Origin of the sequence: Paenibacillus sp. BK720 (assembly GCF_011761545.1) — a bacterium.
Classification (GTDB): domain Bacteria; phylum Bacillota; class Bacilli; order Paenibacillales; family Paenibacillaceae; genus Pristimantibacillus.
Map to the genome: position 1 here is coordinate 944878 of NZ_JAASRQ010000001.1, position 115343 is coordinate 1060220.

At 52.1% G+C, this 115343-nt stretch carries 109 protein-coding genes, 1 other RNA gene, 2 pseudogenes and 1 other annotated feature (2 of these 113 only partly in view); of the genes and pseudogenes, 87 read left to right on the top strand and 25 right to left on the bottom strand.

Annotated elements, in window-relative coordinates; translation table 11 throughout:
- A protein-coding gene (locus FHT67_RS04025) for a DUF5057 domain-containing protein (protein WP_167195913.1) crosses the window boundary here: on the bottom strand, window positions 1-952 show its start. 3278 nt of this gene lie to the left of the window's left edge; 952 of the gene's 4230 nt are visible here — the first part of the coding sequence; its start codon is at window positions 950-952; its stop codon lies off the left edge, out of view.
- A 253-nt stretch (window positions 953-1205) separates the two neighbouring features.
- On the opposite strand from FHT67_RS04025, the gene FHT67_RS04030 reads away from it, so the two are divergent.
- From FHT67_RS04030 to FHT67_RS04105, 16 genes are all read left to right on the top strand, one after another.
- Entirely contained in the window at window positions 1206-2870 is a 1665-nt protein-coding gene (locus tag FHT67_RS04030) for a GspE/PulE family protein (protein WP_132304162.1), read from the top strand.
- 81 nt (window positions 2871-2951) lie between these two features.
- Entirely contained in the window at window positions 2952-3995 is a 1044-nt protein-coding gene (locus tag FHT67_RS04035) for a PilT/PilU family type 4a pilus ATPase (RefSeq protein ID WP_167195916.1), read from the top strand.
- Window positions 3995-5203 (top strand): type II secretion system F family protein, encoded by a 1209-nt coding sequence (locus FHT67_RS04040; RefSeq protein ID WP_132304166.1) that lies wholly within the window; start codon window positions 3995-3997, stop codon window positions 5201-5203. Before FHT67_RS04035 ends, FHT67_RS04040 begins: the two co-directional genes overlap by 1 nt.
- Before the next feature lie 67 nt (window positions 5204-5270).
- Window positions 5271-5714 carry a type II secretion system protein gene (locus FHT67_RS04045; protein ID WP_167195918.1) on the top strand — a complete coding sequence of 148 codons (444 nt, stop codon included), beginning with the start codon at window positions 5271-5273 and terminating at the stop codon, window positions 5712-5714.
- A gap of 39 nt (window positions 5715-5753) precedes the next feature.
- On the top strand, window positions 5754-6545 hold the full coding sequence (locus FHT67_RS04050; RefSeq protein ID WP_347880073.1) for a prepilin peptidase: 792 nt from the start codon (window positions 5754-5756) through the stop codon (window positions 6543-6545).
- A 16-nt stretch (window positions 6546-6561) separates the two neighbouring features.
- Complete coding sequence (pilM, locus tag FHT67_RS04055) at window positions 6562-8058, top strand: pilus assembly protein PilM (RefSeq protein WP_167195921.1); 1497 nt, start codon at window positions 6562-6564, stop codon at window positions 8056-8058.
- Window positions 8051-8650, top strand: coding sequence for a GspMb/PilO family protein (locus FHT67_RS04060; protein ID WP_167195924.1), 600 nt, complete (start codon window positions 8051-8053; stop codon window positions 8648-8650). The genes pilM and FHT67_RS04060 overlap by 8 nt, the downstream gene beginning before the upstream one ends.
- Before the next feature lie 214 nt (window positions 8651-8864).
- On the top strand, window positions 8865-9935 hold the full coding sequence (hemE, locus tag FHT67_RS04065; protein WP_167195927.1) for a uroporphyrinogen decarboxylase: 1071 nt from the start codon (window positions 8865-8867) through the stop codon (window positions 9933-9935).
- Complete coding sequence (gene hemH, locus FHT67_RS04070; protein ID WP_132304178.1) at window positions 9928-10875, top strand: ferrochelatase; 948 nt, start codon at window positions 9928-9930, stop codon at window positions 10873-10875. Before hemE ends, hemH begins: the two co-directional genes overlap by 8 nt.
- A 16-nt stretch (window positions 10876-10891) precedes the next feature.
- On the top strand, window positions 10892-12340 hold the full coding sequence (gene hemG, locus FHT67_RS04075; protein WP_243866895.1) for a protoporphyrinogen oxidase: 1449 nt from the start codon (window positions 10892-10894) through the stop codon (window positions 12338-12340).
- Between the two features lie 151 nt (window positions 12341-12491).
- The gene (locus FHT67_RS04080) at window positions 12492-13760 is read left to right on the top strand and encodes a CapA family protein (protein WP_243866971.1); all 1269 of its coding nucleotides are present in this window, start codon (window positions 12492-12494) and stop codon (window positions 13758-13760) included.
- Window positions 13761-13787: 27 nt separating this feature from the next.
- Window positions 13788-14528, top strand: coding sequence for a glycerophosphodiester phosphodiesterase (locus tag FHT67_RS04085; RefSeq protein WP_167195933.1), 741 nt, complete (start codon window positions 13788-13790; stop codon window positions 14526-14528).
- 202 nt (window positions 14529-14730) lie between these two features.
- Window positions 14731-15588 (top strand): DUF92 domain-containing protein, encoded by an 858-nt coding sequence (locus FHT67_RS04090; RefSeq protein WP_167195936.1) that lies wholly within the window; start codon window positions 14731-14733, stop codon window positions 15586-15588.
- Between the two features lie 165 nt (window positions 15589-15753).
- Complete coding sequence (locus FHT67_RS04095) at window positions 15754-16128, top strand: VOC family protein (RefSeq protein ID WP_132304186.1); 375 nt, start codon at window positions 15754-15756, stop codon at window positions 16126-16128.
- Between the two features lie 32 nt (window positions 16129-16160).
- A complete protein-coding gene (locus FHT67_RS04100; RefSeq protein ID WP_132304188.1) occupies window positions 16161-16916 on the top strand; it encodes a class I SAM-dependent methyltransferase in 756 nt (251 codons plus the stop codon).
- A gap of 102 nt (window positions 16917-17018) precedes the next feature.
- Window positions 17019-17774 (top strand): cyclase family protein, encoded by a 756-nt coding sequence (locus tag FHT67_RS04105; RefSeq protein WP_167195940.1) that lies wholly within the window; start codon window positions 17019-17021, stop codon window positions 17772-17774.
- Between the two features lie 481 nt (window positions 17775-18255).
- Here FHT67_RS04105 and pepF read toward each other — a convergent pair whose 3' ends face one another.
- Window positions 18256-20046 (bottom strand): oligoendopeptidase F, encoded by a 1791-nt coding sequence (gene pepF / locus FHT67_RS04110; protein ID WP_167195943.1) that lies wholly within the window; start codon window positions 20044-20046, stop codon window positions 18256-18258.
- A gap of 472 nt (window positions 20047-20518) precedes the next feature.
- Window positions 20519-20752 (bottom strand): hypothetical protein, encoded by a 234-nt coding sequence (locus FHT67_RS04120; RefSeq protein WP_132304194.1) that lies wholly within the window; start codon window positions 20750-20752, stop codon window positions 20519-20521.
- A gap of 152 nt (window positions 20753-20904) precedes the next feature.
- On the opposite strand from FHT67_RS04120, the gene FHT67_RS04125 reads away from it, so the two are divergent.
- Window positions 20905-21609, top strand: a complete 705-nt coding sequence (locus FHT67_RS04125; RefSeq protein WP_167195950.1) for a class I SAM-dependent methyltransferase — start codon at window positions 20905-20907, stop codon at window positions 21607-21609.
- Between the two features lie 74 nt (window positions 21610-21683).
- Complete coding sequence (locus FHT67_RS04130) at window positions 21684-21881, top strand: cold-shock protein (RefSeq protein ID WP_127496577.1); 198 nt, start codon at window positions 21684-21686, stop codon at window positions 21879-21881.
- Window positions 21882-21956: 75 nt separating this feature from the next.
- On the opposite strand, the gene FHT67_RS04135 is transcribed toward FHT67_RS04130, so the two are convergent.
- Window positions 21957-23141: an MFS transporter gene (locus tag FHT67_RS04135; protein ID WP_167195953.1), complete on the bottom strand. Its 1185-nt coding sequence runs from the start codon at window positions 23139-23141 to the stop codon at window positions 21957-21959.
- A gap of 152 nt (window positions 23142-23293) precedes the next feature.
- Between FHT67_RS04135 and FHT67_RS04140 the strand changes: the two genes are divergently transcribed.
- From FHT67_RS04140 to FHT67_RS04180, 9 genes are all read left to right on the top strand, one after another.
- Complete coding sequence (locus FHT67_RS04140) at window positions 23294-23611, top strand: hypothetical protein (RefSeq protein WP_167195956.1); 318 nt, start codon at window positions 23294-23296, stop codon at window positions 23609-23611.
- Window positions 23612-23644: 33 nt separating this feature from the next.
- Window positions 23645-24718, top strand: coding sequence for a tetraprenyl-beta-curcumene synthase family protein (locus FHT67_RS04145; protein ID WP_167196860.1), 1074 nt, complete (start codon window positions 23645-23647; stop codon window positions 24716-24718).
- 23 nt (window positions 24719-24741) lie between these two features.
- On the top strand, window positions 24742-25710 hold the full coding sequence (pfkA, locus tag FHT67_RS04150) for a 6-phosphofructokinase (protein WP_132304202.1): 969 nt from the start codon (window positions 24742-24744) through the stop codon (window positions 25708-25710).
- Between the two features lie 131 nt (window positions 25711-25841).
- Window positions 25842-27599, top strand: a complete 1758-nt coding sequence (locus tag FHT67_RS04155) for an ABC transporter ATP-binding protein (RefSeq protein WP_481856672.1) — start codon at window positions 25842-25844, stop codon at window positions 27597-27599.
- An 18-nt stretch (window positions 27600-27617) separates the two neighbouring features.
- A complete protein-coding gene (locus FHT67_RS04160; RefSeq protein ID WP_167195962.1) occupies window positions 27618-28292 on the top strand; it encodes a response regulator transcription factor in 675 nt (224 codons plus the stop codon).
- Window positions 28289-29362: a sensor histidine kinase gene (locus tag FHT67_RS04165; RefSeq protein ID WP_132304208.1), complete on the top strand. Its 1074-nt coding sequence runs from the start codon at window positions 28289-28291 to the stop codon at window positions 29360-29362. Before FHT67_RS04160 ends, FHT67_RS04165 begins: the two co-directional genes overlap by 4 nt.
- 91 nt (window positions 29363-29453) lie before the next feature.
- Window positions 29454-30935, top strand: a complete 1482-nt coding sequence (locus FHT67_RS04170) for a sensor histidine kinase (RefSeq protein ID WP_167195964.1) — start codon at window positions 29454-29456, stop codon at window positions 30933-30935.
- On the top strand, window positions 30913-31602 hold the full coding sequence (locus FHT67_RS04175) for a response regulator transcription factor (protein WP_132304212.1): 690 nt from the start codon (window positions 30913-30915) through the stop codon (window positions 31600-31602). The genes FHT67_RS04170 and FHT67_RS04175 overlap by 23 nt, the downstream gene beginning before the upstream one ends.
- A gap of 35 nt (window positions 31603-31637) precedes the next feature.
- The gene (locus FHT67_RS04180; RefSeq protein WP_167195967.1) at window positions 31638-34673 is read left to right on the top strand and encodes an efflux RND transporter permease subunit; all 3036 of its coding nucleotides are present in this window, start codon (window positions 31638-31640) and stop codon (window positions 34671-34673) included.
- A 143-nt stretch (window positions 34674-34816) separates the two neighbouring features.
- On the opposite strand, the gene FHT67_RS04185 is transcribed toward FHT67_RS04180, so the two are convergent.
- From FHT67_RS04185 to FHT67_RS04195, 3 genes are all read right to left on the bottom strand, one after another.
- Window positions 34817-36004 (bottom strand): putative glycoside hydrolase, encoded by a 1188-nt coding sequence (locus FHT67_RS04185; RefSeq protein WP_167195970.1) that lies wholly within the window; start codon window positions 36002-36004, stop codon window positions 34817-34819.
- A gap of 185 nt (window positions 36005-36189) precedes the next feature.
- Entirely contained in the window at window positions 36190-36378 is a 189-nt protein-coding gene (locus tag FHT67_RS04190) for a hypothetical protein (RefSeq protein ID WP_015843733.1), read from the bottom strand.
- Window positions 36379-36527: 149 nt separating this feature from the next.
- Complete coding sequence (locus FHT67_RS04195) at window positions 36528-37367, bottom strand: YitT family protein (RefSeq protein ID WP_167195973.1); 840 nt, start codon at window positions 37365-37367, stop codon at window positions 36528-36530.
- A 158-nt stretch (window positions 37368-37525) separates the two neighbouring features.
- On the opposite strand from FHT67_RS04195, the gene cshA reads away from it, so the two are divergent.
- The 4 genes and pseudogenes from cshA to FHT67_RS04215 all read left to right on the top strand — a co-directional run.
- Entirely contained in the window at window positions 37526-39115 is a 1590-nt protein-coding gene (gene cshA / locus FHT67_RS04200; RefSeq protein ID WP_167195976.1) for a degradosome RNA helicase CshA, read from the top strand.
- 94 nt (window positions 39116-39209) lie between these two features.
- On the top strand, window positions 39210-39995 hold the full coding sequence (locus tag FHT67_RS04205; protein ID WP_132304222.1) for a YesL family protein: 786 nt from the start codon (window positions 39210-39212) through the stop codon (window positions 39993-39995).
- Window positions 39996-40047: 52 nt separating this feature from the next.
- A non-coding RNA gene (gene ssrS / locus FHT67_RS04210) (6S RNA) lies at window positions 40048-40230 on the top strand.
- A gap of 159 nt (window positions 40231-40389) precedes the next feature.
- Window positions 40390-40677 (top strand): annotated as a pseudogene (locus FHT67_RS04215) (DUF1499 domain-containing protein); the annotation flags it as partial.
- Window positions 40678-40706: 29 nt separating this feature from the next.
- Here the strand turns inward: FHT67_RS04215 and FHT67_RS30620 are convergent.
- Together FHT67_RS30620 and tpx are read right to left on the bottom strand one after the other, a co-directional pair.
- Window positions 40707-40745, bottom strand: a pseudogene (locus tag FHT67_RS30620) (hypothetical protein).
- Window positions 40746-40837: 92 nt separating this feature from the next.
- The gene (tpx, locus tag FHT67_RS04220) at window positions 40838-41356 is read right to left on the bottom strand and encodes a thiol peroxidase (protein ID WP_127496561.1); all 519 of its coding nucleotides are present in this window, start codon (window positions 41354-41356) and stop codon (window positions 40838-40840) included.
- A 99-nt stretch (window positions 41357-41455) separates the two neighbouring features.
- Between tpx and FHT67_RS04225 the strand changes: the two genes are divergently transcribed.
- Window positions 41456-42103, top strand: a complete 648-nt coding sequence (locus tag FHT67_RS04225) for a rhomboid family intramembrane serine protease (protein WP_167195979.1) — start codon at window positions 41456-41458, stop codon at window positions 42101-42103.
- A 32-nt stretch (window positions 42104-42135) separates the two neighbouring features.
- Entirely contained in the window at window positions 42136-43053 is a 918-nt protein-coding gene (gltC, locus tag FHT67_RS04230; protein ID WP_132304228.1) for a glutamate biosynthesis transcriptional regulator GltC, read from the top strand.
- 67 nt (window positions 43054-43120) lie between these two features.
- Here gltC and FHT67_RS04235 read toward each other — a convergent pair whose 3' ends face one another.
- Window positions 43121-43807 carry a zinc metallopeptidase gene (locus FHT67_RS04235; RefSeq protein WP_015843741.1) on the bottom strand — a complete coding sequence of 229 codons (687 nt, stop codon included), beginning with the start codon at window positions 43805-43807 and terminating at the stop codon, window positions 43121-43123.
- A 52-nt stretch (window positions 43808-43859) separates the two neighbouring features.
- Window positions 43860-44300 carry a MerR family transcriptional regulator gene (locus FHT67_RS04240; RefSeq protein ID WP_132304230.1) on the bottom strand — a complete coding sequence of 147 codons (441 nt, stop codon included), beginning with the start codon at window positions 44298-44300 and terminating at the stop codon, window positions 43860-43862.
- A 342-nt stretch (window positions 44301-44642) separates the two neighbouring features.
- Between FHT67_RS04240 and FHT67_RS04245 the strand changes: the two genes are divergently transcribed.
- The 3 genes from FHT67_RS04245 to FHT67_RS04255 are packed head-to-tail and all read left to right on the top strand — an operon-like array spanning window position 44643 to window position 47861.
- Window positions 44643-46001: an ammonium transporter gene (locus FHT67_RS04245; protein WP_132304232.1), complete on the top strand. Its 1359-nt coding sequence runs from the start codon at window positions 44643-44645 to the stop codon at window positions 45999-46001.
- Between the two features lie 40 nt (window positions 46002-46041).
- Window positions 46042-47109 (top strand): DUF294 nucleotidyltransferase-like domain-containing protein, encoded by a 1068-nt coding sequence (locus tag FHT67_RS04250; protein WP_167195982.1) that lies wholly within the window; start codon window positions 46042-46044, stop codon window positions 47107-47109.
- Window positions 47110-47126: 17 nt separating this feature from the next.
- Complete coding sequence (locus FHT67_RS04255) at window positions 47127-47861, top strand: 3'-5' exonuclease (RefSeq protein WP_132304236.1); 735 nt, start codon at window positions 47127-47129, stop codon at window positions 47859-47861.
- Here FHT67_RS04255 and FHT67_RS04260 read toward each other — a convergent pair.
- Window positions 47847-48287, bottom strand: a complete 441-nt coding sequence (locus FHT67_RS04260) for a M67 family metallopeptidase (protein WP_167195985.1) — start codon at window positions 48285-48287, stop codon at window positions 47847-47849. The genes FHT67_RS04255 and FHT67_RS04260 overlap by 15 nt on opposite strands.
- Window positions 48288-48345: 58 nt before the next feature.
- Complete coding sequence (locus tag FHT67_RS04265) at window positions 48346-49581, bottom strand: MFS transporter (RefSeq protein ID WP_481856048.1); 1236 nt, start codon at window positions 49579-49581, stop codon at window positions 48346-48348.
- Window positions 49582-49680: 99 nt separating this feature from the next.
- Here FHT67_RS04265 and FHT67_RS04270 point away from each other — a divergent pair, with 99 nt between their 5' ends.
- The gene (locus FHT67_RS04270; RefSeq protein ID WP_132304240.1) at window positions 49681-50214 is read left to right on the top strand and encodes a TlpA family protein disulfide reductase; all 534 of its coding nucleotides are present in this window, start codon (window positions 49681-49683) and stop codon (window positions 50212-50214) included.
- Between the two features lie 45 nt (window positions 50215-50259).
- On the opposite strand, the gene cimA is transcribed toward FHT67_RS04270, so the two are convergent.
- Window positions 50260-51876: a citramalate synthase gene (cimA, locus tag FHT67_RS04275; RefSeq protein ID WP_132304242.1), complete on the bottom strand. Its 1617-nt coding sequence runs from the start codon at window positions 51874-51876 to the stop codon at window positions 50260-50262.
- Between the two features lie 183 nt (window positions 51877-52059).
- On the opposite strand from cimA, the gene FHT67_RS04280 reads away from it, so the two are divergent.
- The 5 genes from FHT67_RS04280 to FHT67_RS04305 all read left to right on the top strand — a co-directional run bounded on the left by FHT67_RS04280 (window position 52060) and on the right by FHT67_RS04305 (window position 57159).
- Complete coding sequence (locus FHT67_RS04280) at window positions 52060-53328, top strand: DNA polymerase IV (protein ID WP_167195988.1); 1269 nt, start codon at window positions 52060-52062, stop codon at window positions 53326-53328.
- A gap of 148 nt (window positions 53329-53476) precedes the next feature.
- Window positions 53477-53713 carry a ferredoxin gene (locus tag FHT67_RS04285; protein ID WP_132304246.1) on the top strand — a complete coding sequence of 79 codons (237 nt, stop codon included), beginning with the start codon at window positions 53477-53479 and terminating at the stop codon, window positions 53711-53713.
- 389 nt (window positions 53714-54102) lie between these two features.
- Entirely contained in the window at window positions 54103-55200 is a 1098-nt protein-coding gene (locus FHT67_RS04295) for a quinone-dependent dihydroorotate dehydrogenase (RefSeq protein WP_167195991.1), read from the top strand.
- A gap of 17 nt (window positions 55201-55217) precedes the next feature.
- Window positions 55218-56024, top strand: a complete 807-nt coding sequence (gene yjbM / locus FHT67_RS04300) for a GTP diphosphokinase (RefSeq protein WP_132304250.1) — start codon at window positions 55218-55220, stop codon at window positions 56022-56024.
- A gap of 175 nt (window positions 56025-56199) precedes the next feature.
- Window positions 56200-57159, top strand: a complete 960-nt coding sequence (locus FHT67_RS04305; RefSeq protein ID WP_132304252.1) for an acetylxylan esterase — start codon at window positions 56200-56202, stop codon at window positions 57157-57159.
- Between the two features lie 48 nt (window positions 57160-57207).
- Here the strand turns inward: FHT67_RS04305 and FHT67_RS04310 are convergent, their stop codons facing one another.
- Window positions 57208-57663, bottom strand: a complete 456-nt coding sequence (locus FHT67_RS04310) for a MarR family winged helix-turn-helix transcriptional regulator (protein WP_167195994.1) — start codon at window positions 57661-57663, stop codon at window positions 57208-57210.
- 187 nt (window positions 57664-57850) lie between these two features.
- Here FHT67_RS04310 and FHT67_RS04315 point away from each other — a divergent pair, with 187 nt between their 5' ends.
- On the top strand, window positions 57851-59851 hold the full coding sequence (locus FHT67_RS04315) for a YhgE/Pip family protein (protein WP_167195998.1): 2001 nt from the start codon (window positions 57851-57853) through the stop codon (window positions 59849-59851).
- Window positions 59852-59931: 80 nt separating this feature from the next.
- The gene (locus tag FHT67_RS04320) at window positions 59932-60507 is read left to right on the top strand and encodes a xanthine phosphoribosyltransferase (protein WP_167196002.1); all 576 of its coding nucleotides are present in this window, start codon (window positions 59932-59934) and stop codon (window positions 60505-60507) included.
- A 48-nt stretch (window positions 60508-60555) separates the two neighbouring features.
- On the opposite strand, the gene FHT67_RS04325 is transcribed toward FHT67_RS04320, so the two are convergent.
- Window positions 60556-61884 carry an FAD-dependent oxidoreductase gene (locus FHT67_RS04325; RefSeq protein WP_132304260.1) on the bottom strand — a complete coding sequence of 443 codons (1329 nt, stop codon included), beginning with the start codon at window positions 61882-61884 and terminating at the stop codon, window positions 60556-60558.
- 374 nt (window positions 61885-62258) lie between these two features.
- Between FHT67_RS04325 and FHT67_RS04330 the strand changes: the two genes are divergently transcribed.
- The 3 genes from FHT67_RS04330 to FHT67_RS04340 are packed head-to-tail and all read left to right on the top strand — an operon-like array spanning window position 62259 to window position 65443.
- Window positions 62259-63866, top strand: a complete 1608-nt coding sequence (locus FHT67_RS04330) for an RsmB/NOP family class I SAM-dependent RNA methyltransferase (protein ID WP_167196005.1) — start codon at window positions 62259-62261, stop codon at window positions 63864-63866.
- A 1-nt stretch (window position 63867) separates the two neighbouring features.
- The gene (locus tag FHT67_RS04335; protein ID WP_167196007.1) at window positions 63868-64617 is read left to right on the top strand and encodes a pseudouridine synthase; all 750 of its coding nucleotides are present in this window, start codon (window positions 63868-63870) and stop codon (window positions 64615-64617) included.
- Between the two features lie 28 nt (window positions 64618-64645).
- The gene (locus FHT67_RS04340) at window positions 64646-65443 is read left to right on the top strand and encodes a Cof-type HAD-IIB family hydrolase (RefSeq protein ID WP_167196010.1); all 798 of its coding nucleotides are present in this window, start codon (window positions 64646-64648) and stop codon (window positions 65441-65443) included.
- Window positions 65444-65535: 92 nt separating this feature from the next.
- Here the strand turns inward: FHT67_RS04340 and FHT67_RS29885 are convergent, their stop codons facing one another.
- The 3 genes from FHT67_RS29885 to FHT67_RS04355 all read right to left on the bottom strand — a co-directional run bounded on the left by FHT67_RS29885 (window position 65536) and on the right by FHT67_RS04355 (window position 69009).
- Window positions 65536-65631 carry a dihydroorotate dehydrogenase gene (locus tag FHT67_RS29885; protein WP_132304268.1) on the bottom strand — a complete coding sequence of 32 codons (96 nt, stop codon included), beginning with the start codon at window positions 65629-65631 and terminating at the stop codon, window positions 65536-65538.
- Window positions 65632-65823: 192 nt separating this feature from the next.
- Entirely contained in the window at window positions 65824-67215 is a 1392-nt protein-coding gene (locus FHT67_RS04350; RefSeq protein ID WP_167196012.1) for an RsmB/NOP family class I SAM-dependent RNA methyltransferase, read from the bottom strand.
- Window positions 67216-67236: 21 nt separating this feature from the next.
- Window positions 67237-69009 (bottom strand): DEAD/DEAH box helicase, encoded by a 1773-nt coding sequence (locus FHT67_RS04355; RefSeq protein WP_208403106.1) that lies wholly within the window; start codon window positions 69007-69009, stop codon window positions 67237-67239.
- A gap of 142 nt (window positions 69010-69151) precedes the next feature.
- Here FHT67_RS04355 and FHT67_RS04360 point away from each other — a divergent pair, with 142 nt between their 5' ends.
- Genes FHT67_RS04360 through FHT67_RS04380 form a run of 5 tightly spaced genes read left to right on the top strand, consistent with a single transcriptional unit; the run spans window position 69152 to window position 71777 of the window.
- Window positions 69152-69349, top strand: a complete 198-nt coding sequence (locus FHT67_RS04360; RefSeq protein ID WP_132304274.1) for a YwbE family protein — start codon at window positions 69152-69154, stop codon at window positions 69347-69349.
- Window positions 69350-69369: 20 nt separating this feature from the next.
- Window positions 69370-69669 carry a hypothetical protein gene (locus tag FHT67_RS04365; protein ID WP_132304276.1) on the top strand — a complete coding sequence of 100 codons (300 nt, stop codon included), beginning with the start codon at window positions 69370-69372 and terminating at the stop codon, window positions 69667-69669.
- Between the two features lie 18 nt (window positions 69670-69687).
- Window positions 69688-70452 carry a GNAT family N-acetyltransferase gene (locus FHT67_RS04370; protein ID WP_132304278.1) on the top strand — a complete coding sequence of 255 codons (765 nt, stop codon included), beginning with the start codon at window positions 69688-69690 and terminating at the stop codon, window positions 70450-70452.
- Between the two features lie 8 nt (window positions 70453-70460).
- Window positions 70461-71120, top strand: coding sequence for a LysE family translocator (locus FHT67_RS04375; RefSeq protein ID WP_167196015.1), 660 nt, complete (start codon window positions 70461-70463; stop codon window positions 71118-71120).
- Between the two features lie 30 nt (window positions 71121-71150).
- Complete coding sequence (locus tag FHT67_RS04380) at window positions 71151-71777, top strand: hypothetical protein (protein ID WP_167196017.1); 627 nt, start codon at window positions 71151-71153, stop codon at window positions 71775-71777.
- Between the two features lie 65 nt (window positions 71778-71842).
- On the opposite strand, the gene lplA is transcribed toward FHT67_RS04380, so the two are convergent.
- Together lplA and FHT67_RS04390 are read right to left on the bottom strand one after the other, a co-directional pair.
- A complete protein-coding gene (lplA, locus tag FHT67_RS04385; protein ID WP_132304284.1) occupies window positions 71843-72832 on the bottom strand; it encodes a lipoate--protein ligase in 990 nt (329 codons plus the stop codon).
- Window positions 72833-72919: 87 nt separating this feature from the next.
- Window positions 72920-74134, bottom strand: coding sequence for a nitrate/nitrite transporter (locus FHT67_RS04390; protein WP_132304286.1), 1215 nt, complete (start codon window positions 74132-74134; stop codon window positions 72920-72922).
- A 451-nt stretch (window positions 74135-74585) separates the two neighbouring features.
- Between FHT67_RS04390 and FHT67_RS04395 the strand changes: the two genes are divergently transcribed.
- The 6 genes from FHT67_RS04395 to FHT67_RS04420 all read left to right on the top strand — a co-directional run bounded on the left by FHT67_RS04395 (window position 74586) and on the right by FHT67_RS04420 (window position 81490).
- A complete protein-coding gene (locus tag FHT67_RS04395; RefSeq protein WP_132304288.1) occupies window positions 74586-75890 on the top strand; it encodes a molybdopterin molybdotransferase MoeA in 1305 nt (434 codons plus the stop codon).
- Window positions 75887-77923, top strand: coding sequence for a nitrite reductase large subunit NirB (gene nirB / locus FHT67_RS04400; RefSeq protein WP_167196020.1), 2037 nt, complete (start codon window positions 75887-75889; stop codon window positions 77921-77923). Before FHT67_RS04395 ends, nirB begins: the two co-directional genes overlap by 4 nt.
- Complete coding sequence (gene nasC / locus FHT67_RS04405) at window positions 77908-80070, top strand: assimilatory nitrate reductase catalytic subunit NasC (protein WP_167196023.1); 2163 nt, start codon at window positions 77908-77910, stop codon at window positions 80068-80070. The genes nirB and nasC overlap by 16 nt, the downstream gene beginning before the upstream one ends.
- The gene (gene mobA, locus FHT67_RS04410) at window positions 80067-80669 is read left to right on the top strand and encodes a molybdenum cofactor guanylyltransferase (RefSeq protein WP_208403107.1); all 603 of its coding nucleotides are present in this window, start codon (window positions 80067-80069) and stop codon (window positions 80667-80669) included. The genes nasC and mobA overlap by 4 nt, the downstream gene beginning before the upstream one ends.
- Before the next feature lie 2 nt (window positions 80670-80671).
- Window positions 80672-81184, top strand: coding sequence for a molybdopterin-guanine dinucleotide biosynthesis protein B (mobB, locus tag FHT67_RS04415; protein ID WP_167196029.1), 513 nt, complete (start codon window positions 80672-80674; stop codon window positions 81182-81184).
- A 96-nt stretch (window positions 81185-81280) separates the two neighbouring features.
- The gene (locus tag FHT67_RS04420) at window positions 81281-81490 is read left to right on the top strand and encodes a DUF5316 family protein (RefSeq protein WP_167196032.1); all 210 of its coding nucleotides are present in this window, start codon (window positions 81281-81283) and stop codon (window positions 81488-81490) included.
- Between the two features lie 40 nt (window positions 81491-81530).
- On the opposite strand, the gene FHT67_RS04425 is transcribed toward FHT67_RS04420, so the two are convergent.
- A complete protein-coding gene (locus FHT67_RS04425; protein WP_167196035.1) occupies window positions 81531-83471 on the bottom strand; it encodes a sensor histidine kinase in 1941 nt (646 codons plus the stop codon).
- A gap of 147 nt (window positions 83472-83618) precedes the next feature.
- Between FHT67_RS04425 and FHT67_RS04430 the strand changes: the two genes are divergently transcribed.
- The 4 genes from FHT67_RS04430 to arsC all read left to right on the top strand — a co-directional run bounded on the left by FHT67_RS04430 (window position 83619) and on the right by arsC (window position 86807).
- The gene (locus FHT67_RS04430) at window positions 83619-84350 is read left to right on the top strand and encodes an alpha/beta fold hydrolase (RefSeq protein WP_167196038.1); all 732 of its coding nucleotides are present in this window, start codon (window positions 83619-83621) and stop codon (window positions 84348-84350) included.
- A gap of 60 nt (window positions 84351-84410) precedes the next feature.
- The gene (locus tag FHT67_RS04435; RefSeq protein WP_167196041.1) at window positions 84411-84869 is read left to right on the top strand and encodes a MarR family winged helix-turn-helix transcriptional regulator; all 459 of its coding nucleotides are present in this window, start codon (window positions 84411-84413) and stop codon (window positions 84867-84869) included.
- 77 nt (window positions 84870-84946) lie between these two features.
- Entirely contained in the window at window positions 84947-86359 is a 1413-nt protein-coding gene (locus FHT67_RS04440; RefSeq protein WP_167196044.1) for an arsenite/antimonite efflux transporter, read from the top strand.
- 19 nt (window positions 86360-86378) lie between these two features.
- On the top strand, window positions 86379-86807 hold the full coding sequence (gene arsC, locus FHT67_RS04445) for an arsenate reductase (thioredoxin) (protein WP_167196047.1): 429 nt from the start codon (window positions 86379-86381) through the stop codon (window positions 86805-86807).
- A 51-nt stretch (window positions 86808-86858) separates the two neighbouring features.
- On the opposite strand, the gene FHT67_RS04450 is transcribed toward arsC, so the two are convergent.
- Entirely contained in the window at window positions 86859-87314 is a 456-nt protein-coding gene (locus FHT67_RS04450; RefSeq protein WP_132304310.1) for an RNA helicase, read from the bottom strand.
- A 133-nt stretch (window positions 87315-87447) separates the two neighbouring features.
- Here FHT67_RS04450 and FHT67_RS04455 point away from each other — a divergent pair, with 133 nt between their 5' ends.
- The 4 genes from FHT67_RS04455 (at window position 87448) to leuS (ending at window position 92282) form a co-directional block, all read left to right on the top strand.
- Window positions 87448-87774, top strand: a complete 327-nt coding sequence (locus tag FHT67_RS04455) for an aminotransferase yhxA (protein ID WP_167196049.1) — start codon at window positions 87448-87450, stop codon at window positions 87772-87774.
- Between the two features lie 3 nt (window positions 87775-87777).
- The gene (locus tag FHT67_RS04460; protein WP_132304314.1) at window positions 87778-89022 is read left to right on the top strand and encodes a glutathionylspermidine synthase family protein; all 1245 of its coding nucleotides are present in this window, start codon (window positions 87778-87780) and stop codon (window positions 89020-89022) included.
- Window positions 89023-89036: 14 nt separating this feature from the next.
- Window positions 89037-89480 (top strand): DUF350 domain-containing protein, encoded by a 444-nt coding sequence (locus tag FHT67_RS04465; RefSeq protein ID WP_132304316.1) that lies wholly within the window; start codon window positions 89037-89039, stop codon window positions 89478-89480.
- Between the two features lie 75 nt (window positions 89481-89555).
- Window positions 89556-89771, top strand: a binding site (T-box leader).
- A 75-nt stretch (window positions 89772-89846) separates the two neighbouring features.
- Window positions 89847-92282 (top strand): leucine--tRNA ligase, encoded by a 2436-nt coding sequence (gene leuS, locus FHT67_RS04470; protein ID WP_208403108.1) that lies wholly within the window; start codon window positions 89847-89849, stop codon window positions 92280-92282.
- Window positions 92283-92329: 47 nt separating this feature from the next.
- On the opposite strand, the gene comER is transcribed toward leuS, so the two are convergent.
- Entirely contained in the window at window positions 92330-93169 is an 840-nt protein-coding gene (comER, locus tag FHT67_RS04475) for a late competence protein ComER (protein ID WP_132304320.1), read from the bottom strand.
- 90 nt (window positions 93170-93259) lie between these two features.
- On the opposite strand from comER, the gene FHT67_RS04480 reads away from it, so the two are divergent.
- The 7 genes from FHT67_RS04480 (at window position 93260) to holA (ending at window position 101719) form a co-directional block, all read left to right on the top strand.
- The gene (locus FHT67_RS04480) at window positions 93260-93802 is read left to right on the top strand and encodes a ComEA family DNA-binding protein (protein WP_167196055.1); all 543 of its coding nucleotides are present in this window, start codon (window positions 93260-93262) and stop codon (window positions 93800-93802) included.
- A 155-nt stretch (window positions 93803-93957) separates the two neighbouring features.
- Entirely contained in the window at window positions 93958-95259 is a 1302-nt protein-coding gene (locus FHT67_RS04485) for a homocysteine synthase (protein WP_132304324.1), read from the top strand.
- 107 nt (window positions 95260-95366) lie between these two features.
- Window positions 95367-95897: a deoxycytidylate deaminase gene (locus FHT67_RS04490; RefSeq protein ID WP_132304326.1), complete on the top strand. Its 531-nt coding sequence runs from the start codon at window positions 95367-95369 to the stop codon at window positions 95895-95897.
- Window positions 95898-95984: 87 nt separating this feature from the next.
- Complete coding sequence (locus tag FHT67_RS04495) at window positions 95985-98579, top strand: ComEC/Rec2 family competence protein (RefSeq protein WP_165930579.1); 2595 nt, start codon at window positions 95985-95987, stop codon at window positions 98577-98579.
- Window positions 98580-98807: 228 nt separating this feature from the next.
- Window positions 98808-99356 carry an RNA polymerase sigma factor gene (locus FHT67_RS04500; RefSeq protein ID WP_015843796.1) on the top strand — a complete coding sequence of 183 codons (549 nt, stop codon included), beginning with the start codon at window positions 98808-98810 and terminating at the stop codon, window positions 99354-99356.
- Window positions 99353-100432 carry an anti-sigma factor family protein gene (locus FHT67_RS04505; protein ID WP_167196058.1) on the top strand — a complete coding sequence of 360 codons (1080 nt, stop codon included), beginning with the start codon at window positions 99353-99355 and terminating at the stop codon, window positions 100430-100432. The genes FHT67_RS04500 and FHT67_RS04505 overlap by 4 nt, the downstream gene beginning before the upstream one ends.
- 243 nt (window positions 100433-100675) lie before the next feature.
- Window positions 100676-101719: a DNA polymerase III subunit delta gene (holA, locus tag FHT67_RS04510; protein ID WP_132304332.1), complete on the top strand. Its 1044-nt coding sequence runs from the start codon at window positions 100676-100678 to the stop codon at window positions 101717-101719.
- A gap of 63 nt (window positions 101720-101782) precedes the next feature.
- Here the strand turns inward: holA and rpsT are convergent, their stop codons facing one another.
- Window positions 101783-102055, bottom strand: coding sequence for a 30S ribosomal protein S20 (gene rpsT / locus FHT67_RS04515; RefSeq protein WP_127496425.1), 273 nt, complete (start codon window positions 102053-102055; stop codon window positions 101783-101785).
- A gap of 216 nt (window positions 102056-102271) precedes the next feature.
- On the opposite strand from rpsT, the gene gpr reads away from it, so the two are divergent.
- The 14 genes from gpr to prmA form a co-directional block, all read left to right on the top strand.
- Window positions 102272-103279 (top strand): GPR endopeptidase, encoded by a 1008-nt coding sequence (gpr, locus tag FHT67_RS04520; protein WP_132304334.1) that lies wholly within the window; start codon window positions 102272-102274, stop codon window positions 103277-103279.
- A 205-nt stretch (window positions 103280-103484) separates the two neighbouring features.
- A complete protein-coding gene (locus FHT67_RS04525) occupies window positions 103485-104741 on the top strand; it encodes a stage II sporulation protein P (RefSeq protein ID WP_167196060.1) in 1257 nt (418 codons plus the stop codon).
- A gap of 60 nt (window positions 104742-104801) precedes the next feature.
- A complete protein-coding gene (locus FHT67_RS04530; protein WP_167196062.1) occupies window positions 104802-105230 on the top strand; it encodes a hypothetical protein in 429 nt (142 codons plus the stop codon).
- A 98-nt stretch (window positions 105231-105328) separates the two neighbouring features.
- Window positions 105329-107146, top strand: coding sequence for a translation elongation factor 4 (lepA, locus tag FHT67_RS04535; RefSeq protein ID WP_132304340.1), 1818 nt, complete (start codon window positions 105329-105331; stop codon window positions 107144-107146).
- A 310-nt stretch (window positions 107147-107456) separates the two neighbouring features.
- A complete protein-coding gene (gene hemW, locus FHT67_RS04540; RefSeq protein ID WP_167196065.1) occupies window positions 107457-108635 on the top strand; it encodes a radical SAM family heme chaperone HemW in 1179 nt (392 codons plus the stop codon).
- An 89-nt stretch (window positions 108636-108724) separates the two neighbouring features.
- Entirely contained in the window at window positions 108725-109204 is a 480-nt protein-coding gene (locus FHT67_RS04545; RefSeq protein WP_167196067.1) for an N-acetyltransferase, read from the top strand.
- A gap of 181 nt (window positions 109205-109385) precedes the next feature.
- Complete coding sequence (gene hrcA / locus FHT67_RS04550; protein ID WP_132304346.1) at window positions 109386-110411, top strand: heat-inducible transcriptional repressor HrcA; 1026 nt, start codon at window positions 109386-109388, stop codon at window positions 110409-110411.
- Between the two features lie 84 nt (window positions 110412-110495).
- Window positions 110496-110678 carry a hypothetical protein gene (locus FHT67_RS29655; RefSeq protein WP_208403110.1) on the top strand — a complete coding sequence of 61 codons (183 nt, stop codon included), beginning with the start codon at window positions 110496-110498 and terminating at the stop codon, window positions 110676-110678.
- Window positions 110679-110731: 53 nt separating this feature from the next.
- Window positions 110732-111271, top strand: coding sequence for a nucleotide exchange factor GrpE (grpE, locus tag FHT67_RS04555; RefSeq protein ID WP_132304348.1), 540 nt, complete (start codon window positions 110732-110734; stop codon window positions 111269-111271).
- A 178-nt stretch (window positions 111272-111449) separates the two neighbouring features.
- On the top strand, window positions 111450-113294 hold the full coding sequence (gene dnaK, locus FHT67_RS04560; protein ID WP_167196070.1) for a molecular chaperone DnaK: 1845 nt from the start codon (window positions 111450-111452) through the stop codon (window positions 113292-113294).
- 105 nt (window positions 113295-113399) lie between these two features.
- On the top strand, window positions 113400-114539 hold the full coding sequence (gene dnaJ / locus FHT67_RS04565; RefSeq protein ID WP_167196073.1) for a molecular chaperone DnaJ: 1140 nt from the start codon (window positions 113400-113402) through the stop codon (window positions 114537-114539).
- Between the two features lie 100 nt (window positions 114540-114639).
- The gene (locus FHT67_RS04570) at window positions 114640-114810 is read left to right on the top strand and encodes a YfhD family protein (RefSeq protein WP_132304354.1); all 171 of its coding nucleotides are present in this window, start codon (window positions 114640-114642) and stop codon (window positions 114808-114810) included.
- Window positions 114810-115022, top strand: a complete 213-nt coding sequence (locus FHT67_RS04575) for a hypothetical protein (RefSeq protein WP_015843811.1) — start codon at window positions 114810-114812, stop codon at window positions 115020-115022. The genes FHT67_RS04570 and FHT67_RS04575 overlap by 1 nt, the downstream gene beginning before the upstream one ends.
- A 102-nt stretch (window positions 115023-115124) precedes the next feature.
- Window positions 115125-115343: the 5' portion of a 50S ribosomal protein L11 methyltransferase gene (gene prmA, locus FHT67_RS04580; RefSeq protein WP_167196076.1), read on the top strand. 783 nt of this gene lie beyond the right edge of the window; 219 of the gene's 1002 nt are visible here — the first part of the coding sequence; the start codon lies at window positions 115125-115127; its stop codon lies off the right edge, out of view.

Here is a 115343-nt window from a genome sequence, read left to right on the forward strand (position 1 = left end):
GGAAGTACTTCTTCAGCAAAGCCTTCGAGCTTGAGCTTAAATCCGCCTGATATTCGATGCCATTCCTGGTGGAAGCATCGTTGTAAAAGATAACGGGCAGACCTTTATTGATAAAATCATTCGTAATTTCATCTGCCTTCAGCTTCGTGATATCGTTCTGAATGCTGCTTGTGTTATGGTTATTGCTTTGCGTTGAACTCCCTGAGGATTGCGCGCTAAGCAAGGACATGCTGTAGGGCGTCTTTGTCTTGTTGTCCTTATCGACCAAGGTGCCTTTTCCTATGTACACCGCATCGTATTTACCGTCCAAATCATCACGGGAAGCAACAAATTCCTTCATGCTGTATGTATCGATGGTGAACGGGACGGGAGAGCTGCTTCCGAGTATGGAGGAGAGGTCCGATGCTCCGGATTCGGTTATTTCGAGTATTCGAACGGAATCGCGGAGGGAGGTAAGCTTGAATTTTTGGGAGCTTTGAATGGTCGTAACGCTGCTCAGACGCAGATTACTGCTTGAGGAGGTTGTGCTCATATATCTGCTCTTGGCTACAGAGTAGAAAGACACGGTTCCGTCGGGGTTAGTCGTAATCGAAAACCTTTGGTTATCGTTCGTATTGGTGTCGCTGCTTGCGGTCAGCGAGCTGTTGCTGCTGCCTGCCGTTAGATATTTTCCCGTATTATTCGATTTCAAAGTGTAATAGCTGCCTGACTTCGCCAATACGAAAAGCTCTTCCGTCCATACCTTGTCCGAGTCGGCAGCAGGAGTAGAGTTGTTTGACGTCACCTTCACGTATTTGCTTTTCTCAACCGATTTCAGCGCAACAAGTCCCAGGTCGAACGTATCCGCAGCTTCGGCATGTTTGGCGGGAAAGCCTACAAACGCGAACAGCGACCCGAAGAGAGTAATGACTAAGGCGATGGAAATTTTTTTCTGAAAACCTGCTAATTTCATAGTCCTATCCTCCTATTTTTACATTCTTTTTACATAGTTCCTAATACCTAAAATATTTCTTGAAATCTAGTAATAATGCGCTATAATCAGTTTAAGTCAGAGGGTCTATAGATGCAACATATAATAGAATAAATATTGCCAAAAATGGTTCCGTGGTCTAGAATTTTGGGTATAAAGAACCCGGTTTCGGCTTGATTTTATATCGCATTAGGTTTGCAGTCGCGAAGATATAAGAGAATGGGGCTGTTAAGAGATGGTGGCTATTAAGAAGAGACTAGGAGATTTATTGGTCGAGAGCGCCATAATATCCGAAGAACAGCTGCAGAAGGCGCTGCAAGAGCAGGGCAAATCGAAGCAGAAGCTAGGCGACTTGCTTATCGCGCAAGGCTACATAACCGAGCAGCAGCTCATTGAAGTATTGGAATTTCAGCTAGGAATCCCGCATGTCAGCTTGTATAAATATCAGATTGATCCGGAAATTACCCAGATCATCCCCGAAAGCATGGCCAAGCGCTACCAGGCGATCCCGCTGCAGAAGGACGGCGGCAGGCTTATGGTAGCCATGGCGGATCCTCTTGATTACTTCGCGATCGAAGAGCTGCGCATGAGCACAGGCTTCCGAATCGAACCGGCTATATCCAGCAAAGACGAATTGCAGCGGGCTATCGCAAGACATTACGGCCTGCAGGACTCCATGAGTCAGATGATGATTGACCTTCCGACGCAGGAAGAGATCCGCGAGACGGAAATCACGGACGAAGATTCTCCCGTCGTACGGCTTGTGAACCAGATGATTCAGCAGGCGGTACAGCTTCGAGCCTCCGATATTCACGTTGACCCGGGTGAGACAAGCGTCACGATCCGTTACCGGATTGACGGCGTGCTGCGCACGGAACGGGCTTTGCCTAAGCAGATGCAGGGCTTTATTACCGCAAGACTTAAAATCATGTCCAAATTAAATATCGCCGAGCGGAGGCTTCCGCAGGACGGCCGGATGAAGATGCAGTTCGATTTCAAGACGGTAGATATCCGCGTCGCATCCTTGCCTACCATTCACGGCGAGAAGATTGTTCTTCGTCTGCTTGACCTGAGCACGGGCGTGAAAGCGGTCGACCAGCTTGGCTTCAATAACCATAACGTCCAAGTATTTAAGGAAATGATTGAGCGGCCGTACGGCATACTGCTCATTACCGGCCCGACGGGCAGCGGCAAAACAACGACCCTGTATTCCGCGCTCAGCCACCTGAATGAAGAGGATACCAACATTATTACCGTTGAAGATCCGGTAGAGTACCAGCTGGACGGCATTAACCAGGTCCAGGTTAACCCGACCATCGGATTAACCTTCGCAACCGGTCTGCGCTCCATCCTTCGTCAGGACCCCAACGTGGTCATGGTCGGCGAGATCCGGGACACGGAGACCGCAGAGATTGCGATTCGCGCCTCCCTGACCGGCCACTTGGTATTGTCCACCTTGCATACGAATGATTCCGTCAGCTCGATTACGCGGTTCCGGGATATGGGAGTTGAGCCTTACCTAATCGCGTCATCGCTTATCGGCGTAGTTGCGCAGCGGCTTGTCCGCAGGATATGCAACGACTGCAGGGAAGCGCAAGAGCCTACCGAACAGGAGAGATTGTTCTTGAAAAGCCGGGGGATTCAGGCACAGACGCTTTACCGCGGCCGAGGCTGCGGCAATTGCGGAAGCACGGGTTACCGCGGCAGGGTGGCTATTCATGAGGTTTTACAGATCAATAACGAAATCCGCGAGCTTATCACATTATCCGGTTCGTTAAGCGAGCTTCGCGAGGCAGCAGCCAAGCAAGGGATGATTCAGCTAATGGACGACGGATTGGAAAAGGTAACCCGCGGCATTACGACACTGCAGGAAGTTCTCCGCGAAACCGTGGCCAATTAGTGGAATGTTTACGAAACAAGAATCGCCACGACAGCCTATTTGCCTCTCATTTTCGTGGTGCTTCCTTTTAGGAGGACAGCCGTGTTTAACGAACCTATTCTAAATTGGCTTAAGCAGGCTCATGAGCTCCGGGCATCGGACTTGCATCTGTCGGTTGGCAGCGTTCCGGTATTCCGGATTAATGGAGAACTCCATAAGCTTGGCGATTCCGCCGTCACTGCGGATGCAGCAGAGGAGATGGCATTAAGCCTGCTGTTAAATGAGCAGGCGGATAAACTCCGCGCGATGGGGGAGGTAGACTTTTCCCTTTCTTTGCCGGGGTACTGCCGTTTCAGGATCAATGTATACAAGCAAAGAGGTTGCATTAGCCTTGCCGCCAGAACGATTCCGACTCAAATCCCGACCTTGGAGCAGCTCCAGCTGCCGCCGTCTCTAGCCTTGCTGGCGGAGAAGCACCAAGGGCTCGTGCTGGTGACGGGGCCGACGGGAAGCGGGAAATCTTCGACGCTTGCCGCCTTGATCGACCATATTAACCGGACGCAGGCGAGACATATCGTAACCCTCGAAGATCCTATTGAATTTGTGCATACAAGTCAGTCCTCGATTATCGATCAAAGAGAGGTCGGTCAGGATACAAGCAGCTTCTCAAGCGGCCTGCGCGCCGCGCTCCGGCAAGATCCCGATGTGATTCTCGTTGGCGAGATGCGTGATCTCGAGACGATATCCGCTGCGATTACGGCAGCGGAGACCGGGCATCTTGTATTGGCAACTCTGCATACTTCCGATGCACCCCAGACGATTGACCGGATCATTGACGCCTTTCCCGCGCACCAGCAGGGACAGATTCGAACGCAGCTGGCATCCGTACTCGTTACCGTTGTGTCGCAGAGGCTGCTTCCGAAGCGGGGAGGAGCAGGCAGAGCGTGTACAACGGAGATTCTGGTCAATACGCCGGCCGTCTCCAACCTGATCCGGACGGAAAAGGTGCATCAGATTAAAAGCATCATGCAGACAAGCCGTGCCCAAGGCATGCACACGCTGGAAATGTCCGTGAAGGAGCTGCTCCACTCCGGCATCATTCACCCATCCGCGGCTAAGCCCTATATGACGGAAGGAGGTTTCTAATGCCGCAATTTGCTTATCATGTGAAGACGAACGGCGGCAAGCAGCTGCAAGGAAAGCTGAACTCCATGGATAAGTCCTCGGCGGTAGAGGAGCTGCGTAAGCGCGGGCTGACGGTATTATCCGTCGAAGAGATCCGAAAAAGCGTATTGTCTACCGAAATTTACATTGGCAATCCGGTGAAAAGCATTCATTTTATTATTTTTTGCCGTCAATTCTCAACGCTAATCCGGGCAGGGGTTACGATTGTGGAAGCGACCAATATCCTAGCCGCTCAGACGGAAAGCAAACCGCTAAAGAAAGCGTTGGTAGACGTAAGCTCGGCTCTTCTAAGAGGTATTCCGTTCTCTCAAGCCGTGCAAGAGCATAAGCGGATTTTCCCGCCGTTATTTGTCAGCATGATCCGAGCAGGCGAAGAGACCGGGGATTTGGACGGCACGCTGGACCGGCTGGCTCTTTTCTTCGAGAAGGCTCATACGACCAAAGAAAAAATCAAATCCGCGATGACCTATCCGGCGGTTGTTGGCCTGATGTCCATCGCTTCCGTTATTTATTTGCTGCAGGGCGTTGTGCCTCAGTTCGTCACGATGTTTGAATCGTTTGATTCCGAGCTTCCGGCAATTACGAAGATTGTGTTGGCACTCAGCAAAAGCATGTCCCATCAATGGTATTACTGGCTTCTATCTTTGATCGTCCTGATTGCGGCCTATCAGATATACAAACGGACGGAGCGGGGGCGGTATGTGCTGGATTACGCCAAGCTGAAGGTACCGATCTTCGGCAAGCTCGCGCAAAAAGGCGCAATCGCCCAAATGTCGAGGACGCTGTCCTCGCTGTATGCTAGCTCCGTGCCGGTGCTCCAGTCTTTGGCCATTGTGGAGGAGGTGGTAGGCAATAAAGTGATCGGCGGATACATACGGAAATCGGGGGAGTCGCTGCGTCAAGGAAATTCCTTGTCGGAGCCGTTCAAGAAAGCGTGGGTATTCCCTCCGTTGGTAACGCAGATGATTGCGGTTGGGGAAGAGACCGGCTCGCTTGACCAGATGCTGGCCAAGATCGCGGACTTTTACGAGATGGACGTCGACAACACGGTCGACCGTCTGAAGTCTTTGATCGAACCTCTCTTGATCGTTTTCCTTGCGGGGGTAGTCGGGCTGATCGTTATGGCGATTATTTTACCGATGTTCACCTTGTATTCCAGTGTCCAGTAACCATGGGGGCTTACTAGCTAGACAACATAGAAGAGACAAAAATCTAATATTTCAGGAGGAAACCGACATGTTGAAAAAAATGATGAAACGTCTGAAAAAAGAAGAAAAGGGCTTTACACTGATCGAGCTCTTGGCGGTTATCGTTATTCTTGCTGTGATTGCGGTAATTGCGGTTCCGTTGATTGGTAAAATTATTGATAACACGAAGAAGGACGCGGATGTTGCTACAGCGCAACAATTGTATGATGCTGCAAGATTGTATGTAACTGGAGAGTTGGATGGAGATTTTAATAATAAATCTATTACGTTTAAAAATTTAGCGGATTCGGGTTACATTGCTGCAAATACTGTTCTACCTAGTTCAAAAGATCCAATTGCAGCAACATCTGCAGTAAAATTCGATGCATCCGGTAATCTAGATTTTGTTACTTTGAATAGTAAAACTATTGACGCTGACGAAATAAAAGATGGTAAAGCGGCAACACCAACACCAACTCCTACTGCGACCTAGTATATAACACCAGAAATCGGATAACCCATCCGATTTCTGGTGTCTAACAACACTAAACCGAAAGCGAACCCGCCTATGACCCTATTTCTCGCAATCTATTTGTTTTTTTTAGGCTTAATCGTAGGCTCCTTTTTTAACGTTGTTGGGCTAAGGATTCCGATCAAGCTATCGGTTGTATCGCCGCCGTCGCAATGTCCGAAATGCGGGATGCGCCTTAAACCGCGTGATATGATGCCCGTTGCGAGCTACCTTTTGTCCCGCGGACGCTGCCGCCAGTGCGGCAAACGGATTTCTCCTGTATACCCGCTTGGGGAATCGATCACCGGCATTTTGTTTGTATGGATCTATCTTACCTTCGGAAACAGCTGGAATACGGTAATAGGCTTGCTCCTTGTCAGCATGTCGGTCATTCTTACCGTCTCCGATTTGAAATATATGCTTTTGCCCAATCGTATTTTGCTCTTCTTTGCCCCACTATTTATTATGCTTAGATGTCTATTCCCGGCAGGCTCCATCTGGCTTCATCTCGGAGGGGCGTTTGCCGGAGGCGGTGTTCTGCTGGCCGTTGTTATTCTTACGAGAGGCGGCATGGGGCTTGGCGATGTTAAGCTGCTCTTCCTGCTAGGGTGGATCCTCGGGCTGCCGAATTTGATTCCCGCCTTTATTCTGGCCTGCTTCTTCGGCAGCTTAATTGGCGGATTATTAATGCTGTTTAAGGTTGTGAAGAGAAAGCAGCCCATTCCGTTTGGGCCGTTTTTATTGCTTGGCGCGTTGCTGTCCTTTGCTTACGGCGATGCAATGATTGATTTGTACCGTTCAATTCTGATGTAGCGGGATGTGAGGAAGAATGCTCGATAGCAGCAAGCGTGTTGGTCTAACGATCGATCATGGCGGAGTACGCTACGCGAGAGTAAGGAAAAGGAAAAAGGGCTGGGAAATCGAGAAGACCGGCTTCCTGCCTTTTGCCGATGGAGTCATTCTTGAGGATCACTTCACGAACATGGAAGAGCTTCGCTCCAGTCTGAAGGAGTGGGTGAAGAAAGAGAGGCTTAACGGCACTTCGATTACGCTGTCCATTCCGACATCGCAGATCATTATCCGGAAGCTTCAGATCGGGACCGTTCATGAAAAAGAGCTGGACCAGCTGATTAATCTCGAAGTCGAGACGGCGCTTCATCTTCCGTTTGAAGATCCGGTCTATGATTATATCGCTGCCGGATCGGATGAGCAGTCTACCAATGTACTCGTATACGCCTCCCCGCAAAGATGGCTTAAGCAATGCATTGAGCTGTTGGAGAACGCGGGCCTGAAGGTCAAATACGCCGAGCTGGCTTCAACGGCTTTCGCGAGGGCGATTCAAGCCAGGTACTTAGACTCGCTTGAAAATACGATGCTCATTCATCTGGATAAAGCGAATGTGGAAGTGTATATGTTCCATAAGGGGCATCCGGTCTTTATGCGGGTCATTAACGAATATGATTACAGCGGCTCCATTGACGGAACGTTTACCCCGGAGCTGATCTCCAGTATTAATGCGGAGATTTCCAGGCTTCTCAGCTTCTATCAATACAGTATTCATGAAGGTCATGCTCGGATAAATCAGGCGATTATCGCCGGCGAGCTGGCCGGGCGTACCCAGCTGGCAGCCGAGCTGCAGCAAGCGCAGCCGGAAATGAGAGTCGAGACCGTCGAGCTGGAATCGCCGCTTCGCAAGCGGATCCGCAGGAAGCTTGACGAATATATGATTCCGTTCGGTCTTGCCATTCGCGATAAAACGGTTCCAGGCATTAATCTGATGCCGGAGAAAGCCAGAAAGACCAGGCCTATTCCGGCCAAGCTGCTGATCGCGGGCATCTTATGGCTGCTTTGCCTTGGAGCTATTCTTGCGCTTAATACGAACAACAGGCTTCAAATCTCGGATTACGAGCATACCGTGCAAGTCATCAAGGATAAAACGGCTTTACTCCAGCAGCAAATATCGACGCAAAATTCGGAGGCGCAAGCGGATGCCGATCCGCAGGCGGTCGTGAAGTATATTAACGATAACAGACAGGATGCCGTTGCCGTTCTGGACGAGCTGACGAATCGGCTGCCTTATGGCTCCAGGCTTGCAACGATTGAATACAACAAGCCCGGAAAACTGTCCCTTACGTTCAAAAGCACGGATTTAACAGCGTTATCCATTTACTTGACGAGCCTTCGTGCCATGCCGTTTGCCGGGAACGTTCATCTGCGGTCTTTTGCCGATAATAACGGCCAATGGGTAGGAAGCTACGAGATCACTTGGAAAAAAGCATCTGCTTCAGAACAGACTGACGCAGGAGGATCGGACAATCATGGATAATACGAAAAACCGCTCGCTTGGCCTTATTGTCATGATGCTGCTCTTTCTTGTGCTGCTCCTGTTGTACGTCGTATTGCTTCAGCCGTCCAGCAGCAAGCTATCGGATCAGAAGAAGCTTGCGGAGCAATCCGAAATGCAATTAAATGCCCTGCAGGCGAGCGTGACTAAACAAGAGGAAGGAAGCGGGCTGGCGGAGCAGGATATGCAAGCTGCTCTTCCACTATGGGATAACTCGGAACAGCTTGTTGTTACGCTCAAAAGCTTAAGCCTTCAGACCGGAGCGAAATTAAGCAGCGCAACCGTTGATCTTCCGGGCGAGAATAAGCTCAACGCTTTATCCGGCGGTGAAGATCCCTTGTATCCAACCGTGAAGGAAGTGAATGTACACGTGTCTTTGCTTGGCACCTACGCACAGGTGAAAAGCTGGATGGCTCAGCTTCAGCAGCAAAAGCGCCTTATTGTGATTAATGACTTTACCCTGCAGCAGACCGACAGCGGAATGAATTCGACGGAGCTGTCATTTACCGCGTATTTCGACCCGTCCTACAAGGCCTTATTGAAGGATCCGATCTTGCCGGCTACGGCCGAATAAGAGGAATAACACAGCAGTGGAGGAACCCTGAACGATAGGGAGAGCCTTACTGCTGTCTTCTTTTTTGACGGCTAATATTCATCGGTTCTTCATGCACGGAAGGTTTGATTGTCATACTATTGTCATAGGAAGCAAGACGAGAACGGTTGTTAGGGGTAACGAAAAAGGGCATAATGGAAATTAGTGAAAAATTAAAGAAAAGAGGAACGGCAACATGAGCTATAACGACCGTTTCATTCGGGCATGCCGGAAGGAACTTGTAGACACTGTACCGGTCTGGTACATGCGTCAGGCAGGACGATATGATCCTGAATACCGTAAGATTAAAGAGAAATATTCATTGCTCGAAATTTGCAAGCAGCCAGAGCTAGCGGCGGAAGTGACGATGATGCCGGTACGCAAGCTTGGCGTGGATGCGGCTATTTTATATTCGGATATTATGAACCCGGTCGCCTCGATCGGGATTGATTTCGACATCGTTGCCAACATAGGACCGGTTATTCACAATCCGATTCGCGCGGCGGCTGATGTGGAGCGTTTAAAGCCAATTGACGTAGAAGGCGATCTGGGCCATGTGCTGGAGACGATCCGCATACTGGACAAGGAGCTGGAAGTGCCGCTTATTACGTTTGCCGGCGCTCCGTTCACGATCGCAAGTTATTTGATCGAGGGCAAACCTTCGAAAAATTATTTGCGGACCAAAGCGCTTATGTACAGCGAGCCGAAGGTCTGGTTCAGCCTTATGGATAAGCTTGGGGATATGGTTATCGCTTATTTGCGCGCCCATATGGCAAACGGCGGCAAGGCATTCCAATTGTTCGACAGCTGGGTAGGGGCGCTTACGCCTGCCGATTTCAGCAAGTTTGTACTGCCGACGATCGAGCGGATTTTTGCCGAGCTGTCGGATCTGCCGCAGCCGAAAATCTACTTCCCGGGCGTGAGCTCTGGAGAGCTTTTGCCGGAGCTGCGCAAGCTGAAGGCTGACGTTATCGGTCTTGATTGGCGCGTATCGATTCCGGAAGGCCGCCGCCGTCTGGACGGTAAGTACGCGGTACAGGGCAATCTGGATCCGGTTATTCTGACTGCGCCCATGAGCGTTATCGAACAGTATGCGGCAGAGATTATTGACCAAGGCATTCAGCAGCCGGGCTTTGTGTTTAATCTGGGCCACGGTCTGTTCCCGGAAGCATCTATCGAGAAATTAACAGAGTTGACGGCATTCATTCACTCCTATTCGGAGAAAGCTATTGCAGCGCGAGAGGGGAAGGAAACGAGTCATGTCTGAGAGGAATAACAAGATTGGCGTTCTGGTGATGTCGTATGGCACGCCGCAAAGTCTTGATGATGTTGAAGCCTATTACACCCATATCCGCCGGGGCCACGCGCCAACGCCGGAGCAGCTGAAAGAGCTGACCGACCGCTATGAAGCGATCGTTGGCGGCGTATTCCCGCTGCGCGAGAATACAAACGGGCAAGTAGCAGGCTTGCAGGATAAGCTGGAGCAGCTTGCGCCGGGCCGTTACGTCTGCTACCAGGGATTGAAGCATGCCGTTCCTTATATCGAAGACGGCGTGGAGCAAATGGCGCGCGACGGTATTAAGGAAGCGGTAGGCATTGTGCTTGCGCCGCATTATTCGATCATGAGCGTAGGCTCGTATAATAAGCGCGCGCAAGAGAAAGCAGCCGAGCTTGGCATTAAGATGTCGTTCGTCAAAGAATACCATCTTCATCCTAAGCTGCTGCAAGCCCTTAGCGAACGCGTAACGGACGGCTTGCAGCGTCTGGCGGAATCGTCCGGCAACGCAGCACCGGTTAAAGTATTGTTCAGCGCGCATAGCCTTCCGGAAAAAATCCGAGAGATGGGCGATCCGTATGAGCAGCAGCTCCTGGCCACTTCGGATGCGGTTGCGAAGCTGGCGAACGTGGAAGCGCAGGATTGGCAGTTTACTTGGCAAAGCGCAGGACGCACGAGAGAGCCTTGGCTTGGACCGGACATTCTGGATACGCTGAAGGTGCTCGCGGATGAAGGGATTAAAGCCGTACTGGTTGCCCCGGTCGGATTTGTATCCGATCATCTGGAGGTGCTGTACGATCTGGATCTTGAAGCCAAGCAGGCTGCAGCCGAATTGGGAATTACGCTTGAACGGATAACGATGTTGAATAGAGACCCACTGTATATGGAAACGTTAGCAGAATCGGTTATGGGCGCCGGTTCTTTGGAATAGGGAAAGGATGAAGAGCATGCGGAGAATCGGAATGGTTGATCGAATTGTCGTAATCGGCGGGGGGATCAGCGGACTGAGCTCCGCTTTTTATTTGCAGCGGGAAGCGGAGCGGCAAGGCAAACGGGTGAAGCTGACGATTGTGGACGGCGCGCCTGTTCTTGGCGGAAAAATTAATACGCTGCATCGTGACGGGTTCGTCATCGAGAAGGGGCCGGATTCTTTCCTGTCGCGCAAGCTGCCGATGATTGAACTGGCGAAGGAGCTTGGCATCGAGAATGAGCTGACCGCGCAAAACGAAAACGGCAAAACCTCTTATATTATGCGAGGAGGCAAGCTTCATCCGATGCCGAAGGGCATGGTGCTTGGCATTCCGACGAATCTCGATACGTTTATGCAGACGACTTTGTTGTCGGATGAAGGCAAAGCCCGTTCGCTTGAGGATTTGGAGATGCCGTCTGAGGCACCGGACGGAGATGAATCGCTTGGCGATTTTCTGTCCCGCAGAATTGGCGCCGAGATTGTAAAGCATATTTCGGAGCCGCTTCTTGCCGGTATCTATGCGGGGGACCTTAGCAAGCTGAGTATTCAGGCGACATTTCCGCAGTTTGCGGAGGCGGAACGCCAATACGGCAGCCTTATTCGGGGAACGCAGATGCAGCAAAAGAACAAAGCGCCGCATCAAGCGCCGGATTATTTGCCGGAAGAACTGAAGAACAGTGTTTTCTTAAGCTTTAAAGAAGGCTTGTCCACGATAGTAAAGGCTCTTGATAAAGCTCTGCAAAGCGTAGAGCGGCGTTTGGGCGATGCCGTCGTGGCGATCAACCCTCTTAATGGCGAGGATGCAGCTTCTAATTACGAGGTTATTTTAAAGTCGGGCGAGATCGTGCCCGCAGACCGGGTGCTCGTTACCGTGCCGGCTTTCCGCGCGGCAGATCTGCTGGAGCCGCTTGTGGACGTGAACGAGCTTCGGGCCATCAACTATGTATCCGTCGCAAATGTGGTTATGGCCTTTGAGAAATCGACTTTTGACCGAGACTTTGACGGGTCGGGCTTCCTTGTGCCGCGCTCGGAGGGACTTCGTATTACAGCTTGTACCTGGACATCAAACAAATGGCTGCATACCAGTCCCGACGATAAGGTGCTGCTCCGGTGCTATGTAGGCCGTGCTGGCGATGAAGAGGTGGCTAAGCTTCCGGATCAAGAGTTGAAAAAGGCCGTGCTTGAAGATATTCAGAAGGTGCTGGGTATCGATGCCGTTCCGATTTTTACGGAAATAACACGTATGCCGCGCTCGATGCCGCAATATCCTGTAGGGCATCTGGAGAATACGGCAGCTCTTCGCAATCGTCTGGCAGCGGAGCTTCCGGGCGTATACGTAACAGGCGCAGCTTTTGGCGGAGTAGGATTGCCGGACTGCATCCGATCGGGGAAAGAAGCGGCTCTCGAAATTCTATCGACTCTATGAAACCTTCGCAATCTAGAACTAACCTTGCTATAATGGAAGGGATATTCTGGCTGGAAGGAGCCGATCCATGTACGCATCCCGTTCTGAAGCGCATCAGCATGAAAAACGAAGACGCAAAAAAAGATTTCGCCTTCTGTTAACCGTGAATTTGATGATTGTTGGCCTAATTGTCGTTCTAATCGCGGTTTGGGCCTCTGCCGAGGACGGCGGCTTATTCCATAAGAAGAGCAAGCCGCAGACGGAAGAATCGGCCGCAGTCGGTCATTCCCCAGAACCGACTAATGCTGACGCAGCCGGCAATTCCTCATCTGAGGCAACCCCTGAGGCAAGTGTTGCGCCGGAAGAAACTTCCGCAGCCAACAACGGAAATACCGCCGGTACGGATAATGGCGGAACGAATGAGGACAGTTCAGGCGGACAAAACGACTCAAGCATCCCAGCGTCAGGAGGCAGCTCCGCAGGCGGCGGAGCGTCCGGCGATACGGTAAGTCTAGCCTTTGTAGGAGATATTCTGCTGGCGGCAAGCGTTGGCGACATGATGAAGCAATACGGAGACGACTATCCGTACAAGGAAGCGTTATTTCACCTAAGCGAGCCGGATCTGACGGCCGCGAACCTCGAATATCCGGTGACAAGCCGCGGAGTGCCTGCCGAAGACAAGCAATTTGTGTTTAAAGGCGATGCGGGCGCGCTGCCGGCGCTGAAGGATTCGGGTATCGATATCGTAACCTTAGCCAACAACCATACGTTGGATCAAGGGGTTGAAGGCTTGCTGGATACGATGACTAATTTGAACAAAGCCGGCATTAACCATGTAGGGGCCGGCAAGAACGACACGGAGGCTTTTGCTCCGGTTATTAAGGAATCAAACGGCATTAAGGTTGCCTATATCGGCGTCAGCCGGGTTGTGCCGACGGGCGACTGGAAAGCGGATAAAAACCGCGCTGGCGTAGCCGAGACCTACGATACGACAAGAACCAAAGCTGCGATCAAGAAAGCCAAGGAAAAGGCCGATCTTGTTGTTGTCATGGTTCACTGGGGGATTGAACGGGCTGAACAGCCTGAGCAATACCAGAGGGATTTTGCGCGGGAATATATCGATTCAGGCGCGGATCTTGTCATTGGCAGCCATCCGCATGTGCTGCAAGGATTCGAGCAGTACAAAGGCAAGTGGATTGCCTACAGCTTGGGCAATTTTATTTTTAGCGCGTATCCAAAAGGGGCTACGGCAGATACAGGCGTACTGAACGCGGTTTGCTCCAAGTCCGGTGACTGCGATCTGAAATTTGATCCCATGAACAACAATCTTGCCCAGCCCAAGCCGGTTGAGGGCGACAAAGCGAAGACGCTGCTGGATCATCTAACGGCGTTGTCGTTTGGCGCGAGGGTGCGCGGCGACGGCACGATTGCAGCGAAATAAGGGAAGCGAAAGGATGGTCAGCGCCTAATGAGAAATGCATGTGTTGCGCATCGGGGCTGGTCCGGACGCGCTCCGGAGAATACGCTAGCAGCTATTCAATTAGCGATTGACGAGCCGGATATCGAGTGGATCGAGCTGGATGTGCAGCTGTCGAAGGACAATGTACCCGTCGTTATCCATGATTACAAGCTGAAGCGGACAACCAACGGGCGCGGCGACGTAAAAAGTCTGACGGCTGCCGAGCTGCAGGCTTTGGATGCCGGGAGCTGGTTTTCCCCGCTGTACAAGGGAGAAGGCGTTCCTGCGCTTAGTCAGGTGCTCGATAAGGCCCGTGGGCGTATTCGCCTTAATATCGAGCTGAAGACGGATGGGATCCGTTACCCGAAGCTCGAAGATTATGTAATTGAGCTGCTGAAGGACTACGGCATGGAGGACGAAGCAGTGATAACGTCGTTCCATGCCGGGACATTGTTTAATGTACATAAACGGACTGGCGGCAGCATCCTTACGGGCCTAATCCTCGATGGCTGGCGCAACTCGCTGCCTGTAGAACTGGAACAGCTTGGTGCCAAGTTCCTGTCGATCGAGCATGGCCGGCTCAACGCCTCCCGCCTGGAGCTGCTTAAGCAGGCCGGTATCCAGGTGATGGCCTGGACGCCTAACGACGAACGCTCCATCCGCAAGCTGATCGCGCTTGATCCGGAGCTGATGATTTGCACGAATTATCCCGACCGCTGGCAAAAAGCGATGCAGCAGGTTGGCGTGTAACAGAAGCAAGCTGTGGACCCCTGTCGGGCTGAGAACAGTCTGACAGGGGTTTAAACTGGCTGGATAAGCAGTTTTATAAGATGATAGTTACGGAGGCTGATAGGCTGAAATCAGCCTATCAGCACATGGAAATCAGGCAGAATGATGGATTGTAGGGCTAAAAACCGACTATCCATTTGTTTAATGCTAAGGAGCGAGGATTATGGTTGGTTGGGTAGACGAGTGGTGGCTGAGGCTGCTTGCGGGTCTTGTCGGGAGCGGATTGATTGCCGCTGCTGCTTATCGAGCACGTTCATTATCGGGCTCGGGCGCATGGTCTGCCATGATTATGGGGACGGGCTTCGTGACGTTAGGCGAGCCGGTCTGGTTCGGCTGCCTGATTGCTTTCTTTGTATCCTCGACCCTATGGTCGAAGTGGAAGAAACGCCACCGGGCGAAAGCCGCCGCGGAAGCGAATTACGAGAAGACCGGCAGGCGGGACGCCGGACAGGTCTGGGCCAATGGCGGCATTGGCCTGCTCTTGTGCGCGGGCAATGCGCTTTGGCCGGATACGGCCTGGCTGTTTGCTTATATCGGCGTGATGGCCGCCGTAAACGCGGATACGTGGGCCACGGAAATCGGAGCCCTCAGCCGTACCGCGCCGCGATCGATCACGACCGGCAAGCGGGTAAAGCCGGGCACGAGCGGCGCGGTTACGCCGCTCGGCACGCTTGCAGCGCTGGCTGGCGCCGCCTTCATCGGCGGCGTCAGCGCTGCGCTGCTGGCGCTCCCGCAGCAGGCTGACGCAGCTGCGGGCAGCGCCCCCGGCGGCGCGGCGGCGGTAATCATCGCCGCCGCTGCCGCCGGCCTGGCCGGATGCTTCGCCGACTCGCTGCTCGGCGCCACCGGCCAGGCCATGTACCGCTGCCGGGTATGCGGCAGCGAGACCGAGCGCGCCGTCCATTGCGGGACGGCGGCAGAGCGGGTGCGCGGCCTGGCCGCGCTGAACAACGACAGGGTAAATCTCCTGTCGTCGGTCTTCGCCGGCCTGCTTGGCTGGGCCATCGGCGCCCTCTTTTAAAACAATCCCCTGCGGAAGATTAGCTTGAAGACAGCTAATCTTCCGCAGGGGTCTTTTTTTACTCTTATTTGTTCGAAGTGACTGGATTCTTGCATGGTTTTCCTATAAAATGGAATTATAAATTGAAACTATGTTTCACATGATGAAACTAAAGGCGGTGAGAGGTTGTCTTTCTTATTCACTGGTATCGATCATGTTCAGTTAGCGGCTCCTGAAGACTGCGAGAAGGATGCGCGCAGCTTTTACGGAGAATTGCTTGGCTGGAAGGAGATAGCGAAGCCTCAAAGTCTGATTGCACGCGGCGGAGTTTGGTTTCAATGCGGATCGCATCAGGTGCATATCGGGGTTCAAAACGACTTTATTCCCGCCCGAAAAGCTCATCCCGCCTTTCAGGTGCAGAACTTATGCGCGCTGCGGGAGTATTTACTTCAAGAGGGAATTCAAGTGATTGATGATCATGCGCGGTCTGATGAAGGAGTAGAGCGATTCTATCTAAGCGACCCATTTGGAAACCGTCTCGAATTTCTGCAGTGGCTATAAATACTAATAATAGATTAGGAGATGACGAATCGATGAACAGCAAGGAGCGTTTTTCCGACCGGGTAGATCAGTACGTGAAATACCGTCCGAGCTATTCGGACGAGGTTATTCACTATTTGTACGGGACAATCGGGTTTCGTCCGGAATCCGTCATTGCCGATGTGGGAGCGGGAACGGGCATATTCACCAGGCTATTGCTGGAGCAAGGCAGCAAGGTGATTGCCGTTGAGCCTAACCCGGATATGCGCCAAGCCGCCATTGATCAATTAAGCGGATATCCCGAGTTTCAGGCGGTACAGGGTTCAGCCGAAGACACCGGTCTTGCGGACAACTCGGTTGATTTTATCGTTTGCGCCCAGTCCTTTCACTGGTTTGACCGTCCCGCTGCTAAAGCCGAATTCAACCGGATCCTAAAGCCCGGCGGCAAAGCCGTGCTGATCTGGAACTCGCGTTTAACAACCGGCACCCCATTCCTGGAAGGTTACGACCTGCTGCTCCGGACATACGGCATCGATTACGAGAAGGTGGGTCATAAAAATATTTCCCGAGACGCCCTTACGCCGTTTTTCAAAGACGGAGAACTCCGTAAAGCAACCTTCCCGTTATTAAGTCCGCTTAACTTCGAGCAAGTAAGCGGGCGGATGTCGTCTTCCTCCTACATGCCGCTGCCCGGCCATCCTAACCACGAACCTTTAATGGTTGAGCTGCGGAAGCTATTTGACGCTACCGAGAAAAATGGTCTAATCTCCTTCGATTACGAGACTGAGATCTACTGGGGCGAAGTGTAGATTGGATTGCCCTTGCAAGGATTATTAACGTAATCTCAAACTAGGCGGTTGGCGGATTGTGGTATAATGGGGCTTGAATCGGGAGACAAGGAGAATTACGTGATGAAAATAATTGATTTAAGCGTACCTATTAGCCCATCTATCAGAGAGCCTTTGCCTGCCAAAATCGACTATTCGAGCCATGAGGCAGGGGCTCAGCAAGCGGCTGCCATACTGGGGCTTAAGCAAGAGGATTTTCCGGAAGGCAAAGCGTGGGCAACGGAAACGGTAACCTTGAACACGCATGCGGGTACTCATATAGACGCGCCATGGCATTATTGGCCTACTTCGGAAGGGAAGCCGGCCAGAACGATTGACGAGCTTCCGCTCGAGTGGTTCTTCTCCGACGGCGTACTGCTCGATTTCAGCGCCAAGTCACCGGGCTACGAAATTACTACGGAGGATCTGAAAGCCGAGCTCGATCGAATTGGCTACACCTTAAAACCGTTTGATATCGTTCTTATCCGCAGCGATGCGGACAAACGTTTATACCACGAGCATTATGCCTTTCTGCATGCGGGGGTATCGGCCGAAGCGACGGTGTGGCTGCTTGATCAAGGCATTAAAGTCGTGGGTACCGACGGATGGGGATGGGATATTCCGCTTAACCTGCAAGCGGAATCGTTCAAACAGGATCCGAGAGAAGGCGTCCTGTGGGCGGCTCATTTTGTCGGCAAGGACCGTGAATACTGCCAGATCGAGAAATTGGCCAACCTGGATCAAATTCCTCAGCCATACGGCTTCAAGATATGCTGCTTCCCGATCAAAGTGGAAAAAGCTAGCGGAGGCTGGTCCCGCCCAGTCGCCATTATAGAATAATGTTGAAAGAACGGCAGCCGGTATCGGCTGTCGTTTTTTTGGATGGGGAAGGAATAAAGTTCCTTGCGTAGTACGTTGGTTGTCAAAAAGAAGAAAAGCAGGCGCTGTTTGAAAACCCTTCTGTCACCGAAGTGGTGGAAGGGAAGTATACTGTCTCCAATCATTCTGATGCGAGGGTGTTAAGCAAGACTCGTCATCGATCCTAATTATTATAAAATAATAGGCAATTAATCACTTTGCTATAAGAAAAAAACAATATCTCCTAACACAAAAAGACAGACTCGAAATCAACCGGGTCTGTCTTGTGTCTTTTCTGCCTTCCTCGCCCCTCTATACGAAGTAGAGGAGCTTTTGGTGGACCATTGCGATGAAAGGGTGAAGAGAGAGGGAAAGGAACTCCTGGAGGAGCGGAGCGTCCGAAGGAGATCCTTTCCCGTCCTCTGAACAGCCTCATCCTCCAATAAAGCACCAACCGATCCGTTTACTTCGTCAACTCCTCCATCTGCTCAATCAAGCTCTCAAACACGCTCATCGCTTGCTCGATTGGCTCAGGGGAAGACATGTCAACGCCGGCCTTCTTCAGGATATTGATCGAGAAGTCGCTGCCGCCGCTCTTCAGGAAGCCGAGGTAACGGTCAACCGCCGGAGCGCCCTCTTCGAGAATTTGCTTCGAGAAGCTTGTTGCGGCGGAGAAGCCCGTTGCGTATTTGTACACGTAGAAGCTGTTGTAGAAGTGCGGAATACGCGCCCATTCCATCTCGATATCTTTATCCACAACCATGTCCTTGCCGTAATACAGCACGTTCAGGTCGTAGTAAATTTTGCTCAAATCCTGCGGAGTCAGCGATTCGCCCTGCTCGGTTTTCTCGTGAATGATTTTCTCGAACTCGGCAAACATCGTTTGGCGGAATACCGTCGTGCGGAACTGGTCCGCATAGTACGTCAGCAGGTACATTTTTTCCTTCGGATCCGTCGACTTGCCAAGCAGATGATCCATCAGAAGCGCTTCGTTCAGCGTAGACGCTACTTCCGCAAGGAAGATCGTGTACTGCGCGTCGCGGTAGTTCTGATTCGTATCCGAGTAGTACGAATGGAGCGCATGGCCCATTTCGTGCGTCAGGGTGAACATGCTGTTCAGGTTGTCTTTATGGTTCAGCAACACGTAAGGATGCGTGCCGAAAGCGCCCCAGCTGTAAGCGCCGCTGCGTTTGCCTTCGTTCTCGTATACGTCGATCCAGCCGTTGTCGAAGCCGTCCTGCAGCACGGATAAATAATCCTCGCCAAGCGGCTTCAAGCTTTCTTTTACGATTTTTTTCGCTTCGTCGTACGAAATTTCCATATCGAATTCCTCAACGAGCGGGGCGAAGAGATCGTACATATGAAGCTCGTCAACGCCAAGCAGCTTCTTGCGCAGGTTCATATAGCGGTACATGAGCGGAAGGTGCTTATGGATCGTATCGATCAGGTTCGTATATACGCTTTCCGGAATGTTGTCCCCGTACAGCGACATGCCAAGCGCGGAAGGGTATTTGCGTGCCCGCGCGTAGAAAATGTTTTTCGTAACGTTCGCATTCAGCGTCGTCGCGAGCGTATTTTTTAATTTGCCGTATGTATCGTACATCGTGCGGAAGGCGTTCGCGCGCACTTCGCGGTTTTTGCTTTCCAGGAACTGAATGTAGCGGCCTTGCGTCAATTCGACTTCCTCGCCGGCTTCGTTTTTCACTTTAGGGAACTTCAGATCCGCATTGTTCAGAATGCTGTAGATTGAACCCGGAGCAGAACTTACGTTGCCGACCTGCGCCATCAGCGCTTCTTCCGATTTGGACAGGACATGCGCTTTCTGGCGGCGCATTTCTTCAAGCGTATGCTTGAATACCGCAAGATCTTTGTTCTCAATCAGAGCGTCAAGCTCGGCATCCGAGAGCGACAATACTTCAGGCGTGATAAAGGAAAGAGCTTCTCCGGTTTCCACGCTGATTTTTTTGGCCTTGTCGGACAGAGCCTGGAAAGCCGGTTCAGCCGTATCCTCGTGATGCTTCATATTGGAATAGACATAAAGACGTTCGACATGCAGGGAGAGCTCATCTTCCAGCTCGAAGCAGGCTTTCAATTGCGCGGGATCGCTTAGCCTGCCTTCGAAAGCTCCGACTTTCTTGATCAAAGCTTTCGCTTCGGCGAACTCTTTGTCCCAGGCAGCCTGGTCGGCAAACAGATCCTCCAGCTTCCAGCGGGATTCTACTGCGGTTTCGGAACGCTTAGGTACGTGATTCATCGAACTCCTCCTCGGTATTGATATAGAAGATTGGTGATTGGACGCAGCCTGCTTGCCGGCGTCGGCGGATGCCGAACCGGGAGCAAGGCATAACGCTAGTACGACAGGCAGCCATTTCATTCGCGGAAGATCACCTCAGGAACACAATTTGTCCTAGTATGCCCGGCGATGCTTCCAAACATGAACCTAAGTTCCCATTGTAAAGAAGCTATACACAATAAGGAAAAAGGCGAATGCGATTAAGACGATAGAGATGATTGCCATCCACCTGCGCAGGTGTGGCGCCATGGAATCGCGCTTTAAAATAACGAGGCCGCCAAGCACGAAGGCGGAAATGATAAAAATTGCGTTTACGGAGCCCATCTGTTCCTCCTGAAATCATAAACATGACGAAAGCAAGCGCTAGTCTATTGTCTATGCACCGTGTTGTAACGATATGTGTTCGCCGTACAGGTTAATATTTCCTGCCGTATTATACTTCTTTCAGCGCTTTCAGAATTTTTTCCCGTTCTTCTTCGCGGCCTGCGAACTGCTCCGGCTTGAACCGGTTTTCCGCCCAATGCATCATTTCCGGACGGCTGACGAAGGTGTGGGTCTCCTCTCCCCATTGATCGGAAATTTCGCGGACGATCAAGGTTTTGCCTTGAACCTCCACGGTAAGCATATTGTATTTATCGGTTTTAAAAATTTCATGTTTTTTAAACATCGTTGCTTTTCCACCTTCCTAACCAAGATATACTGTTCATCATAGCCAAATTTAGGGGTGGAAATCAATAATAGCGGATGGTAGAATTAGGCTATTCTGCAAGCAGGCGGAATGAAGAGACGAGAAGAGCCGAGTTGAGGAGCGTGTTGGAGATGAGCAAGCAGGTATACGAGCAGGTTGGCGTGGCTATGACATGCCGGGGTTTTGACGAATACGCGAGAATGTTTGAGTTAACGGAGCGGGTACTGGCAAAGGGCAAGGTGCTGGATGTGGCAGGAGGCGGATCCTCGTTCACCGCGGATGCGGGAAGCCGCGGCTATGATGCGACCGCAGCGGATCCCCGTTATGTGCAGGATACCGGCGCGTGGCTCGAGGAGGCGGCAGCCGAGATCGAGACCTCTACGGCAAAGCTTCATAAGCTGAGGGAGCATTTCGACTGGAGCTATTACGGCAGCCTAGAGCAGCATCGCGAAGGTCGTTTGCAATCGCTCGAGAGGTTTCGCGGGCATTTGCATTCAGCGGAAGGGCGGAGCCGGTATGTAGCGGGATCATTGCCGGAGCTTCCGTTCGAAGACAATGCATTTTCGCTTGTATTGTGCAGTCATTTTCTTTTTCTATACGCGGAGCAGTTTGGCTTTGAGTTCCACAGGCAATCCCTGCTGGAATTGATGCGGGTTTGCAGGCCCGGCGGAGAAGTAAGAATCTACCCGCTGTATTCCTTAGGGTGGAAGCCGTATGAACGGATGGATGAATTGCTGGCTGCCGTTACGGCAAACGGCGGGGAACCGGAGCTGTTGAATTCGGGTCTTCCTTTTATTCCGGGCTCTAGTCAATTTCTTCGAATTTCAATTTGTTGATTTTTCCAAATTAGGCAGATATAATGATGTTACTCGTCGTTTCAAGCGGCGGTTATTTTAGGAGGTAGTGAAAGTTGAAGGGAACAGTTAAATGGTTTAACGCTGAGAAAGGCTACGGTTTTATCTCGGTAGAGAATGGCGAAGACGTGTTTGTCCATTATTCTTCTATTCAAGGCGACGGCTTCAAGTCGCTGGAAGAAGGTCAGTCGGTGGAATTCGAAATTACACAAGGCAATCGCGGTGCACAGGCGTCTAACGTCATTAAATTATAAGATCAACCCCTTATAAGCACGCAAGAGAGCAAGAGAGATCCTTCTCGTATTCGAGAGGATCTCTTTTTTCGTTCTTTAAGCGTTATTTCGTCCAAATACATGTTGTAAGAAGAACAGAATTGCCGAGATCAGGGCAAGCACGGCTCCCATCTGATAAAAGCTGCTTCGTCCGAAATGCTCGAAGAAATAACCTCCGACCGTACCGCTGATCAGTCCGGCGAGTCCTGACCATACAACCGCATAGACAGCTTGGCCGGAGGAGCGGTATTCATCCGGGATAAGCTGCGACAAGTAACGGAGCGCGGTTGAAAAATAGATGCCGAAGCTGACGCTGTGCATAAGCTGCGTGCTCAGCACGAGGCGGGGGTCTTCCAGCACGGAAGCCAGCCAGAACCGGAGCATATACATCAGGCAGGCGAATACGAGCAGCGGCAGCTCTTTGAATTTATGTCCGTATTTCCCCATCAGGAACAAGACCGGGATTTCGCTGATCGCGGAGAACAGCCAGGCCAGCCCTACCTGGGAATCCGAAGCGCCCATCTCCCGCAGGGCAACGGCCAGGAAGCTTTCGTTCATCCGGTGGCTGATCGAGACAAGCAATATAATGAAGAAGAAAAATAAGATTTCAGGCTTCCGAAGCAATTTGAAGAATCCTGAAAAATCGATTTTGCGGGTGCTGCCATGGTAATCCTTCAAGAAGAACGATAATAGAATCGTGACGGTTATCGTGCCCAAACCGAGCGGTAAAGTCCATTCCGTGCCAATCCCTTTCAGGATTAAACCAAACAGGTAAGCCGATACGGCAAAACCAAGCGAGCCGAATATGCGGATTAGCGCATAAGGTGTCTTAATGTGCTGGCTGGCGAGCAGGATCAGGCTATCGCTAAGTGGGTTCATTGGTGTCTGGAAGAAATAAAAGGCCGTCATGACGAGACAGATCAGGGCAAAGTGATGAACCGGGAACAAGAGAGAGATCATAACCAGCTGCCCGAACAAGAGAATCGTAAGCAGCTTCTTGATCGTCCGGAACCTGTCGCTTGCCATGCCTAGAAGCAGATTCGCAAAGATAGAGATAAAAGGGCCGGTTGAGTAAATAATGCCAATCTGATGCGCCGAGAACCCTTGGTCCATAAAATACAAGGGAATGTAAGAAATGAGCAGAGCCTGCGTGGAGTACATCGCAAAGCTGAAGGCTCTGAGCGAAAGCGTATCCCGTTTGACCGTAGCTGCGGAAGGCGCCGCGCTGTCTGAGTGATCCATATGTTTTCCTCCTGAAAAGAATTAACGCACATTCTTGGGGATAATTCTTGCTTCGTAAGCATGTACCTATCAAACAACATTGTTTAACAGTATACATGATAGGCTGGATTATTGCTTGTCGAAATGGTACATTATTGTCTGGAGGTTCACGAATGTTGATGTATCGGTTTGAGTGGAATGAGCGGCTCTTGATCGCATTGCCGGTGCTTGAAGCGGACTGGGAGCAGTACTCATCCGCGGTGCAGTCGGACATCGTGGAACGGTGGGAGCTCATTAGGGGAACAATACCGGATCGGGTTATGGAATTTGAGAGAGTTATCAACCGTATGCAAAGTCAATTGTACGAGGAAGAGAATTTCGAAGAGTCTTGCCGATTGAATGCGGAGATAGCCGAATACGCAAGCCGGATTAACGACTTGCATATCTGGTACCGTACGAATCAGGAGCTGGATTCCCGCCGGCATACGTAAGGCTGTCTTAGAAGGGGGTGCGTTGTGAGAGTAATGACTTTGTCCGGCAATCGGGTACCCGAGCGCCCGTTAAAGCTCATGCACCGCGTCTATAAGTACATATTGCCTGAAGTGAATATCGAGCTGCGCAAGCTGCGCAGGCTGGCCGAGCAGATTCCGGATCCCGAGCTTCGGCTGCAGGCCCTTCAAAGCATGGACAGCAAGAAGTTTCATTGCCAGGGCGGTGCGATCTACGCCTCCGTGAATTTGGACGAGCGGTATGTTCTTATTCCGTTAATTGTGGCGCTGCAGACGATAAGCGATTACCTGGACAATCTATGCGACCGCAGTACATCGCTAGACCCGGACGATTTCCGTTTGCTCCATCAATCGATGCTGGATGCGGTCGACCCGTCAGCGCCGGTGAAGGATTACTACGCTTTGCGCCAGGAGCGGAACGATGGCGGTTATTTGCATCATTTGGTAAATTTATGTCAACACTGTGTTTCGATGCTGCCTTCGTACGCCGCGGCACAGCCGCATGTTACGGAGCTTGTTGGCTTGTATACCGATCTTCAGGTGTATAAGCATATCCGCAAGGACCTGCGCGAGGAGAGACTGCTTAACTGGTGGGAGTCTTACGCCGACAGGTATCCCGGATTATATTGGAATGAATTTGCAGCCGCGACGGGCTCGACGCTTGGCATGTTTATGCTGTTTGCTGCGGCGAGCGACAAGACGTTACGTCCGGAAGACGCGGAAGCAATTAAAAATATATATTTTCCGCATGTGTGCGGCCTTCATATCATGCTCGATTATTTGATCGACCAGGAAGAAGACCGAGCCGGCGGCGATTTGAATTTCTGTCATTATTATGACAGTCAGCAGCAGCTTGTCGAACGGATTGTCACGATTGTCGATAGGGCCAGGGAAGATGTGAAAAAGCTCCCTGCAGCCGGCTTCCACCGGCTAATTATCGAAGGGCTGCTAGCCCTTTACCTATCCGATCCCAAGGTCCGTACCCAATCGGATGTGCTGGCCGCATCCCGCAAGCTGATGAAAAACAGCCCGCTTACCCGCCTGTTTTTTTTGGTCAACAGCATCTGGATTCGAAGACAACAGGTTTAGATAAAATACTTGGAGGAATGATTATGTCATCTGTAAAATCTATTGCTGTACTAACGAGCGGAGGCGACTCTCAAGGCATGAACGCGGCGGTCCGCGCCGTTGTCCGGAGCGCTCTGTATAATGGTCTCGACGTATATGGCGTTCAACGCGGTTATCAAGGTCTGATCAACGACGACCTCTTCAAGATGGATCTTCGCAGCGTAGGCGATATTATCCAACGCGGCGGCACGATTCTCCAGACGGCTCGCTGCAAAGAGTTTACTACTCCCGAAGGCCAACAGCGCGGTGCCGAGGTTCTGCGCGAGCGCGGAATTGACGGCCTGGTTGTTATTGGCGGCGACGGCTCTTATCAAGGCGCCAACAAATTGAGCAAGCTTGGCATCAAGACAATGGGTCTGCCGGGCACTATCGACAACGATATTCCGTTTACGGATTTCACGATCGGATTCGATACGGCTGTCAGCATCGTAGTTGACGCGATCAACAAAATCCGCGATACCATGTCCTCCCATGAACGTTCTTCCGTTGTTGAGGTTATGGGACGCCATTGCGGAGATATCGCTTTGTATGCGGGTCTTGCGAGCGGCGCGGAAACGATTATCGTTCCGGAAGTGCCAATCGACATGGCTGAAGTGTCCGCGCGCATGGAGAGCAACTTTGCCAAAGGCAAACGCCACAGTATCGTAGTCGTAGCCGAAGGCGCCGGTCGCGGTGAAGACGTGGCAAGGGAAATTACGAAGGGCTGCGGTCTTGAGCCTCGCGTGACGGTCCTTGGTCATATTCAGCGAGGCGGCACGCCAACGGCGATGGACCGGATTCTGGCAAGCCGTCTCGGCGACTTTGCGGTTCATCAACTGATGGAGGGCGAGTCCGGCAAAGCCTGCGGCATCGTACGCGGCGAGCTGGTTACTACCGACATTGATACGGTTGTTAACACCAAGAAGCCGTTTAATATGGAAATGTACAATCTGGCTCTTCGCCTTTCCCAATAAATTTTCATATCTAGCAAAGATGACAACGCCAGAGCAATTGCTGCTCTGGCGCTTTTTTGTTTAAATTGGGTTTACAATGGCGTAGTATTCTTCCAAGTGACTAGAATGCTTGCGGGAGAGGAATGAAAACAATGCGAAAAGCGAAGAAGCGCAAGGACGGAGGCAGCTGGCGTCCGTTTTTGAAGCTGATGCTGGACGCCAAGCCTTCGAAATGGCTGCTTGGAATTGCGGTAGGATTAAGCGTTATCTCTACCGTTGTTGGGCTGGCGGTACCTTTATTAACGAAAAATGTGGTGGACAGCTTTTCCATTACCGATATAAGCACGACGCAGATTATTGGGCTATGCCTGGCCTTTCTTGGGCAGGCGGCGGCATCCGGGGTATCCATCTACCTTCTGAACCGGGTCGGGCAAAGCGTTGTCGAAAGCCTGCGCGACCGGCTATGGAAGAAGCTGCTGGTCTTGACCGTGCCCTATTTCGATAAACACCGGACAGGGGATACGGTAAGCCGGGTAATCAATGATACGGGAATCGTCAAAGGATTGATTACGGAGCATTTGACCGGATTTTTTAACGGATTGATATCGATTATTGGCGCGGTAACGATCCTTATGTTCCTTGATTGGAAAATGACGCTGCTGATGCTGACGGCCTTACCGGTTGCGATGCTGATCTTTATTCCGGTCGGCCGGAAGATGACGAAGATTTCGAGAGAGCTTCAAGACGAGACGGCAGCGTTTACGACCGTGCTTGATCAGGCGTTGTCGGAAATTCGATTAGTCAAAGCGTCAAATGCGGAAGACTATGAATATAACAACGGCAAGCGTTCCATCGTGAAGCTGCTTGGTCTCGGCATCCGGGAAGGCAAGCTGCAGGCGGTTATTTTTCCGATTGTAGGGCTGGTCATGATGGGGATGCTTGTTCTGATTATTGCTTACGGCGGAATGCGCGTATCGTCTGGCGAGCTGTCTGCCGGTGATTTGGTCGCGTTTATCCTATATTTGATCCAAATTGTATTTCCGATTAACCAGATTTCGCAATTTTTCACGCAAATGCAGAAGGCAATCGGAGCGACGGAGCGGATTATCGCTACCTTGAATTCGGACGAAGAGCCAATGCACCAAGGTCGTCCTTTGCTTGACGCAAGACAGCCGATTGTAGTCGAGGATGTCACGTTTGCATACGGCGAGCAGGATGATGTTCTCCGGAATATCGATTTTACGCTTCGGCCGGGTACGGTGACGGCGATCGTTGGTCCAAGCGGCGGCGGGAAAACAACCCTGTTCTCGCTTCTTGAGCGGTTTTATCAACCGCAGCAGGGTACGGTTCGCATAGGGCAGGAGGATATCTTTGCTCTCTCCCTGCATGACTGGCGCAGCAAGATCGGCTATGTCTCGCAGGAAAGTCCGATTATTGCCGGGTCGATCCGGGATAATCTCACTTACGGCACGGGCAGAACGATTACCGATGAGGAAATGGAACTAGCCGCGAAAATGGCTTATGCGGATGTTTTTATTGACGAGCTTCCCGGCCGGTACGAGACGGAGGTTGGCGAGCGCGGCATCAAGCTGTCCGGCGGGCAGCGTCAGCGGATTGCAATCGCAAGGGCGATTCTGCGCGATCCCCAAATTCTGATGCTGGACGAGGCGACTTCAAGCCTGGACAGCAAATCGGAGATTGTCGTGCAGCAGGCTCTCGATAATCTGATGGTTGGGCGCACGACGCTGGTTATCGCGCATCGGTTGTCCACGGTGGTGGATGCCGATCAGATTTTGTTTGTCGAGAAGGGAACGATTACGGGAAGAGGCACGCATGAACAGCTGCTGCAATCCCATGAGCTCTATCGCGAATTTGCCAACCAGCAATTACGGCTAGAGAAAATCTCGTAACGGAAAGGGAGAATGAACATGGCTTGCGTTATGGTCGTTGACGACGATGTGCATATTCGGGAGTTAATCAGCCATTACTTGAAGGTTGAAGGATTTGAGGTGCTGGAAGCCTGTGACGGCATAGATGCCTTGAGGATATTGGAGTCCGCTAAAGCGGATCTGGTCATTATGGATGTCATGATGCCGAACATGGACGGCTGGGAGCTCTGCGCCGAGATTCGCGATCATTATGATTTGCCGCGGCTTATGCTGACGGCGAAAGGGGAAACGGCTCAGAAGCTGAAGGGCTTCGAGCTGGGCGCCGATGATTATCTGGTGAAGCCGTTTGAACCGCTGGAGTTGATTGCGCGGGTGAAGGCGCTGCTTAAACGTTACAGGATCGCGTCTTCGCAGACGGTTCAAGCGGGGGATCTTATTCTTGACCGGAAGACTTATGCGGTTCAGGTCAATGGACAGAGCATGACGCTTCCGCTTAAGGAATTCGAGCTTCTGTTCAAGCTGGCCAGTTATCCGGGGCAATCGTTCTCGCGCGGACAGCTGATTGAAGAAATATGGGGGTACGATTTCGAGGGGAATGAACGGACGCTTGATGTTCATATCAATCGGCTGCGCGAAAGATTCCCGGAAGCGTTGCATACCTTCCGTATTGCGACGATCCGTGGTCTGGGCTATCGTCTGGAGGTGCAGGGTTGAAGGATAAGCTGAAGCTTGTGCTTAAAGTTCTCGTGAGAATCGGCCAATTCAGCCTCATGCTTTCGTTTGTTACGGCATGCTGGACTGCCGTTTATTTTTTTAGCCATTGGTTATACAACCAAATCCATTGGACTCCACATCATTATGTCGCTCAACTTCTAAATTTGCTGGGCGGTTTCTTTTTAATGGGCATTGTGATCCAATTAATCGGATTCTTCTTTTTTCACAAAAGGCAGAAGGAATTTACGAATTCGATGAGAGACGCGCTTAGACGGATTGCGCAAGGCGATTTCAAGGTGCGTCTCAACTTCGGCAAGATGGATCCAAGATACATGGAGATTCTCGACGAGATTAACCTGATGGCGGACGGACTCGAGAAGCTGGAGGAGCTGCGGCAGGAGTTCATTTCCGACGTTTCGCATGAAATTCAGACACCGCTAACATCCATTAGCGGTTTTGCGCGCGCGCTGCAGAATCAGTCGATTGATTCTGACACCAGGATGAAATATTTGCGTATTATCGAAGGGGAAAGCTCCAGGCTGTCCAAGCTCAGCGAGAATTTGCTCCGGCTTGCCTCGCTTGATTCGGAGAAGCATCCCTTCGAGCCTAAGCGTTACCGGCTGGACCGACAGCTCGGAACGCTTATTCTTTCTTGCGAACCGCAGTGGACGGGGAAATCCATTGAACTTAACGCGGATCTTGACGATGTCTACGTGGAAGCCGATGAGGATCTGCTCAGTCAGGTCTGGATCAATCTGATCAGCAACAGCATCAAGTTTACGCCGGAAGGCGGTCAGATCGATATTGCTTTAAGGGAACTGGGGGGCATGGTGGAATTCCGGATCAAGGATACCGGGATCGGCATTGCCGCCGATCAGCATGAGCTTATTTTCGACCGCTTTTTCAAATCAGACAAGGCCAGAAGCCGCAAGGTTGGGGGAAGCGGCCTTGGGCTGTCGCTGGTGAAAAAGATCGTCGAGATGCATCACGGCTCCGTTGTGGTGGAAAGCGAGCTTGGCCATGGCTCTGTCTTTATCGTAACGCTGCCTGCGTCGATTGGCCATTTGTAAGAACTTTGTAAGAAATGCTTTCGAGTTCGTTTAGAATTCACGGTTATGATAAACGATAGATTCAAAACTTCCGCAGTCAGGGTGAGTACGATTGTCCATTCGAGTGAAGCTGTACATGTCGTATTTGGCCATGGTTTTTCTGCCGATGGTCTTGATCCTGGGCTTTGTCGTGTTTGTGCTTTATGCCGGTGGCATGCAGGATTTGAGAGAATATTTCCGCGTGGAGAAGGAGGAGAAGACGAACCAGTCCCTCATTTACGGTGAATTGAAATACGTTCTCGAGAATGATACCGACAAGCTTTCGTCCCCAGCTTATACCGATAAGCTTCAGCGTAGACTGGCTGACCAATGGGCGGGTCTTATCATGGCGAAGGATGGAATCGTAACGGAGGTTCCGGTGTTTTTGAAGGAACTGTCACCGCATGAGGACTGGCAAGGATTGTTCGACAAGTCACCGAATACGGTATCTTTCAAAGCTTTCAAGTTTCAAATCAACGAAATCGCCTTCAGGTATCCGGACGGACACAACGGTCAGATGCTGCTCCTTCGCCGCTATGATGTTGTGCCGCCGCTTTGGAGGCCTATTGGGACTTTGATCTTTATCGCGTTTATCGGTTTGTCCAGTCTGATTCTGACCTATTACGTTTCCCGCAGCATCATTCGGCCGATTCATGCGCTGAAGACGGCTGCCTTGCAGATCAAGGACGGCGATTTATCGCAAAAGGTTGTTGTCAGGAGCAAAGGGGAAGTCGGGCAGCTCGCCGCGGCCTTCGAAGCGATGAGGATCCAGCTCAAGGAGTCCATCGATCAAAGCTTGCAGTACGAGGAAAACCGGAAGCAGCTGCTGTCCCATATTTCGCATGATTTGAAGACGCCGATCTCCGCGATCAAAGGCTATGTGGAAGGCATTATGGACGGCATCGCCAACACGGACGAGAAGCGCCAGCGGTACATGGAGACCATTTATCATAAAGCTAACGACATGGATCAATTGATTGACGAATTATTTTTGTTTTCCAAGCTGGATTTGCACAAGGTCGCCTTTGATTTCAAAACGATTGATTCGGTCAAATATTTGGAGCATTACTTAGAGGAGCAGCGGTTTGATCTTGAAAAATCGGGCGTAAAGCTCAGCTTTCAGTCTCCTCCCGGCGTGCAGCTGCTGATCGCGGCCGATCCGGACAAGCTTGGCCGGGTATTAACGAATATTTTGAATAACAGCGAGAAGTATATGGGCCAGCTTCCGGAATCCGCGGAGAAGAGGGTTACGGTCTCGGTTCGGGAGAAAGGAAGCGATGTGCTTGTTGCCATCGAGGATACGGGACCGGGGATCGAGAAGGAGGATCTCCCGTATATCTTTGACCGGTTCTACCGGGCGGAGCAGTCCCGGAACTCCGAGACGGGAGGAAGCGGGCTAGGTCTTGCTATCGTCAAACAAATTATTGAAGGGCATGGCGGTACGGTCTGGGCGGAAAATGTGGAAGGCGGCGGGGCCAGATTCTGCTTCCAACTCCCAAGAGCCGAACCCGTTAGAACGGTGGTGATCGAGCATGAAGAGCATTCTAATCATTGAAGACGAGAAGGCTATTGCCGAGCTGGAGAGGGATTATCTGGAAAGCCACGGCTTTGCCGTCGAGATCGAAGGGCGAGGGGATATCGGGCTGCAGAAGGCATTAAGCGGCTCCTATGACCTGATCATTCTGGATGTCATGCTGCCGAAGCTGGACGGGTTCGAAATTTGCCGCCAGATCAGGCAGACGAAAAATATTCCGGTGCTCATGGTCACGGCGAAGAAGGAAGATATCGATAAGATCAGGGGACTTGGGCTTGGGGCGGATGACTACATGACGAAGCCTTTTAGTCCAAGCGAGCTGGTGGCCAGGGTAAAGGCGCATTTAGGCCGATACGAGCGGCTCACTGCGGACCGGGGCGAGAGCCGTGAACAGATTGGGATCCGGGGACTTTTGATCGATAAAACCTCCAGAAGAGTAACGATTCATGACCGGGAGGCCATGCTGACCTCCAAGGAATATGATCTTCTGCTGCTTCTGGCTTCCCATCCTAACCGGGTTTTTGAGAAGGAGGAGCTGTTTGAGCGGATATGGGGTCTAGACTCAAACGGCGACGCAGCTACGGTAACGGTTCATATTCGGAGGCTGCGCGAAAAAATCGAACACGATCCGTCGAACCCGCAATACATCGAGACGATATGGGGCGTCGGATACCGGTTCAAAGTGTAAAAGCAGAGTAGATAATAGAGAAGGAGTGGGAAGGTTTGAAAAGCATGATCAAGTTTTCGCTGAATAACAAATTTGCTTTATGGATCATGACGGTTATCGTCCTGTTCGCGGGCCTGTATTCCGGCCTGAACATGAAGATGGAGACGCTGCCGGACATTACGGTGCCAATCGTCAGCGTAACCACGGTGCTGCCTGGCGCTGCGCCGGAAGAAGTGATGGAGAAAGTGACCAAACCGATCGAGCAGCAGACACGGAATATGGAAGGAGTGGACAGCGTCAGCTCGACATCCTTCGAGAATGCATCTTCGGTCATCATCCAATATAAATTCGGAACCGATATGGATAAGGCGGAAAGCGAGGTGAAAAGCCTGCTTGCCGACCTGAAATTGCCGGAAGGAGCGCAAGATCCGGACGTATCCCGAATCAGCCTGAATGCCTTCCCGGTTATTTCGCTTAGCTTCGCAAACGACAAGCAAGATCTGGCGCAGCTGACCGATCTGGTGAATTCCAGTATTTTGCCTGAACTGCAAGGGATATCGGGCGTAGCGGATGTTCAGATTTCCGGTCAGAACGTCCTGCAAGGGCAGCTTGCATTCGATCAAGCCAAGCTTGCGCAGCTCGGCCTGACGGAGGATGCCGTAAAAGGCATCATTCAAGCCTCCGCGATGAAAGCCCCTCTAGGGATCTTTGAGTTCGGCGATTCCGAGAAAGCGGTTGTCGTTGACGGCAACGTATCCACGGAAGAGGATCTGAACAATCTGATTCTGATGCCTAACGTAAAGCTTAGCGATGTAGCGAAGCTGACGGTAGAAGGCAAGGCGGAATCCGTATCCCGTACGAACGGCAAGGACTCAATCGGCATTAACATTGTAAAAGCGGCGGACGCCAATACGGTGGACGTTGTTAACAATGTGAAGGATGCCATTAAGGCTATGGAAGAGAAGAACGATGGCCTTACTATCGTTACCACGCTCGATCAAGGCGCTCCTATCGAGAAATCGGTTGAGACCATGCTGAGCAAAGCCGTTATCGGCGCATTGTTCGCTGTAGTTATCATTATGATCTTCCTGCGTGATATCCGTTCCACCGTTATCGCCGTTGTCTCGATTCCGCTGTCGATTCTGATTGCGCTGCTCATCTTAAGCCGCATGGATATTACGCTTAATATTATGACGCTAGGCGCCATGACGATCGCGATCGGGCGGGTTATCGATGACTCGATTGTCGTTATCGAGAACGTGTACCGCCGGATGGCGCTTAAAGGCGAGAAGCTGAAGGGCAAAGAGCTGATTTTGGATGCGACCCGCGAAATGTTCGTTCCGATCATGTCCTCGACGATTGTAACGATTGCCGTATTCCTTCCGCTCTCGTTCGTATCCGGCATGGTTGGGGAGATCTTCACGCCGTTTGCCTTAACCGTCGTATTCGCTTTGCTCGCATCCCTGCTTGTTGCGATTACGGTCGTGCCGATGCTGGCTCATATGATGTTCAGGAACGGTATCAAGGAAGGCAAGGCCGTGGACCACGACAAGCATGGCCGCCTGGCAACCTGGTACAAAGGCATTCTGGCATGGTCGCTTAACCATAAAGTCATTACTTCCGTTATTGCGATTGTTCTGCTTGTAGGCAGTCTCTCGCTGACGCCGCTCATCGGCATGAGCTTCCTGCCGGGCGATGAGCAGAAATCGATGATCGTCACGTACAACCCGGCTCCTGGCGAGACGAAGGAGCAGGTTGAAGAAATGGCGCTGAAGGCGGAAAAAGAACTGATGAAGCGCGAAGGCATTGATATCGTGCAGTACGCGGTTGGCGGCCAGAACCCGATGAACCCTGGCGCGTCGAAGCAGGCTTTGTTTAACCTGACTTACGATGAAGACATGAAGAACTTCTCCGACGAGAAGGATCAGATTGTTCCGCTTCTCCAGAAGCTCGGCGGCAAAGGCGAATGGAAAGAGCAGAACTTCGGCGCAGGCGGCGGCGTAGGCGGATCGACGATCTCCATGGTCGTATACGGTCCGGATATGGATTCGCTTGATCCGGTCGTAACCGATCTGATGAACAAGCTGAAAGAAAACAAAGATCTCGAGAAAGTGGACTCCAGCCTCTCCGAGCGTTACGAGCAATACCGCATCGTAGCGGATCAAGCGAGGATGAGCCAATATGGCTTGACTGCCGGCCAAGTGGCAATGGCGCTTAGCCCGGTTAGAGACAATCCGGTATTGACTACGATCAAGAAAGACAATGAAGACGTAAATGTGTACGTTAAGGTGGATACAAAGACGTACAAAGAAAAATCCGACCTTGAAAACGTCATGCTTAAATCGCCTGTTACAGGCGCGGAGGTTGCGCTGAAGGATGTCGTGAAGATCGAAGAGGGCAAATCGCCAAATACGATTACCCGTCTCGACGACCGCATTAATGCGGAAGTAACGGCCGACGTCGTATCCTCTAACGTAAGCGCGGTATCCTCGGACTTGCAAAAAACGATTGACGGCATGAAGCTGCCTGCAGGCGTTGAGATCAAAATGGGCGGCGTGACGGAAGACATGCAAGAATCGTTTACGCAGCTTGGCCTGGCCATGCTTGCCGCTATAGCGGTCGTATACCTTGTGCTTGTCATTACGTTTGGCGGAGCTCTTACTCCGTTTGCCATCCTCTTCTCGCTGCCGTTTACCGTTATCGGCGCATTGGTTGGCCTGTGGATCGCAGGGGAGACGATCAGCGTTACTGCCTTGATCGGTATGCTGATGCTTATCGGCATCGTGGTAACGAATGCGATCGTACTCGTAGACCGCGTTATTCACAAGCAAAAAGAAGGCTTGTCCGTTCGCGAATCGCTGCTGGAGGCGGCGGGCACGCGTCTGCGTCCAATCCTGATGACCGCTATCGCTACGGTGGGCGCGCTCCTGCCTCTTGCGTTTGGTTTCGAGTCGGGCGGTCTGATCTCGAAAGGAATGGCGATCACCGTTATCGGCGGTCTGATCAGCTCCACGCTGCTGACACTTATCTTCGTACCGATGGTATACGAATTGTTCAACCGTCGGAAAAAAGCGAAAGCAATTGTTGAATAACTCGTTTGTAATTTAAAAAGGCTTCTTCGATCCGAAATTGGTCGAAGAAGCCTTTTTTATTGAATTGGTTTTAATTGGTCAGCGGAGGTTATTTCGAGTCGAGCGTGACTTTGCGCGTTTGTTTCAACCACTTAACCGGAGCGTCAATACTTCACTCCCTCAGAATAATGGTTTCCGGCATTCCATAACAGGTACTCGTCGACCCCGGCATCGTGGAGGGCTTTGATCTGTGCTTCTACCTCAGTCGCACCGTACTTGATGTAGTGGCCTTTGCCAAGCCAGCTTGCGGTGAAATCCTGAATCCAAGGCCGGATGATCGGCTTTTTGTCTCCGATGGGATCGAGCTTTTTATGCGTATCCTTCATCGCTCCGGCAATGGTAGCGTACGGACTCTTGTCCGGGTCCTGCTGCTCGAACCAGCCTGACCCGTAATGGCTTGGGTAGATCATCGGCGAGATGACATGGACATCGCTCGATATCTTTACAAAATCCTGGCCGATGCCTTCAGCGGCAGGCACGGAGGCGGCGTAGCCGAATATATCGACGGAGACGCGGACGCCTAACGGCTCAAGCTGCTCCCGGGCATATTTCACGAAGCCGGCAACGGCATCCACGCGGCTCTGATCGGTTTTCGCGAAGGTAAGCGAATCCGCCTTCTTCTCGAAGCCTTCCGGGAAACGCACGTAGTCGAATTGAATTTCTTTGAAGCCCAGCTTGACGGCTTCTTTCGCAACCGCGACGTTATATTTCCACACTTCGGGCATATACGGGTTGACGAAGCTGTCCCCTTTGCCGTTGGCCCACAAGGATCCGTCGGCGCGGCGGTAGGAAAGCTCGGGATGCTTTTTGGCCAGGACCGTATCCTTAAACACGACGATTCGGGCAATCGGATAGACCTTATGAGCCTCCAGCTTCGACATCAGGGCATGAATATTCGAGATATATTTTTGCGTGGTGCCAAGCTTCAGCAGCTCTGGCGTTTGCGTCGGATAGGTTATGTATCCGTTATCATCTTTGACGTCAATGACCATGCTGTTGAGGTCCGTGTCGTCCATAAGCTTCAGCAGAGAGTTCAGACGCGATCCACCGGCGCTGTAAGCCGTTACGTAGACGCCTTTGACTGTTGGTGCCTCCGGCTGGGGATCAGCCTTTAAGCCGTCTCTGAACGCTTCTGGCGTTGCGGTGGTCATTGCCGGTACGGCTTGGATAATCGTTTTTCCTGCGGCTGCGTTAAAAAGAGAGGCAGCAAGCTGTTTCGAGGCGGCATTTTCTTCTCCGGTTCCCGTAACAAGATGATACAAAAGCATCAGCGTCGAAAAGATAATGTCCATAATTATGCCCTCTCCCCGTTAGCGTTTTCATCCAAATTATAAAGCAGAAGAAGGAATCGTGGCATTATTTTTTTCGGTCCGGCTTCTTTCTAAGCAGGCAATTGTTTCAAGTCCCGCTGCAAACAAAAAAGCCTGCCGGCACGAAGCCGACAGGCTAATCTTTCTAGATTTAATACCCCATTTTGTCATTGCAGTAAAGCCTGTATTTGATGCTCGCAAATGCTGTGCTGTACAATTTCCCTTGCATCTTCCGGTTCCAGAACGGCTAATCCATCCCGCAGCACGATGTTAATCGCAAGCTCGCGCTTCGTGAGGAAAGAACTTAGCTCGGGCGCCAGCTTTTCCACAATCTGTGACAATGTGACTGTTTCCATATCCACCTGAGCATCACCCTTTCATCATAGGTTCAGGGCAAATCATATGGCAAGAAAACAAAATTAACGGGATAACCACATTATAACAGGATGAAATGCAAAAACATAGGGATATGTATATGATTCCATGTTTGTCTATTATACCTGGGCTAATCCTTCGACCGCCGGAAGTCGCCTATAACCCCGACGGTTTCCACGATATTAACGAAGGCGCGGTTATCGATCGAGGCAATCGTTTTTCGCAGCTCGGCAAGCTCGTATCGCGTACGGACGGTCATCAGCATATCCTGTTCGGCAGACGTGTAGGCGCCTCTGGTCTTGATTATCGTAATGCCGCGAGGATGGCTTAGCAGCTTCGTAAGCATCTCCTCCGTCTTGGTGGTTATAATAAAGGCTGTTACTTTAATATGCCGGACATGGATGATGTCGACCACTTTCCCCGCGATATAGATGGACAGCAGGGAGTAGAGCGCCAGATTCCAATCCTGCGTGTAGAGGACGAGTGCCGCGATGACAAGGCCGTTCAGGGTGAAAATAATGGATCCGACCGGCAAGTCCCTTTTGCGTGTTATAATGGATGCGATGATGTCGAAGCCGCCGGAAGATCCGCCGTATCTTAAGGTCATGCCTGTTCCAACGCCAAGGATAATACCGCCAAAGACGGAGGCCAAGACTAAATCTTTGGCTATGGCCGTAACCGGAATGAGCTGGAGAAATAAAGTGGAAGCCAGAACGGTGTACATGCTCCAGATGATAAACCGTCGTCCCACGATAAACCACCCCCAGACGAGTACGGGAACATTTAGTATCAGATACAGCCAGCCGATATTTCCGCCGGTAATGTAGCCGATCATCATCGCAACGCCGGACAAGCCGCCGCTCAACAATTGGTGGGGAATGAGGAACAAATTGAACGCGCCTGCAATAAGCAAAGCGCCTATGGTCATAACTACTGCGGTAACACCGGGTTTAAAAATCCATTTGTTCATTTTTGGTAATCTCCATAATTGAATTCGCCGAAAATCAGCGGTTGTTAATCTATGGTAGTATGGCTTTTTGCCCATTGCTGGTATTCGTAAGTTGTTATGTGCTATAATGGTTTGGATATTTTTTAGTAGGCTGCAGATAAAAGGAGTATGAGAAAAGTTTGAAAACATTTGCTGAATTTGGCCTGGAACCGAAAGTGTTGCAGGCAATTACGGAGCTTGGATTTGAGGAATCTACCCCAATCCAAGACAAATCGATCCCAATTGCAATGGCGGGGAGCGATATGATTGGTCAAGCACAGACGGGTACAGGCAAAACGGCTGCATTCGGAATTCCACTTATTAACAAAATTCCGACTAGTGAAGAACGCATCGTTGCATTGATTATGACGCCAACCCGCGAGCTTGCTATCCAAGTAGCAGACGAGATCGGGAAGCTGACTAAATACAAAGGTCTTCGTTCACTGCCGATCTATGGCGGACAAGAAATCGGTCGCCAGATTCGCGCGCTGAAAAAGAAGCCGCAAATTATTATCGGTACACCGGGCCGTTTGCTCGACCATATTAACCGCAAGACCATTAAGCTTGAAGATGTACAGACCGTTGTTCTTGACGAAGCGGACGAAATGCTGGACATGGGCTTCATGGAGGATATCCAATCCATTCTGAAGCAAGTGCCGGAAGAGCGCCAAACTTTGCTGTTCTCGGCAACTATGCCTCCGAACATTCAGAAGCTGGCACAGCAATTCCTGAAAAATCCGGAGCATGTAGCGGTTATTTCAAAACAAGTTACAGCACCAACGATTCAACAAAATTATTTCGAGGTTCACGAGCGTCAGAAATTCGAAGCGCTAGCCCGCTTGCTCGATATGGAATCGCCTGAACTCGCAATCATTTTCGGTCGTACGAAACGTCGTGTTGATGAGCTCAGCGAAGGTCTGCAAAAACGCGGATATTCGGCTGACGGCCTTCATGGTGACCTGTCTCAGAACCAGCGCGATAACGTTATGCGCAAATTCCGTGACGGCAGCATTGACGTTCTGGTGGCAACCGACGTTGCGGCACGCGGTCTCGACGTGTCCGGCGTAACGCATGTTATCAACTTCGATCTTCCGCAAGATCCGGAGAGCTACGTTCACCGTATCGGTCGTACAGGCCGTGCCGGCAAAGAAGGCTCCGCTTATTCGTTCGTAACGCCTCGCGAAGTGGATCATCTTCACTTTATCGAGAAGGTTACGCGTCAAAAAATCAGCAAGAAGCCTTTGCCAAGCCTGGCGGAAGCGATTGAAGGCAAGCAACGCCTTACGGCGGAGCGCGTGCTCGAAGTGGTTCAGAACGATGACTTCACCGAGTACAAGGGCATTGCCATCCAATTGCTGGAGCAATATGACTCCGTGCATTTGATGGCGGCGGCTCTCAAGCTGCTTACCGGCGAGAAGAAAGACGTTAGCGTTGAGCTGACGCCGGAAGAACCGCTTCGCGCTAAAAAACGCAAGCCGGATATCCGCTCGAACGGTCGCCGTTTCTCTGGCGGATCGTTTGGCGGCGGCAATCGCGGCGCTCAAGGCGGCGGCGGTTACCGCGGCCGTGACGACAGACGCGGACAAAGCGGCAGCGGATCCCGCAGCGGATATGAAAATCGCAACCGCGACAATAACGGCGGTGGACGCGGACGCAGCGGCGAAGGCCGCAGTAACAGCAGCGAACCGCGCCGTCCGAAATATTCGTCTGAAGACTTCGTGAACAACTAAGGTATGTAGATCAGGGGAAGTCCGTGATGCCTAACGGGCATCCGGGCTTTCCCCTTTTTTTCATAATCATTCTATTAGGGTAGGGGCGAATCAAATGGAACCAAAAGGCCTTGTTGGCGGTTTGTATCGGATTTCCGAATGGATAATGCGTCTGGCGGTCATTAACATCTTATGGCTGGTATGTTCGATTCCGTTTGTATTTATCGCATGGAGCGGACTTCTTGCAGCCCCGGCGAATACGTCTGATTCTGCGATTACAAGTCAGGTGTATGCTACATTAATTATGATGGCGGTTATCGCGCCGTTCACCTTGTTCCCGGCCACGGCAGCGATGTTTACGATTGCGCGCAAATGGGTAATGGGTGAAGTCGATGTACCTATGTTTAAAACGTTCTTCCGCGGTTACAAAGAGAATTATGTGCAAAGCATGATCGGCGGCATTTTCTACTCGCTTGTACTCGGCATCATGATCATTGACTTTATTGTTTATCAGGATAAATTCAATTTGTTCTCATACCTGTATCTGGCGATCTGCTTGCTTCTCGTTGTTTCCTTATTCAATTTCTTCTCGATGCTCGTGCACTATCATATGAAAACGTTTCAATTGCTGAAAAACGCGATCCTGATTACGATCGGACGTCCGATCCGTTCGTTCTCGACGGCGATTATGGCAGCAGCAGTCATGTACTTCAGCACGCAGTATACGTTCCTTATTCCTTTCTTTATGGGCAGCGTAATTGCTTATCTTTCGTTCTGGAATTTCCACTTGATCTACCGCAAGCTTCAAGATCAAATGGAGAACGAGAAGAAGAAGGCGGCGGAGGAGCAGGAAAACGAGCTTGCGGAGCTTACGGATTCCGAGAGGGACCGTAACCAGTAAATAGCAAGCAAAGCGAAGTTTACTTTTGCCGGATTTACGTCTATAATAGCAATACATCCTGCGATGTTCGTTTCGGCTTTTCGTTGTTTTGAACCAATGGCTGTTTCTAGGGAGACCAACATTGAAACGCGGCTGACAAGCCCTCAAAAGGGGATCTCAAAAACGTTTCTGAGGACACCCACCTGCGAGAGCGGGTTCAGAAGCATGTAAGTCGGACGGCATAGGCGGGTTTTTTCTTGCCATTATAGTGACCGGCAGTTCCTTGGTTGTCCTTACGGGATGATCAAGGAACTGCTTTTGTATGTTGAAACCTGTTTATGGACTTTTTTCATGCATATAAACATGCTACAATTATAATGATGTACATAGATGCTAGAGGGGGAGATCATCGTTGTTGAAGCGCACTCTAATCGGACTGCTTCGCAGTCACGAAGCGACGGGCGATAAAGCTAAAGACCCACTGCTCAAATCACATATTTATAAACTTTCGAAGGAAAAGGCTTGGGAGGAAGTTCTGTCTACCTTGAAGAAAATGCAGGGTTACAAGCTGCTCCACGAAGTGAAGTCGGTTGGGGAGATTGTCATGGAGAAGCGTACGATGACGGGGCGTACAATGGATATTACGGTAACCGTTATTGGCGTGAATCCTGTTACCTCGGCAGTTGATATTTATTCCGCTTCCAAAGGCTCGCTTGGCGATCTTGGTTCCAATTACCGGGTTATTCTTGACATTTACCGGACGCTGGACAAGAAGCTCGCTGCTTTTAAGGCATAAGAAGGAATCACATAATAAATAAAAAAGCGAGGAAGGCAAGCCTTCACTCGCTTTATTTACGCTTAAATTATACGAGAGCTTTAACGGCGTTGATGGCTTGCTCGTAGTTTGGATGTTCTGTCATTTCGGACAGATATTCGACGTATTGTACTTTATCGTTTGCGTCGATAACGAAGATCGAGCGCATATCGAGGCCGAATTCTTTTATGTACACACCGTAAGCTTGGCCGAAGTCATGCGATTTGAAGTCCGACAGCATAACGACTTTGTCTACGCCTGCCGCACCGCACCAACGGGATTGCGCGAAAGGAGTATCAACGCTTACGGTCAGCACGATTACGTTGTCGCCAAGCGAAGCGGCTTCCTCGTTGAAACGGCGGGTTTGCGCATCGCACACGCCCGTGTCGATTGAAGGAACAACGCTAATCAATTTTACTTTGCCTGCGAAATCTTTCAAGGATACGGAGTCAACAAGCGATTTGTTGACGGTGAAATCGGGAGCTTGGTCTCCAACTTTAACTTCCGGTCCGATTAATGTAATAGGATTGCCTTTAAATGCGGCAACGCCAGTGCGTTCTTGTGACATAATGGATATGTCCTCCTTCTCACGTTTAAGGTTTGTAACAGGTTATATTATAAGCTTTATGAATCGGGGTTGTCCAATGGTTGGAAGGAGTGATGCGTAATGATTTTTTTAAGGTACGAAAGCTTTCGGGGTTATTTGCGCGCTTATCCGGTTACTTCGGCGATCATTGCGCTTAATCTCATTTATTTTATTGCAATCGCCGTGACAGGGGATATTAACGACAATTATCATTTAATGAAGTCGGGCGCATTTGTCAGCTATATGCCCGATAATCCGTATGGTCTCAAGGAGCCTTGGCGGATTATCACCTCGATGTTTATGCATTCAAGCTTTCAGCATATTTTCTTTAATATGTTCTCGATCCTTGTATTTGCCCCGCCTCTGGAGCGATTATTGAAGCCGGTGAAATATGCTGTGTTTTATTTATTGTGCGGTATTATCTCGAATTTTTTCACCGGCGCGGTACATGGTCTGTATGGGGATGACCAGACTATTTATTTGTCCACCGGGGCTTCGGGAGCGATATACGGAGTATTTGGAGCATTTCTCTATATTGCCATCTTCCGGAAGGCGTGGCTGGACCAGAGCTCGAGAAAAACGGTTTACACGATTCTTGGCTTTGGTCTGGTCTTCTCGGTTATTGTGCCTAGCGTAAGCCTGCTTGGGCATGTTGGGGGCGGAGTTGCAGGATTTTTGCTTTACGGCTTATTGGACCGCGCGATGACGAAGAGACGGCGCGTGTATTAGAATCAGGATGTACGGGAGAGATTGGAGACATTATGGAACTACGACAGCTTTATTATTTTGTGAAGGTTGCCAGAAAAGAACATGTGACGCAAGCGGCCGAGGAGCTGCATGTTGCGCAATCTGCGGTCAGCCGTCAAATCCATCAGCTCGAAGAAGAGCTTGGTGTGAAGCTGTTTTTGCAGAAGGGACGCAACCTGCAGCTGACGCCGGTAGGGCAGCTGTTTCTTAAACGCGCGGAAGTGATTCTCGATGATCTGGAGAGGGCAGTCGTGGAAATTCACGAGTTTATGGATCCGGAGAAAGGGGAAATCCGGCTGGGCTTCCCGCATAGTCTTGGGGTGTCGGTTGTTCCCCAGGTGGTCGCAGCCTTCCGCAAGCTTCATCCTAATGTCAAATTTCGATTCCGTCAGGGCATGTACCCTTCCTTGATTCGCGATATGGTAAAAGGCGAGATTGATCTAGCTTTTATCTCGCCTTTCCCGGATGAGCATGAGCAGGTCTGCGGCGAGGTTCTGTTAACCGAAGAGCTGTTTGCCATCCTGCCGCCCAACCATCCGCTTGCCGGCGAGCAGGAGATTGATCTTATTCAACTGAAGGAAGATACGTTTGTTATGTTCAGCGAAGGATATTCGCTTCGGCCGATTGTATGGGAAGCCTGCCAGGAGGCCGGGTTTACGCCAAAAATCGGCTTTGAAGGGGAAGAGACTGAAACTATACGGGGATTGGTTGCGGCCGGTATGGGGGTAAGTCTGCTGCCGGAGATGGCCTTGTATCATGCGGGTGTGCTCCAATCGGCCAAGGTTCGCGTAAGAACGCCCAATGTAACGCGGAATATCGGCATCATCCACCGTTCGAACGAGAAGATGCCGCTAGTGGCTAAAGTATTTCATGGCTTCCTGTTGAGATACTTTAATGAGCTAGAAGGCAAGCAGGGGAATAAGGAGAAATAAGCAGCAGAAAAAGGGCTGTCCCATCGTCTTGGCGACGATTGGGGCAGCCCTTTTTTCGTTATGTTGGTTAATCATCGTTGTTCGATGAAGTGAAGATCATAATGTACTTAACGAGCTCCAGCAAGGAGATGAGCGCTGCCGCCACGTAAGTGAGGGCCGCTGCGTTAAGCACCTTGGCTACGCCGCGTTCCTCTTCGTTCGTAATGAAGCCCTCGGCAACCATCAAATCGCGTGCCCGGTTGCTTGCGTTGAATTCGACGGGCAGCGTGATTACCTGGAAGGCAACCGCAACGGAGAAGAAGATGATACCGAGTCCGACAAGGTTCATCGCGTGGAACAGGAAACCGGCGATAAGCAGGAACGGTGCAATGCCGGATGCGATGTTCACGACCGGGAAGATCCGGTGGCGAAGCACCAGCATGGGATAATGTACTTTGTGCTGAATCGCATGGCCAACCTCGTGGCAGGCAACCGCAACAGCGGAAATCGAGCTTTCGTAATAGACCGGCTCTGATAATCTGACAACGCGGTGGATCGGATCGTAATGGTCCGACAAGGTGCCGCGTACGGGCTCGATAGGTACGTCATGCAAGCCGTTGGCATCCAGCATGCGTCTTGCCGCCTGGTAACCGGTCAATCCGTACGTCGTTTGTACGCCGGCCCAGCGGTTGAACGTTCCTTTTACCCGGAACTGCGCCCAAATGGATAAACCGAAGGCAATTAGGATCAGGAAGTCCATAGGGTGAAAAAACATGTGATCATACCTCCATCAGAGTGGTCAAGGAATACATCGATGGGACATATTCTTACATAAATGGCCCTTTGTTAATAAGGAGCATTAACGCCTCGATGCAAGCCGCGGTTTGAGGCATCAGGCGGGTATACAGCCGGTTTGCTTGTCTCGGCTTAAGCTGCTTGATCACCGGCTCCAGCTCTTTTACTTCGCGTTCCAGCTGGGATAGGTGATGCTGAAGATCCGTCAGCTTCTGAGATACTTGCTCCTCGGGCGTAACCTTGCTCCAGCCTTCCAAAGCTTCCTTGATTTCGTCTAGCGTATATTTTTCGTTCTTCATTTGTTCGATACGTTTGAGACGGACTAAAGTTTCATCATGGTACAAGCGATAATTTTTGGCGGAACGTTCCGACGGTTCTAATAGGCCCATTGAGGTGTAATAATCAATAGTCCGAGGGCTGACACCCGCTAACTTCGCGAGTTCGCCTATACGATAAAGCTTCGTATCCCCAATCTCTCCACCTTCTTTCTATAATACTGTCCTTTAATCATAATCGGAAACTAACCGTACAGTCAAACGTGTTACATGAATGTACAAATTTCGCCTCTTTAATGAAGGCTCATAGATTCTGATTCCAAAGTCGTAGATTCAAAATGCGAAGAATGTATAGACTCTAGAACCAATTCACTAAAGGATTTGTGAAAAAACTTAACATTCCGTTCGTTTTTAGACACGAACGTTAGATTTTTTTCTATTTTAGAAGAATATATATTGTCAAATTAGGTGTTCCTGACTATAATGACATTAAGTCTTTCCTAACATGTTAGTAAACATTACATTAAGGGAGTGGTCGTATTGATTAAGAAAATGGTGTTAACTTTAGCTGCATTATGCTTGGTGTTCCCGGCAATGGCGTTTGCCGATGACCCAACGGCAGGAACACTTAACATGGGAATTAACTCGCTGTGGGTAATGGTAGCCTTCGTGCTCGTATTGCTCATGCAAGGCGGTTTTATCCTTTTAGAAACAGGCTCCACCCGAATGAAAAACGCAGGCCACGTTGCCGGCAAAACGATTTTCACAGCAGGTCTAGCGGCATTGATTTATTGGGCGGTTGGTTACGGCTTCGCATTCGGCGCCGACAGCTCGCTTAACGGATTTATCGGATTTGGCGATTTCCTGTTTGATCCTTCTATTATTAGCGTAGACGACGGACTTCCTACTACATTGTTCTTCCTGTTCCAATTGGCTTTCGCCATTGTATCGCTGTCCATCGCTTGGGGCGGCTTCGCGGAACGCGCTAAATTGTCCTCCTACTTTATCTTTACCATTATCTTTATCGGTATTATTTATCCTATCGTGGCTCACTGGATCTGGGGCGGCGGCTGGCTCGCTAAAGACGGCGCGCAAGACTTCGCGGGTTCGACCGTTGTTCACTTGTCCGGCGCTATTGCGGCATTCGCGGCAACCGTGCTGCTCAAACCGCGTATCGGCAAATACAACAAAGACGGCTCCGCTAACGAAATTTCCGGGCATAACCAAGTATTTACCGCACTTTCCGTATTGCTTCTGTGGGTTGGCTGGTTCGGCTTTAACGCCGGTTCTACTCTCGCAATCGGCGATGGCTTCTTTGGTTATGTAGGCTTTACTACCATGCTGGGTGCAGGCGCCGGCGCAGTTGCGGCTCTGCTGATCTCGTGGGCGGTTAACGGGAAAGCCGACATTACGACTATGCTGAACGGTACTCTTGCCGGTCTCGTTGCTATTACGGCTTCTTGCGCATTCGTAGAGCCTTGGGCTGCTGTCGTTATCGGTCTGGTAGCAGGCGTGCTTGTATTCTACAGCGCGAAATTCTTCGAGAAAATCAAAGTGGACGATCCGATCTATGCCATGTCGGTGCACGGCGCTGCGGGTATCTGGGGTACGCTGGCTAACGGTATTTTCGCGACTGACGAATTGGCGGCAAAAGTTGGCGTCGGCCAAGGCGGTCTGATCGACACAGGCAGCTGGCACCAATTGGGCGTTCAAGCGCTGTCGGTTCTGGTATGCGGCGCGTTTGTCCTTGCCGCATCGTTCCTGGTTCTTTTCCTCATTAAAGTAACAATCGGCTTCCGCGTAACGGAAGAGCAAGAAATTATCGGTCTTGACCTGAGTGAGCACGGCGCTTATGGTTATCCTGAGCAACTTAAAAAAGGTCAAGGCATCCAAGGCTAAAACAAGTTTTGTTGGACTGACCTGAGGGGAGAGGCGGCGGATGGGCGATCCGGTACGTGTGCAGCTTCTGAAGCAAATCGGCAAGGCCGATAACGTGAATGTACTGCGCAGTTTGCGGGATCAAGTACACGAGCATATGAAAGGTATCCTCCAGATGAGTCCGGTCGAACAATTCAACGAACAATTAAATGAGCTGCATGATACACTAATCTGCCGCTCAATCATACTTGCGGAAGCGGAAATGGCACGGCTCGGGATTGGTTCTCCCCCCGTGCCATACGCGTATCTATTGTTCGGCAGCGGAGGACGTCAGGAGCAGACGCTGTCGAGTGATCAGGACAGCGGTATTGTGTTTGAGGACCCCGCAAGCGATTTGGAGGAAACCAGGGCTTATTTTCAGCAATTAACCTCAATCATCGTCTCGATGCTGCATCAGTCCGGTTATCCGTTATGCGAAGGCAATGTGCTGAGCAACAACCCGGAATGGTGCATGTCGTTAACCGAATGGAAGGTCAAGCTGAATGGCTGGTTTGGAGAGCCTGCCTGGGAAGCCGTTCGGTACTTGTTGATCATGGCGGACGGAAGGCCGGTCTACGGCGACCATCGTCTTGCTTTTGAACTGAGAGATCATTATTTCAATAATGTCGTAGAGTATCCGAATATCACGAGGCGAATGCTTGACAATACGATGCGCCATAAGGTGCTGCTCGGATTATTTGGCCATTTATTGAAGGAACAATACGGCTCGGATGCGGGAAGTCTGGACATCAAATACGGGGCTTATATACCGCTTGTGAATGCGATTCGGTTATTGGCCATTCAAGCGGGTATCCGCGATACGTCAACGTTGTCGCGAATCCGCACGCTTGCCCTTCACGAACAATTGCCATCGGAGGAGGCTGCGGCTTATGAACAGGCTTTCCTGCTCTTTCTCCGGCTACGGTTAATGACGACGGAGCAGAATGAGGACGGACTATACGCCAACAACGGAAAGCTCTCCAGCCGGAGCTTGTCGAGAGAGATGACCGAGGAGCTGAAGAGCGCGCTGAAAACCAGCAAGAAGCTCCAGCGAAAGGTGTTTAAACGGACAACGGGAAGGCTCATGTAAGGCGGTGATGAAAGGAAATGAAGGAACCAAAAGGCGTCGGGCGGATGTGGAACCTGTACAAAATGGGGGGCTTTACGCCTGCCCTTGCCTCCATGCTGGGCTCGCAAAACGCGCAGCAGATGGCGTTTATCCGTTCCATCAACAAGGAGCAGCGCAAACAGTCCATGCTGGATACGCCGTTGAAGGAGCTCGACATCGTAGTTTTCGATTTGGAAACGACCGGGTTCTATCCTTCTAACGGCGACGAGATCCTATCATTTGGGGCGGTCCATATGAAGGGGCTTGAGCTTGACGAATCCAGGCAGTTCCATAGTCTAGTTAATCCGAAGCGCCGTATTCCAAGGCAAATTACCGAGCTGACGGGAATAACAAACGAGATGGTGCAGGACGCGCCAGATCTGATGCAGGTTCTCCATGATTTCATGGAGTTTATCGGAAGAAGGCTGCTCATTGCGCATGCAGCCGGGCATGATAAGCAATTTTTGAACGCAGCGTTATGGCGGACCTCCAAGGTCAGCTTGAATCACCGGGTATTGGACACGATGCTGGTTGCCAAGTGGCTGGAGCCGAAGCGGGCCTCCTATGCGCTCGACGATCTCCTGGAGGACTTTGGGATTCCGATTACCGAGCGTCACCATGCTCTGCAGGACTCCATGATGACGGCGAAGCTATGGCAGAAGTTTCTTGTCCGGATTTTGGACCGGAACATTATGACATTAGGAGATTTATACGCTTATTTAAGTAAGCATTAGAGCAAGCGGGCGGAAGGTTTGTTTATACAAACGGTAAGGCCGGACATCTGCGGCGGAACTGCCCGGCATGGAGACAATCCAATAAGAGATCCCATCATCGGAGACCGGCAAGCCAAGCCAATCGCGTTTCGAAGGTATGGCCGATGAATTCGGATGGGAGTGGAAAAAACCGACGAGCGACTGTCGGTTTTTTTGTATGTCGAAATACGCGGATACCCATTCGGCCGGGTCAAAACGGAATGAGCGAACAGGATCCTCGTGTACGTTCGTGATGACATAAGCTTGCGTAACTATAGCGGGAATTTCCGGCGCAGCCGGCGTTCCCGCAAGGATTCCGCAAGCCTCTTGGGGCATCGCTTCCCGGCAGATGCCGAGCAGCTGTCCGTATGCCTGATGAGTAATCGAAATGGTCGAGATGGATAACATGCGAGGCAATCTTCCTTTCCTGAACGATACAGCTCATTATACAAGGCTCAGGAAGGATTTAGCTAGCCGGGTTTGCCGTCTTTTCCGGATGCAGGAGACGGATTGCGAAGAGCAAGGCGACAATGGCCAAAACGGCCAAAAGGATAAAGAGAGCGGTAACCGACCGGTCGGCAAGCCAACTGAACAGCGGAGGACCCGCGGCAACGCCCAAAAACCTTAAGCTATTATAGAATGAAGTTACGATTCCGCGGTGGGTGGTATCCACGGAGCCGGTAATCCAAGTGTTTAGACAAGGAAGAAGCAATCCGGTGCCAACGCTGCTTATCGTGATAAATCCAATAAATACGTAAATGAGCCAGTAACTGAACAAACAGCCGATCAAGGCGGCACTCATAAGCGAGAGTCCGATCAGAATGCATCGGCGCATTTTTTTTCCGTCCTTCTTGATGGAATGTCCGGTCAAATATGCCGTAATGACAAGACCAAGCAGCGGAATCGCTAAAATACAGCCTTTCAGAACTCCGTCTATGGAGTAGGGGGGCTTCTCCAGCAGATCCGACAAATAAAACAAGACGCCGAATAGCAGGAATAGACCTAATGCTCCCGTGCAGTAAGCGGTAATTAGCCAGCGGCCTTTTTCGCGGAATATTTTTTTCATGTCGGCCAAATAGGGCTTGAGCTTCAAGGGCTCGGACTTGGATTCGGGCTCTTTGATAAAAAACCATACGGCGAGCAGCGACGCCGCGCAAAATACGGGAAAAGCAAAAAACGGCGCATACCAGACAATTAGCGCGAGCAGAGAGCCAAGAATGGGACTTACGACTTTGCCTGCGCCGTTGGAGGCTTCAACGATGCCCAGCGCCTCGCTCTCCTGGCCATCCTTATACATATCGCCAACCAATGCCATTGCAATGGGAGCGGTACCTGCCGCAGCAAGGCCTTGCAAGGCCCGCGAGCTGATCAAGAGCCAATAAGAGCCCCAAATCGCCGCAAAGCCCGCAACGATTCCAGCAGCCCCATATACCGCTAATGCCGGAATGATGATTGCTTTACGGCGGAAACGGTCCGACAAATAGCCAATCGCTGGTATGAAAACCGCGGCGCTAACCGAGAATAAAGTGATAACAAGGCTGGATTGAAGCTCGGACAGCTTCATTTGTTTGGCAAGGTCAGGCAAAATCGGGACAAGCATGGAATTGCCGAGCACCAGAACGAGCGGAACGGAAGCAAAAGCGATATACTGCAGCCATTTGTTTTCGGCCATAAAAGAAGAGTCCTCCGATCTAGGTGACATTGTCTTTTTCATGGCTAATGTGCCCCCCGGCTTGAGCTTCCATTCCTCGCCGTGTTACGATAGGTATAATATAGAAATGAACAAGAAAGAAGGGACACCATGAAGCGCGCTACGATGCTGTTTATCGCCGCATTTGTATTGGCAGGTTTAGCGGTGTATCAATACGTATCCAAGGATGAATCAAGCGTTACGGCAGCGGCATCCGACTTTAAACCAAAGGCCGGTTCCGAAGCGTTAACCTTCCAGCTGCCTGGGCTTGACGAGAAGAACTATGCGGTCGGCGGCAAGCAGGACAAGCTGACCTTCGTGAATTTTTGGGCCTCGTGGTGCGGACCATGCGAGCTGGAAGCGCCGGATTTACAGAAGCTGTATGAGAAATACGGGGATAAAATCGCTTTTTACGGCGTAAATGCCACAAAGTTCGACAAGGAAAGAGCAGCGAGGCAGTTTGTGGACGATCACGAATTTACGTTCCCGATTCTAATGGACCGAAAAGGGGACGTTACCAATACGTATAAGGTGGATACATTCCCGACAACCTTCCTGATCGATTCCTCGGGAGTCATACGCGAGAGAATCAACGGCGTTATCACGATTGACGAATGGGAACGGCTAATCGAGCAATACAGCTAAAATAAAAACGCCCGGCAGACCAGCTGCCGGGCGTTTCTTTCTTTGTTAGTGGTTTATGACACCGATACGTTCGATATTGTCAAAGCTTGCCGTTGTTGATTTCTCCATGTTAAGCAAAGCATAACGGATACTGTCGACAAGCGCTTCCCAGCTTGCTTCAATGACGTTGCTGGATACGCCTACCGTGCTCCACGTGTTGTCTACGTTAGAGGATTCGATCAGAACGCGTACCTTCGCTGCAGTTGCATCCTTTTCGTCAAACACGCGAACCTTGTAATCCGACAGATGAATCTCTTCGATCTTCGGATAAAATTGCACCAGCGCTTTGCGCAGGGCATTGTCGAGCGCGTTAACAGGACCGTTGCCTTCTGCCGCGGTGTAGACCTGCTGGCCGTCTACGTTCAGCTTGACGATCGCTTCGGAGTTCATCTGGCCTTTCGCGCCGCTCTCAACCAGAATCTTGAACGACTCAACCTTGAACACTTCAACCGGTTCGCCAAAGGCCTGGCGGAGAAGAAGCTCCAGGGATGCGTCCGCGGCCTCGTATTGATAGCCTTGGTGTTCAAGCTCCTTGATGTGATCCATAATCGCTTTGGTCTGCTCGTTATTGGCATTGATATCCAGTCCAAGCGATTGCGCCTTCGAAATAATATTTGATTGACCGGCAAGCTCGGATACGAGAATGCGCTGCTTGTTCCCTACAAGCTCAGGCTGGATATGCTCGTAGGTTTTGGAGTCTTTCATAATCGCGGATACGTGAATGCCGCCTTTGTGGGCAAATGCGGCGTTGCCGACGTACGCTTGTCCGACCGGCATATTGACGTTCGCGATCTCGCTCACGTAACGGGCGGTGCCCGTTAGTGTCCGAAGCTTCTCTTCGGGGAGAACATCGTAGCCCATCTTGAGCTGAAGATTCGGGATAATCGAGCAGAGATTCGCGTTGCCGCAGCGCTCGCCGTAACCGTTAATCGTACCTTGCACCTGACGCGCGCCGGCCTGAATGGCCGCGAGAGAATTGGCCACGGCCAGCTCGCAGTCATTGTGGGTATGTATGCCGATAGGCGCCGTCAGCTCCTGACGGATGCGGCTAACAATTTCGTGGATTTCACCCGGCAAGGTGCCGCCGTTCGTATCGCAGAGCACCAGCCAGTCCGCACCGGCTTCCTGGGCCTTGCGCAATACCGCTACCGCGTATTCCGGATTGTTTTTGTAACCGTCGAAGAAATGCTCGGAATCGAACAATGCCTCCATGCCTCTGTGCTTCAAGAAAGCAATGGAATCGTAAACCATGGATAAATTCTCTTCCAGCGTTGTCTGCAAGGCGGTATGCACGTGGAAATCCCACGACTTGCCTACGAGCGTAGCCGCCGGTACGCCGGACTCCGCGATGCGCACGAGGGAAGAATCTTGATCAGCCTGACTGAACTTACGGCGAGTGCTTCCGAATGCCGTAATTTTCGATTGAAGCTTCAAGCTCTTAACCCGTTGGAAAAACTCAATATCCTTGCCGTTGCTTCCAGGATTCCCGCCTTCAATATAATGAACGCCGAGAGCGTCAAGTTTTTGAGCAATTTTGAGCTTGTCGTCCGCTGACAGGCTGATTCCTTCGCCTTGCGTACCGTCGCGCAGCGTAGTATCAAATATTGTTATCGATGTTGTCATAGCCGGGAACGCCTCCTTCTTCACTGATCGCCTACACAAATATAATTAACTATTATAACACTTGTTGATTAGAATGTAGAGAGGAGCATGGAATTTTTTAAAATATTACGCACATCCATTTGGATTTGACGCATCTTCCCAAAGGGCGGTATTCTGGGAGGAGTAGGAAGGTGATTATTGGCTATGGCTGACACACACAAGGACTATCCGGCCAAAGGGCGCGTCATTCTTCATTTGGATATGAATGCATTCTATTGCTCCGTGCATGAAGCGGAGGAACCAGAGAAATATAAGGGGAAGCCGACGGCCGTTGCCGGAAGCGTGGAGCTCCGCAAAGGGATTATCGTCACCTGCTCCTATGCCGCGCGAAGCAAAGGAATCAAGACGGGCATGACCGTCAGGCAGGCGATGCGGCTTTGCCCCGATCTCATGATCATCCAGCCGGATTTTGAGCTGTACCGCAAATATTCGCGCGGGTTTATGAGCATTGCCAGGGAATATACCCCGCTTGTGGAGCCGATCTCGATTGACGAATGCTATATGGATATTACCGGCTCGAAAATATTCGGTTCCCCGCTCGAGATCGCCGAAGCGCTGCAAAAGCGGATCGCGGAAGAGTGGACGCTGCCTTGTTCCATTGGCATCGCGCCTAATAAGCTGCTGGCCAAAATGGCTTCCGACATGAAGAAGCCTAACGGGTTGACGGTATTGCGGCTGCGGGACGTCCCGAATGTATTGTGGGATAAACCCTGCGACGTGCTGCATGGCCTAGGGAAGAAAACGGCAGATAAGCTGGAGCGGCTGCGTATCCGCACGATCGGCCAGCTCGCCGCGGCGGACGAGGAGCTGCTGATTCGCCAGTTCGGCGTATACGGCTCGTGGATGAAGTCGGCCGCCCACGGCATTGATCCTTCCGAGGTGCGCGCGGACCGGGAGCAGAGCAAGTCGATCGGGCACACCACCACGCTGCCTTACGATGTAACGGACAGGGAGGATGCCCACCGGATACTGCTGAATTTGGCCGACCAGACGGCTCGCAGGCTGCGTCGTCAAAAGCTGATGGCATCAACGGTCCAGATTACGATCCGCAAGCCGGATATGGCTACCATAACGCGTTCCAGCACGCTTCGCGCCCCGACCCATTCGACGGATGTTATTTATCATGAAGCCTGCCGGCTGTTTGATGAGCATTGGAAGGGAAATGAACCCGCCCGACTCTTGGGGGTTACCCTGCAAAACTTGACGGCGGAGGAAGAGACTGCCGTTCAGCTCGATTTGTTTGATTACAAGGAGCAGCCGCGCAAGGAGGCCTTGACCAAAACCATGGATGTGCTGCGGGACAAATTTGGCGAGAACGCGGTGCTGACGGCGGGCATGCTGGGCGATGATCCGTCCGTGCTTATCCGCAATAAGCGATTGCGCGGCACTTCTCTCCAAAAGGATGAATTGTAACAATTGCTTAGGCATAGCTTGTTGCCAAGGTGGTCGGTTTGTTATATATTGATGAGTGAAGGTTCACACTAATTATAGCGAGCGGTAGATACATCACGACGTTTGCTTAAGCATTTTTATGTCTATTTTTTTGTGGGAGGGAATACCAATGGCTAAATTTACATGGGTAGAGAAAGACACCTGTATCGCATGTGGAGCTTGCGGCGCTACGGCACCAGATATTTATGATTACGACGACGAGGGCATTGCCGAAGTCATCTTCGGAAACGACGGCAACCATGGCAATACGGAAATTCCTGAGGATCTGTACGACGATCTGCAAGATGCTTGCGACGGCTGCCCTACAGATTCGATCAAGATCGCTGACGAACCGTTTAATATGTAAGCTGTCATAATAAAACTCCATGCTACTTCAGCCTTCGCTGAGAGCATGGAGTTTTTTTGCGCATTTTGCATATCGCTATTGATTGAGGACGAGGAGGACGGCAACGGCGGCGATAATGACAACCACGACCGAACCAATCCAGGCGAGCGCCTTGACGTTTACCTCTTCTTTCGGCTTCTGTTTCATAGCGGGAGCTTTCCGTTTGGCTGTGCTCATCGTCAATCAACCTTTCCTTGGGAAAAATGAAAACCATATACCCATATTGTAAACGGTTTCTTGTTATGCCGCAATATCCGGAAGGACTTGCCGGAGAGCGCCGCCCTTTTCTTTTTCTTACAAAAAAGATAAACTGTCAGGTAGGACAGAAACTTGAAACGGAGTGTGTAATCTTGCTTTATTCTTCTATTCTTAAACCGGTATTTTTCCAAATGGATCCCGAAAAGGCTCATCACCTCGTCATTGACGGCCTGCATACAGCCGGACGCGTTCCGGGCATGAACAACATGCTGCATGCCATGTACGGCGTGGCCGAATCGCCGGAGCTTGCGGTCGATCTGTTTGGCATTCATTTCCCGCATCCGGTTGGACTTGCCGCCGGGCTGGACAAAAACGGCGTAGCCGCGGACGGCTTCTCCAGCATCGGCTTCGGATTCGCCGAAGTAGGAACGGTAACGCCAAAAGGACAGCCGGGCAACGAACTGCCGCGGCTTTTCCGTCTGCCTTCCGACGAAGCGCTTATTAACCGGATGGGCTTTAATAATGAAGGCGCGGAAGCGATGGCCCGCCAGCTGTCGCAGCGCAAAATTAACCGGATCCCGATTGCCGTAAACGTCGGTAAAAATAAAGCAACGCCAAATGAACGGGCTCACGAAGATTACCGTTCCTGCATACAAGTGTTATATCCGTATGGCGACTTCTTTGTCGTCAACATCAGTTCCCCGAACACGCCGGATTTGCGCGCGCTGCAGCATGGCGACGAGCTGCGCACGCTTCTTGGCGAAGTATTGGAGGAAATCGGGCTTCAGGCGTCGAAATTAGGTAGTAAAGCAAAGCCGGTTCTGGTGAAGATTGCTCCTGATATGACGGACGAGCAGCTTGAGCTTACCGTCTCGACGATTAAAGACAGCGGTGTAGCGGGCATTATAGCGTCGAATACGACGATTTCACGGGCTGGGCTTAAGCATCCTAATGCCAAGGAAACGGGCGGACTTAGCGGAGCGCCGCTTCGCGAGCGCTCGACCGAGGTTGTTAGGGCGGTATACCGGCTGACGGAAGGCAAGCTTCCGATTATCGGATCGGGCGGAATTTTTACGGCGAATGACGCATACGATAAAATCCGCGCCGGGGCCTCGCTCGTTGAAATTTATACCGCTTTGATCTATAAAGGTCCAGGAGTACTCCGCGAACTGACGAACGGCTTAAAAGAACGATTGCGTAAAGACGGCTACCGTAACATATCGGAGGCAGTGGGCGCAGATCATCGATAGGAACAGGAGGCGGCCGGATGGATGGAAGAGATTGGAATCTTTTTTTACAGCCTTATGAGCAAGCAGTTGAAGAATTGAAAGTGAAGTTAAAGACGATGCGGGTCGAGCTTAAGATGCGTGAGGCGTATGCTCCGATCGAGTTCGTTACCGGTCGTGTCAAGAAAGTCTCCAGCATACTGGAAAAAGCAAGACGGCTTAGCGTGCCCGCCGATCAGCTGGAAAAAGGCATCGAGGATATCGCGGGTATCCGGATCATGTGCCAGTTCGTAGACGACATTCACCGCGTCGCCGGGTTTATCCGCATCCGGAAGGATCTGAAGCTTGTCTACGAGAAGGACTACATTACCAATTACAAGGACAGCGGCTACCGAAGCTACCATATGATTGTGGAATATCCGGTACAAACAGCGCTTGGCCAAAAATTCGTGCTCGCCGAGATTCAGATTCGCACGCTTGCGATGAATTTCTGGGCTACGATTGAGCATTCGCTGAACTATAAATATAAGGAAAGCTTGCCGGATGACGTTCGCGAGCGGCTGAAGAAAGCGGCCGAAGCGGCATTTCTGCTCGATACGGAAATGTCCAGCATCCGCCACGAAATTCTGGATGCGCAGCGCGACTTCGAGGAACGCTCCAACGTTGTCTCCACCGTGCTCAGCTCGATTCAGGATTTGTATTTCTACCACCGCGTGAGAGAAGCGGCACAATTTCAAATGAAATTCAACGAGCTGTTTGAGCAGGAGGATCTGTATGGTCTCAAGCAGCTGTCGGTTGACATCGAATCGGCGATCCTTCGTGCGAAGAAGAGCAACCATACGAACTGAGGATCGGATTCATAGAAATCCCGCAACTGCCTAAACGCAGTCTGCGGGATTTTTTTCTGCGCGGATGGGGTTGTCAACACGCACCCGGCATGCGAATATGGAAATGGAAAAGATGGAGGACAAGAAAAAAGAATGAGGCCCCGGGTCATGGGGCTAAAAGAAAGGGAAATGATCTATGCCGCTTATTGATATGCCGCTTGAACAGCTGTACAGCTACAAAGGACGCAATCCTCGTCCGGAAGACTTCGACGCTTATTGGGAGCGCGCGCTCGAAGAAATGCGCGCGGTCGATCCCCAAATCGAGCTTGTGCCAAGCAGCTTTCAAGTACCGTTCGCGGACTGCTTCGACCTTTATTTCACCGGCGTGCGCGGAGCTAGAATCCATGCCAAATACGTCCGTCCGAAAAATGTCCCGGAGCCGCATCCCGCCATCATTCAATTTCATGGATATACCGGGAATGCGGGGGACTGGTCCGATAAGCTAACTTATGCCGCGCTGGGGTATTCCGTTTTCTCAATGGATTGCCGCGGACAAGGCGGGCTGTCGGAGGATACGGGCGGAGTGAAGGGCACTACCCATAACGGACATATAATCCGGGGCCTGAACGACCACCCTGACAATCTGCTTATGCGCCATATTTTCCTTGATACCGCGCAGCTTGCGGGGATTGCCATGGATCGACCGGAGGTTGACCCCGACCGGGTCGGGGCGATAGGCGGATCGCAAGGCGGCGCGTTAACGATTGCCTGCGCATCGCTGGAACCGCGTGTTTCGAGGCTTGCGCCCGTGTATCCGTTCCTGTGCGATTACAAACGGGTGTGGGAGATGGATCTGGCGAAGGACGCGTATGCGGAGCTGAGAACCTTCTTCCGGCATTTTGACCCTCGGCATGAGCGGGAAGAGCAGATTTTCGAGAAGCTTGGTTACATCGACCTGCAGCATTTAGCCAGCCGGATCAAAGGGGAAGTGCTCATGACCGTAGGACTTGCGGATACGGTTTGCCCGCCTTCCACCCAGTTTGCGGCTTACAACAACATTCATGCGCCGAAATCGGCCGATATTTATCCCGACTACGGCCACGAGCATATTCCGGAAGTGTCGGACCGGACGATTCAGTTCATGCTTGGCCTATAGAGTCAAACCAAAGAGGAGGTTGTCCGATATGGACAACCTCCTCTTGTATTATGATCGTGCCCGGATTCGGTGTTCGGCGGTCTCGTTGAATTTGAGCAGCAGATCGCCGAAGGCGCGAACTTCTTCCTCGCTCCAATCGGTAAGAAGATCCTTGAAAAAGGCTTCTCTCGACTCGCGAACCTCCGCGAGCAGGGGAGGTGCGTCCTCCGTCAGCTGCAGCAGGCTGATCCTCGCGTCAAAAGGATCGGTTAACCTCGAGATCAGCCCTTTGGATTCCAAGGCCGCAATCTGCCGGCTTACCGTAGAGATATCCAGCTGAAAGGTGGTAGAGAGCGTCTTGATTCCGGTTGGTCCCGCTTTTTCCAGGTGCTGAAGAATCAGGTACGAGGAGCGGTCCATTTCCTTGCCCATAATGTTGGAGAGCCTTGCTGCCTCGGCCCGGCGGATGAAGATCGAGATTTGGCTTTCAATCATGCTGAATGGCGACTTTTCGTTCCTGTCCATATCACTATTTCCCATTCCTGTCTTAGTTTCTTAATGTTAGCTTACCTTTGGCGATTGCATAATGCAAGCAACCTCATGGTAAGTAATGTATGCCGACGAATTAAGTATTTGCATTCCGGCCATAAACTTGTATAATACAATGGTTATTAGTTGTATTATACAAATAAATAATGGGAGTGCATGATAAATGAAGGGGAACTTGTTCTGGCTGAATCTGAAGCTGATGGCTAACCACAAAACGCTTCGGATCGGCTCGATCGTATTGTTGTTTATTCCGCTGCTCTATACAGGCATGTTTCTGGCAGGCTACTGGGATCCTTACGGCCATATGGACAAGCTGCCTGTCGCGATTGTCAACGAGGACAAAGGAGCAGTCTCAGACGGCAAAGAGCTGCATCTTGGCCAAGATATCGTGGATAATATGAAAAGCGCCCATACGCTGGATTACCATTTTGTAGAGCGGAATGAGGCGGAGAAGGGGCTTTATGACGGCGATTACTATTTAACGATCGTTATTCCGGACAACTTCTCGCAAAGCGTTACGACGCTCACGGAGGATCATCCGAAGCCTGCCGATTTGGTCTATATGACGAATCCGGGCAACAATTATGTATCGGGTCAGATCGGAAGCAACGTGCTGAAGGAGCTGGCGAACCAAGTCAGCCAAAATATCGTAAAAAGCTATACGCAGACCGTTTACGGGAAAATGCAGCAAATGGCTGACGGCTTTTCGGCTGCGAGCAGCGGCGCGGAGCAGCTGACGCAAGGAACGGAATCCGCGCAGGATGGCGTAAGCAAGCTCAATAACGCGATAGCGTCGCTGGCAAGCGGAGCGGGCAAGCTAAGCGACGGCGCGAAGCCGCTCGAGCAAGGGATTCAGCAATTAGCAGGTGGAGCTGCCGGTCTGTCCGCGGGGACAGCTGCAATGACCGATAACCTTGCCAAGATGAAGTCTTCAGGTGAGCAGCTTGCAGAAGGGGCAAATGCGCTGCAGAAAAATACGGCCGCATGGAATGAGGCGGCAGATGCCGCAGCCAAGGCCTCTTCCGGGGTAATCGGATCGGCTGAAAGCCTGCAGTCACAGATCAAGGCTTATGTGGAGCAGCATCCCGAACTGAAGGATGACGCTGCTTTCTCGGCCATTGCAAGCGGCAGCGAGAAGCTTGCTCAAGCTGCTGACGGCGCCGGCGAATCCGTTGAAGGATTGAAGCAGCCGGCGGAAGCCATTCGGCAATCCGGTGCGAAGCTGGCTGCCGGACAATCGGCATTGGCGGAAGGCCTAACGCAGACTTATGAGGGCAGCGTCAAGCTAGTAGCCGGAAGCGCCCAGCTGAAGGACTCACTTGATGCCTATGGCAATGGCATCGGCAAGCTGCAAAGCGGGATTAACCGGCTTGCCGGAGGCGCACAGCGGCTGAGCAACGGTTCGAAGGAGCTGCTTGGCGGGGTTATCCGCCTCGTGGACGGCTCGCAGCAGCTGACGGACAAGCTGTCGGATGCGGCACAGTCAACGGCGGGCATCCAAGCGAGCGATTCGGAGCTTGACATGTACGCCCAGCCGGTACAGCTCGAACAAAAAGAGCTGAATACGGTCAAGACGTACGCAACAGGGTCGGCTCCTTATTTTCTGGCGTTAGGCCTCTTGGTTGGTTCGTTAGTGGCTTCTAACATTGTTCATTTTCAAGAGGGACAAGTTCGATCCGTCTGGCAAAAGTTCTGGGGCAGAATCGGCGTCTTTTATCTGGTAGCCGTGCTGCAGATCATCGTGCTCGACCTCATCGTGCTGTATGCGATTGGGCTTGACGTGCAAAGCGTGCCGAAGTTCTTCCTGTTTACTCTCGTTACGGCTTGCATGTTCACGACCCTGATTCTGATGCTTGTCGCGATCTTCGGAACGCTTGGCAAGCTGGTTGGCATCGCGCTGGTCGTTACCCAGCTGGCGAGCAGCGGCGGTACGTTCCCGATGGAGCTTGCGCCGCAATGGATTCAATCCGTCGGACAGTGCCTCCCGATGACGTATGTGCTTCGCGGCATGAAAAGCGTTATCTCCACAAGCAACTGGGATATGTATTGGAGCAATACGGGCATTCTGCTTGCCTATCTTGCCTTGTTCGCGGTTATTATGCTTGCAGCGTACCTGATTCGTTCTGCCAAAGAAACAGCTGCAGCGCCGGCGGCCGCACACTAGAAAAGCTTGCGTACTTGCCCGTTTCCGGGTAGTCTCAATATTAAAGAGAAGAAAATCGGGCAGGAGGATTGCAAGAGAAAATGAAAGCATTGCAGGATAAGATTCGAAACGAAGGCATTGTTCTTAGCGAGACCGTACTAAAGGTGGATTCCTTCCTAAATCATCAGGTTGATCCGCAACTGATGTTTGAAATCGGTCAGTATTTTGCCGCAGCTTATGAGGGGGAAGGAATAACCAAGGTGTTGACGCTGGAGTCCTCGGGAATTGCGCCCGCGGTCATGACGGCACTAGCACTCAAGGTCCCCCTTGTTTTCGCGCGCAAGCAGAAGTCGCTTACGCTTCGCGATGATCTTTACGTCGAGGAGGTATACTCCTTCACGAAGCAGGTGAAGAGCGAGGTGGCGATTTCCCGCAAGTTTTTGTCGCCGGGGGAGCGGGTGCTTATCATTGACGACTTCCTGGCTTACGGAGAAGCGGCTTTTGGGATGGCGAGAATTGTGGAAGCGGCCGGCGCAAGCGTAGCGGGTATCGGCATTGTAATCGAGAAGTCTTTCCAAAGCGGAGCGGACAAGCTGAAGGAAGCGGGCTACCGGGTAGATTCGCTGGCGCGCGTGGCAGTCTTGTCGCCCGACGGCATCCAGTTCGCAGCGGAATAATTCGAAAAGCGGAAGCTCTGTTCGGAGAGCTTCCGCTTTTTTTAATTATTACATTGCCTGCAAACCGGCCTGATTGAGCAGATTCCAAGGCTTGTTGTAATGGGGCTGGAAGAAGAAGTCGACGAAGGTGAGCTCGTTCATCGTCATACCGTTCTGGATGCAGACCGACATCGTATTTATCGCTTGCGTCAGATCGTCCTTCGACATCACCTGGGCCCCTACAATCCGGCCGGTATCTGCTTCATAGACAACCTTGAGCAGTACTTTCTCGTAGGTCGGCATAAATTCAGGACGGTCATTGTCTTCCAAGGTAACCGTTTTTACATCCATCCCCGCATCAAGGGCAGCCAGCTCGGTTAAGCCGGTCGAAGCGATATTTTGCTCGTAAATCTTAATGCCCGATGTACCTTGAGTCCCCATATAACGGACGGTCGGCGCGATAAGGTTGCGGGCCACGAGCGTTCCCATCCGGACGGCGTTAGTTGCGAGCGGGATGTACGCATGCTTGTGGGTCGGGTTATAAAAGACGGCGCAGCTGTCGCCTGCGGCCATGACATCCGGGTTGCTGGTACGCATATACTCATCCACGATAATGGCGCCGTTTGGCAGCATGTCGATCTGGCCTCTCAGCAAATCCGTATTCGGGCGGAAGCCGATACAGAGGACAACGAGATCCGTGTCGTATTCGCCGGCTGTCGTTACGACCGTGTTCACCTTGCCTTCTTCGCCGCGGAAGCCGGTTACGGTCTGTGCCAGCTTAAGCTCGATACCGCGGCTGCCAAGCTCCTGCTCGATAGCGTCCGTAAATTCGCGGTCCAAATATTTGAACAGAATCCGGTCCATATTATCAATAAGCGTTACTTGCTTGCCAAGCTGTTCAAAAGCTTCAACAAGCTCGATTCCGATGTAGCCCGCGCCGATAACGGTGATCCGGTTGGCATGCTTCGCTTTTTCGATGATCGCTTGAGCGTGATTGTAGTTTTTGCACAAAACGATATTCTCAAGCTCCATCCCTTTCAGCTTCGGAATAATCGGCCACGATCCGGTTGTCACAACCAGCTTGTCGTAGCTTTCGAGCTGCTCCTCATTGGTCTCGAGGTTGCGTGCCAGGATCGTCTTGGCTTCCGTGTGGACCTCGAGCACCTCATGGCGCATCTTCATTTGAACGCCCATGTCCGTAAGCTGCTGCGGCGATGCGTAGAACAGCTTCTTCACATCCTGCACAACTCCGCCGACGTGAAGGGCAATGCCGCACGAGAGGAACGATACGTTGTCATTGCGCTCGTAAACCGTAATTTGCGCCTCGGGATAAAGCTTAGCCATCTGAGTAACAGCGGCGGTACCTGCATGCGTGCATCCAATAACAGCGATCTTCATATAAAATTCCTCCTTAGATTTTCCTGTGAAAATATTCACATACTTCAGTGCGAAAATAGGAAGCGGACGTCGATGCGGGAGCATGTTACCTCAATCCACATGCATAATATGCGTGCCGGCTTCCTTCCGGCCTCAGTGAAGATGGTGATGAGAGCTTGCGTTTTGCTTGACCGCTGAGCGGCTTCATCTTGTGTGAATTAATTCACAATCTCTTGTTGCTCTTATCATATGCTACTTTCATTAAATTGACAAGGGGTTGTGATTAATTTCACATATTGATCACAAATGCTCGGCCCTTCTCATTATAGGTGCATTAGAGTATACTCGATGTTATATTTCTAACGTATTTCAGCTGCATGCAAGGGGATGACCAGATGTCCGGCTATTTGCCGATTGCTTTTACGACAAAGATGAAATCACTGCTTGGAGAAGAGTTCGACCGGTTTATGTCTTCCTACGGGGATCCGCGTGTGTACGGCATCCGGATTAACCGTTTGAAGCTGGGCGCCGAAGAGTGGAAATCGATCTCGCCGATGGGGGGAGCGGTTCGTCCGATTCCGTGGGCGCCAGTCGGCTTCTATTATGAAGAAGGAGCAAGACCGGGCAAGCATCCGCATTATCATGCCGGTCTTTATTATATTCAGGAGCCAAGCGCGATGGCTCCGGTTGAGCTGCTCGATGTCCGGCCGGGACATCGCGTGCTTGATCTTTGCGCGGCGCCGGGCGGCAAATCGACTCAGATAGCGGCCAATCTGCAAGGCAGCGGCGTACTGGTAAGCAACGATAATGCCAGGGAACGGACAAAAGCGCTCGCCAAAAACATCGAGCTTGCCGGCGTCCGCAACGCCGTCGTTCTAAACGAAGAGCCGTCGGCTCTTGCGCCGGTGTTCCTGGGATGGTTCGACCGAATTTTGGTCGACGCGCCTTGCTCGGGAGAAGGCATGTTCCGCAAGGATGAGTCGATGATCGCGGAATGGGAGAAGCATTCCATTGAACGCTGCTCGGTCATGCAGAGGCATATATTGCGCGATGCGGCAGCTATGCTCGCTCCGGGAGGGGTTCTGGTCTATTCGACCTGTACGTTCTCCCCGGAAGAGAACGAAGCTCAAATCGCGGAGCTGCTTGCCGAATATCCGGATTTCGAGGTCAGGCCGGTACGGCATCAATACGGCTGGAAGCCCGGGCATCCGGAATGGGCGGGAGAAGCGGGAGAGGTACTTTCGGCCGAGCAATCGGCGTCGCTGGCGGGAACCGTGCGGTTATGGCCTCACCATATCGAAGGCGAGGGGCATTATGCGGCGGTGCTGACCCGTAAAGGCGCTACTCCCTCGGAGGAACGTCAATATCTTGAGCCTCCGGTCCTTGCGGAGAAGGATGCCGGAAAAAGGAAGAAGGTAAAAGGCAATGCCGGTGCCGCCTTGCGGGCAGCGGAGAAGAAGGGCGGCCGCGCAACGAAGGACAGCGGCAAGCTCCAACGGACAGGCAGTCCGGCACGGCAGTCCGGCAAAGGCCGGCAGCCGGAGGTTGTTGATGCGGCAGCGGCATGGCATGCTTTTGCGGAGCAGGAGCTGTCGGGCGGATTTGCCGGCACGGGGTCCATGCTTAGCTTTGGCTCGCGTATCTATCTCCAGCCGGAAGGGATGCCTCCATTAGACGGCTTGCATGTCGTGCGCGCGGGCTGGTACGTCGGCGAAGCGGGCCGCAACCGATTCGAGCCTTCGCAAGCCCTTGCTATGGGGCTCCGGCCATCGGAAGCCGTACGATCGCTCAATTTTGCGTCGGATGATCCTGACATTATCCGGTATTTAAAAGGCGAGACGCTTTTCGTGGAAGCCCATAACATAAAGATGGAAGGAAATCCTGCTCAGCCTCTGAAAGGATACGTGCTTGTATGCACGGACGGTTATCCGGTCGGATGGGGAAAATATACGGGAGACGGCATGCTCAAGAACGAGCTGCCGGTTGGCTGGAGGTGGATGTAAGATGAGCAAAAAGATGCGGATAGACAAGCTTCTGTCCCATACCGGATACGGAACCCGCAGCGAGATCAAGAAGCTGGTAAAGCAGGGTAAAGTAACGGTTGCCGGAAAGGTCGTCAAAGACAGCGGGCTGCTCGTTGATCCGGAACTGGACGAGGTTGCATTCGACGGGGAACGGGTGCTGTACCGGGAGGTGATCTATTTGATGATGAACAAGCCTCCGGGCGTTATCTCCGCAACCGAAGACCGCCGCGAACGGACCGTTATCGATTTGCTTGAACCGGAGGATCAATTAATGGATCCGTTCCCTGTGGGAAGATTGGACAAGGATACGGTTGGACTACTGCTGCTCACGAACGACGGACAGCTGGCGCATGAGCTGCTGTCGCCGCGCAAGCATGTTCCCAAAACCTACGAAGCGGTCGTGCAGGGCGATGTGGGCGAAGAGGATCAGACGCAATTCAAGGCTGGCGTTACGCTGGATGACGGATACGTCACGATGCCTTCGGATCTAAAGATATTGAAAAAGGACAGCGGCGAGGGTGGCGTAACTTCGGTCATATCGCTTACGATAATGGAAGGGAAGTTTCATCAGGTGAAGCGGATGTTCGAAGCGGTAGGCAAAAAGGTGGTATACCTGAAGCGAATATCGATGGGGCCGCTTAAGCTGGATGCCGATCTGGAGGAAGGAACTTACCGCGAATTAACCGATGAGGAAATTGCGCTTTTGCGCGCTCACCGGGCTTCAGAATAAAAATAGAGAACAGGATGGGGAGAATCGTATGGCCTTACAGTATGATTTGATTGCGCTTGACGTAGATGGCACATTATTGACGGATGATCATCAACTGACAAGCAATACTCGCGAAGCCGTGCGGGAAGCGGCGGATCGTGGAGCGAGCATCGTATTATGCACGGGCCGGGCGCCTTTCAGCGTCTTTCCGGTGCTGGAGGAGCTAGGGCTAACCGGTACGATTATTACGCACAACGGCGGGGCAACGATTGATTCGGATACGAAAAAAATCATCCACCAATACGAGATCGCGCCCCGGCAGCTGGAGCCGTTCGTAGATTATTGCCGGAAGAATCAGGTGCATTACGACGTAAATACGGCTTTTGAAATGATGGTCGAATCGTTAACGCCGGAGGTGTCCGATATGTACGGCAAGTTCCATGCGTCGCCTTCCGTTCTGGGGCAAGGAGCAAACTTGCCGGAGGGGCTTGTCAAGTTTACGGTGTTCGGTAGCATCGAAGTAATGGACCGGGTGCAGGAGGAGTGGGAGAAATGGCCGACGTCCCTGCACACGATCCGCAGCGGCGATTTCTTTATCGACGTGCATCATCCGGAAGCAAGCAAGGGCAGAGCGCTGCGGCAATTCGCCAGCAGCCAGGGCATTGACCGGAGCCGGATACTCGCGATCGGCAATTACTATAACGACATTTCCATGCTGGAGTTTGCCGGCTGCGGCATTGCGATGGGCAACTCTCCGGACGGGGTAAAGGAAGCAGCCGATATCGTTGGACGTTCCAACGCCGAAGATGGCGTTGCGTACGCTCTAAGGGAATTTGCCTGGAGCTGAAGCGAAGAGATTGAACGTTAAGAAGGGGCAGCCCCTTGGTCAAGATGACCTCGGGTGCTGCCCCTTCTTCAGTTGGGTCTAGTGCCAAGTCCTTAGTGCCAAACTCCTCTAACGATGATTACCAGAAGAATGAAAAGGACAAGGATGAAACCTACTGTATTGACGCCGCCTCCATATACGCCAGACATGCTAATTCCTCCTTGTGATTGTATTCCGCTGGAAGGCTGCTGTCACTGGAGTACATTCGCCCTCTGTCCGGTATACAGTATTGTATTGAGGAAGGCTCTGTGTGGAATGGACTCCTGTCACGATACATCCGGATTTGGGTAGTTACCCAGAAGGAAAAAGCTTGCTGGCAGCATCCCCGACATTCCCCGCGATTAATTGAAACGTCGAAGTCCCTTCGGCAGATGGTTCTTTAGCTGGCCGCCGCTTGCTTTGGCCCAGCCCAGCGGCAGGCCGTCAACGGCAACAAGGCCCCAGCCGCTCTCTTCACCTGCGGCAGTCAGCGTCTCGCCGCGAAGGTAAGCCGCAACCTCCGGCGCATCCGGCGGGTAGCTTTGCACCCACGATGCGTCCTCCGCCTGAACGGCGAGAGCAAGCGCATGCGCCGGCTCCAGGCGGTTCTTGCGGATATCGCCGAGATGCAGACCAGGCCGAGCGACCTTAAGGCCGTCAAGATTAGCGGCGCCAAAGCTGCCTTGCGTTTGATGGGGCAGCCAGTATAGAGCGTCGCCGAAGCGGAGCGGCTCGCCCGGGCCAAGGCTTAAGCCGGGCAATGCCTGCTCGGCAAAGCTGTGGAACAAGGCCATTTCGGCGGTCAACGGCTTGGACCTTCCCGCAGCGCGTTTGTCCCGCCGCTTGTCTTTGCTCTTTGGCGGTTCATCCGTCGCCTCCTGCTGCTCGCCTTCGGAGGTTTTCCGCAGCCGGGCGACGAAATGCCCCTCGCCGCGGACCCGATGCGGCCAGATGCGCTCGATTTGTTCGACCTGGAAGGAGGGATGCGCGGCAACAAATTGCGCAATCGTATCCTCGTTCTCGGCTCGGTTAAACGTGCAGGTCGAATAGACAAGCACGCCGCCCGGCTTCAGCATGATCGCGGCATGCTCCAGAATCTCCGACGAACGCTCGGCGCAATAGGCGACATGAGCTTCCGACCATTCGGCAACCGCATCTTCATCCTTGCGGAACATGCCTTCACCCGAGCAAGGAGAATCCAGCATGATGCGGTCGAAAAAGGCGGAAAAGCGTCTCGACAGTTCCTGCGGCGCGGCATTTGTAACCACCGCGTTACGGATGCCGAGACGCTCAACGTTCTCGCTTAAAATTTTCGCTCTGGCAGGATGGATTTCATTGGCGATGAGCAGACCTTCGCCATTCATGCTGCCTGCGATTTGCGTGGTTTTGCCGCCGGGAGCAGCCGCGAAGTCAAGAACCGTCTCGCCGGGCTGGGCATCCAGCAGCTCAGCCGCGGACATCGCGGAAGGCTCCTGGATATAATATAGGCCGGCTGTATGATAAGGATGCTTGCCGGGTCTCGCTGCTTCGCCGTAATAGTAACCGGTCTTGCACCAAGGTACGGGCTCCAATTGAAACGGCTGCTTGAGAGCAGCCGCTTGATCCCCGATAGGTTGTCGACATTTCAAAGGATTAAATCTAAGCCCGTAGACGCGGGCATCATTGTAGCTGTCAAGAAACCGCTCGGCTTCTTCCCTTCCGAGAAGAGCCTGCATTTGCCGGACATAAGCCTCCGGCAGCTGCACGTTCTTCAATGTACTGCCACTCCTTTATGCTTATCTGTTGCGTCCGCGGCGTCCGCCTGGAGCAGGACCGCGGGAACCTCCGCCGTTGCTGCCGCGCGAATCCCTGCCGCCGCGCGGCGCGCTGCCGCCCGAGCTGCGGGAATCCTTGCCGCTGCTTGGACGGCCTTCCCATCTGCCGCCGGTTGCTGCGCCGCGCGTATTGCCGCGTGTCGCGCCGTCTTGGGCCCGTTCGCCTCTGCCGCCGGCTGCTGCGCCGCGCGTATTGCCGCGTGTCGCGCCGTCTTGGGCCCGTTCGCCTCTGCCGCCGGCTGCTGCGCCGCGCGTATTGCCGCGCGTAGAACCGCCTTGAGTCCGTTCGCCTCTGCCGCCACGGTTAGCGCCGCGTGCGTCTCTGCCCCCGCGTCCGGATTCGCGCTCGCCGCTTCTGCCTCCCCGTTCAGGAGCAGCAGCCTCCCACGGATTGCCATTGACCTCGGTGCTGCTGACGGCAGCTCGTTCCGGCTTGCCGCGTCCGCCTGCTTGCGAACGGCCTGCACCACCTGCGCCGCGCTCATTGCGCTCGCCTCTGCCGCCGCGTCCGCCTTGCGCAGGCTTGAAGTCGCGACCGCCGCGACTGCGTCCTCCGCGTTTGTCATAGCTTTTGCCTTCGCTGCCGGAATGAGGAGCATTGCTCTTCACGATTGTGCCGTCCGGCTCAACGGTGCGGCGCTCAAGAGACGCGTTAATGCTGCGCTCGATATGGGCAACCGCACCTCGGTCGTAAGGCGATGCCAGCGTAATTGCAATGCCGCGTTGTCCGGCGCGGCCTGTCCGGCCGATGCGGTGGATATAAATCTCGGAATCGGTTGGCACATCGTAGTTGAAGACATGGGTAACGCCTTCTACGTCAAGGCCGCGCGCCGCCACGTCCGTAGCAACAAGAATTTGCAGCTTCGCGTCGCGGAAGCGTTTCATGACCTGCTCGCGTTTGGCCTGCGTCAAATCGCCGTGCAGCTCGTCGGACTCGAAGCCGTAATCCTGAAGAGCTTCGTTCAGCTTTTTCGCGCGGACCTTGGTCCGGCAGAAGATAACCGCCAAATACGGGCGCTGGGTTTCGATCAGCGTAATGAGTGCCTTCTGGCGTCCGCGGTCCGTTGTTTCGACTACGAGCTGCTTGATATTATCGAGAGTTACATTGGTGCTCTGGATTTTGATATCTACCGGTACCTTCATGTAATTCTCGGCGAGGCGTTTAATCTGATCCGGCATGGTAGCCGAGAAGAGCATCGTTTGACGGGCACGCGGCGTCTGCTCCACGATGCTTTCGACTTCGGGCAGGAAGCCCATGTGAAGCATTTGATCCGCTTCGTCGAGTACAAGCATCTTCAGCTTGCCAAGGTTGATCGTTTCGCGTCTCATATGGTCGATCAAGCGGCCCGGCGTAGCCACAACGATATGAGGCGCATTGTTCAGCTTGCGGATTTGCGCATCCACGTCTTGTCCGCCGTAAGCGGCAAGCACTTTGGCGCCAACGGCCGCTGCAAGCTTTTTCAGCTCGCTTGTAATCTGGATAGCCAGCTCCCGCGTCGGAGTCAGAATCAGCGCCTGAACCTGCTCTTTATCGACATCGATGCGCTGCAGAATCGGCAGGGTGAAGGCGATGGTTTTGCCTGTGCCCGTTTGAGCCTGGGCAATGACGTCTTGCCCGGACAGCAGGACGGGGATTGCTTTCTTCTGTACGGGAGTAGGGCTTGTAATGCCATTGGACTGAAGAACGTCCGTCAGCTCCGGGATGATACCCATGGAAATAAATTCAGTTGACATTTTGTATATTTTCCTCATTTCATCGAACTCGTTTATCGTCTAGTATAACAGTTGTGCCTTGGAAGTGCATCTTTCATCTACATATGCTATGCTGGGCGTCATAAGCTATTAAGCATACATGCAAACAAAGGAATGATCAACAATGAATAACGGTACAGAGCGCGCTTCGGTGAAGCCGGGTCTTGAAGTGGATATTGTTCTGAAGCAGGATCAGCGGACGGGGAAGCTGACGCGCGGCATTGTGAAGGATTTGCTGACGAATTCGCCCACTCACCCTCATGGCATCAAGGTACGCCTGACAGACGGCCAGGTCGGAAGAGTAAAGCATATTCATTCGTGAGTAAAGGAGCTTAGAACGCGATGGCATTCGGGATTTCCAGGTCTGAAATGACGGCATGGAAGGAAGCGGTCGCCCGCGGCGAGATTGCCTACCTGACGCATTATTGGGTGGATCCGCGTTTTCCGGGCATGAAGACCGTAACCAAGGTAGGCTGCTCCGATCTGGACAAGCTTGCGCGGTGGTGCAGGGATAACGGTCTGAATCCGCAATATATTCATAGACGGGATAAATACCCGCATTTTGACCTGCTGGGGCCTAAGCAGAGAGAAATTCTCCTGCGGGAAAATCAACTTGCCCAACTGGAAAGGTTTCATCTTTAATGAAAGGGAGATACGAACATGCAGATTAATTCGCTGCATCAGACGATAGAGGAGTTAAGTCTTAACGCATGGCCGTCACTTCAGACGGTCGTTTACGACGGCTGGCTGCTGCGGTTTGCGGACGGTTACACGAAGCGCTCGAATTGCGTGATGCCGCTGTACGAGAGTTACGGGCAAGTGGCGGAAAAAATCCTTCACTGCGAGAAGCTGTATGCGGAGCGGGGCTTGGACGCGGTTTTTAAAATCACGCCTTTCGCCAGGCCAAGCCAGCTGGACTCTATGCTGGAGGAGCGGGGTTATCGGATGGTGGATCCCGTTTATGTGAAGACGGCGGCACTAACGGAGCTTCCGTTGCCGGCGAATTGCGAATGCCGGATTGACGACCGGCTGAGTGAACGCTGGCTGGATGAATTTACGCAGATGATGCCGCTATCGGACAAGCAGCGGGAAGCGGCGGTTAAGATGCTGACCGGCATGCCGCTCCGCCAATGCTTTGTAACGCTTTACGCGGAAGGGATTCCGGCGGCCTGCGGAATCGGAGTAATCGAGCATGGCTATATCGGCTTGTACGATATTGTCACATCCGAGAGGTTCCGTAACAGAGGACTGGGCTATCAGCTGCTGCTGCATATTTTCCATTGGGCGTTGCGGAACGGAGCAGATAAAGCCTATTTATTAGTCGTTCAGGGGAACCAGCCGGCGAACCGGCTATACGACAAATTCGGTTTCGAGACGCAATACGAATATTGGTACAGGGTTAAATCTTGGAAGCAGGATGAGTGAACGTTTAGATGGTCTTAGGTTTAGCGTTTATACAAGGCTTTTTATTTTCTTTATCTCTTTGTTTGGATTTGGGCATGGTGAACGTTGCGATTATTAAAACCGGGGTTGAGCGCGGCTTTAAGCCGTCCTTTATGATCGGTTTCGGCTCATGCTTTGGAGACTTGACCTATCTTGCGCTCGCGCTGGTCGGGTTCAGCTTTATATTGGAGATTATCCCCGTTCGGTGGAGTCTATGGATTGCGGGTACGGTGGTTCTGCTGCTGCTGGCTTATAAAATGGCGAAAGAATCGCTCCATCCGAGGATGATTGATTGGCAAGCGCGGGAAGCGGATGAAGGGCAACGGCCCAAGCGGAGGCTCGCGGATTTTATGTTTGGGCTTGGAGCAGCGTTGTCGTCTCCTACGGTTATGCTGTGGTTTGTTGCTTCGGCCGGACCGATTGTGGCCGAGGTTCATGGCGACAGCCGGTACGCGATTGCCCTATTTATCGCGGGCTTCTTCACCGCCGGCTTATTATGGTCGCTTGGCATGGCTTACCTCAGCGGGCGGGCGGGCAAAGCGCTAGGCGCGAAATTCGTGAGGGTCATTTCGTTTTTCTCGGCTCTGCTCTTTGTTTATTTCGCGATCCGCGTATTTTGGTCGGGGCTGCAGTTTGTGCTAGGCAAGTAGGTTAACTATTGTGCTAAAAAGAGGGATACCATGTCCGTTGTGAACTTGTTGGCTTCCCGGCTAGGCCGCAAGGATGAGGAGCCAAATATTGAGCTTGCGCAAAGGCTGGCAAGCGAAGAAAACGTTGCAGGCATACAAGAAATCATCGAAAATTTGTCGAGCAAGGATAAAAAGATCCGGCATGATTGCATCAAGGTCGCCTATGAGCTTGGCGAAATAAGGCCGGAGCTGATTAGCCCATACGCTTTACGCTTCATCGAGCTGCTGGGAAGCCGGGATAATCGGCTGGTCTGGGGCGCGATGACGGCATTGTCCACCATAGCAGAAACGGCATCGGGAGCGATAATGGAGCATGTTGATCAAATCGTAAGCGCGATGAATACCGGTTCGGTAATAACCGTGGACAAGGCTGTTCTTGCGCTTTCGAAATTAGCGGCTGTAAGCGAGGCTAAAAATAAAGTTATTTTTCCTTTCTTGCTCCGCCATCTCGAGGGCTGCAGGTCCAAAGAAGTTCCTCAGCATTCGGAAAGCGTTCTTCTTGCGGTTACGGCTCCTAACATAGAGGAATATCTGAAGGTGCTGCGGGCAAGAGAGCAGCAGCTCACGGATGCGCAGTTAAAGAGAGTCAAAAAGATTTATAGGACGTTAGAGAATTAGCCGAAATAAAAACACGGTTGCGTTTATCCCGGATAAACGCAACCGTGTTTTTGGTTAGATGCCGTTTACAGCATGAGCGACAACAGCTGCTCCTTCGTAATGGGACCGAAGTAGAAGTTCACGTCGATCTCATCCAGCAGCTTGCCGAGCGATTCCGCGTCGTAACGCGTTCCGATCAGCTTCGAGGTCACTTCGCTTGTCTCGCCTCTGCCGAAGAAGTCGCCGAATACGGCGGCATCCACGATTTTGCCTTCCTCCACCTGCAGGCGTATGTCATAAGTTCCCGCGCCTTCGATACGCTTTGTCTGACGGACGTTAAAGGCAGGGGAGCGGCCGTAATTCCAGTCCCAGCTGCGGTAACGCTCGTCGGCCAGCTTCCGGACATTCGCCCAGTCCTCTTCGGACAGCTCGTAGACCGGAATTTCCGGCTCGCCTTCGAATATAGACTCCAGCAAGTACTGTCTCAATTCCTGAATGGTCATCGGTTCCTTCAGAAATTCCGAGATGTTGGCGACGCGGCTCCGGATGGATTTGGTTGCTTTCGAGACGTATTTCTCCGCGTTAACCTTAAGCGCGGAAACGACATTCTCAATCTCCGAATCAAATAAGAGAGTGCCGTGGCTGAACATCTTCCCTTTGGTTGCAAATTGGGCGTTGCCGGAAATTTTCCGCTCGCCAACCTGAAGGTCGTTGCGTCCCGACAGCTCCGCTTCTACGCCAAGCTTGCGCAACGCGCGGACAACGGGCTCCGTGAACTTCTTGAAGTTGTGGAACGACTTGCCGTCATCCTTCATGATGAAGCTGAAGCTGAGATTCCCGAGATCATGATAGACCGCGCCGCCTCCCGACAGCCTGCGTACCACATGGATGCCATTATCATTGACATACTCCGCGTTAATTTCCTCAACCGTATTCTGGTTCTTGCCGATGATGATAGACGGCTCGTTGATGTAGAACAGCAAATATTCGTCTTCCGGCAGCGAACGTAAAATATATTCCTCGAGCGCCAGATTCAGCGTCGGGTCCGTGATATTGTGATTGTCGATAAACCGCATGCGTAATTCTCCTCTTCATTGATCAGTCCTGCTCCCATTATAACCCTCACGGAAAGATTTTTCATGCGGGCAGGACAAAATTATAGGTCAAACGCTGCGGGCTTTGCCGCCTTCCCCGATCCAGGTTTTCTTCCATTCCAGCTGGGCAAACGCCAGCATAATGACGCTTAGCAGCGCAATGCCGCACAAAATGAGGAAGCCTGGCGTGTAGGAGCCAGTGGATTGATACAAGTTACCGAGAATGAGCGGGAGAGCGTAACCGCCAATGCCGCCTGCTGCGCCAACGATCCCGGTTACCAATCCAATTTCGTCACCGAATCGCTGCGGTACCAGCTGGAATACGGAGCCGTTGCCGGCGCCGAGGCACATCATGCCTACGAATAGCAGACCAATCACGAGATAGAGCGGCGGAAGACTCGATATGGAAGCGAGCATAACAGCCGCACCCGTATACAAAATCATCAGAACCTTAATGCCGCCAAGCTTATCGGACAAATACCCGCCAATCGGACGGAAGAAGCTGCCGGCGATAACGCATAGCGTAGTGAAATCGGCTGCTTTGACGGCAGACAAGCCGTATTGGGTGTTGAAGAAGATCGTCAGGTAGTTGGAGAGACCAACAAAGCCGCCAAACGTAACGCTGTACATAATGCAGAAAAGCCAGGTGTCGCGCTGCTTTAATATTTTCGCGTACTGGGACAGTTTTTTGGGAGCCGGCTGGTTAGGGCTGTCTTTCGCGAAAATCGTAAAGACGATGAAGGCAATCGCGATTGGGATTATCGCCAGGCCAAAAACGACTTCCCAGCTGCCGAAATGCTGGGCAATTCGGTTAGCGAACAAAGTGGAAAAGACCGTTCCGCTGTTGCCTGCGCCGGCGATACCCATGGCGAGACCTTGATATTGCGGCGGATACCAGCGGCTTGCAAGCGGAAGCGCAGCGGCAAAGGAGGCGCCTGCGACGCCAAGCATCAGGGCGACGATATGAAGATCCGACAGGGAATCAACGAATTTCCATCCCCATACCAGAGGGATCATCGTAAGCAGCATGCCAAGCTGCCCGGTTCTCTTGGGGCCGATATAGTCGGTCAGGAAGCCAAACACCAGGCGGAGAATAGAGCCGCCAAGCACCGGCAGCGCAACGAGGTTGGCTTTTTGAACCGGCGTCATATCAAAATCTCCGATAATAACGACGCTAAGCGGTCCGATCAGCACCCAAATCATAAAGCTGATATCGAAATACATAAATGCACTGAATAATGAAGGCTTATGCCCGCTTTTCCAAAACGACGTAGGGTTGCTCATAACCAATTCCCTCCAATGGATATATTTCTGTGTTTTCCGTTCGCAGACGCGCGTTCCCGGGGCGAGAGTCTGATTTTCGTTTCTTTTCAAAAATTAAAAAAAGGCCGCAAACTGCCCTTGCGGACAGAAGCGGCCTCTTTGCCGAAGGCGGTACAGCATTGTACCCACCGGATCGTACGGTCACATCATTGTGAACCCAATTCGAATTATAGGTGAATTGTCAAATGCATGTCAATAAACTTAACACCAAATTTTAAAATATCCATAAAATAATGCAGAAGTCGATATTTTTGCGTCACTTATATTGACATGCGACTAAACTTACATTATGCTCAAAACAAATGATCAGCACAACGATGTGCTGTCGACTTTGGCAACGGAGCCCGCTTCCTTATTTCTATAGGGAACGGGCTTTTTATGTTCATTTTGTGCGGTGGGGAGGAATGCCTGAATGACTGCCTTGCAGAAGCAGCAGCTTGTTGTATCCGTGGAAGAAGCGATTCGTCATTTGTGTGAGGGAATGTCCCCCGTTCGAACGGAAAAGCTGCCCTTGGAGGATTGCGTGGGCAGAGTGCTGGCGGAAGATTTCTTTACACCGTTTCCGATGCCTCCGTTCCGCCGGGCGGCGATGGACGGGTATGCCGTACGCTCGCAAACCTTGCTTGGCGCCGGTCCGGGCAGTGAAGTTATGCTTAGAGTGATCGCGGAGGTTAAGGCGGGCGCTTCCAAGGAATGGGCTCAGGAGTGTACCGCAGGCCGGCCGGTTAATGATAGGGATGCCGTACGGATCTTTACGGGTGCGCCTGTGCCGCATCGTTACGATACCGTTGTTATGCAGGAAGTGGTTACTCCCATTAACGGGGAAGACGGCAAGCCGCTGTGGATTGGAATAGACCGTCCGCATCCGGGTGGCCGACATATCGCGGAAGCCGGAGAGGATCTTGCGCCAGGCAAGCTGATTCTTGTGAAAGGAACCATGATCGGGGCTAAAGAAATGGCGGTGCTGGCCTCCTACGGGCAGGCGGAAGCGGTTGTATATGCGAAGCCTCGGATCGTTGTTCTGCCGGTTGGCGATGAGCTTCAGGAGCCGGGAACGGCTCTTACCGCAAACCGGATTTACGACGCAAACGGACTTGTTGTTTATGCTTTCCTGAAGCAGCTTGGCGCTCATGTCATTCGCCGAAAGCCGGTTCCGGATCATCCTGCCATCCTGGCAAACGAAATCAGGCTTGCCGCGGAGCAGGCCGATGTGGTCATTACGACAGGCGGCATATCGGTCGGCGACCATGATTACGTTGAGCGGTCCGCCGCCAGCGCCGGCTTTGAGCCGCTGTTTACAAAGGTGCTGATGAGACCCGGTACGCCAACCTCTGCTTTCAAGAAAGGGGAATGTTTGCTGTTTGGATTGTCGGGAAATCCGTCCGCTTGTTATTCCGGTCTCGAGCTGCTGGTGAAGCCGGCCGTTCAATGGTTAAAGGGAATGAAGAATTACCGCAATCAATGGCTCAAAGGGAAGCTGGAGGATTCGATCGGCAAGCCTTGCCCTTATCCAAGGTATGTACGCGCCATAGCGTCCATGGAACTTGGAGTATGGCGGATTTCGCCGCTGCCCAACGATAAATCGGGCAATATCGCGGCATTCGCGGAAGCAAACGCCATTGCCGTAATCCCGGCGGGCGGAAGAGGCGCGGCGAAAGGGGAAATCGTTTCTTTTCTATTACTAACGCATATGGCAAACGGAGGATTAACGTTGTGACGACAAGGAAACTAGCGGTAATCGGCAATGGAATGGCAGGCGTAAGATGCGTAGAGGAGATAGACCGGTTATCGCCCGGAGCCTTCGAAATCACGATTATCGGGGATGAGCCGCATCCGAATTACAATCGGATTATGCTGTCGAAAGTGCTGCAGGGGGATACCTCCATTTCGGATATTACCATCAATGATTTTGCTTGGTACAAGGAGCGCGGAATCCGGCTGCTGCTTGGCGAGAAGGCGGTGCGGGTTGACTCGGCCGGCAAAAACGTTTATCTCGAATCGGGCAGGACGGTGCCTTACGATGAACTTATATTGGCAACGGGATCTTCGGCTTTTGTCCCGTCGATCCCGGGTATTCGCAAATCCGGCGTAACAGCCTTTCGTAATATAAAAGATTGCGAGACGATGATCGAGGCATCGGAATCCTACCGGAGAGCGGCGGTGATCGGAGGCGGTCTTCTGGGGCTGGAGGCAGCGCGCGGTCTGCTCAATCTGGGCATGGAGGTGCATGTCGTTCATAATGCTCCTTATCTAATGAACAGGCAGCTGGACGCGATGTCGGCCGATATGCTCAAGCGCGAGCTTACGCAGCAGGGCATGCGGTTCTGGATGGAGAAACGGACGGAGAAAATTATCGGCCGCAAACGGGCCGAAGGGCTGTTGTTCAGTGACGGAACAAAGCTTATGGCGGATCTTATTGTATTGGCCGTCGGAATCAGTCCCAACGTCGAGATAGCCAATAACAGCGGAATTGCCACAAACCGGGCTATTCTTGTTGATGATTACATGCGGACCAATATGCCTCATATCTATGCGGTTGGGGAATGCGCCGAGCATAACGGGACGGTATACGGATTGGTCGCACCGCTGTACGAGCAGGGAAAAGTGCTGGCCAAGGTATTAACGGATGCGGATACTCCCCCTTACAAAGGCTCCATTCCTTATTCCATGCTGAAGGTGTCCGGGGTGGACGTGTTCTCTGCAGGAGATATTCAAGGCGATATTGAGGTGGCGCTGCAGCAATATAACGGTTTGCGGGGCACTTACAAGAAGGTAACCGTCAGAAACGGCAGGATAGCCGGTGCCGTATTGTACGGGGACAGTTCCGAGGGAATGAAGCTGCTGGATTATTTGAAGAAGAAAACGGATGCGGAGGTGCTCCTTGAAAAGACGGAAGGGGCATCAGGCGGTGCCGATGAGGCTGTTATTGCGATGGCCGATCACCAGACCGTATGCTCGTGCAACGGCGTGAGCAAAGGAGCTATCGTATGCGCCATTCAGGAGGACAAATTGCTGACGGTCGAGCAGATCCGGGATAAGACAAAAGCGTCCGGCTCCTGCGGGGGCTGCAAACAGCTGGTTGGCGCGGTACTCGCAAGCGTGCTGGCGGGAGCAGGAGGCGGAACCAAAAAGACGGTGCCGATCTGCGGCTGTACCGAGCTGGGGCATGAAGAAGTGAAGGCCGAAATTGCGAAACGGGAGTATGCAGACGCGGCGCAGGCAAGAGAAAAGCTTGGCTGGAGCAAGGCTGACGGCTGCGTCGTTTGCCGCGGGGCTATTCCTTATTATATGGGATTGACCCAGGAATCCAAAAAGCCGGCAAGTCCGTTGTTAGACCACGAGATCACGGAGTTATCATGGGATGCCCGGGAGCTGCAACTGCCGTATCCTGTGCAAACCGAGCGGTCCGTTCATTATTTGCAAACTTCGGACGTTCTGGTTCGGGATTTTGGGCTTGTTGCCGTACCTGCCGGCTGGGAGGTTTACGTCGGAGGTCATTCGGAGCATCCGGTCAAGCAAGCGCAGCTGCTTGCTGTAGTGGCGGAGGAAGAAATGGCGCTGAAGCTGGCAGCAGCCTGCGTTCAGTCGTACAGGGAGTCCGCTTATTACGGGGAGCGCCCTTGGAAATGGCTTGAGCGAATCGGCCTCCAGCCGCTTAGGGAGAAGCTGCTCGATCGCGGAGAGCAGGAAGATTTAATCAGCCGTATGCAGGCGGCGGAAAGGGCGGAGATGGTATGGAGCGGCACATAGAAACAATGACATTCACGGTGGAGCAGGCCAAGGAAGTAATGGCCACGCAATGTCCCTTCTGCAGCGTGCAATGCAAGATGGAGGTTGCGGAGGACCGTTCGGGACGGCGGCCAGCCTACCAGGTAACGGCGATTCCGAATAAAGCTTCCGAGGGCCGGTTATGCGTGAAGGGGATGAACGCCCATCAACATGCAGTCAGCAGGGAAAGGCTGCTTCATCCGATGATGCGTAAAAACGGCAAGCTGACGCAGGTAACTTGGGAGGAAGCGCTCGAGGCAGTCAGCACTCGGCTGACCGGTCTGCAAACGGAGCATGGCGCCCATTCCGTTGGTCTGTACGGCGGCGGATCGCTTACAAACGAATCTGCCTACTTGCTGGGCAAGTTTGCTCGGGTTGCCCTGCAGACTAAATACATCGACTATAACGGCAGGTTTTGCATGTCGGCCGCGGCATCGGCTGGCGTAAAAACCTTTGGCATCGACCGCGGCCTGACAAACAAGCTGTCGGACATTCCGCTAGCCGAATGCATTATTTTGGCGGGGACTAACATCGCGGAATGCCAGCCGACGCTGATGCCGTATTTTACGAGAGCGAAGGATAACGGGGCTATCATAATTGTTATCGACCCCAGAGTATCGGCCACCGCTTCTATCGCCGATCTCCATCTTCAGGTGAAGCCCGGCATGGATGCGGCGCTGGTGAATGGCATGCTGAAGGTTATATTTGACGAGAAGCTCATTGATGAAGGTTTTATCAAGAGCAGAACAAAAGGCTTTGGCGAGGTGAGGGAGCATGTGGATTCGCTTGACCTCGATGAAATAGCGGACGTGACCGGCGTAAGCATGGATCTGATCCGCAAAGCGGCTATCAGCTTTGGCAAGGCGCGTACGGGAATGGTTTTTACGGCCCGCGGCGTTGAACAGCACGCGGATGGCCATATGGCCGTAAGAAATTTTCTTAACCTGATTCTGGCTACGGGCAAAATCGGCAGGGAGGGCTGCGGCTACGGCGCCGTAACCGGGCAAGGGAACGGGCAGGGCGGACGCGAGCATGGGCAAAAAGCAGACCAGCTGCCCGGTTACCGATTGATTGAAAATCCGGAAGACCGAGCTTATATAGCTGGTGTATGGGGAATTGAACCCGAAGAGCTGCCGGGCAAAGGGGTATCCGCGTACGAAATGATGGAGCTTGTTCATAGCCGGGATATAAAAGGGCTGTTCGTAATGGGCTCTAATCCGATTGTATCGAACCCAAACGCCCTCCTGGTGGAAGAAGCGCTGGAGCGGCTGGAATTTCTCGTCGTTGCGGATATGTTCCTCTCCGAGACCGCCAAGCTGGCCGATATCGTGCTGCCGGTCACCGCATATCTCGAGAATGAGGGGACGATGACAAACCTCGAGGGCCGGGTTCTGCTGCGGCCTGCTGGCCGTTCGGCTCCGGGAGAAGCGCGTCATGACTGGCAGATTCTGTGCGACTTGGCTTACTGGCTGGGCAAGGAGAAGTATTTCGCCTTCCGCCGGCCGGAGGATATCTTTAATGAGCTGCGGATCGCCAGCCGCGGCGGCATTGCGGATTATTACGGCATTACGTACGAGAGGCTCCGCAAGGAGGAGGGGATCTATTGGCCATGCCCGTCCCTTGACCATCCGGGGACTCCAAGGTTGTTTGGCGAGCGATTTGCCCATCGGGACGGGCTTGCCGTATTCCAGACCGTAGACAGTTTATCTCCGGCGGAGCAGCCAAACGAAGAATATCCGTTGTACATGACAAACGGCCGTATGCTGTCCCATTACCTGACAGGGGTGCAGACGCGAAGAAGCCCCGTTCTCGCTGCCCGCGAGGTGGAAAACATACTGGAGATTCATCCGCTGACTGCTCGGAAATACCGGCTTGAGGATGGCGTTCTGGCCAGCGTGCAATCGAGCAGGGGAACGGTTATCGTCCGTGCGAAGCTTACTTCGGACATTCGCGAGGATACGTTATTTATCCCGATGCATTGGGGAGATGCCCAGAACGTGAACCGGGCTACCAATGCCTTGCTTGATCCGAACTGCAAAATGCCGGATTTCAAGACAAGCGCGGTGAAGGTACGGCCGCTTGCCGAGTATTTGCGGGAAGAGCGGGAGATGGGACTGGTGAAAGAATGATAGGCGGTATCATATTGGCCGGAGGCCAAGGCAGGAGGATGGGCGGATTAATGAAAGCGCTCCTGCCGATGGAAGGGCGGTTTATGATTGAGCAGGTCCGTGACGGCATGCTGCCGTTATGCGGAAGCGTTACGGCCGTCGTCGCGTCCGAGGAGCAGGCTAAGCTCCTCTCCGGCTTGAAGCTGCCCTGCCTGATTGATACGTCGCCGGGACAAGGGCCGCTTGCCGCTCTTCATACCGCGTTTGAATACAATTGTTATTCAGCCCTCTGGGTATCCGCTTGCGACATGCCGTTTGTATCGGCTAAGGCAGCCTCCTATTTGCAGCATCGGATGGAAGAGAGCGGAAGTCTGGCTGCCGTGCCTGAGATTAAGGGGCAGCTTCATCCGCTGCATGCCGTTTATCGCGCGGAATGCCTCGAGCAGGCAGAGCGTTGCCTGCAGGAAGGCGACTACAGCATGAAGGGCTTTTTGAAGCGGATCGACTATACTCGGGTTCCGGAGGAGGAGTTTGCGTTGGCCGGCATAGCTCTTAGCTTTGTTGACAATATCAATACTCCGGAGCAATACGAGGAAGCGAAATTACGAAAGGGGGTGTAGCCTTGGCAGCAGCCGTATATCAGATTACGGGCTTTAAAAATACGGGCAAAACAACGCTCATATGCCGGTTGATCGATTATTTGGTGTCCCGCGGCGTGATGGTCGCAACGATTAAGCATGACGGCCACCTTTTTGAGGCGGAGCCGGCGCATACGGATACCGCCCGGCACCGTTCCTCCGGAGCCGTCTGGTCGGCGATTACTTCGGCAGACCGGACGGCAATCGTGAAAGAGAAGCCTTCCGCATTGGTTGAGCTGATCGGGGAAGCGCCGGCAGAGGCATTTATCCTTGTTGAAGGGTTTAAGGCTGAGCGGTTCCCGAAGCTTGTGATCGTGAGAAAGGCGGAGGATGAACGGCTGCTGGGCGAACTGAATGGCATTACGGCAGTAGCGGTCTGGCCGGGATATACCTTACAGCAAGACGCCATTCCGGCAGGGGCCAAGCGATTCGAGATAGACGATGTGCACGGGATAGGAGATCATATACAGATAGAAAGTTTGAGAAGACGGTCCTGAAGCGGGACCGTCTTTTTCCATTATCGAAAACTTTTTCGGCAATTGTCCGTATACATGATTACACTATCGTGACAGCAAGCGAGGAGGTACGCCTAAATGTTTCAGTTATTCGTCTATATCGGCTGCGCATTTATTTTGATATCCGGGGTCGCTTTGGGAGCTTGGACAACGCCTGAGCAGCAAAGAAGCAATTTTAATACGGGGCAGCCATCGGACAGAAGGATAAGAAACAAGGTTGCGACCTGGTCCTTTGTGCTGGCATTGATCTGCCTTGCGATTGCCGGACTGATCAACTGGATGGGCTAAATAGAAAGCGCCCCGTTTAACAAACGGGGCGCTTTCTTGTTCAGCTCTCCGGAATAGGCTTTTCCGCGGAATCCTTCGAAACGGCGGGAAGGCGGATGACGGCTTCCGTTCCAATCCCTATGGCGCTGCTGAAGCGGATCGTCCCCTCCATCGCCTCAATAATCCGGAAGGTGACCATGAGCCCAAGACCCGTTCCTTTGGATTTGTTGGAGAAATAAGGCTCGCCTAGCTTGTCCAGCTTCTCGGGATCGATTCCTTCGCCATTATCGGTGACCCGGATGATAACCTCATCCCCTTCACTGTCCGCCTTAACCGACACGGCGCCGTCAAACCCGGATATCGCCTCCAGGCTATTCTTGATCATATTTATGATCGCCTGTTTCAATTTCTCTGCGCTGCCCAGCACATAAAGGTCAGGTTCAGCGGTAAATTCAAGTCTCGTGCTTTGCATGGCGGCGAGAGGAGAGATGATGTCCTGGATGTGATTCAGCTCTTCCGAAATATTCAACGGTTTGACATCTTCCAAATGAGGCTTGGCGAAAGTCAGGAATTCGGTAATGATGCTGGACGCGCGATCCAGCTCCTGCACGGCCAGCTGCAGGAACTGTTTCTCTTTGTTTACCGCTTTTTCCCCCGCCAGTTGAATGAAGCCGCGCGTCACCTGCAGCGGATTTCGAACTTCATGCGCGATTGATGCGGCCAGATGGCTGATCAGCTCCATTTTCTCCGCGCGCTGAATTTCCCGGTTGAACATTTCGAGCTCCTTGGAGTATTTGACCAGCTGATCATGGTTGCGAGAGAATTGCCTGCCCATCACGGCTATAAGAGACAGCAGGAAAACTAGCAGCCCCCACTTCCAATAGATCAAATGATAGGTTTCATCCCTGAAGTAGATCATAATCTCCGAGATAAAAACGCTGCAGAAGACGGAGTAACCGACGGAAATGATAATGGCGTCCCGGTTCCCCTTCCATGCGTAACCAATCGCGTGAACAGTCAGAATGAGGAATTGCATGGCGGCGATTACGGTAAGCGGCACAACTTGCAGCAGGCTAAGGCTTATGCCCGGAGCGATGGTTTTGCCTAGCGCCCATAACACGATAACGACAACCGTAACCGGAATGAGAACGATTCTGAATTTTTTTATAATGCCGTAAATCCCCGGTCCAAGCGTCTGTTCGAAAAAGACCGCGAGAGCGGGTGTAAGCAAAAACAAGGCTAAATCGAACAAGTCCAGAAACGGTCTTCCGTAAGCGTAATAATGATGGTACAAGGCGGGAGAGTAGGCTAACGTAATTTCGCCCAGGCATAAGATAATCAGGCATAAAGACATCCACAGCACAATCTGCTCGCGTTTAAGAAAGAACAAGCAAGTCATCATGATCAAGGCGATAAACATAAACGAGCCGCCATAGACCAATTCAATCAAACCGTAACGCTCATAACCGGGCAGCATCTGATTGTAATCGCCGATGACCATCTCGGGCTCCAGCGATTGTCTTTCGTCGGACAAATGAAGCAGAATAAGCAAGTTATTGCCTTTGGCCGCGCTTGAAAGGGGAAGAAGCGTATAGTTTACGTCATAAGGATACGATCTTTCCATGTTGTAGAGAAGACCGTCCCGATGTTCAAGAGCTACGCTGACAGCCGTGCCGTAAAGGCGCTTCATCCATATTCCCGGCGTATTCCAATCCAGGGACGGGAGCGTGACGCGCAGAAGCAGGGCATCGGCGCCGGCTGCGCGCTTCTGCATGGGCTGATTCGTGTCGGCATGCAGCCATTTTTTCGGGTCTCCCTCCGCGATCCATGCCGGTTGGTAGGACTCATCGGGCTTGTACAGCCACTGGTAATCCCATTCCTTAACGACGAGATCATTTTGTTTGGGCTTTTCTTTTTCTATGGAAGAGACATGTTGAATCTGATAGACCGAGCATAGAACCAGCACGATAATGCCTGCAATCAGAAGAATGGTTGATCTCATAACCGTCACCTACAGTTGATATTTCTGTCATCTTTTACCATACTTGCTAATTCGACAAAAATCAATATGATCCAACAAAGTATACATCTCCTTGATATAGGAGTGCTATAATGAAGCCATTTAAATCGGGCAGAGGCGGTGTTGAGCATGGCGGTAAGCGAGCATTATGCACGCAATGGCAAGGTCGGCATTCATTATTACGATTCAAGAGACGATGCGGATGAAAGGTTAGTTCCGATTGTAGTCTGCCCGGGATTATCGGAAACGGCGGAGGAATATCTGGATTTTATGGAGGCGGCGGCACCAAGAAGATGTATATTGTTGTCTTTCCGAGGAAGAGGGAAGAGTGACACGCCCGAAGGCGGCTACAATCTGCAAGACCATCTGTCCGATCTGGAAGCCGTCGCGGGAGATGCCGGCGTGGAGAGCTTTCATCTGTTTGCTTATTCGAGAGGAGTATCTTATGCGCTGCAATATGCCCATTCCTACCCGGGCAAGGTATGCTCGATTACCGTCGGCGATTATCCTCCCGAACATCGGGCGATGCCTGACGGCTGGGCGGAGGACTACATACATCATTATCTGATTCCGTATAACCGGACCTCGAACATACGGACAACCGCGGTATGGGGAATACAGCGGGAATCGGTTCAACTCCGGCTAGACCAGTCCTTGAAGGCGCCAATAATGGTGGCAAGAGGACTGTTGGAGGGCTCTCTGATTGCGGAAGAGGATCTTGCCAGGTATCAGCGGATGAGTAATGCTGTACGCATAAAAGAATACGCACGATCGGGACATGCGCTGAAGGGTGAAGACAAGGCGCAGTTTTATGCGGATATTATCCGTTTTGTTAATGAACAGGACGGAGGTACGGAGTAAGAAAAAGTAATTGCGGATTGCAACTATTGTGTGTTATAACTATTGTCGGGTGATGTAGGAATGGAACAATTGCCGCAATACGTGGATGTACGCGAAATACTGCAAAACGTCGTTAGAAGATTTGGGCTGCAGCAGAAGGATGGGGCGCAGGGGTCCGGAATTTCCGTTATTCAAAGCCATATTCTGTACGAGCTTCATAAGCGCCCGAATCTATCGTTAAATGAACTGGCTGATGCGCTGTGCGTGGAAGCAAGCACGTTAAGCAGGCAGGTGCAGCAATTGGTTGAGCATGAACTGCTCAGCCGGGAACCGGATCCGAAGGACCGTCGATACGTAACGCTGTCCCTGACGTCTAAAGGACATGAGCAGCAGAAGGCTGTTGCGGAAGCAATGGAAGATTATATCTTAAGCATTTTTCAGTATGTGCCCCCGGATAAAAAAAGTCAGGTGCTCGAAAGCCTTCAAATTTTAAATGACGCGATGGGTCAAAGTCCCCATTGCTGTTTACCTCCTCTATAGAGGAGTTTATTTTTGGGAATTAGTTGCAATTTGCAATTATTAACCTTATCGATATGAACTAAAGCGGGGAACGACAAGTGGCATTTATAGCAGTTATTCTTTTTTTGATTACGTTAACGTTTGTGATCTGGCAGCCGAAAGGGCTTGGCATTGGCTGGTCAGCCGCAGGCGGTGCTGTGCTGGCGTTGCTTTTTGGCGTTGTAAGCTTTGCGGATGTAGGAACCGTAACCGGTATTGTATGGAATGCAACCATTGCTTTTATCGCCATTATCCTGAACTCGCTGATCCTTGACGCAATTGGTTTCTTTGAGTGGGCAGCCCTGCATATGGCCCGTCTTGCCAAAGGAAACGGCAGAAGAATGTTTGTATACGTCGTTGTGCTTGGCGCAGCCGTATCGGCCTTTTTCGCCAATGACGGGGCAGCGCTTATCCTTACGCCAATTGTGCTTGCCATGGTTCGGGCGCTTAAGTTCGACAACAAAATGATCCTGCCGTTTATTATGGCAGGCGGATTTATATCGGACACGACGTCATTGCCTCTAATAATAAGCAATCTGGTCAATATCGTTTCGGCCGATTATTTCGGAGCGGGTTTTGTGGAATACGCCAGCCGGATGATCATCCCGAATTTCTTCTCGCTTGGGGCAAGTCTTCTTGTGCTTTATCTCTTTTACCGGAATAGCATTCCTGCGGACTACGATGTCCGCGAAGTGAAAGAACCAAGGGAAGCGATTAAAGATCATAAGCTGTTCCGCTTGTCTTGGATTCTGTTGGCGATTCTGCTGGCAGCCTATCTGGCCAGCGAATTTATTCACCTGCCGGTATCCATTATTACCGGCGCAGTGTCAGTGGTATTCCTGCTGTTCGCCCGCCGCAGTCCGGCGATTCGGACCAAGCAGGTGATGAGGGAAGCTCCATGGACCGTTGTCGTTTTTTCAATCGGAATGTACGTCGTGGTCTACGGGCTGCGAAACGCGGGACTGACGGATGCGCTTGGAGAGGTTATTCAAGCGTTTGCCGATCGTGGGCTTTTTGCCGCTACGATGGGGATGGGCTTCTTGTCGGCCATTTTATCCTCCGTAATGAACAACATGCCAACGGTTATGATTGACGCCTTGGCGATTAAAGGGACGGCTACGGCAGGCGCGATTCGCGAAGCGCTGGTCTATGCGAACGTGATCGGATGCAATCTTGGGCCGAAGCTGACGCCAATCGGTTCGCTGGCCACTCTGTTATGGCTTCATGTTCTGGCGAAAAAGGGCGTAAAGATTTCATGGGGCTCCTATATGAAAGCAGGCTTCGTATTAACCGTACCAACCCTGTTTATTACGCTGGCCGGATTATATATTTGGCTTCAGATTATTCATTCGTTTAGCGTGTATGTTGGCTTTGCAGTGGCGGGTTTCCTGGTGGCAGCGGGCGTTGCCTTCGCCTTCTTCTTCAGGTTGAAATCCGGCAAAAAACAAGAAACGGAAAAACAAATGGCGTAGCCATGACAGGAGGATAAGGATGGCGGCAAAACCTATCGTATATTTCTTATGCACGGGCAATTCGTGCAGAAGCCAGATGGCTGACGGATTTCTGAAGTTGTTGGGCGGTGGCCAATTTGAGGTGTACAGCGCCGGTTTGGAAGCGCACGGACTAAATCCGAGAGCGATACAAGCGATGAAGGAGGCCGGAGTGGACATTTCGGCCAATACTTCAGACGTGATTAACGCCGAATTATTAAATCGGGCCAATTACGTTATTACTTTATGCGGCCATGCGGACGAGCATTGCCCGGTTATCTCGAACGAAAATGTCATCAAGCGGCATTGGGGATTTGACGATCCGGCAAAAGCTGCCGGCGCCGAGGAGGAAATCATGGCTCAGTTCCGTGCCGTAAGGGATGCCATTCATGACCGGATCAAACAATTTGTAGATGAAAGCTGCCGTTAAGGCAGCTTTTTTTAATTGGAGCTCCGCCAAGGACGGCGACAGCCGTTTCACCTAATCCTCCGGCTCGTTCATGCCGCGGACGTAAACCACGTAACAGCCCCGGTCCTCGTCAATTTCGGTTGATGTCGTAAACATCGGACCATAGCCCGGAACGTCTACGATATCCTTCAGCAAGTAGCGGATGACCTCGTAATGGCTGGCGCTGCGGATCTCGGTCAGCTTGCGTCCCCGTTCGCTCGGCTTTCTGAATTCGATATAAATGCCGCGTCCCCGGTAGTTCGATTCGTCTCCGTAATTTTCGTTCGGCCCGATTCGCTTGACGATCAGCATCTCTTCCTTTTCCTGCATTTCGTTTGAGGTTAATTCGTATTGAACTCCGTTTGCAATCAGGTAGGTGCACAATTGACGGGCATACATCTCATCGATCCCGACATTAGCGGAAGGGTACTCCATCAACGGCTCGTATTCATTAAATCCTTTGTCCACAAAATACGTTAATTTATTCATCTCATTCACTCCGAATCAAAATGATTTCAATATCATACCATCATTTTATGGAAACATTAACTTTTCCTGCTGCATTCCTATCAAAATATGATATAACTTTATAGGAACTATGAAGCTTGGAGGATGCTAGTCTATGAATTTAACTCAAAAAGCAATGCTTGGCGTCTCTGCCGTTGCAATGGCTGCCGCCCTGGCAGGCTGCGGTCAATCGACGACTTATCCGAGAACCGCTCAGCCAACGGACAGCCAATGCAGGGACTGGGAGTGGGACAGCAAAAACGGCGTATACCGCTGCGACGATTCCAGCTCCTCTTACTACCGGAATTATTACTATGGCAACAGTTATTATTCGTCCCGGTCCGCCCTGCAAAAAAGCAGTGCCTATTCTGCTTATAAATCCAGCGTATCCGGCAAAACGAGCTCCGGCTTTGGCAAAGGCAGCTCCATTAGCGGAGGCTAAGCCGTGAAGGATTTCGCCGAAGAGAGAAGCGCGTTTTATTCCGGGATTGAAGGGTATTGGGCAGATTTGTACGGCGAGGAGTATTCCCTCTATGACCTATACGATGTAACGAAGGAAGAGGTTCATAAGATTCGCGAATCGACGAACCGGATCGGCCATATTTTTTGCAAGGCCGCCCAATTGCTTCGCACCGTGGATGACGAGACTTTGCTGATGCTTGGTTTTCCGCGCGCAACCTTGTCTTACCTAAGAATGAGAAGCTTATCGGTCGAAAGCGTGATCGCCAGGCTGGATTTGGTGAAGGCAGGAGATACGTACAAATGCATGGAGATCAATTCGGATACTCCTACTTTTATCAAGGAGCTCCACCATGTGAACGGCCTGGTATGCGAAGCCTTTGACCGCCATAACCCGAATAAGGGCTATGAGACGCAGCTTGCGTTTGCGGTCGAGAAAGCGGTTATCGAAAGTCTGGAATATCTCGGGGACGATCCGATTGCTCCTCATGTTGCGTTTACGGCGCATGGAGATAACGTGGAAGACGCGAGCACGGCTCTTTACTTACAGAGCTTACTGCCGTTGCCTTCGACCTTTGTTCCGCTTGACCAGCTTCAAATTATCCGGCATATCGGGTTGTACGATGGGGAGGGAAATCGCATTCACGTTCTGTACCGCCAGACCTTCCCGGTGGAGAATTTTATTGAGGATGAAGACGAAGAAGGAAATCCGATCGGACTGTGGCTGCTGGAGCTTATCGAACGGAAGAAGCTCGCGGTCATTAACCCGCCGTCTGCGTTCCTTCTCCAATCCAAGGCGGTCCAGGCTATTATTTGGGGCTTGCATGAAGAAAGGAGTCCATTCTTTACGGAAGAGGAGCAGCGTTGGATCGGAGAGTATTTTCTGCCGACCTATCTGGAGCCGGACCGCTTTCTTAAAGAGCGGACGAAATACGTAATGAAACCGGCGTTTGGGCGCGAAGGGGATACGGTGAAAATTTTCGATGGCGACGGGACGTTAGCGGCAGAGGATAAACATAATTCTTACGCACATTACCTTCCGGTCTATCAGGAATACGTAGAGCTGCCCACAGCTGCATTCCGGACGGAAAAGGGAGAACGTGAGGGCTCATACATGTACGGAAGTTTTCTGGTCGGGGGAAAAGCCGGTGCCATAGGCATTCGGATTGGCAGCCCGATTACGGATAATTTATCTTATTTCATGCCGGTTGGCATTACTAAATCAGAGTGAGGAGCTAATGTGCAATGGACACTAATTTATACGTGGATTTCTTGCTTTATTCATTGACGGGCTTTGCGATTATGATAGCAGGGCTTCTCTTGTTCGAATTGACCACCAAAAATAAGGAATTCGCCCTTATATTCAAAGGGAATGCTTCGGCGGCCTTGTCGCTTGGCGGCAGGCTGGCAGGTCTCGCCATCGTCATACGGGCGGCTGCGGAAAACTCGGTGTCGCTCTCCGATATGCTGCTATGGGGCGCAATCGGGATCGTTGCGCTAGTAATCCTCTACTACTTGACGGAGCTGATTACTTATTTATTCGGCAAAGGGCTCAAAGTAAATGTGACCATCTTCAAATCGATTGAGCAAAACAACATCGCGGTAGGCATTCTTATCTTGCTTATTTCGTGCAGCGTGGGCATGGTTATTGCCGGATGCCTTACTTATAATCCGGAGCTGCTCGGCTAGCTTGATAAATAACCTCATATCTTGACAAGTTGAGTCCCTGGCGTTATAATCGGGTCTAACCATGTTTTTCTATACTTAACGGCGTTGAAGAGGAGCAGTAATATCGCGGAGCAAGGCTAAGAGAGCCGGCGGATGGTGCAAGCCGGACCTGCAGCGATGTGAATCTCGCCTTGGAGCTTTTGCGTAATCGCGCAACGATTAGCCGGCGTTAAAGGCAATGAGTGAACGGAAGGCAAAGCATGCCGGACGTTAACTAGGGTGGTACCACGGGAATAATCTCTCGTCCCTAGCGATAATACGCTAGGGGCGGGAGTTTTTTTATGTCGGTGATGCGCTCGCGTGCACACTTTTTAGGAGGAAATGATGATGAGTCAGGAATTTCAAGGCTACAACCCGCTCGTGGTAGAGCCGAAATGGCAGAAGTACTGGGATGAGAACAAAACGTTCGCAACAACGGAAGATCCGGGCAAGAAAAAATTTTACGCCCTTGACATGTTCCCTTATCCGTCCGGCGCGGGCCTGCACGTAGGTCATCCGGAAGGTTACACGGCTACGGACATCGTATCCCGTTACAAACGGATGCGCGGCTACAACGTCCTTCATCCGATGGGCTGGGACGCGTTCGGCCTGCCGGCGGAGCAATACGCTTTGCAAACGGGTCGCCACCCGCGCGAGATTACGGTGGAGAACATCAACAATTTCCGCCGCCAGATTAAATCGCTGGGCTTCTCGTACGACTGGGACCGCGAATTCAGCACGACGGATCCGGATTACTATAAATGGACGCAATGGATCTTTATCCAATTGTATAACAAAGGCCTTGCTTATGTGGCGGAAGTACCGGTTAACTGGTGTCCTGCGCTGGGTACCGTTCTGGCGAACGAAGAAGTCATCGACGGCCTTAGCGAACGCGGCGGCCATCCGGTTATCCGCAAGCCGATGCGCCAATGGATGCTGAAGATTACGGAATACGCCGAGCGCTTGCTCGAGGATCTGGAAGAGCTCGACTGGTCGGAGAGCATCAAAGACATGCAGCGCAACTGGATCGGCAAATCGACCGGCGCCGAAGTAACCTTCTCCATTGACGGTCACGACGCATCGCTTGTTGTATTCACAACGCGTCCGGATACGCTGTTTGGCGCAACCTACTGCGTACTGGCTCCCGAGCATGAGCTGGTTGCAAAAATCACGACGGCTGACCAAGCCGAAGCGGTCGAGGCGTACAAGGAAGCAGCCGCTCGCAAGAGCGATCTGGAGCGTACCGACCTTGCGAAGGACAAAACAGGCGTATTTACGGGCGCTTACGCGATCAATCCGGTTAATGGCGCGAAGACGCCAATCTGGATTGCCGACTACGTGCTCGCCGGTTACGGAACGGGCGCAATCATGGCGGTACCGGGCCACGATACCCGCGACTGGGAGTTTGCGAAGCAGTTCGATCTGCCAATCCTTGAAGTGGTTCAAGGCGGCGATGTAACGAAAGAGGCTTATGCAGGCGACGGCCCACACGTCAATTCCGACTTCCTGAACGGTTTGAACAACGAAGACGCGATCAAAACGATGATCGAGCATTTGGAAGGCACGGGCAAAGGGCACGGCAAGGTCACTTACCGTCTGCGCGACTGGCTGTTCAGCCGCCAGCGCTACTGGGGCGAGCCGATTCCGATTCTGCACTTGGAAGACGGCACCATGAAGCCGGTTCCCGTTGATCAGCTGCCGCTTGTATTGCCGGAAGTGGATGCGATCAAGCCATCCGGCACCGGTGAATCCCCGCTTGCGAACGTTACGGAGTGGGTAAACACGATTGATCCGGAAACAGGCATGAAAGCGCGGCGCGAGACAAACACCATGCCGCAATGGGCGGGAAGCTGCTGGTACTATCTGCGCTTTATCGATCCGAAGAACGAGAACGAGATCTGCTCGCCGGAGAAGCAGAAGGAATGGCTGCCGGTTGACCTGTACATCGGCGGCGCGGAGCATGCGGTGCTTCACTTGCTCTATGCGCGCTTCTGGCACAAAGTGCTCTACGATCTTGGCGTCGTAAATACGAAAGAGCCGTTCCACAAGCTGGTTAACCAAGGCATGATTCTGGGCACGAATAACGAGAAAATGTCCAAATCGCGCGGCAACGTCATTAACCCGGATGATATCGTGAACGAATTCGGTGCGGATACGCTCCGCATGTACGAAATGTTCATGGGACCTTTGGAAGCGACGAAGCCTTGGAACACGAACGGCGTAGAAGGCACTTACCGCTTCTTGAGCCGCGTATGGCGCTTGTTCGTCAGCGAGGACGGCAGCGTAAACGCGAAGATCACAAGCGACGGCGAAACAACAAAAGCGTTCAAGCAAACCTGGCACCGTTCCATCAAGAAGGTGACCGATGATTTCGAGAACCTGCGCTTTAACACCGCGATCAGCCAGTTGATGATTTTCGTTAACGAAGCCTACAAAACGGATGTTCTGCCGGTTGAAGCGATGAAGAACTTCCTGCAAATGCTGTCCCCGCTGGCTCCGCATATCGCGGAAGAGCTGTGGGAGAAGCTGGGCGGAACGGGCTCCATCACTTACGAGCAATGGCCTTCTTACGAAGAAGCATTGACCGTGGACGATGAAGTAGAAATCGTCGTGCAGGTGAACGGTAAAATTATCGAGCGCGTTTCCATTGCAGCCGATACGGCGGAAGCAGAGATGGAAGGCCTCGCCAAAGACATGGATAAAGTGAAGGAACTGATAGAAGGCAAAACGATCCGCAAAGTGGTCGTTGTAAAGGGCAAGCTCGTTAACATCGTAGCGAACTAAATAGCAGATAAAAAGAAGAGGTGAGCGGGCCAGCAGCACATATTGTGCTACTGTCCGTTCACCTCTTCGCCGTAGAAAGCGGTATTTATTTTGGCGACGTCTTCGTCGAATTTTTTATGCGTCGTCCGGATCAGCCGGTTGAAGGTGCCGTCAAGCTCGCGATTCAGCAGCTGCAGGGCCTGTGCCGTAATACCTCCCGGAACCGCTACTCTCTTCTGGATATCTTCCGGGGATAACCCGCCTTCCGTCAGCAGAAGTCCCGTGCCAAGCAGCATGTTGCTTGCAACGCTGACCGCATCCTCGCGGCTGATTCCCGTTTCGCATACGGCCGCATCAACGAACTGCTCGACCAGATAAGCGAAAAAGGCGGGTCCGCAGCTGGAAAGGTCGGATACGATTCGGGTATAGGGCTCCTCGATGGGGAGCGGCTCGCTGATGAAGGCAAGCATATCTTCGATAAGAGCCTGATCCTCTTCCGTAATACGGGAGCCGTAGATGCATAAGGTAGCTCCGCTCCAGACGAGGTTGGTGACGCTTGGAATCACTTTTGCGATTTTACAGGGCAAAAGCTCTTCCAGATGCCCGATCAGAACCGGACTCGTAATGGATATAAGAAGCTGATCCGGCCGCAGGACCGGCAGAAGATCGTCGATCACTTTCTTATATTCAAGCGGTTTGACGCATAAAAACAAAATGTCGCTAACGCTTGCGGTGCTTGCATTCGAACGCTCGGCTCTCATTCCGGGATATCGTTCAGCAAGCGCCTGGGCCTTGGCGTAGGTGCGGTTGCTGATTACGATCTGACACGGGTCGAGTGCTCCAGATGCGACGAAGGCTTCGATCAGCAGGCTACCCATCGCGCCCGTCCCAATGAATCCGACATTCATGCTCAGCCCTCCTAACAGATTTGCTCTTTTAACCTATTCCTCAAGACTTGCCTTATATGACAGGAAAATGCTAAAAATCCCCTTTTTTTGATGAAAGGAGTGTTGTTAATGGCCCGTCTCCCCCAAGGTCGTCGAACGAATTCGAATAGAAGCAAATTAATCATCCCTCTAATACTCATAGCTTCCGCAGTCGTGCTGCTGGCTGCAGCCTTTGCGCAGCCAAAGGAGAAAGCGCCCGATGAATGGGTGCAGTTGAACCGGGAGGTTGGCGCTGCTCTGCAAATGCAGGGAGAACCGGAAGCGGGAGCGCAAAACGCGGAACTGACCGATAAACCAAAGGACGGCGAATCGGGGATGCCGAGTACCCCGCCGGGGAGTGTTCAAGCGGAGGTTCGCGCAGGAGAAGCGGGAGGGGACGAAGAACTCCCGTCGTCAGGCAAGCTTGACATTAACCGGGCAACAGCCGAGCAGCTGGATACGCTGAAAGGAATTGGTCCGGCCAAAGCGCAGGCCATTATCGCCGACAGGGAACAGAACGGTCCTTTTTCATCGGCGGAAGATCTTCTCCGGGTGAAAGGAATAGGCAGCAAGCTGCTTGCCGGAATAAAAGATAGCGTTGTCGCATCGCCTTGATTATGAGAGAATGGGACAAGGCGCAGGGAGGTTTTCCCAGGCCTATATGACCATATTCGGGCATGAAGTTCGATTTGATTGGACAACCAAAACCGAGCCGTTTGCTTTGAAGTGGTTGAAGCATGTCCACCCCATAAATCAAGGAGTTGTTGCACATGACGAATCAAGAACAAAACAAACGTTCGCTCGACACATTGGCTGTCCACGGCGGGCAGGAGATCGACCCGACCACGTTTTCCCGGGCGGTTCCGATTTACCAGACGACCTCTTACGGCTTCCGTGACACGGATCATGCAGCCAACCTGTTCTCGCTTCAGGAATTCGGCAACATTTATACCCGCTTGATGAATCCGACAACGGATGTTTTCGAGAAGCGCGTCGCCGAGCTGGAAGGAGCGCCCGCTGCGCTCGCCGTTGCGTCCGGACAAGCTGCGATTACGTATTCGATTATGAATATCGCGGGAGCGGGAGACGAAATCGTATCCGCAACCAGCCTGTACGGGGGTACATACAATCTGTTCTCGACAACCTTGCCTAAGCTTGGCATTCAAGTCAAGTTCGTGGATCCGTCGAATCCCGAAAATTTCCGCGCGGCGATTACGGAACGCACGAAAGCTTTGTATGCGGAAACGGTAGGCAATCCGAAGGGCGATATTCTTGATATCGAAGCGGTAGCGGCGATTGCTCACGAGAACGGCATTCCGCTTATCGTGGACAATACGTTCCCAAGCCCTTATCTTCTCCGTCCGATTGAGCATGGCGCGGATATCGTGGTTCATTCCGCAACCAAATTCATTGGCGGTCACGGTACGTCGATTGGCGGCGTTATTGTGGACGGCGGCCGCTTCGACTGGAAAGCAAGCGGCAAATTCCCGGGTTTGACTACTCCGGATCCTAGCTATCACGGCGTTGTATACACGGATGCGGTTGGTCCAATTGCTTATATTATTAAAGCTAGGGTACAATTATTGCGTGACATGGGCGCTGCCCTGTCGCCGTTCAACTCGTTCCTGCTGCTGCAAGGTCTCGAAACCCTGCATCTGCGGATGGAGCGCCATAGCTCGAACGCCTTGAAGGTTGCGCGGTTTCTTGAATCGCATGAGGCGGTGGAATGGGTAAGCTATCCGGGGCTCGAGAGCCATCCATCGTACGAGCTGGCTAAGAAATACTTGCCGGACGGTCAAGGCGCGATTCTGACCTTTGGCATTAAAGGCGGCGTGGATGCCGGCAAAAAGGTGATCAATTCCGTGAAGCTGTTCTCGCATTTGGCGAATGTCGGCGACTCGAAGTCGCTAATCATTCATCCTGCAAGCACAACCCACCAGCAGCTGTCGGCTGCCGAGCAGGAAGCGGCTGGCGTAACGGCCGGGCTGATCCGTTTGTCGATCGGAACGGAAGGCATCAGAGATATTTTGGCCGATCTGGATCAAGCCTTGCGCGCAAGTCAATCGAACTAATTCATCTTTATCGTCTATATACATCTAGATAGAGGCAGATCCGTCGGATTCCCTTCTTGAGGGGTCTGACGGAAGCTGTCCGGGCAAAAGAAAAAGGAGTGGAAGACATGTCAGAAGCACAGGATGCTTCACGCAAAGACTGGGACACGTATTTTATGGATATCGCCTATATGGTGTCTACACGCTCGCGTTGTCCCCGACGTCATGTCGGATCGGTGCTTGTGCAGGGCAAGAAGCTGCTGGGAACCGCCTATAACGGCGCTCCGATGGGCGTGCAGGACTGCTCGGAAGCAGGCTGCATGATTACGGAGGAGTGGGAGACTAGAATCGGCGACGACGGTCAGGAGCAAATGGTCAAAAAACAGCGCTGCATCCGCACGATTCACGCGGAGCAGAATCTGCTGCTCTTTACGGACCGTGCCGACCGGGAAGGCTCCACGGTATACGTAACCGATCAGCCTTGCTGGACCTGCGCGAACATGCTGGCGAACAGCGGCGTGAAGGAAATCGTGTTCCATCGCGGTTATCCGAAGGATAGCGACAAGGTAAGCCTGCTTATGAGCCAGAAAGGCATTGTATTCCGTACGCTGACGGATTACGAGCCGCCGCCGCAGGCGAGTATGAAGGTCATATCCTAATTAAATAAGCGAATGGGGAAGAACCTCTGCATGCATCTGATTTTGATGCGTCCGGAGGTTCTTTTTTTGTTTGAAGGAGGGATGGCCGTGAATAGACGGCCTTTAGTATGGTTTGCCGTATTCTGGATTGCGGGAAGCGGCATGGCCGCTCATCTTAGCAGCGTTGGAACAGCGCTGGCGCTATGTTCAGCCGCGGTCCTACTTCTTGCGCTTGCGTTGCTTGGGCAATCGACAAGGCGGCTTGCCGTGGTGTGCCTGATCGGCTGCATGCTTGCGGCCGGCGAGCGGATGTGGGCCGATGTCCGCAACGCCAGCGCGCTGGATTTGCCGGGCGATTCCCATGAAGCGGAAGTGACCGGCACGATTGTGTCCGCGGTAGAGGTCGACGGCGACCGCGCGATGTTCCGCGTGACGGCCGATGCCGTCCGCGTGAGTGGCGAAGCGGCGCCGCGCAAGATCCGCGAGCGCCTGCTTGTTCAGGTGCGGCTTGCGGAGCGGCCGCACCAAGAGGTCGCCGCCGCGTGGCACCGCGGCGACAAGGTGCGCCTCGCCGGCGAGCTTGCGCGGCCGGCTGGCGCATCCAACAGCGGCGGCTTCGATTACCGCCGCTATCTGGAAAGCAGCCAGCATATCCACTGGCTGCTCAAGGTCAAGGGCATCGGCGCCGTCCAGGCGGCGCCGGGCCCGGGCTGGACCGCGGCCGCCGTGCTCGGCCGCGTCGATGCCGCGCGCGACTGGCTTGGCGCGCGGATGGAGCAATTGTACCCGGCCGACCAGTCCGGGTACATGAAGGGGCTGGTCCTCGGCATTCGCGAGGACCTGGACCCGGAGCAGTTCCAGCAGTTTTCCCGGCTGGGACTTACTCATATATTGGCCATTTCGGGCCTTCACGTGGCCGTATTCGTTTACGCGCTTGGAGCAATTCTGCGGCTGCTGCGTTTGACCCGGGAACGGCTGCTGGTTACCTTGATTGCGGCCGTCCCTTTTTATGTGCTTCTCTCCGGCTCGTCGCCTTCCGTCGTAAGGGCAGGGCTCATGACGATGCTGGCCCTTCTTGCCGCACGGATGGATAAGCTCAAGGACGGTTTGCATCTGCTTGCTGCCGCAGCGGTTGGAATGCTGATCTGGAATCCTTCCTTTATTGAGGACGTAGGCTTCCAATTGTCCTTTGCCGTCACGGCAGGGCTGATTCTGTTCGTGCCGCCGGTGAGGCGGGCGATGCCGGATTGGCGCAAAGGGAAGTCTCTCCTTGATTTGCTCGTCGTGACGGTTGTGGCGCAGGCGGTATCCTTCCCGTTGACGGTCTACTACTTTAACCAATTTCACTTGCTCTCGATTCCCGCCAATCTGGTCCTGGTGCCGTTCATTAGTTTTATCGTGATGCCGATAGGGGCGGTTGCGCTGATCCTTGGCCTGCTATGGCCGCTTGGCGGTCAACTGCTGGCGGCTGTCAGCGTGTACGCAAACGAGTGGACGTTCCTCCTCGTTAGCTGGCTAGGGGATGCGGAAGCCGTCCGCACCGTCTGGGCAACGCCTCCGTTATGGTGGATTGCGGCCTGGTATTTGGCGCTTGCCGTCCTATGCAGGCTGCTCCCGGCGGCGCCAGCGGCTGACTCGGCGCATCAAGACGAGACATTGCCCTTGCAAGAGACAGCGGCAGCCGGTGGGCTGGATGCCGCTCCAATTTGGGAGCTGCTGGAGGGGCGGAAGCTGCCGGTCTGGAGGAGGCGGTCAACCGGATTAAGTCTTGCCCTTTTAGCTGGTGCAGGCTTATTGTTCTACGCCTATTCTCCGGACTTGCTGAAAAGCGCGGCCGAAGTTGATGTGCTTGACGTTGGACAAGGCGATTCGATTTACATCCGTACGGCTCATGGAAAGAGGATTCTAATTGATGGCGGGGGAACGTTAAGCTTTCGGAAAGCCGGCGAGGAATGGAAGGAACGAAGCGACCCGTTCGAGGTGGGGAGCAAAGTTGTTGTTCCATTATTAATGAAGCGCGGCGTTCATTCCCTCGATCTCCTTGTGCTGTCTCATCTGGACAGCGACCATATCCGCGGTTTGCAGGCGGTGCTGGATGCGATTCCCGTGCGTGCGATCATATGGAATGGAAGCGTAAAGCATGCCGAGGATGCGGAAGGCATCCTTCGGACAGCCGTGCGCAAGGGGATTCCGCTCTACCGCGCCGAAACCGGGAAACAGTGGAAGCTGGATGCCGACACGGAACTAACCGTTTTATGGCCCCCGGCTGCCGGTGAAGGAGTTCCGGTTATTGAGGATCAGAACGACGACAGCGTTGTGTTGTGGATGAAGATCTATCAATCTGCCTTTTTGCTGTCGGGGGATATTAGCAGCACGGCCGAATCTGCTATAATAGCGCGTATGCGGGATCAAAATGCGGTTTTATCGCCATCCGTCTCCTCCATGGCAAGCCGGGTTGATGTCCTGAAGATCGCGCATCACGGCAGCAAGTATTCCACCTCGGAGGAATGGCTGCGCTTTTGGAAGCCGCTTCAGGCCGCTATTTCCGTCGGAGCAGCCAATACGTACGGGCATCCGCACCCGGATGTGCTGAAGCGTTTGCAGGAGCAAGACGTTACCACCTTTCGAACGGACCGGGACGGTGAAATCCGCTATAAAGTGGATAGGTCTGGAATATATGAACAAACGATCAGGAAGAATTAGGAAGACTAGACCGAAAGTGCCTTTATTCCTGATCTTGTATCCTGCCAAAATGCTTCTTTCAACCTAACTCACTAGGAACTACCTATATACGGGGTTCCATTTTTTTGTTATCCTTTAGGTTGGAGTTTTCTACTTTTTCAATTAAAAAATTAGAGGTTTTTCATTTTAGATGTGCAACAATTTATGCAACGCGCTCGTCAGAGAGGTTGCAAGAGAGGGGGATCCTTCGTGGTAGAGCCTGGCCTTATTAGAGCCGCTCAGTCAGGAGATCGGGATGCTTTAATAACTCTGTTGCGAGAGATTGAAACCCATGTTTACCGGACAGCCTATTATATATTGAATAACGAACAGGATGCGATGGATGCGGCGCAGGAAGCGTTAATCCGCATATATACGAAAATCGGCTCCTACGAAGAGAAGGCCCAGTTCAAAACGTGGATTCAACGAATTGTAACGAATATTTGTATAGATAAGTTTAGAAGAAGCAAGCCAACCGTATCGATAGACGAGCATGAGATGGTATTCCGGGAGAAACAGAATGTCGAGGACGAGGTTATGTCGGCTTACGCCGTTCAAGACATCCGCAAGGCAATAGACAAGTTGCCGGAGCATCACCGGGCGGTAGTTGTACTGCGGTATTTGCAGGATTTCTCTTATAACGAAATCGCTGACTCGCTTGATCTGCCATTAAATACGGTCAAATCCTACTTATTCCGAGCTAGGCAGCAGCTTCAAACTTTACTACATGATTATCAGAAAGGTGGTGTCCGGGGATGACTTGTCAAGAGGTGATCGAATACATGAACCGTCAGCTAGACGGCGATTTGGATGAACATGAAAATGAGATCTTGATGAATCATACGAGACATTGTCCGGACTGTGCAGCAATGTTTGAGCGGCTGAAAAAACTGTCCGATGAGCTGGGAAATCTGCCTCATGTCATGCCAAAGTACAGTCTGGTAGACGCTATTTTGCCCCAGCTTGAAGAAATCGGGCCATTCCGGCAGCCGGAGGCGGCTGCGGTGGAGATGGCTCCGGCTGCCGTCCCTGCGCCAACGCAGCAAACGAAGCGCCGCGCCAAGGAACGGCATCAGCTGCGCTTCCGGGCGATAACGGGAATTATCGCGGCTAGCGTAGCTGCCGGTTTATTCCTTGTATCTTATAATGCGGGTTTATTCCCGTCATCTTCGAATAGCTTTGATTCGGATAAGGCGGAAACGGCTGCTGCCGACACGTCATCCAGTTCGTTTGACGTGCAAAGACAGTTCAAAGACGTTCAGCCTTATGCCAACAATGCCAACGACACTGGAAAAGCTCATGTAAACACGGAATCTATTGATCCGAATGATCAATCTGCATCTGCGGCAGACCCATCGGGCAACGAAGATTACCACGTGACGACGGAAAAGGACCTCGGGATTTCCGATTCGAATGCCGGCGGAGCTGCTGCTAATCAAGGGGACAGCTCGGGGGGCGGCAACGAGCCCGCATCCGGCAACAAAGGGGCCTCGACCAGCGAAGCTCCTTCCGTGAGCTTGCCTAACCCAGACAGCAAGGAAGGCGGTGAGCCGAATCAGGGCATAGCAGGATTTGTGCCTGCGCCGCTTGAAGCGGCATCGCCGGATGGCAGCTATACCGCTAAGGCCGTCGGATACCTGATTCATATTTACAAGACCGGGGAAGAGGGTGGCGAGTCCGTTTACGATTCCGAACGAAGAAACGGCCAGATCGCCAATCTTGAATGGTCGGCCGACAGCAAGCAGCTTACCTACGAGATTCAATTGGAATCCGGCGGCATGGAGCGTTATGTCATTGATTTGGCAACAAAGACCGAATCGAAGGCGGCACATTAATTCAAGACATTTTTACCGCTGCTATTCGCACACTTTATTCTTCATTTGCGTATGATATACAAATGAAAAGTTAACGTGAGCCTTGATCAAAAGTATGACCATCTACAGGGCGGTACCATGGGCCTGCCTGCAGATGTTTATATAGATGTTCAGGGACAAAGGGATGAGGCCTAAGAAGCCCATCCCTTTGTTGCTGTTCAGCGAATGCCGCAGGATGCAGTGAAGGACAGGGAGAGGTGAAGCATGGAAGCGAAAGAGGCGTTGAAGGAGATTAAAGCGGGGAAGTTCCGTCCCGCATATGTGATATACGGCAAGGACCGCTACCGGATCGGCCAGTTTACGGAGACGTTAACGGAAGCGATGTTTACGCCGGATGAGCGTGAGCTTGGCGTAGTCAAGTTCGATACGTCGGAGACGTTGATCGAAGAGGCGGCGCTGGAAGCGGAGACATTGCCTTTCTTTGTGGAGCGCAAGCTGGTTATTGTCCGCGATTCGGTTGTATTCGCTGCCGGGGGCAAAGAAGGCGGCAAGCTGGATCATAAGACGGACCGGCTGCAGCATTATTTGGACATCCCGTCCGAGACAACGGTTATGTTGTTCATTATTAATGCGGAAAAGCTGGACGAGCGGCGCAAGCTGGTGAAGATGCTGAAGGACCGCGATGCGCTTATCGCTTTTCAGGAGCTCGATGCAGCCGAGCTGAGACGCTGGGTAGTCAAGCGCGCGGAGGAACAGAAGCGGACCATGACGGCCGATGCGGCGGATCTATTGCTTGTGCGAACCGGAGCGAATATGCAGCAGCTCGCTATTGAAGTGGACAAGCTATGCCTGCATGCCGGCGAAGGCGGGGTTATAGGCGTTCAAGAAACGGAGCTGCTGACGGCCTCTACCGTCGAGGAGGATGTATTTGCGCTGGTGGATGCCATCGCGAGCCTGCAGGTTGACCGCTCGCTCAAGCTGTACCGGGCATTGCTCGTCAGAAGGGAAGAACCGATCAAGATTGCCGCGTTAATCGCAAGGCAGCTTCGAATTATGCTTCAAATCAAGGAACTCGAGCAGAATCGGTATTCGCCGCAGCAAATGGCGGGGCAGATCGGACTTCACCCGTACGCGGTTAAGCTTGCCGCCGAGAAAAGCCAGAAGTTTAAAGTCGCACGGCTTGGCGCCCTGCTTAGCGATATAGCGGATCTGGATTATAAAATGAAAACAGGCGCTATCGATAAGACGCTGGGACTGGAGCTATTCCTGCTGTCCTTAGGCGTTCAGCAAGGACAAGGCGTCAGATAAACGAATAATGACCAATCAAAAACGGCTTCGCCTAAGCGAAGCCGTTCATTTGTTTGCGGTTTATTAAGCTTGAGCCGACAGAGCGTTCAGCTTTTTAGCAAGACGAGATTTTTTGCGGGAAGCCGCATTTTTATGAATCAGGCCTTTAGTAACCGCTTTGTCCAATTTTTTCGTTGCAGCGACCAGAGCAGCTTTAGCTGCTTCTACATCAGTGCCAGCGATAGCTTGGTCAGCAGATTTAACAGCCGTACGAAGCGCGGATTTTTGGGAAGCGTTCAAAGCGCGGCGTTTTTCGCTCGTTTTAACGCGTTTAATTGCGGATTTAATGTTTGGCATCGAGTTTCACCTCCTACAAAGTTTGCGTAAGCAAACAAAAAGCGTACGCGGTAAGTCTAGGTAACACAACTTAAAATATATTACCATGCACTCTCATGAAAAGCAATAGCGAGCCTGTCCTGCCATTTTTGCTCATCAGGGCAAAAGTATGAAATTGTCTCCCTTGCGAACAATAAGCTGGAGAGAATGGCATGGCTTTGAAGGGAGAATGGATAGATGACCGAACTTGATTTGCAGCAGTATAACATTCGAACCGACCTGGCGCTTGAGGCAAAAGAAATCGCGGAGCAGCTTGGCGGGGGCGGCCCGATCCCGGGCATTCATTCGGAAACGACCGAAGATGACGGCATCACGATTACTCATCTGCATGTGCAGAATGAGCAGGGCTCCCGCGCGATCGGCAAAGTGTTGGGCCGCTACGTTACGATTGAGGTTCCAGGACTCCGCAAGCAGGATACCGAGCTCCAGGACCGGGTCGCTACGCATTTCGCCAAGCATTTCGAGACGTTCCTGGAGCGGATTGGCATAGGCAAGACGGCAAAGGTGCTTATCGTTGGACTAGGCAACTGGAACGTGACGCCGGATGCGCTGGGCCCTCTAGTCGTAGAGAACGTAATGGTTACGCGTCATTTCTTCGAGCTGATGCCGGATCAGGTTGCGCCGGGATACCGTGCCGTTAGCGCGGTCGCTCCAGGCGTACTCGGGATTACCGGCATCGAGTCCAGCGAGATTGTGCAGGGCATCGCGGAGAAAACGCGTCCCGACGTTATTATCGCGATTGACGCTTTGGCTTCCAAATCCCTGGACCGCGTGAACACGACGATTCAGATCGCGGACATCGGCATTCATCCGGGCTCGGGGATCGGCAATAAACGGAAAGGCCTGACAAAGGAGATTTTGGGCATTCCGGTTATTGCAATCGGCGTTCCGACGGTTGTATATGCCTCTACGATCGTGAACCATACGATTGAACTGATGAGGAACCATATGGCCGCGAACAACGCCAATAACGATCAGATTTTTGGTCTAATGAACCAGATGGGCGAAGCGGAGCGTCTGCAGCTTGTCAAAGAAGTGCTTAATCCGGTTGGTCATGATCTGCTTGTGACTCCGAAGGAAATCGACGAGTTTATTGAAGATATCGCCAACATTATCGCAAGCGGCTTGAACGCTTCCCTTCATGAGGCCGTCGACACCGATAACGTTGCCGCTTATACGCATTGAGCTTCATCCAAAGTCCTTGGGGCGAAAGCGGCCTCAAGGGCTTTTTTTAATTCCTCCTAAGATCGGCGCAGCCATGTACGTGTGCCTGAATCTCTTAATCTATCAAAACTCGCGAATCTATTAATTCGATTCGGTTCTATCAAACCTTCTTGTCTCATAGATTAGTAACAGATGAGCAACGAAGAAGCGGGAGGTAGAACTCGAAATGAAAAGAACCATCATGTTGTTTGATCTGACACGCGGGAGCAAACGGATTCGCCGGCTGCTTGTAACGGGAAAAACCTTCGCGGTGTTGTCGATAAGCTCCATGCTGTTTTTCGTGGCGATAGGGATAGCGGGGATGGCCCAGCAGCATTCGCTTGCCGCGCCGGTATCTTCCATGTCCGGTTTCGCGGCATCTGTTTCAAGCGGTTTTTTTGGGGATATGCTAGAGATGGAGATGCCTCAGTTCAAGAGCACCAAATCGGGCGAGGAGTTGTCTGGCACGCAGATCAGCAGCTTTATCCTCCGTTTGATGACGAACGTTAATCCTGGAGATCCAAGAAGCCTTGTCGCCGGTGAAATTCCGGGTATGGATGCGGATTCGCCATTCCTAATCGCAGGAGGAGTCGGTACGGATCCGAATGTGTGGCCGGAAGATAATATCCCGATTCCGGGTGATGATACGGGCTCAGCCAATGGCGACGACCATGGTCCGGACAATACGGGCGGGGGCAACGAGCCTGCGGATACTCCGGAGCCGCCGGCGGCAACGCCAACTCCCACGGAGAAACCGACACCCACGCAATCGCCGGATGATGCGGGATCGCATACGACGGGGAAAGACAAGGTGGTCTTTATCTATCACTCGCATAGCCGGGAATCCTGGTATCCGGAGATTGCGGACAAGAACGGGGATGCCAACTCGGCTTCCAAAAACATTACGCTGGTAGGCGAACGTCTGGCCGAGAAGCTGGAGGATTTGGGCGTGGGCACTACGCATTCGGATGAGGATTACCCGACGACGGTGCCGGGCTACGATTGGAATTATTCATACAAATACTCGAAAAAAACCGTGCAGGAAGCTATCGCAAGCAATAAAAAGCTGAAATTTTTCTTCGACATCCACCGCGATTCGGGCAGACGCAAAACAACTACCGTGGATATAAACGGCAAAAGCTACGCTCAAGTCTATTTTATTATCGGTCACAAGAACCCGAACTGGAAAAAGAACGCCGAATTCGCAACCCAAATTCACGACGTTCTGGAGAAGCGATATCCCGGGCTTTCCAGAGGGATCTTGGGCAAGACCACGGCAACCGGCAACGGCGAGTACAACCAATCGCTAGCCGAAGACAGCGTATTGATCGAGATCGGCGGGGTGGACAACACCTTGGCCGAGAGCTACCGGACAGCGGATGTATTGGCGAAAGTCATTGCGGATATTTACTGGGATGCGGAGAGGGTATCCGCATCGAAATAATCAAGCTTCGGGCGAGGGCTGCTGCGGCAGCCTCGCCTGGCTAAAAAGGGGCTGGAAGAGATGAAAGGCGCATTCAAATGGATATTGCTTGGAGGCGTGCTAGTATTTATTGCGCTGTATGGCATCGAAATGTCTTCGTCAGGCATTGAACGCATATACGGACCAATCGAGAAGAACAATTCTTCCTCGATTGTTTCGGAGGACGACCGGTACGATCTGGCTGCTTCCGATGAGGAATCGCCAACCGTAAAGAGCGGCGGATTGTCCACGGAAGCCGACCGGAAAATCGCCGAGCTCGAGAAGGAATTGAAGGAAGTCCGGAAAATCGCGGAGCAAAACGCGCGGCATGAGCGGCTTCCCGGCCTATCGTCGGACTCCGGGGAACCAACGGTGAACAAGGTAGCCGACGGTACGGCTGGCCTTCTGCAGTCCGTCTCCAATAGCGGGATTCGGTTTATCGCTTCTTTATTTGGTTCGGTTACCGGATAGACAGCCGGGCATCTTGCCGTATCCTCATTGCTGGTATACCATATAGCTGATATAATGGAAAGAATGATTAGCTATATTGGATTGTGTGGGGGTTAGGCATGACTGACGTTCGTGACCGGCAAAAGAAAATTAGGAATTTCTCGATTATTGCACATATTGACCACGGGAAGTCAACGCTCGCTGACCGTATTCTTGAATTTACCGGAGCGTTAAGTTCGCGCGAGATGCAAGATCAGGTTCTCGACCAGATGGATCTTGAGCGGGAACGCGGCATCACCATTAAGCTGCAGGCTGTGCGCCTTACTTATAAGGCGGACGACGGCGAAGAATATTTGCTTAACCTGATCGATACGCCGGGGCATGTCGATTTCACGTATGAAGTATCCCGCAGTATGGCCGCTTGCGAAGGCGCTCTGCTTGTAGTCGATGCGGCGCAAGGCATTGAAGCGCAAACGCTTGCCAACGTGTATCTGGCGCTTGACAACAACCTGGAGATTCTTCCGGTTATTAATAAAATCGACCTGCCAAGCGCCGAGCCCGAGCGCGTGAAACAAGAGATCGAGGATGTTATCGGTCTTGACGCGAGCGACGCGGTTCTGGCTTCCGCGAAAGCGGGGATTGGCATTAAAGAAATTTTGGAGCAAGTGGTACAGAAGGTGCCTGCTCCGACCGGTGATCCGGATGAGCCGCTTAAAGCGCTTATTTTCGACTCGCATTATGATCCGTACAAAGGCGTTATCGTGTATGTGCGCGTTATCGACGGCAGCATCCAGGCCGGCAAGAAAATTCGCTTTATGGCAACCGGCGCCGAGTTTGAAGTGATCGAGGTTGGCGCATTCAAGCCTCGGATGGGTATCGTGGACGAGCTTGCCGTTGGCGATGTAGGCTTTATCGTTGCCGGCATCAAGAACGTAAAGGATACGCGCGTCGGCGATACGGTAACGGAAGCGAAACGTCCGGCTCAGGAAGCTTTGCCTGGTTACCGCAAGATCAACCCGATGGTTTATTGCGGTCTGTATCCGATCGAGACGCAGGACTATAACGATCTGCGCGAAGCGCTCGAGAAGCTTGAGCTTAACGATGCGTCGCTCCGATACGAGCCGGAAACATCGACGGCGCTCGGCTTTGGCTTCCGCTGCGGCTTCCTTGGCCTCCTGCATATGGAGATCATCCAGGAGCGCATTGAACGCGAGTTCAATATTCCGCTTATTACAACGGCTCCAAGCGTTATCTACCGCGTAACGCTGACGAACGGAACGGTTCTCGATATCGACAATCCATCCAATTACCCGGAAGCGGGCAAGCTGGAATATGTGGAAGAGCCGTATGTAAAAGCATCGATTATCGTCCCTAATGATTTCGTAGGCGCGATCATGGAGCTATGCCAAAGCAAACGCGGCGAGTTCGTGAACATGGAGTACCTGGATACGAACCGGGTTACGCTTACTTACGAAATTCCGCTCTCGGAGATTGTTTACGACTTCTTCGACCAGCTGAAATCAAGCACCAAAGGTTACGCTTCGTTTGATTACGAGCTGTCGGGCTACCGCAGATCGAATCTGGTGAAGATGGATATTATGCTGAACGGCGAGCAGGTCGATGCCCTGTCCGTTATCGTTCACCGCGACCGCGCTTACCATCGCGGACGCGGCATTTGCCAGAAGATGAAAGAGCTGATCCCGCGCCAAATGTTCGAGGTGCCGGTACAGGCCTCCATCGGGACAAAGGTTATTGCGCGCGAGACCGTTAAAGCGATGCGCAAAAACGTCCTTGCCAAGTGTTACGGCGGCGACATCAGCCGTAAACGGAAGCTTCTCGACAAGCAGAAGGAAGGCAAGAAGCGGATGAAGCAGGTCGGCAGCGTAGAGGTGCCTCAGGAGGCCTTCATGGCGGTGCTGAAAATCGACGAGGACTAAGAGCGGGCTGCTCCTAGTCTCTGTCGCAGGATAATGGCATAAGGCTGTGCTCAGGGGACAGGGTATCTCCTTTCAGCCGCTGTTGCTGATTTTTTTCCTGAATGAAGTGTTATCGGAAGAAAAAAATGCAGCAAAGGCGGGCGCTACGCTCCTCCAGGAGATACCCTTTACCCCAAAGCGGCCTATGCCAATAATCTAGACAGGACTAAGGAGCTTGCTCTCCTTAGTCCTGTCGATTTTTTAATAGGGGAAATAGTGATCGCTTACGATGTAAGAATTGTTTCGCGATTCTTTATAGGAGGAAATTGAAATGATTAATTACGCGCCGAAGGCGCTTTATATTCATATCCCGTTTTGCACGAACAAGTGTCATTATTGCGATTTTACGTCGTATGTACTAAAGGGACAGCCTGTGGACGAATATCTCGACGCTTTGGAGAGGGAAATGGCGCTCACGGTTGCTCAAATACCGCCGGAGAGAATCGATACGGTATTCGTGGGAGGAGGCACGCCTACGGTACTGACGCCGCCACAAATGGAGCGGTTTCTCGCTTCGGTGAAGAAATATTTCCCGCTTGCCGACGATGCGGAATTTACGATGGAAGCAAACCCTGGCACGACCGACCCGGAGAAGCTGGCGGCCATGTTTGCCGGAGGAGTGAACCGGATCAGCTTTGGCGTGCAATCGTTTGATAACGGGCTGCTGGAGCGCATTGGACGCATTCATAATGTAGACGATGTATACCGCAGCTTGGAAAATGCCCGTGCCGCAGGCTTTACGAATCTGTCGATCGACCTGATGTTCGGACTGCCAAAGCAAACGGTTGAGATGCTGGAGGACAGCGTTAATAAGGCATTGGCGCTTGACCTGCCGCACTATTCGCTTTACAGCCTGAAGGTGGAGGAAAATACGCTCTTCCACAAGCTGTATCAACGCGATGAGCTGCCTCTTCCTCCGGAAGACGAAGAGTTTAATATGTATACCTTGCTTATGGACCGGCTGAAGCAGGCGGGTTACGTTCATTACGAGATCAGCAATTTCGCCAAGCCGGGGTACGAGAGCAGGCATAACTCGACGTATTGGCGCAACGAGCCTTATTACGGGCTTGGAGCCGGCGCCCATGGTTATGCCCGGGGGCTTCGCCATGTAAACGTGAAGGGCGTGCAGCCTTTTATCGACTATACAAAAACGAAGCTGCCGCGCCTCGAAGAAAACGTTGTTCCGGAGTACGAGGCGATGGAGGACTTCATGATGGTGGGGCTGCGGCTGCTCAAGGGCGTGCGCGCTTCCGATTACGCCGCTCAATTCGGGGGGCGGAAGCTGGAGGATAAATTCGGTCGAATCATTGAGAAGCTTCTAAAAGACGGCCTGCTGGAGAAGGTCCGGGAGGATGGCGACACGATATACAAATTGACCGATAAAGGCGTTCTTTTCGGCAACGATGTATTTGGCTCGTTTATCGGTTTAGAGGAAGAAGCGGCTGGCTAAAATTCGGAAAAATAGTTCTTGAGAAAACATGCGACTTGCTGTATATTTATTCAATAGAATTTATATGCACCGGGTGGAGGCGAAGCAGCATGGAGGCAACGGAACAGTTAACGGTAGTTTGCAGAAAAGCAGCGCCGGAAGATGTGGAAACTTTGTACGAACTCATTAAAGGCTATGCGGAACAGGGAATCATGCTGCCGCGCACCCGGGAAACGTTATTGCGCCAGATTGATACGTTTGTCGTTGCGGAGATCGGGGATAAGATCGTTGGCTGCGGCTCCTTGCTGCGGCTTGGTCAGGATCTTGTAGAGATTCGTTCCCTCGGCATGTCCCAGGAATATAGAGGCCTAAAGATAGGGAATAAATTGGTTGATTTCCTGGTCGAGCAGGCAAGAGAACAGCAGATTCCCAAGATTATGGCGCTTACGTACGCCGTGAATTTCTTTTTGCGTAACGGATTCACCGTTGTGGAGAAAGAGATTTTTCCGGAGAAAGTATGGAAAGACTGCGTGAACTGTCCGAAGCAGCATGCGTGCGACGAGATCGCCGTGCTCAAAATGTTAAACTAATATTCCGAAGGCCGGGCTGATCGCCTGGCCTTTTTTATTTTTTATCGAAGGACATAGGCCTGAAAAGAGGGAACCGACTTGACAATGCTTAAGCGGGTTTGGTATTTTTGTATTAATGATTAGCACTCGGCCCTAATGAGTGCTAACGAGAAGATCCGATAATCGTTTTGGAGGGATGCGAATGTTGACTGAACGGCAGCGAATGATACTGAATGCAATTGTAGACGACTATATCCGTTCGGCTGAGCCTGTTGGTTCCAGGAGCATATCGAAGCGCGGCGATGTCGCCTTTAGTCCTGCAACGATCCGTAATGAAATGGCCGACCTGGAGGAGTTAGGCTTCCTCGAGCAGCCTCATACATCGGCGGGCCGTATTCCATCAACCAAAGGTTATCGTTATTACGTCGATCATCTCGTGAAACTGAATGAAATTAACGAAAATGATTTGAAGCAGGCCCATTCCTTCTTCTCGGAGAAGATGATTCAAATGGAGCAGGTTATCCAGCATGCCGCGATGATTTTGTCCAATTTGACGAATTACACCTCCATTCTGCTGGGACCGGAAATGTTCAGCAATTCGCTGAAGCACTTTAACCTGGTGCCTCTGGACGAGTCGACGGCGGTTGCGATAATCGTAACCAATACCGGCCATGTGGAAAACCGGACCATTACGGTTCCGCCGGGCATCCGCATGGATGAGATGGAGAAGATCGTAAACATCTTAAACGCCAAGCTGGTCGGTATTCCGCTCGTACGGCTGAAGTCGAAGCTTTACGCCGAGGTAGGCCAGGAGCTTGAGCGTTACGTTGACCATTGCGAGGAAGTGCTTGGCATTCTCGACAGCGCGCTATCTAACGACTCGGAGCAGAGGGTGTTCCTCAGCGGGACAACAAACATGCTTACGCAGCCGGAATTCAAAGACGTCGACAAGGTGAAGACGATTCTTGATTTGCTGGATGAAACGCCAACCGTGATGAAAATGATTTCCGCCGCGCCGTCGGGTATACAAGTTCGGATTGGAACAGAAAATGACCATGAGGCAATCGCGAATTGCAGCTTGATTACGGCTACGTATCAGATTGACGGCCAATCGCTTGGCACAATCGGCATTCTTGGGCCGACACGGATGGAATACGGGAAAGTGATCACGCTTCTTGATGTGATTTCGAAGGATATGGCACATATATTGGGACGCTTCTATAAATAGGCTTCTGTTGCTGTTTGGGCGGGTGCTGTGGGGCTTGTGCGCGTACGAGCAGGGTATTGCCTTCCGTCGCTGTTGAAAACGGGAATGTGGATTAGATTCCTGCGGAATATTCCCGTTTTCAAAGGCGAGCGCTCGCGCTCTTCAGGCAATACCCCGCTCTCCCGCGCCCGGCGCGCAGCACCGCAGCGAAAGAGCAAAGGCAACATATTTTACGCGCTTGGGGCGCGTAAACAACTGGCGCTGAACCGCCAGTTGCAATTCTTTTAAGGATTATGCTTACGAAGTAAGAATTGCTTCGCAATTCTTTTAAGGAGGTGAATATGGTGAGTAACGACCAACATAACGAAACAATTGACGAGGTTATAGAAGAACAACAAACAGATCAGCAGGAAGCAAGCGAAGCGCAAGAAGATCCGCGCATTGAAGAACTGACAAAGCTGGCTGAAGAGAATCAGCAACGATACTTACGCGCGCAAGCGGATTTCGACAACTTCCGCCGTCGTACGCAAAAGGAAAAGGAAGATCTTGCGCAATACGCTTCGATGAAGCTGATCGGCCAGCTGCTTCCGGTTGTCGATAATTTCGAGCGCGCTGTTGCTGCGGCTACAGCGAATCAGGATTTTGAAGCTCTTGCCAAAGGCGTGGATATGATCTTCCGCCAGCTGGAACAAACGTTGCAGCAGGAAGGTCTGAAAGCGATGGATGCCGTTGGCGAGCCGTTCAACCCTGAATACCACCAGGCGATTATGACCGTGGAATCCGATGAGCATGAAGAAGGCATCATCGTAGAGGAAGTGCAAAAGGGCTACATCCTGAAGGATCGCGTTCTGCGTCCGGCTATGGTTAAAGTAAGCGGCTAATTATTATTCCGATTACTGGAATTTAAATAAGATTGTTCTAGGCAGATGCTTACGAAGTGAAAATGGCTTCACAATTTCTAAGTAGATGCTTACGAAGTGAAAATGGCTTCACAATTTTCTAAGTAGATGCTTACGAAGTGAAAATTGCTTCACAATTTTCTTTAGGAGGAAACTTACGATGAGTAAAGTTATCGGTATTGACCTTGGTACAACAAACTCTTGCGTTGCGGTAATGGAAGGGGGCGAAGCCGTCGTTATTCCGAATCCCGAAGGCAACCGTACAACACCTTCTGTTGTCGGCTTCAAAAAAGACGGCGAGCGTATCGTAGGCGAAACTGCGAAACGTCAAGCCATCACAAACCCTGACCGTACGGTAATCTCGATCAAACGCCATATGGGTACCAATCATAAAGAAGTGATCGACGGCAAAGAATATACGCCGCAAGAAATTTCGGCCATCATCCTGCAAAAGCTTAAATCCGACGCGGAAGCTTACCTGGGCCAACCGGTAACGCAAGCGGTTATTACGGTTCCGGCTTACTTCAATGACAGCCAGCGCCAGGCAACGAAAGACGCCGGCAAAATCGCGGGACTGGAAGTTCTCCGTATCGTCAACGAGCCGACGGCTGCGGCACTGGCTTACGGCCTCGAGAAATCCGAAGATCAAACGATCCTCGTTTACGACCTTGGCGGCGGTACGTTCGACGTTTCGATCCTCGAGCTTGGCGACGGCTTCTTCGAAGTTAAAGCAACGAGCGGCGACAACAAGCTGGGCGGCGACGACTTCGACCAAGTGATTATCGATTACCTGGTGTCCGAATTCAAGAAGGAGCAAGGCGTTGACCTCTCCAAAGACAAGGCGGCTGTGCAACGTTTGAAAGACGCTGCCGAAAAAGCGAAAAAAGAGCTTTCCGGCGTTCTGACGACAACGATTTCCCTGCCGTTCATCACCATGGCTGACGGTGTACCGCAGCACTTGGAGCTGAACCTGACTCGCGCGAAATTCGAAGAATTGTCCGCGCACCTGGTTGAGCGTTCCCTGGCTCCTACGCGTCAAGCATTGAGCGATTCAGGTCTGTCCGTGAACGAAATCGATAAAGTTGTCCTTGTAGGCGGTTCGACTCGTATTCCTGCCGTGCAGGAAGCGGTTAAAAAGCTGATCGGCAAAGAGCCTCACAAAGGCGTTAACCCGGACGAAGTGGTTGCCCTTGGCGCAGCAGTTCAAGCGGGCGTATTGACTGGCGACGTTAAAGACGTTGTCTTGCTCGACGTTACGCCATTGTCCCTCGGTATCGAGACTGCAGGCGGCGTCTTTACGAAGATGATCGACCGCAATACAACGATTCCTACAAGCAAATCGCAAATCTTCTCCACTTACGCTGACAACCAGCCGGGTGTTGAGATTCACGTTCTGCAAGGCGAGCGTCAAATGGCTGCCGGCAACAAAACGCTGGGCCGTTTCACGCTGAACGATATTCCTCTTGCTCCGCGCGGCGTACCGCAAATCGAAGTTACTTTCGACATCGACGCGAACGGTATCGTAAACGTATCGGCAATGGATAAAGGCACTGGCAAAAGCCAAAAAATCACGATCACTTCCTCGAGCGGCCTGAGCGATGAAGAAATCGAGAAAATGATGAAGGATGCCGAGCTGAACGCGGAAGAGGATCGCAAACGCCGCGAGCTTGTTGAAGCGAAGAACAGCGCAGACCAACTCGTTTACTCGGTTGACAAAACGCTGAAGGATCTGGGCGATAAAGTAGATGCTTCCGAAATCGAGAAAGCAAACGCGGCGAAAGAGAAAGTAACAAACGCGATTGCAACTGACGATCTCGAGCAAATCAAGCAAGCGTCTGACGAGCTGACAGAAATCGTTCAACAGCTGTCCGTGAAGCTTTATGAGCAAGCTCAAGCTGCTCAAGGCGGCGCGGAACCGGGTGCTGAAGCAGCCGACGCGGGTGCTCGCGGCAAAGACAATGTTGTTGACGCCGACTATGAAGTAGTTGACGAAAACAAGAAATAAGACTTAACTTGTAATGGGAGAGGTCAAAGACGGGGTCTTCCTGTCTTTGGCCTCCTTGTGCGAATAGACTGTTTTTGCAGCAAACATGGGTGGAGGTGAGATGAGTTGGCAGATAAACGCGATTATTACGAGGTGCTTGGCGTAAGCAAAGGCGCTTCCGGCGACGAGATCAAGAAGGCGTACCGGCAGCTGGCGCGCAAGTACCATCCTGACGTCAATAAAGAAGCGGACGCGGAAACGAAGTTTAAAGAAGTAAAGGAAGCTTATGATGTTCTGAGCGATGACGGGCAGCGAGCGAGATACGACCAGTTCGGTCACGTTGATCCTAATCAAGGCATGGGCGGAGCTGGCGGATTCTCCGGAAATGGTGACTTTGGCGGCTTTGGCGATATCTTTGACATGTTTTTTGGCGGTGGCGGCGGGCGCCGCGACCCGAATGCGCCGCAGCGCGGCAATGACCTGCAATATTCGATGACGATCGAGTTCAAGGAAGCGGTGTTTGGCAAAGAGACGGAAATCACGATTCCTCGCACGGAATCTTGCGATACTTGCGCAGGCTCCGGCGCAAAGCCGGGAACCAAGCCGGAAACCTGTACCGTATGTCATGGCTCCGGCCAGCAGGAGGTTGTCCAGAATACGCCGTTTGGTCGTATGGTCAATCGCCGGGCATGCTCGAATTGCGGCGGCTCGGGCAAAGTGATCAAAGAGAAATGCGGAACTTGTCATGGCGCGGGCAGAGTGAAAAAGCAGCGTAAAATTAATGTCCGCATCCCTGCGGGCGTGGATGACGGCGCTCAAATTCGTCTCTCCGGCGAAGGCGAAGGCGGACTCCGCGGAGGTCCGGCAGGCGATTTGTACATCGTGATCCGCGTGAAGGCGCATGAATTCTTCGAGCGCGAGAACGACGACATCTACTGCGAGGTGCCGTTAACCTTCGTACAGGCGGCGCTTGGCGACGAGATCGAGATCCCTACGCTGACCGAGAAAGTGAAGCTGAAAATTCCTGCAGGCACGCAAACGGGTACTTATTTCCGTTTAAAAGGAAAAGGGGTGCCGAAGCTTCGCGGCTACGGCCAAGGCGATCAGCACGTCAAAGTGACGGTTGTGACCCCGACCAAGCTGTCCGATGAACAGAAGGACCTTCTTCGCCAGTTTGGCGGAATCGGCGGCGAGTCGCCGGCAGAGAACCAAGAGCATCACGAATCGATTTTCGAAAAAATGAAGAAAGCGTTCCGCGGCGAGTAGCCCGGAACGTTTTTTTCTGCGCCCCGCGCATAGTTCGGCATCTCATGCAACATGCTACTTAAGTAATGGACCTATACTATACTTAAGGAGTTGCGTAAAAATGACGAACGAGAAAAAAGGCTACATGGAGAAAGTAAACTTTGGCGATTTGCCGGTTGCCAAAAACGAGGATGTCGAGTTCTCCGAAGAGCTTGCGGACGAAGCCGACAAAAAAGCGGAGCAGCGCGCCGCTGCAGCGGATGCTCGGGCTCAGAATGAGCAGGGCGTGTAATGTCTCAGCAGGTTGAGATCCGGGCGAACTTTGGCGAGCCGGCCGCTGCCCAGGAAGCGCTCCGCAAGCTGCAAGCACTAAGAGCCTTTGAAGTGAACGGGTTGTTCGAGAGCGGTCTGCTCACCGCGACGGTAGATGAAGAGATTGTCGAACGGGCCATTCATATGATCGAACAGATTGGCGGCAGCCCCGAGACCGGAACGATCGGCTGACCGCGGAAAGCGGCAAACCTTGTGTTTGCCGCTTTTTTTGTGCATAAATGATGAATAGTGTACAATAGATGGTAGTTTTCACAATGGAGGGTTATAGTACATATGAAATGGCATGAAATTACGATCTCGACAACGGAACAGGCAATCGAGATGATCTCTAACTTTTTGCATGAAATGGACGCGGGCGGCGTATCCATTGAAGAATCGGGTACTTTGAACAAGGAGCGGGATACTTCTCTGGGACAATGGTACGAGAAGCCGCTCAACGATATTCCGGAAGGTCAAGCGGTCATCAAGGGCTACTTCACGGAAAGCGTGGAC

Bases quoted from the DNA above. Each gene is read 5' to 3' on its own strand.
- FHT67_RS04030 (WP_132304162.1), top strand. From the start codon at position 1,206: ATGGTGGCTATTAAGAAGAGACTAGGAGATTTATTGGTCGAGAGCGCC.
- FHT67_RS04040 (WP_132304166.1), top strand. From the start codon at position 3,995: ATGCCGCAATTTGCTTATCATGTGAAGACGAACGGCGGCAAGCAGCTG.
- FHT67_RS04045 (WP_167195918.1), top strand. From the start codon at position 5,271: ATGTTGAAAAAAATGATGAAACGTCTGAAAAAAGAAGAAAAGGGCTTT.
- pilM (WP_167195921.1), top strand. From the start codon at position 6,562: ATGCTCGATAGCAGCAAGCGTGTTGGTCTAACGATCGATCATGGCGGA.
- FHT67_RS04060 (WP_167195924.1), top strand. From the start codon at position 8,051: ATGGATAATACGAAAAACCGCTCGCTTGGCCTTATTGTCATGATGCTG.
- hemE (WP_167195927.1), top strand. From the start codon at position 8,865: ATGAGCTATAACGACCGTTTCATTCGGGCATGCCGGAAGGAACTTGTA.
- hemH (WP_132304178.1), top strand. From the start codon at position 9,928: ATGTCTGAGAGGAATAACAAGATTGGCGTTCTGGTGATGTCGTATGGC.
- hemG (WP_243866895.1), top strand. From the start codon at position 10,892: ATGCGGAGAATCGGAATGGTTGATCGAATTGTCGTAATCGGCGGGGGG.
- FHT67_RS04080 (WP_243866971.1), top strand. From the start codon at position 12,492: ATGATTGTTGGCCTAATTGTCGTTCTAATCGCGGTTTGGGCCTCTGCC.
- FHT67_RS04085 (WP_167195933.1), top strand. From the start codon at position 13,788: ATGAGAAATGCATGTGTTGCGCATCGGGGCTGGTCCGGACGCGCTCCG.
- FHT67_RS04090 (WP_167195936.1), top strand. From the start codon at position 14,731: ATGGTTGGTTGGGTAGACGAGTGGTGGCTGAGGCTGCTTGCGGGTCTT.
- FHT67_RS04100 (WP_132304188.1), top strand. From the start codon at position 16,161: ATGAACAGCAAGGAGCGTTTTTCCGACCGGGTAGATCAGTACGTGAAA.
- FHT67_RS04105 (WP_167195940.1), top strand. From the start codon at position 17,019: ATGAAAATAATTGATTTAAGCGTACCTATTAGCCCATCTATCAGAGAG.
- pepF (WP_167195943.1), bottom strand. From the start codon at position 20,046: ATGAATCACGTACCTAAGCGTTCCGAAACCGCAGTAGAATCCCGCTGG.
- FHT67_RS04120 (WP_132304194.1), bottom strand. From the start codon at position 20,752: ATGTTTAAAAAACATGAAATTTTTAAAACCGATAAATACAATATGCTT.
- FHT67_RS04125 (WP_167195950.1), top strand. From the start codon at position 20,905: ATGAGCAAGCAGGTATACGAGCAGGTTGGCGTGGCTATGACATGCCGG.
- FHT67_RS04135 (WP_167195953.1), bottom strand. From the start codon at position 23,141: ATGGATCACTCAGACAGCGCGGCGCCTTCCGCAGCTACGGTCAAACGG.
- FHT67_RS04140 (WP_167195956.1), top strand. From the start codon at position 23,294: ATGTTGATGTATCGGTTTGAGTGGAATGAGCGGCTCTTGATCGCATTG.
- FHT67_RS04145 (WP_167196860.1), top strand. From the start codon at position 23,645: ATGACTTTGTCCGGCAATCGGGTACCCGAGCGCCCGTTAAAGCTCATG.
- pfkA (WP_132304202.1), top strand. From the start codon at position 24,742: ATGTCATCTGTAAAATCTATTGCTGTACTAACGAGCGGAGGCGACTCT.
- FHT67_RS04155 (WP_481856672.1), top strand. From the start codon at position 25,842: ATGCGAAAAGCGAAGAAGCGCAAGGACGGAGGCAGCTGGCGTCCGTTT.
- FHT67_RS04160 (WP_167195962.1), top strand. From the start codon at position 27,618: ATGGCTTGCGTTATGGTCGTTGACGACGATGTGCATATTCGGGAGTTA.
- FHT67_RS04175 (WP_132304212.1), top strand. From the start codon at position 30,913: ATGAAGAGCATTCTAATCATTGAAGACGAGAAGGCTATTGCCGAGCTG.
- FHT67_RS04185 (WP_167195970.1), bottom strand. From the start codon at position 36,004: ATGGACATTATCTTTTCGACGCTGATGCTTTTGTATCATCTTGTTACG.
- FHT67_RS04190 (WP_015843733.1), bottom strand. From the start codon at position 36,378: ATGGAAACAGTCACATTGTCACAGATTGTGGAAAAGCTGGCGCCCGAG.
- FHT67_RS04195 (WP_167195973.1), bottom strand. From the start codon at position 37,367: ATGAACAAATGGATTTTTAAACCCGGTGTTACCGCAGTAGTTATGACC.
- FHT67_RS04205 (WP_132304222.1), top strand. From the start codon at position 39,210: ATGGAACCAAAAGGCCTTGTTGGCGGTTTGTATCGGATTTCCGAATGG.
- tpx (WP_127496561.1), bottom strand. From the start codon at position 41,356: ATGTCACAAGAACGCACTGGCGTTGCCGCATTTAAAGGCAATCCTATT.
- FHT67_RS04225 (WP_167195979.1), top strand. From the start codon at position 41,456: ATGATTTTTTTAAGGTACGAAAGCTTTCGGGGTTATTTGCGCGCTTAT.
- gltC (WP_132304228.1), top strand. From the start codon at position 42,136: ATGGAACTACGACAGCTTTATTATTTTGTGAAGGTTGCCAGAAAAGAA.
- FHT67_RS04235 (WP_015843741.1), bottom strand. From the start codon at position 43,807: ATGTTTTTTCACCCTATGGACTTCCTGATCCTAATTGCCTTCGGTTTA.
- FHT67_RS04250 (WP_167195982.1), top strand. From the start codon at position 46,042: ATGGGCGATCCGGTACGTGTGCAGCTTCTGAAGCAAATCGGCAAGGCC.
- FHT67_RS04255 (WP_132304236.1), top strand. From the start codon at position 47,127: ATGAAGGAACCAAAAGGCGTCGGGCGGATGTGGAACCTGTACAAAATG.
- FHT67_RS04260 (WP_167195985.1), bottom strand. From the start codon at position 48,287: ATGTTATCCATCTCGACCATTTCGATTACTCATCAGGCATACGGACAG.
- FHT67_RS04265 (WP_481856048.1), bottom strand. From the start codon at position 49,581: ATGTCACCTAGATCGGAGGACTCTTCTTTTATGGCCGAAAACAAATGG.
- FHT67_RS04270 (WP_132304240.1), top strand. From the start codon at position 49,681: ATGAAGCGCGCTACGATGCTGTTTATCGCCGCATTTGTATTGGCAGGT.
- cimA (WP_132304242.1), bottom strand. From the start codon at position 51,876: ATGACAACATCGATAACAATATTTGATACTACGCTGCGCGACGGTACG.
- FHT67_RS04280 (WP_167195988.1), top strand. From the start codon at position 52,060: ATGGCTGACACACACAAGGACTATCCGGCCAAAGGGCGCGTCATTCTT.
- FHT67_RS04285 (WP_132304246.1), top strand. From the start codon at position 53,477: ATGGCTAAATTTACATGGGTAGAGAAAGACACCTGTATCGCATGTGGA.
- yjbM (WP_132304250.1), top strand. From the start codon at position 55,218: ATGGATGGAAGAGATTGGAATCTTTTTTTACAGCCTTATGAGCAAGCA.
- FHT67_RS04305 (WP_132304252.1), top strand. From the start codon at position 56,200: ATGCCGCTTATTGATATGCCGCTTGAACAGCTGTACAGCTACAAAGGA.
- FHT67_RS04310 (WP_167195994.1), bottom strand. From the start codon at position 57,663: ATGGACAGGAACGAAAAGTCGCCATTCAGCATGATTGAAAGCCAAATC.
- FHT67_RS04315 (WP_167195998.1), top strand. From the start codon at position 57,851: ATGAAGGGGAACTTGTTCTGGCTGAATCTGAAGCTGATGGCTAACCAC.
- FHT67_RS04320 (WP_167196002.1), top strand. From the start codon at position 59,932: ATGAAAGCATTGCAGGATAAGATTCGAAACGAAGGCATTGTTCTTAGC.
- FHT67_RS04325 (WP_132304260.1), bottom strand. From the start codon at position 61,884: ATGAAGATCGCTGTTATTGGATGCACGCATGCAGGTACCGCCGCTGTT.
- FHT67_RS04330 (WP_167196005.1), top strand. From the start codon at position 62,259: ATGTCCGGCTATTTGCCGATTGCTTTTACGACAAAGATGAAATCACTG.
- FHT67_RS04335 (WP_167196007.1), top strand. From the start codon at position 63,868: ATGAGCAAAAAGATGCGGATAGACAAGCTTCTGTCCCATACCGGATAC.
- FHT67_RS04340 (WP_167196010.1), top strand. From the start codon at position 64,646: ATGGCCTTACAGTATGATTTGATTGCGCTTGACGTAGATGGCACATTA.
- FHT67_RS29885 (WP_132304268.1), bottom strand. From the start codon at position 65,631: ATGTCTGGCGTATATGGAGGCGGCGTCAATACAGTAGGTTTCATCCTT.
- FHT67_RS04355 (WP_208403106.1), bottom strand. From the start codon at position 69,009: ATGTCAACTGAATTTATTTCCATGGGTATCATCCCGGAGCTGACGGAC.
- FHT67_RS04360 (WP_132304274.1), top strand. From the start codon at position 69,152: ATGAATAACGGTACAGAGCGCGCTTCGGTGAAGCCGGGTCTTGAAGTG.
- FHT67_RS04365 (WP_132304276.1), top strand. From the start codon at position 69,370: ATGGCATTCGGGATTTCCAGGTCTGAAATGACGGCATGGAAGGAAGCG.
- FHT67_RS04370 (WP_132304278.1), top strand. From the start codon at position 69,688: ATGCAGATTAATTCGCTGCATCAGACGATAGAGGAGTTAAGTCTTAAC.
- FHT67_RS04375 (WP_167196015.1), top strand. From the start codon at position 70,461: ATGGTCTTAGGTTTAGCGTTTATACAAGGCTTTTTATTTTCTTTATCT.
- FHT67_RS04380 (WP_167196017.1), top strand. From the start codon at position 71,151: ATGTCCGTTGTGAACTTGTTGGCTTCCCGGCTAGGCCGCAAGGATGAG.
- lplA (WP_132304284.1), bottom strand. From the start codon at position 72,832: ATGCGGTTTATCGACAATCACAATATCACGGACCCGACGCTGAATCTG.
- FHT67_RS04390 (WP_132304286.1), bottom strand. From the start codon at position 74,134: ATGAGCAACCCTACGTCGTTTTGGAAAAGCGGGCATAAGCCTTCATTA.
- FHT67_RS04395 (WP_132304288.1), top strand. From the start codon at position 74,586: ATGACTGCCTTGCAGAAGCAGCAGCTTGTTGTATCCGTGGAAGAAGCG.
- nasC (WP_167196023.1), top strand. From the start codon at position 77,908: ATGGAGCGGCACATAGAAACAATGACATTCACGGTGGAGCAGGCCAAG.
- mobA (WP_208403107.1), top strand. From the start codon at position 80,067: ATGATAGGCGGTATCATATTGGCCGGAGGCCAAGGCAGGAGGATGGGC.
- FHT67_RS04420 (WP_167196032.1), top strand. From the start codon at position 81,281: ATGTTTCAGTTATTCGTCTATATCGGCTGCGCATTTATTTTGATATCC.
- FHT67_RS04425 (WP_167196035.1), bottom strand. From the start codon at position 83,471: ATGAGATCAACCATTCTTCTGATTGCAGGCATTATCGTGCTGGTTCTA.
- FHT67_RS04430 (WP_167196038.1), top strand. From the start codon at position 83,619: ATGGCGGTAAGCGAGCATTATGCACGCAATGGCAAGGTCGGCATTCAT.
- FHT67_RS04435 (WP_167196041.1), top strand. From the start codon at position 84,411: ATGGAACAATTGCCGCAATACGTGGATGTACGCGAAATACTGCAAAAC.
- arsC (WP_167196047.1), top strand. From the start codon at position 86,379: ATGGCGGCAAAACCTATCGTATATTTCTTATGCACGGGCAATTCGTGC.
- FHT67_RS04450 (WP_132304310.1), bottom strand. From the start codon at position 87,314: ATGAATAAATTAACGTATTTTGTGGACAAAGGATTTAATGAATACGAG.
- FHT67_RS04455 (WP_167196049.1), top strand. From the start codon at position 87,448: ATGAATTTAACTCAAAAAGCAATGCTTGGCGTCTCTGCCGTTGCAATG.
- FHT67_RS04465 (WP_132304316.1), top strand. From the start codon at position 89,037: ATGGACACTAATTTATACGTGGATTTCTTGCTTTATTCATTGACGGGC.
- leuS (WP_208403108.1), top strand. From the start codon at position 89,847: ATGAGTCAGGAATTTCAAGGCTACAACCCGCTCGTGGTAGAGCCGAAA.
- comER (WP_132304320.1), bottom strand. From the start codon at position 93,169: ATGAATGTCGGATTCATTGGGACGGGCGCGATGGGTAGCCTGCTGATC.
- FHT67_RS04480 (WP_167196055.1), top strand. From the start codon at position 93,260: ATGAAAGGAGTGTTGTTAATGGCCCGTCTCCCCCAAGGTCGTCGAACG.
- FHT67_RS04485 (WP_132304324.1), top strand. From the start codon at position 93,958: ATGACGAATCAAGAACAAAACAAACGTTCGCTCGACACATTGGCTGTC.
- FHT67_RS04490 (WP_132304326.1), top strand. From the start codon at position 95,367: ATGTCAGAAGCACAGGATGCTTCACGCAAAGACTGGGACACGTATTTT.
- FHT67_RS04505 (WP_167196058.1), top strand. From the start codon at position 99,353: ATGACTTGTCAAGAGGTGATCGAATACATGAACCGTCAGCTAGACGGC.
- holA (WP_132304332.1), top strand. From the start codon at position 100,676: ATGGAAGCGAAAGAGGCGTTGAAGGAGATTAAAGCGGGGAAGTTCCGT.
- rpsT (WP_127496425.1), bottom strand. From the start codon at position 102,055: ATGCCAAACATTAAATCCGCAATTAAACGCGTTAAAACGAGCGAAAAA.
- gpr (WP_132304334.1), top strand. From the start codon at position 102,272: ATGACCGAACTTGATTTGCAGCAGTATAACATTCGAACCGACCTGGCG.
- FHT67_RS04525 (WP_167196060.1), top strand. From the start codon at position 103,485: ATGAAAAGAACCATCATGTTGTTTGATCTGACACGCGGGAGCAAACGG.
- FHT67_RS04530 (WP_167196062.1), top strand. From the start codon at position 104,802: ATGAAAGGCGCATTCAAATGGATATTGCTTGGAGGCGTGCTAGTATTT.
- lepA (WP_132304340.1), top strand. From the start codon at position 105,329: ATGACTGACGTTCGTGACCGGCAAAAGAAAATTAGGAATTTCTCGATT.
- hemW (WP_167196065.1), top strand. From the start codon at position 107,457: ATGATTAATTACGCGCCGAAGGCGCTTTATATTCATATCCCGTTTTGC.
- FHT67_RS04545 (WP_167196067.1), top strand. From the start codon at position 108,725: ATGGAGGCAACGGAACAGTTAACGGTAGTTTGCAGAAAAGCAGCGCCG.
- hrcA (WP_132304346.1), top strand. From the start codon at position 109,386: ATGTTGACTGAACGGCAGCGAATGATACTGAATGCAATTGTAGACGAC.
- FHT67_RS29655 (WP_208403110.1), top strand. From the start codon at position 110,496: ATGTGGATTAGATTCCTGCGGAATATTCCCGTTTTCAAAGGCGAGCGC.
- grpE (WP_132304348.1), top strand. From the start codon at position 110,732: ATGGTGAGTAACGACCAACATAACGAAACAATTGACGAGGTTATAGAA.
- dnaK (WP_167196070.1), top strand. From the start codon at position 111,450: ATGAGTAAAGTTATCGGTATTGACCTTGGTACAACAAACTCTTGCGTT.
- FHT67_RS04570 (WP_132304354.1), top strand. From the start codon at position 114,640: ATGACGAACGAGAAAAAAGGCTACATGGAGAAAGTAAACTTTGGCGAT.
- FHT67_RS04575 (WP_015843811.1), top strand. From the start codon at position 114,810: ATGTCTCAGCAGGTTGAGATCCGGGCGAACTTTGGCGAGCCGGCCGCT.